The organism is Solitalea koreensis, from assembly GCF_900182575.1.
GTDB lineage: Bacteria > Bacteroidota > Bacteroidia > Sphingobacteriales > Sphingobacteriaceae > Solitalea > Solitalea koreensis.
The window spans coordinates 115,344-230,686 of the sequence record NZ_FXSZ01000003.1 but is presented as its reverse complement, the minus strand read 5'-3'; the positions used below and the strand labels follow the sequence as shown (position 1 = coordinate 230,686).

The window sequence follows — 115,343 nt, the reverse complement described above, 5'->3', positions numbered from 1 at the left end:
GAATAATTAAAACAGTGGCGACAGCAGGAACAGTAGTCGGAAGTTGTTGTTTTCTCTTAGTGCTGCTTGGTGATTTCATCCCTATGTGGTGATTTTGAAGCTATTGAACCAATGACAAATGAACTAATAAACCAGTATGATTTAATCATTATTGGAGCAGGGCCCATCGGTTTAGCTTGCGGACTAGCTGCAAAGAAAGCAGGGCTCAACTATGTGATTATTGAAAAAGGGTGTCTTGTAAACTCGTTGTATAACTACCCGCTCAACATGACTTTCTTTTCTACTTCAGAACGACTGGAGATTGGAAAAGTTCCATTTGTTTCGAACAACCCCAAACCTACTCGTCCTGAAGCGTTAGAATATTACCGTCGGGTTGCGATGTCGAACCTCCTAAGCATTCATTTGTTTGAAGAAGTTGAAAATGTCAGACCTCGTATGGAAAAATACCTGATTGAAACCTCTAAAAGCAAATACCTATCCAATCATATCATTATTGCTACCGGATTTTATGACATTCCGATTCTAATGAACATTCAAGGTGAAAATCTTCCAAAGGTTACTCATTATTATAAAGATCCTCATTACTACGCCGGACAAAAAGTATTGGTAATTGGCGCCAATAATTCAGCGGTTGATGCTGCTTTAGAAACCTACCGTAAAGGAGCTGAGGTAACCATGGTAATTCGCGGAGATTCGATTGGCGAACGTGTAAAGTATTGGGTAAAACCTGATATTGAAAACCGCATTAAAGCAAATGAAGTAAAGGCCTTATTTAATTCAGAGGTAGTTGAAATAAAAGAAAATGAGGTAGTAATTAAAACTCCAAACGGAATACAAATTATCGAAAACGATAGGGTGATTGCCATGACCGGCTATCAGCCCAATTTTGAATTTCTCAAAAAGATTGGGATTAAACTATCAACCGATAAGAAAATGCAGCCCTCCTATTCATCTGAAAACATGGAAACTAATCTTCCAAATGTGTTTTTGGCAGGTGTGGTATGCGGAGGAATGGACACACATGTTTGGTTCATCGAAAACTCACGCGAACATGCCGAAAAAATCATCAGCTATATCTCTTCAAAAATAGAGCTTAACAATTAGTCGGTTTATCACAATCCTTCCGCTGTCCCAATCTCAATTCAATCTGACGAACAAGGTATTTTTATTTATTATTACCTCAGGTTAAACTACTTATAAAAACAGTAGTCATAGAAGAAAATTAACCCCTATGGACCAAGCTACTAGTCGAAAAATACAACACCTGTATTCAAGGGCCGGCTTTGGAATTTCGTATTCCACCCTTGCTCATTTAAGTAAGCAATCGGTAGCCAAAGCTGTTAAACAGTTATTTGAAGAATCAGATCATTACCACGAGCTCGACTTGGACATGGATTTGCCTGCGGTAAAAGGCAGGGAAGAAATGAGCAAAGAGGAACGAAAAGACCTTGCCAAAATTTTCAGAGAAAGCACTCGAAATTTAAATACCCGGTGGATGTTAATGATGAGCACAACGAAGGCTCAACTACGCGAGAAAATGACTCTGTTCTGGCATGGACATTTTGCTTGTCGCAGCATCAATCCTGCTTACAACCAGCAACTTAACAATATACTTCGCAACAATGCATTAGGTAATTTCAAAGATCTTTTAATAGAAGTAGCCAAAACACCGGCAATGCTTGCGTTCCTGAACAATCAACAAAACAAAAAAGATCAGCCTAATGAAAACTTCGCCCGGGAATTAATGGAGCTGTTCACTATCGGCCGAGGCAATTATACCGAAGATGATGTAAAACAAGCAGCTCGTGCATTTACAGGCTGGGGATTCAGACCTTTAACTACCGACTTTTTCTTCCGAGTTAACCAACATGATTTCGGACAGAAGGTCTTCATGGGCAAAACGGGCAATTTTGACGGAACTGATATCATCCACATTATTCTTGAACGCAAAGAAACGGCACAGTTCATTTGTAAAAAGCTTTACAAGTTCTTCGTAAACGATCAGGTTGATACGGCACGAGTAAACGAACTAGCAAATTTCTTCTATTCAAACAAATACGAAATAGGGCCGCTTATGGTGAAAATGTTTAGTTCAGATTGGTTTTATGATGATGAGAATGTTGGCACTATGATCAAATCGCCGGTTGATTTTATAGTATCGATGAACCGTCAGTTTTACGTAAGTTATGAAAACACCAATATGTTGATGTTTTTGCAACGCGCCTTGGGTCAGGTCTTATTCTTCCCTCCAAATGTAAGCGGATGGGCCGGTGGGAAAAATTGGATCGATAGCTCTACATTGATGTACCGGCTAAAAATCCCTTCTGTTATTTTAAACAATGGCATTATCGATTTACCGGGAAAAATTGATCCTGACGATGAAGCAGAGATTGCCATGATGAAAAAAGGCCCCACTCAATTACAACGAAAAATACAAGCTACGCCTGACTGGGATAAATTCAGCGCAGAACTACCTAATAAAATGAGCAAAGATGAATTGATTGACTTTATCCTTGCTCCAAATCTTGAAAAAGAAAAAAAAGCCCTGATATCTGACCTTAATGGCAAAAGTTTGAAAGACATTGTTGTTCAATTGGTATCTATGCCGGAGTATCAACTTACATAGATAGAATTAATGAGGATTGAACAAGAGAAAGTTTGAAGATAAAATGAATGAGTGATTGAATGAGAGAATGTCGACTATCTGGCTTATTCCATCAATCTATCATTCAATAATGCTTTCATTTTTAACATAAGTAAGAATAGACCTATTCAACATGAAAAGACGTGAATTTCTTCGCAACAGTGCATTGGTTTCCGGAGCGTTCCTAATCCCATCGTTTTTGAAGCCTTTTGAAGCGCTTGCCGCCGAAACCATAGGATTTAAACGACTAGTAATCATACAACTTTCAGGCGGAAATGACGGCTTAAACATGATCATTCCTCATGGCAATGATATTTATTATAACCTCCGTCCCAGCTTAGGAATTGAAACTGCAGAAGTAATAAAACTTAATGCTATGCAGGGACTAAATCCAGCCATGAGTGCTTTACAAGAGATTTATGATCAAGGATGGATGACAATTATTAACGAAGTTGGTTACCCCAACCCTGATCGTTCTCATTTTCGCTCAATGGATATCTGGCAAACAGCGAGTGCTTCCGAAGAGTATTTACAAACAGGTTGGATAGGCCGTTACCTGGACTCGACCTGCTCAACTTGTAACGCTCCATACAATGCAATTGAGGTTGATGAATCCTTATCATTAGCAATGAAAGGCATCACCAAAAAAGGGATCGCGGTTCGCAATGTTGAACAATTGTACAAAACTACGCGTGAGCCCTTCTTTAAAAATGTGGTGGAAGAAGCTAAGCATGAGATGTTGAGTGAAGATAACCTTGGCTATTTGTACAAAACAATGATTGAAACTTATTCCTCGGCCAAATACATTAGCGATACATCTAAATTGTATAAAAACACTGCCCTTTACCCATTAACTGAATTTGGGAATGAGTTAAAAACGATCTCAAGTTTTATCAACTCAGGTCTCGACACACGCGTTTACTATGTTTCATTAAGCGGTTTCGACACACATATTGCTCAAAAAGGACAACATGCAAGGCAACTGAAAACATACGCTGATGCTGTTTCTGTTTTTGTTAAAGATTTAAAAGAAAAAGGCCAACTTGATGATACACTTATCATGACTTTCTCAGAGTTTGGCCGAAGGGTGAAACAAAATGCAAGTGGAGGAACAGACCATGGCACGGCTAATAATGTGATGTTGTTTGGAGGAAAACTTAAAACTCCTGGTTTTTTCAACGATGCCCCTGATTTAAGCAACCTCGACAATGGTGATTTGAAGTTTAAAATTGACTTCAGAAATGTATATGCAACACTACTTGATAAATGGTTAGGAGTAAATAATGCTGCTGTGTTGAATAAAAACTATAGCACACTTAAACTTATTTAATCCTCTTTTTAATTTTAATAAAAAAATGGGCATAACGGCCCATTTTTGCTTTTATAGATAGGAACTAGTTTTTCTCCAATTGTACTATTTCAGACGTAAATCATCAAAGTCATCGAATAACAAGTCCCATTTTTCATGAAGTTTGTCTCCCGCCAATCCTTCATTCTGACTCAAATAATCGTTTTGAGGCCCTTCACTCTTTGAGTCATCCATTATAAAACTCCAATTTACCTGAGCCAAATTCATAGTATTTCCTTTTGAGGCTTTAAAAGGAATAGGGGTTGCATTGTTTTGTAATTTCTGCATAGCGTAATTTATTTAGAGGTTAAAATATGCTCACTGAATAAACTGTCAGCTAATAAATTATTAATCTTTTGTTAAATATCCACAAAATTTAATTCGCTCCTTTTTTTAGAAATCAGTAATTTTCACTTGTTAAAACAGCATATTGCAATGTTGTTTTTAATGACTCATTATTACTTATGCCATGAATAAATCCAGTTTCTTAATAGGTGTAATTTCTATTCTTTTCTGTCTTCATGCAAAGGGAGAAAATCCTGACAGCATCAATGTAACGAGGGAAAATCTCAACAAAAAGCGTGCAATGATTTTAGCCAGCAAGGAGTTAAAAACAGAGTCCAAAATTGAGCGCTTGTTAAAATTAGGTGCATGGAATGATGCTTTTTTGTTGATTAAAGCAGACAAGAGTCCAAACATTGAAATGAAATTGCTTTATGCCGATTATCTCCTCCTTAATAATGATTTTAAGAAGGCCGACTCATTGGTAAGCGCTGTACTTGAAAGGAAAAAAGAAAACGTAAAAGCTTTATTGTTAAAAGCACAACTAGAAATACAGGCTTGGAAGCTTCCTGAAGCCGAAAAAACCTGTCAGGCCATTACTTTGCTTAAAGACAAACCCTTTTACGACAAAGCCATGTTGCTCATGGGCAGAGCTCAATTGTTGCAAAAGCAATATGATAATGCCTTTAAGATTGCTAAAGAAATAGAAACTCAATTTCCAAATAATGCAGAGGCCTGGTTGCTAGAATCGGATGTTTTATTTTGGACACAAAAACCTGATCAGGCTGAGGCTCCGCTAAAAAAAAGCCTGGAGCTTGATCCTTACAATGCCGACGCCCGTTTCAACTATGGTTATGCTATTTGGCGCAGAGTTGACGCCACCCAACTAAAGGCCATGGCTGCTCAATGGGATTTAGCATTGGCTATAAATCCACTGCACTTTCAAACGCACTGGCACTGGGGAAACGGACATACACAATTAACATATGCTGATTATGCCCAAAAAGAGGATGAACAAGTTCGTAAAGAACTCGCTCCGGCTGATGATTTAATTCGCTCGCATAAAATCCAAGAAGCCATTGATTATAGCAGAACTATTGAGAAAAAATATCCGCATTCGGTACTTCCGGCAATGCTGCGAGGTTCTGCTTATTATATGGCGTTTGATATGAAACGCAGCACTCGTCTTGATTCAGCTCAGGCCATTTTCTTACAAATACTTTCAAAAAAACAACACTTTGGACCAGCACACAACGGCTTAGCGGCAGTTATCAAATCGAAACGCATTCCGTATTATGCCGCATTTGATTCTATTGAAAACGCATTGAAAACGTTAACGATTAAAGATACGAAGAACTTCGAACGCGTCTTCCCCGACGTTAATTATTATCCGGGAGAAACGGTTAAAAAATGGGCGTGGACTCAATTGTATACCTCTAGTGCTTATTTCCCTTTGCTTTCTAAACAAAATAAAACTTTTGCAATCCCACCCTTGCATATTGATCTGGCTACAGCACTGCACGATAATTTTTACCGACAAGCTACGACCTTTGATAATCGCCAATGGATGGATATCCGCGGTGTTGGCAGCGGCGCTGCAGGTATTGAGTATGTAGAACGTGGCGCCTATCAGGAACGGAATGTACTCCTTCATGAGTTTATGCACCTCATTCATCTTAATGTTTTAACGGATGCTGAAACGCGTAAGATTCGCGAATTATATTACAAAGCGATGCAAGAAAACCGTATGCTCGATTATTATTCAGCCAATAACGAACACGAATATTTTGCGCAAGCTTATCCAGCTTACTTTGAAGCCGTGAAGGTGCACCCCTTGGATTTTAAATCAATGAATACCACTGCCGACCTTAAAACTAAGGATCCGGGAATGTTCGCATTTATTGACAATCTCACTAAAAAAGAGAAAAATGCATTATCGGGAAATGCTTCAGCGATGAAAAGCAATTGGGCCCAATCCTATTTAAATCTTAGTTTACTTGCCACCGATAAAAATCGTGCAGCAAAACTATTGGACACCGCACTCAACTATGACAGCAACTATTCTCCGGCACTGGTAGCATATGCTGATCTTAAAATTGCTTCCGGAGACTTTACGGCTGCTCAACAGTACTTACAAACTGCTCAATCATTGAATGCCCAATATTCTCCTCTATTGGTAAGCAAAGCAAAGTTGCTTCAGGCACAAGCTGAAAAAGGGTTGATTTCTCCAGCAGAGTCTATTTCAAATCAAACTCAACTTTATCAAAAAGCACTTCAAATAGAACCCGATCCTATGGTTAAGGCCGAAATTATTTCGGCTATGGAAGATTTCTATAAAAAAAATGGATTAGTGGCAGATGCTTTTTTTACAGCGGAGAATTACGCAAAGTCGGCTCCTACCACTTCAACTTATCTACGCGACATTCGCGATGAACAAGTGGCTTATGCCGCCTTGCTTAAGGCTGGCTTGGGATACAATGACGCCGTTGAAGTGTTGAGAAAGCAAGTACAACAAAAACCTCAAAACTATGATTTACGCGGGCAATTTGCCGATGCGCTGGCTGCCAACAAAAGTTATGATGAGGCAATCGCCAACCTTCAAAGTGTACAAAAAATATTAACTGCAAGTGGATCAGAACGTGCTGATTTCACCTTAAAAATAGCTGAATATTATTATTGGGAAGCCGAAACTGATTCAGCTGCAATATTGATTAAACCATTATTGAATGGCAAACCAATGATTAATGGCAACCAAACTCGTCTTATACGTTTGCTGGCGAATCTTAACCAAACTTCAAAAGCCGAAGAGCTATTTGCTGCTTTACCACCCGCAAAGGATAATTTTGAAAAGGCAGATTACTATTATACAGAAGCTAAAATTCGGGAGAGCAAAGCTTTAATGGAAGAGGCCTCACAGGATTACAAAAAAGTAATCGAACTAAACCCTTACCATTTTAATGCAGTTTTCGATTTGATTAAATTTTACAGAACCGCCGGCTTTACCAAAGAAGCCAATGCCGTATACGATAAGTTAATCAATTTAAAAATGAAGCCGGGGCCGGCTTTCAGGTAAATGAAATGATGAATGCTGAATTATAAACACCCCTATTATTTATAATTCAGTATTCATAATTAAGACTATTCCTCCTCGCTTGATTTAGGCTGTTTTTCAATCTCATTAAAGAGCTTGTCCATTTTTGCCACGTAATCTTGGGTATCATCAATGAAGAAATCCAGTTCAGGAACAACCCTAACCTGATCTTTAATTCGCTTGCCTAGTTTATACCGAATTTCACCTTGTTGTGCCTTTATGGTATTAATGGCCAACTGAGGATTTGATGTATTAAAAAAACTAAGATAAACACGTGCAACAGCCAAGTCAGGCGTAACCCGCACCTTAGTAATGGTGATAAAGGTGTTTGGGAACAATTGCTGTCCTTCAACCTGAAATATATCGGCCAGGTCCTTTTGAATAACCCGGGCAAATTTTTGTTGTCTTTTCGATTCCATCGTCATCAATTTCTATATTCTTCGCACCAATTCCAACTATTTTGGAGTTGATTAAATAACTCGATCATAAGCTACAGATTTTAACTGAGCCTTGCAAAGGTACAAAGATGCGGCGGATTAAAGGAAAGTTGGCCAAGTGGATTTTTCTTATTTTAAACTCCTGTTGAGCTGTTACATCTAACCGTTAATTGCTTAACTTGTCTTCTATGTTTTTTAGAGAAGCTAAGCCTTCAGATTTTAAAGAATTGCATGCAATACGGATGTCAGTTAAAGAAAACGTATTGTCAAATCCGTCGTTAATTACAGCAGAAGACTATGAATATCATGTTTCTGTTTTGGGCAAAGGTTGGGTATGTGAAATAGATCATATAATCATTGGATTTTCAATAGTTAATTTACTAAAGAACAACATTTGGGCATTGTTTGTCCGCCCCGAATATGAGGGATTAGGTGTAGGCAAACAGCTACATGACACTATGCTCAACTGGTATTTTAGTCAAACAAAAGCAGCAGTTTGGCTTAGTACTCAGCCTAATTCAAGGGCGGACGGGTTTTATAGAAAATCAGGTTGGAAAGCAACCGGCAAAGACAGTCATGGCGATACCATTTTTGAATTAACTTATAACGACTGGAATAAACAAAATAAAAGCACCATCTAAAAATTTACGACCAAGGTAGCATCCTTATTGATGAAAAATATACGAAACTAGAATCTGAACGATTTATAAACTTCCTGCTGTAACTCTTCTTGATCGGTTTTTCTATGATATGGAAAACCGCGTAACCACATTTTTAATGCGTGCCAATGAATTAGTGAAATAATGCGAATGATTACAAAAGGGAATTGGATACTATACCAAATCAAATTTCGATTATTAAGTGATCTTCGTTTGCCAACAAGCGTGCTCATAAACTTTTTACCTTTATGATCGAAATCGTCAATTTTGCTGGCAAAAGAACGACCGGGCACTTCCAAGTTAAAAAGGAAGCTCACATCCTGATCAATAAACGGAGATATATAAAAATTTTTAGGCGTATCCAGATAGAATCGATGTCCTCGCAATTGTTGCGGACTAATAAAGTATGGCATTTGCGCGCCATATGCATCCCTTACTTCAACGACCGAGCATACCGGTTCCTTGTTTTCATCTATGCAGAAATAAAACGAAACCGGATTAAACTGATAACCAAACGTACATAGGTTGGTAAGCAGCATGATTTTAAATTTGGAGGCATCAAGCCCTTGCTTTGCCAAATAAGTATCAATCTGCTCACGAGTCGAAAGGCCTTGAGCAGTGTCTTGAGAAAACCCCAGATGATCCTTATCTCTGAAATTAAAAATATTAAAGCGGTTGTGCCCCAAAAACAACAACTTCCTTTTTAAGGTATCTATCTCATCTAGATCGATATAAAACATAAAAAATCGGTAATGAAATCTCTTTTTAACAGGCTTCAACCGATTATGGATCACCAAACATTCATACAAACAGGAATGCATATATTTTTTCTTGATAAATTAAGTTAATGTTAACGTTGCCTTTTGTATTTTTGAAGCAAAATTTTGAAAATTATGTTGTCGACATTAGCTGCTTATTTAGCTCCTGCTCAGTATGTGATCCCTACTCTTATTTGTACTGGCTTAATTATTCCAATTTCTATTATATTATATTTTGAGCGCCAACGCAAGCATAACCTGGAAAATCCTTCACACGAAGAAGAAGAAGGTCATCACTAATATTATGTGCCTTTACGGTTCAATTAAGGTCGTAGTTTCTGAATCTGCTTCAACAACTGTGACCTTATTCTTTCTATCTTCCCAGAATAAGACTTTGGTATTATGATGAATTCGCTTGTTTTTCAAGCATTCGTGATGGTTTTGCATACCTGAATGGGCGGCAGTAGTTTCGGGTCGAAATCCTTAACATTTGATCAGCATTTGAAACAATATTACTTTCGAAACGCCAAAAACTGCATCCTAAAATTTTAGTCTTGCAAAAACCTTTCCATCTTCTTCAACAGCTTTATTCGCTCTTGCTAACCTATTGCCTGTATGGAAAAAGGTTCAATTAAAATTTTACACTATACCTGGCCACCCTGCTGCAGTATATTGCATTATTGCTAAGAGAGAAAAACCCTGAAGTTATTTACTCAGTACAGCAGTAGCCTCTATCTCAACCAGAAGAAGTTTATCAATCAAGGCACTTACCTGAACCATACTCGTGGCCGGTTTAACGTTGTTAAAGAATTCAGCATGCGCACGACCAATATCTTCCCACTTAGATATATCAGTTACGTAGATTCGCGTTCGCACAACATCGTTCATCGTTGCTCCTGCTTTCTCCAGGGTATTACTTATTTTTTGCAAAATGCATTTAGTTTGCTCGTAAAAGTTATTTACCCCCACTATTTCACCATTTACAATCGCTGTTGTCCCTGACACTTCTATTACGTTTCCTATTTTAACTGCCCGACTGTATCCAACCAAGTCTTCCCAGACGGCACCAGAGCTGATATTTTCACGTGTTAACATGTTTTGATTTTTTTTAATTAAAGATAGATGTGTGTTGCATTTTATCCAAAATAAAACGGTTTGTTACAATTTAAAATCGTGGACGAAAGAAGCGACTAGGCTCCTATTTCTTTTTACTTGCTGATACTGACGATTGGAACTTTTTAATCTTTACCTTTCGCTCTTTTATACTAAGATCAAATACAACCGGTGGAAGTTGATTTCTTAAAACCTTTATTAGTTGAGGGGGTGTTTCAATTTCATAATTTTCAGGTACCGTATTCGCATCAACCCTTAGTGTGTACTTGTTTTCAGGCACATACAACATAAACTCCCCAGTATTGGAAGCTAAAGCGGTAAAAACTTTACCGTTTTCACTCTCCGCAATTACGCTTATTTCAGACAAGTTAGATTGCCCGTTTTCAGCGTTTTTGACTTGTGTTAATTGTAGTTTCCCTTTAATGGTTCCGTTTTTATAAAGCGAAAAGGTAAGCTTTGAGTTTTTGGAAACTGTTACTCTTTGTTCAGGCATGTACCATTCGCTTGCGTTCAACAGGCTAATTAAATAAGTATTTGCAGGAACCTTGCGGTATAAAACTTTACCATTATTATCTGTAGTAAAAATCACGTCATTAATACGCACCAAGAGATTTTGAGCGGGCTGTTCATTTGCGTCCTTTTGGAGATTCCCGTTTTCATCCTTGAAAAAGAAAAGTTCCAGGTTTGCATTTTTTTCAATGCCTTTGTTATTATTGAAGCTTTTAACCACGCCCAGATTTATTTGACTGTTACCAGATATTACTCCAGGAACATAAGTTTTATAATACTCCCCCTTAAGGCTAAAACTAGCGGGTAATTTGCATTCAAAATTGGCTGAAACGTTATTCATCCAACGTTTATAATTATTATCGTAGCTGATATTATCAGCCATTCGAAGTTGCAAGTTTCCCTTAAAAAAGTATCCCGAATATTGCGGATTAATGGTATACCGCCTAATTGATGTTGTTGAGTCACTTGCAAACGCCATATCCGACATGTAATAAGGCCCTTGCTGAATGAAGGCATATACCGAAAAGTTTTTGAAGGTATAATTAGCGTTTAAAGTCCATGAATTTAGTTTTTTTAATCCATTTAAAGTTGATTGCCCGCTGCCAATATCTGCAGTAATAAATACACTCTGTATTGGACTAATCGTGTAATTTAAATTCACCTGCGCTCGCTTTGCAACGAAAGAGCTACGATTGATTTCCGTGATGCTTAATTGACGTAAAATAAAGGGAGAGAGGGATGCATTAAAGGAGTTCCCGAGTTGTTTAGTAATCCCTGCTTCAATTTTATCGGAGTTAAAATTGAAATTGAATAATTGATAATTTTGCCCCAGGTACGATGGACAAAAGCGGGTTTTATTATATCCACTCCAAATAGCCAATCCTTTGAAGCCTGTATATACAATATTTTCAGACAAATTTAATGTTCCCCGTTGCAAGCCGGCATAATATGGATTACTGATATAATTATTAGAGCTAATGTTAAATTTCTCGAACGAAGCCTGATAATTCGCTTTTCCGGCATAACCTATTTTTTGCTCAGCATTAGTTACATAACCGGCGGTTGTTTCTAAGCTTTCTGCCGCGGCCAGCTCCAGTGTTTGTTTTGCACTTAACTTAATCGTTGATTCTGTAACACTCAATGTTTTGTTAACCTTGTTTTGTGGATCCCATTGCTGAAACAGACTGGTGCTTATTTCTTCCTTTTTTGAGTCTGTGTTAAATGAATATTTGGCAAAAAGGGTGTTACTTGAACGGAAATAAGGATCATCAAAGCTGTTTAAAAGGTTGTATGCATTGTTGACATAACCAAGCTCCAGCTTTTTATTTCTTTTTATGCTAAAGTTAGTTTGAATTCCCCTCCCGTTTAGAGCCAGCTCATCATTATGGTAAAAACTTCCTATGAGTAAACTCATCTTCTTAGAAGTAAACCTTAGATTGCTGTTTTGAAGAATTATATTTTGAAACTGTGGAAAATAGCTGAAATCAAGATTATAAGCCGTTGATAGCCCCAGCCCCTTTGCTTGAAAATCACCTTTAGCCTGTAACTGTTGAAAACTGTAAGGCGAGGTGACATTCTTGTTATAAAAACCAACACTGTTTGTAGGAGCTGAATTGGAGTAAAACGACGGGGCATACGATTTAATGCTACTGATATAATGAACTATAAAAAAAACGGTATTAATAATTTGAAAATTGCTGTTCGCATCTTTTACCTGAATAAAAATATTCCCGGAGTTTTGATTTTGGAACTGTGTGGTAAACTTTCCTTTTATATAGATAGTCGTATCTGAGAAACTTTTCAAATCTAAAACCCATGATGCCGCTTGATAATTTGAGATTAAGAAATTATCACTCCTTAATTGTATTCGCCGATCTATATTTCCTGCGTTGGTAATGTGTAACCCTAATTTTGTGGTATCGTGCACCGAATACATATAAACATCGGGGTTTACCGCGTTAATAAATAACCTTAAATCTTCATTTATTTCAATTTTGCAAATAGCCTCCAATGTTTCTTTATCATGACCTTGGACTTCTGCTAATGCACGGATTTCATACGGCTGTTTCGCTTTTAATCGCTTCGGCACATAAATTTCCACCGGTACCACAATGCTGTCGCCGGCGGCAATACTTACAAGATTAGGAACCTTCATTATTTGCTGAAACTTTTCAGGAGATTTTAATGAAAGCCTGACGTCAACATTTTGACTATTTGGATTTTTTACCACCAGTTTTAATTGGGTAATAGCTCCGGACGTTACAGTTGCTTTTTTTTGTGCAAAGAATAAATGAGGTTTTTCTGCAGACTGGGCTATTGAAAACAATGGACCCAGCAAGATAAAAATAATAGCACAGCTCGATTTTAAGAAATTACGATTAAAGAAACTCTTACGCCTTAAAGGAATTGCCATCGGACAGTTGCGTTTTTTTGGTAAAGTCGCAAATATAGAAAAAAGAGCTGCCGATTTGTCTGAAATTAAAACTAAGAAAACAAGCTATTTAATTTTAGAAAATGACAAATTTGTCAGCCGATGTGTACAGAAAACTGAACACATTAGTGCGCTTTTCAGGCAATTTCGCTTCGTTGTGAAATTAAATTTGTTTTATAAAACCTATAGTTTTGAATTGGCATAGTATTTGGCAATTGACACCAAACAATTAAAACTTAATTCTGTCGACTAAAAAATATGAAGAAATTCCTACTCCTTGCTGCCCCAATTATTTCAGTTCTATTTAGTTCAAACAATGCTAAAGCACAAGCAACTGCCTCTACCGGAAGTGTAAACATGAGTGTCCAATTGCAAGCTGCTGTAGCGATTACTTTAAATACCAACTCCGCAAGTTTTGTATTTGACACCCCATCGAAATATGCGGACGGGATTACTTTACCTACTCAAACAGGCGCTTTTACGGTTTCCAGCTCTCGCCCTTATACTATTGTTGCAACTACGGCTGCTAATGATTTAGCCGGGACTGGCTCCAATGTGGATAAAATTCCTTTTAACGCCATTGAAGTTGCCGTTGTTCCAACCGGAGGTTCTTTTTCTACCGCTACAGCTCTTCCTGCTACAGCTGGAAGTACTGCTAATTTAGTGGGAACCACAACTGCAACGTTGAGCCAGGCTTACGACATTCAATATTCTATTCCTGCAGCAAAGGCGCATACATTGTTGGGCAAAAATTTAGATACATATACCAGTACGCTACTTTATACCATTACAGCTCTATAAAGAAGAAGCTACTAATATCTTATAAACGAAAACGGGCTAATGGAAAATTGGCCCTTTTCGTTTATAAGGTGCACCTAACCCTGGAGTTATTCCTTTCTTCAATCTTTGTTAAATTTACTTTAATTCCGGAGGTAAAGACTTAGTATTGTTACGCTTGCTATTCTCATAAAAGCAAAAAATTAACAGCATTAAGTCCTTCTCATTGTTCAGATGAAAAAACTATTCGCTTTATCTTTATTGCTCTTCTGCTTAACTAGCGTTTACGCTCAGGAAGGCTTTACTGCCTATCCTATGAAAGTGAACTTTAATGTGGCGCCTGGTCAGAGCAAAACCGAAACCATTTACATCACCAATACCGGAGTCAATCCTGCTGCTGTTAACTTCAGTTTTGCAGATTGGAAACGTGATGTTAATGGAAGTATCGTTTATTTCAATTCAGGAACATTGCCCAATTCATGTGCGTCATGGATCAGAGTATTGGCAGATGATATGGTTACAATTCAGCCCGGTGAGAAAAAAGCCATCAATATCCAACTATTGGCCCCTGCGAATATGGATAGCACCAATCGTGTAAGCAATGCCATGCTGTTTATCACACAAGTCGACGGTGCTAAACGCAAAAATGAAAAAGGTATCGGAGTTGTTGTAAAATTGCGAATGGGGATACACGTGTACAATTCAGTACCCGGACTAAAGAAAAAGGAAATTGAAATTATTGACTTTAGGGATACAATAGCTAAAAATAATGACAATACGGTAAGCCGAGTTTTGAAGCTGGCAATAAAAAACACAGGGGAAATGCTTACCGATGGTGTTATTAAGTTTGAACTAACAAATAAGGCCACCGGAAAGAAAACAAAATTACCGGAGTTGAACATTTATACATTGCCGGGAGCTTATCAGGAAATTAAAATAGAGGTTCCTCCAAATTTGGTGTCAGGAAATTATGCCGCCATTGCCACTATTGATTATGGAAGCGATGAAGACCTGTCTATTGGTGAGCTCGAATTTGATGTGAAGAAAAAGTAATGGAATTGCACATAAACAGGACATGGGTTTTTTTTGCGGCGGTAATGCTCTGTCTAATTTACGGCAATAGCTTTGCGCAACAGAGCAATGATGTTCAAATAACTGCCAACACCTCCATTTCAACGTTAACCATTAACTCCGTGAACACCTATACCTCTCCGCTAGCTGTAACCGGAGATTTATTAAAGATTGATGTAGCAAATAACAATGGAGCAAGCCTAAATACGGGCTGGCGTTTGAGTGTAAGAGCCAATCAAAATTTCACTTCAGGAAGCAATACCATTCCAATAAATGAAGTGATGGCGGAGGTAAATCGCGTAGGCAGCCCATATGCAGGCGAGGGCTCTGTAGGGCCTGTTGCTTTAGGCTTAACAGATCAGAACTTAATTGTGAATTCAGGTTATTCAGGAGCTCGTAAGTCGCAAAGCAATCTAAATATCACTTTTAAAACTACCGGCGGAAGCAATCTTTTTAAACCTGCAGGAACCTATACCGCTACCCTTACTTTTAGAATTACCTATAATGGGGCATATTATAACGAAACTACCGCTACTGTGAATTTAGTTTTGACAAATGTTACCAGCTTAACACCAAGTTCAGGTTCCGCCTCATTTTCTATTACTGCACCTACGCACTATCAGAATGGAGTAACCTTAAACCTGGCTGGAAATTTAAGTGCCTTCAGTAATTTACCTTTCTCAATAACCGCCCAGGCATCACAAGATTTAACACGAACAGGAGGAGGAACAATTCCCGTTGGGAACATCAAATTAACGTTAAGTCCCCAAACTGGCACAGCAGTTACCAAAACGTTAACAACATCATCTACAACATTTTATTTAAACACGCCTGGAGATGCCCCCGTGTATGATTTAATATTTAGTAGCGACGGAGGAAATAATGCATTTATGAACCTAACTCCCGGAACCTATACGACCTCTATTACTTTTACACTAACGCCACAAAGCGGAACAGCAATAAACATTAGCCGTACACTCAATGTAATTATAGCACAGGCTGTAGGCATTACCTTAAATAACTCTGCTGTAAACTTCAACTATTCTACACCTTCTGCCTATACTTCAGCCCAAACTATATCTCAAAGTTTGGCCCTCACCACCTTTAGCACTAAACCTTACACCATAACCGTACAAGCGAATAGTAATAACTTAACAAATGGAGCTAATACAATTCCAATAAGTGATGTAGAGGTATTAACAACCACGAATGTAGGTACGCTCACTACAATTACCAATTTAGGCACTACAGCAAGAACCATGATCAGCAATGCTCCCTATACTTTTGGTCAAAACTGGGACTTGAAATACACTATTTCCGCTGCAAAATCACAATCTTATTTAGGAAAACCTACCGGGGTATACTCAGGAACCATTATTTATACCATTACCTCTCCATAGGATAAAAATCCTGTATGGTTTTAATGAAGGCTGCTGTGCTTTTCGTTATCGAAGCCTGTTGAAAATAAAAAACAAAACGGCCTTCAAATATTCGAAGGCCGTTCTACTGTTATGCTGTTGCTTTTCTGAGTTTAATGATGTTTACCCAATGCATTAACTTCATCACCGGATAAACAGGATCGAATTCAAACCAACGTTTGGCAAAATTCGGACTGTTAGGGTATTTATGATGATTATTCTGAAACAACTCTCCCAGCATCAAAAACTCTATTGGCGAAGTGTTTTTTGAATGGTCGTTGTTTTCAAAATTCGAATATCCGTATTTATGTCCGCACCAGTTTACTACCGCCCCATGAACCGGGCCCATTAAAAAATGAATTGGTAATAAAAGGAAAAACCAAGCCGAATAGCCCAATGCAAAAACAAAATAGGAATATACTGCCACATATAACAATCCGAAGATAGAACGTGTAATCATTGAATCACCAACCTTATCAAGCCATGCCCATTCCGGGTAATTGCCTTTGAATTGAGCTTCAGGTTCTTGAAGACGTTTTACGTAATCATTATAGATTTCGCGGGTTTTATTCATCATCGAAAACACATCTTTAAAAAAATGTGGTGAATGCGGGTCTTTCTCCGTGTCAGAATATGCATGGTGCATGCGATGCATGATGGCGTAAGCCCTCGGGTTTAAAAATGAAGAACCTTGGAAAAAGAAGGTCATGAAATAAAAAGTCTTCTCCCAAAACTTATTGGTTGTAAACATTTTATGCGATGCATAGCGATGTAAAAAAAATGTTTGGAAGAAAAGCGAAAGAAACCAGTGAGCGAAAAAGAAAATCAGAATTACCACTATACTTAATTTATTTGATTGTAATACGAACAGATAAACAGACATTTATGCTAAAAGTTGTTCGTTTAATTTTTGAAATCACAAAAGTACATAAATGTTCTGATTTCGCGCGAAGCTTATTGCCTCCCTGTGTTTTTAGCAATTGAGCACCTTTTGAACAAGTCACCGCCCGACATCCTACTACTTTTCTGCTGTATATCAGATGTTTAACGCTAATAAACGTGATTTTCAGTAGATAAACGTAAAAAACAGTTGCAAAACTGATAAATACGTTATATATTTATTTTATGGAAGAATTAACTAAAACCGAAGAAAAAATCATGCAAGTCCTTTGGGACATAAACAAAGGGTTTGTTAAGGATATTATCGAGCATTTAGCTAATGAACCCAAGCCTCCCTACACCACCATCTCTTCTGTTGTAAGAATATTGGAAAGTAAAGGGTTTGTGGGCCATAACGCTTATGGAAAAAACCATGAGTATTTTCCACTGATTTCAAAAAGTGAATACCGAAAAACAAACTTTAAGAATCTCATTAAAAATTATTTCGATGGTTCTGTAGAATGCCTTCTATCGTTTATGGTAAAAGAAGAAAAACTCAGTGAAGCGGAAATAAAATCCCTAAAAGACATCATCAATAAAAACTAAGTCGATGGAAGCACTATTTGAATATCTCCTAAAAGTATCTCTTGCATTAGTCCCTTTTTATCTTGTATATCTTTTAGTATTTAAACGATTTACTTTTTTTGCACTGAATCGATATTATTTACTGCTTGCTCTAGCAACCTGTCTTGCTATTCCTTTTGTAGACAGCGGATTCTTGAGTTCTTTTAATTTTATTCAATCCATACAATTATCGACAGGATTACAAGTAGAAAACATTGATATTTCAAACAATAAAGCAATTTTGACATCAAAAGGAGCCGCAAAACCTTTTAATTGGCAACTTTTCAAAACAATAGTTTACCTGCTTGGTGCAACTGTAACTTTAATGCTTGTTTTAAAAAACTTATACAGAATACGCTCACTTATAATTAACTGCATTGCTAAAAAGAAGGATCATAATTTAACCATAGTATACATACAAGGGGCTTTGTCGAGCGCGTCATTTTTCAATGTAGTATTCATTAACAATAAAGCGCTAACTCTAAATGACGAAGCGCTAATCATTGCACATGAAAAGCTGCACTACCAACAATTACACAGCTTAGACATTCTTTGTATAGAATTGTTGAAAATATTTTTCTGGTTTAACCCGTTGATATATTTCTACAAAAAATCGCTTGCCGAAGTACATGAATTTGAAGTCGATGAGATGGCAACAAATAAAGAAACCAGAAAAGAGTATGCTTCATTACTCTTAAATCTGGCTTATGAACAACATTTATCCATCACTCATTCCTTTAGTGTCAAACCGCTCTCCTCACGCGTTAAAATGTTATTTAAACCTAAAACACATACTATGAAACGATTCGCTTATTTATTATTCTTTCCAATTGCTATTACCGTAGCAATTTCCTGTCAAGAGAACAAAGAAATTGACAACACAGGCCCTATTCGCACTTTTAATGTGGATAACGAAAATATAGGAAAAAATCCGCTGGTGCTAATTGACGGAAAAGAATACAGCGCTGATGTGCTAACTAAAATTGATCCTGAAAAAATACAAGGCTCAACTACTTATGAACAAGGTTATGCTGTTAAAAAACATGGCGAGAAGGCTAAAGATGGACTCATAGAACTGGATACTAGAAACGGCTCGTTTACTTTTGACAATGAGCATGATCGTGAACTTGTCATTAAACAGATCCAAAAAGAACTTGCTTTGCCTAAAGATCATTTTTTATCAAAATATACCTATGAAGGCAGAGATGGAAAAGAATATGAAAAAATTATCTGTAAAACATCAAAGGGATCAGTCTCGTCGTCTCACATTTCCGGAACAAAGGCAAGGTTCTTCTTGGATGGCATAGAAAATTCTGAAGCAGAAATCTCCAGCTTAAGCAAAGATGTTGTAGAAAAAATTAAAAACATATCAGTAAACGATGCGGTTTTCAACTTCTACACATCGCCTCCTCCACCGCCGGCAGCACCTGCTGCATTCTCAACTCCACCGCCACCACCTCCGATGGAACCTAAATCAAAATAAAACAGGATAAGAAAAGGGCTAAAAATCGCTGATTTTTAGCCCTGGTAGTTTATAATTAAGCTGTAACTGAGCTTAAGGAGTTGGACTCTGTAAGCCCTCCTCTAATCTTATACCTAAAATCTGTTACGCTGTTTCTTGCGTGTGTTTTTTCAACCAAGCTAAATCCGATCCTTCCAAATAAGGAGAAAGTTGTTTGTACACTTCTAGGTGATATTGGTTTAACCATGCTTCCTGAGCATCGGTTAACATATCGGCTTTGATCAAACGGCAATCAATCGGGCATAGGGTAAGAGTTTCAAACTTCATGAATTTGCCAAAACCATAATCCTTATCTTCAACACATAATACCAGGTTTTCAATACGAATACCATAATGACCCAAACGGTAAATTCCCGGTTCATTTGAAGTAATCATACCTGCTTGCAACGGTGTAGTATTCGCCCCAACCCCATTAATAACCTGTGGCCCTTCATGAACATTTAAGAAAAAGCCTACGCCATGTCCGGTTCCGTGACCGTAATTAAACCCATGCTCCCATAAGTTTTTGCGGGCGATAGCGTCCAACTGATACCCTTTGGTACCTTCAGGAAAACGGGTCATCGATAAATCAATCATTCCCTGCAGAACCAAGGTATAATCAATTTTTTGTTGATCGGTTGGCTGACCCAATGGTATTACACGGGTGATATCGGTTGTGCCATCCAGGTATTGACCGCCCGAGTCCAGCAAGAAGATGCCTTGTTTCTTTAACTCAACATTGCTTTCATTCGTTGGTTTATAATGAGGAAGCGCAGCGTGTGCATTGTAAGCTGCAATTGTATCAAAGCTATCGCCAATAAGATTCTTTTGCTCCGCTCTAAACGCATGAAGTTTGTCAACAACGGCTAGCTCTGTTATCGTTTCGGTGTTTAATGCGGTTTCCAGCCAATTAAAGAAACGAACCAATGCAACGCCGTCTTTTACCATTGCCTTGCGGGTTGCAGCAATCTCGGTTGGGTTCTTTAGTGCCTTAAACTGTGTAGATGGATTCAACTCTTCAACTACTTTTACTGACGATGGCACTGCTTTGTAAAGAGCAAAACAGGTCCGTTTTGGATCAATCAGCAGTACACTATTTTCAGGCAAAGCGGCAAGATCTGCTTTAATTGCATTGTAACCCTTCACTTCAACACCTTGTGCACTTAACTCCTCAACTTGCATCGGAGAAAGTTTAGATTGATCAATATATAGTTTTGCCTTACCATCATCGGTTATCAAGCCGTAAGAAAGCACAACAGGGTTAAACGTTACGTCGCTGCCGCGCAGGTTAAAGGCCCAGGCAATATCATCTAAAGTAGAAAGGACGTGTGTATTAGCGCCTTTTTTCTTCATAACAACAGCTACTCGCTGTAATTTTTCAGCAGTGCTTTCGCCACACATTTCTTTACTAAGCAGAAAAGCGGACTCTTTTGAAAGCGCCGGGCGATCAGTCCATATTGATGAAATGTAATCCGCCTCGGTTACCAGTTCAATATTTGCAGTACGCAATCCTGATTGAAGGAAACGAACCAAGTCAAGCTGAGTAATATTACCGTCAACCGCCACTTTTGCACCTGGCTTTAAGGTTTCTTGCAGCCACTCTATGAATTCCGGCGTATTCTGAACTTTTAATTTCATCAGCTCAAAACCTGAGTTTTTCAATTGTTCTTCAGCCTGAACAAAATAACGGGCATCGGTCCACAGGCCGGCAAAATCGTTAGTAATGACCAAGGTTCCTGCAGATCCACTAAAGCCCGAAACCCACGCGATGCTTTTATAATAGGCAGGCAGGTACTCACTTAAATGCGGATCAGAAGAAGGTATAATGTAGGCATCAACTCCTTGTTTACTCATTTGGCTACGTATAGCCGCTATTTTTTCTAATGACGTCATATTGATTCAATGAAAATTAAAGGCTTAAAGATAGTGAGCTTTTGATTTCACACAAGTATTCACAGGACAACTTTCTTGTTGTATAATGCCATTTCTCAAGGGAACAAAGTAATGTTAAGGCTTTATAGTCACCTTCAGCGTTTTTTCCTCCACAGGAAGTTTTGTTTGAACAGAACGGCTCATCGTAAATTTCAGTTCAGCCTCACCGGAAGCGCCAGAACTACGCAATGTGAACACTTTCATTGTTTTGCCATCCATTTTGCCCGCAATGTTTTCTTCAGTTGCTGACTTTACTTCATAAATTAATGGAGAGCCCTTTTCAAGTTTCCAATCGAAGCCGGTACTCGCCTGTAGCGGAATTCGCACAGTAAATATAGTGCTGGGCTTTACGGTTGTAGCGTTTGCTTTGTTTTCGAGAGTAATTGCTTGAGCATTGAGGCGAAAGCTAATGCACAAGAGGCCAATAATGGCAATTAATGAGATAAAGTGCGGCTTTCTCATAATCGTTTTATTGAGGATGTACAACTGTTTCAGTATATGAAGTTAATCAATTAACACCAAAAGCCAAATCGTAATACAAAGACTTACAATGATTTAATTTAGAAGATTAAGTACCACAATTGTATTAATGTTGAGGATGCTCCTTGTAAATATCCAAATTATTGTGGGGTTTTAGTATCGAAATTAACCATCCATTGAATTCCAAACTTGTCGGTGCACATTCCGAAAAAAGCGCCCCAAAACATTTGAGCAAGAGGAACGGTTACTTTTCCTCCGGCTGATAATGCATTAAATAATTTTGTAGTTTCTTCTTCACTATTTGTACTTATTGACAAATGGAAATTAGTGCCCAGCGTTGTTTTATGGCCCATAGATTCCAGCGCATCGGTTGCCATTAAAACATTTCCATTGCCAATAGGCAGTGCAATGTGCATGATTTTCTCTTTCTCGCTGTCTGGAACTTTATCGGCTTCAGGAGTATCTTTAAAGCGTTGTATTACGGCAAATTCGCCACCAAATACTGATTTGTAAAAATTAAATGCTTCTTCTGTGTTGCCGTTAAAGTTTAAATAAGGATTGATTGTTGCCATTGTTTTTAAGGTCTAAAAGGTTAATAGATGATAAACGTTGCACATTGATTTAATGTGCTGATTTTCAACAGTAATCAATTTGAGTGAAGTCGAAAACGTGTTGCAAAAAACTCTTCGATTACGCTCAGCGTGAAATAAAATCGCACAATGATAGTTTATTTTAGTTTTTCTTCTAATTTATCAAATGATTGTTGCCAACTTGTTTCACAATCGTTAAGTATTTCAGGCGGCAGCCCTGTGTGGTGAAGTTCCATTTTTGTTTTACCATCGCAATCTGTAAAGTTAATAGAGACCTGTAACTCCAAAGGCCATTCTCCGGGCATATTCAAATCAGAAGCTGGAACAACATTTCCCTTATTATCAGAAAAGCTGTCGGTCATAACCAGTTTTTTATAAGGAACAATTTCTTTGAAAACACCCGTTGACCAATATTCATCCCCTTGGGTTGAGCGCATACAACTCAAATATTTACCGCCAGGCTTTAAATCGATTGTACAGCTTGGGCAAGTAAAGTCTTTTGGACCCCACCATTTTCTACAACTCTCCGGCTCTGTCCATGCGGACCAAACCTGGTTAATAGGCAGATCAAATACTCTGGTTATGATTAATTCCTTTTGATTTGTCATGACTATACGTTATTTAAGCATTGCTTTCGGCTAATCGTTTTATTTGTTCCAAAGCATTGGGCCATGTTTCCATGAAATAGCTTTTATACTCTTCATTGCTGTCCATATCAACAGCTAAGCTTGTTAGGCCATCAGCCTCTATAAGTGTGTAATTCTCCAATGCTCCTGCCCAGGCTTTTACTTCTTCACTATCAGTATCTTCAACGCCGTTTTTTATTATTCCCAAATGCTCAAACGACATGTATTCATTGGGTTTATTCATGGCAACTTTACTTACCATACCGCTGCCTTTCCCATCCAGAAACAAAACTTTGCTTCCTTCTTTCCAATCTGTAACCGCATGCGACCCTTCGGCAAATGCACTGGTCCACTTCCTGTAAGTAGCATCATCCCAAAGAACCTTCCATACTTTTTCTTTAGGGGCATTGATGCTTATTGAAAATTTTATCTTTTCCATGAGAATATTGTCTTGACTGTCAACAATTGTCTGATGTGCTTTTTTTCAATTTATTAATAGGCGATATGTTTAATGTAAATTAGTATTTATTTATGAAGTATCATCCTGGATAGTTGAAGTTTAGAGAAATTACACTTTTACTTCTTTCCACTTCCCTTTTCTGAAATAATAAAACGCGATTAAAGCGACCAGTGTTTCGGCAATGGGAATAGCGATAAACGCTCCGGTGGCCTTTAGGTCTAACCCTTCAGCTAAGAAATATGCCAAAGGAATCTGAACCATCCAAAAACTTATAAAGTTAATAATCGTAGGTGTTTGGGTATCGCCTGCGCCATTTAATGATTGGGTCATTACCATGCCAATTCCATAAAAAATATAACCGGTACCAATAATTTTCAATGCCTTCGCTCCATAGGCAACAACTGATTCATCGTGCGTAAAAAATCGAATAATGGGACCAGAGCAGCAAACAAAAAGCAGCATCACAAAACCCATGAATAAAGCATTGTATTTGGCTGCAAGCAGGGCGCTTTTTTCGGCTCTTTCAACATGCTTGGCCCCAAGATTTTGGCCTACGAGCGTTGCCGCTGCATTGCTTAATCCCCAGGCAGGTAAAATAAAGAAGATAACGTTTCGGATTGCTATTTGGTAACCGGCCGATGCGGTTGTTCCGCCGGTTTCAGCAACCAATCGGGCCAGAATAATCCAACTGCCACTGGCAATAATAAACTGAAAAGTAGCCGGCCAGCCAATTTTCACAATCGATCGCATGATTTTATTATCAATCTTAAAATGATCTTTCCTGAGTTTTAGCAAACCGCTGCCTTTAAACAAATGATAACATTGATAAAGCACGCCTGAACTTCGTCCGATCACTGTGGTAATTGCAGCTCCTTTTAACCCGAGAAAGTGAATTAAAATGGGGCATAAAATGATATTGATGATACTTGCAATCCATAAACTTCTCATTGCCATAGCGGCATCACCCGCTCCACGAAAAATTCCGTTGATTAGAAAAAGAAGGATAATGGCCATGCTGCCACCGAACATGATTCGTGTAAAGATTGCACCATCGGCAACAACCTCCCTGGTCGCTCCCATTAACGATAAAATATCGCTTGCATATATCGCTCCCACACTGCTAAAAACAACTGTTGCTACCAAGGCAATTATTAGCGATTGCGCACCTGCATGAGCGGCAGCTTCAGGATTTTTTTCGCCAATTCTTCTGGCGACTATTGCCGTTGCAGCGGCACTTAGTCCAATGGCTATCGAATAAACAATAGTAACAACCGATTCAGTTAAGCCAACTGTTGCAATGGCATTTTGGCCAAGTTTGCTCACAAAGAACATATCGACCAGGGCAAATACGCTCTCTAAGCACAATTCCAAAATCATAGGAATAGCCAGTAAAAAAACAGCTTTTCGGATGCTTCCTTGGGTATAATCCTGTTGCTCACCCCTAAGAGCCTGCTTAAATCCATTATAAATGTTTGCAATTGTTCCTGAACGATTCTGACTTGTCATTATTGGGAGAGCGATTGTATTTTATTTTGTCTTCACCTAAAGCTGTGTATTACCAACATCGGGACTCAACAATTAAAGAATTAGCTTATTCCAGATATTCTTTTAATGCTCGTCCTAAAATATCAGTCCAGCCGGCTACAAAGTTTTCTCTAGCAAAATCCGGATTGCTGGCAGGAAATGTCTCCAAACCTTCGTGTTTTAGCTTTAATCTGGTTTTATCTCCTTCCTCCAACAGCTCCCAGGTAACAAAAGTGTTTCCTTCATATCCATCGTATCTCCAACTGTACGTTAGTTTTTTACCGGGCACAACATCGGTTACTCTGCACAGATGTAAATATTGTTGATGATCAGGTCCTGCTAAAAACTCAAACTCGAAACCCACTTCGGTTTTGAACGCTGCCAGATCAAAATACCATTTTTTCATTTCATTTCGGTCGGAAATGGCCTTCCAAACCTTCTCAACAGATGTGTTATAAGTTTGTTCAATTACAATTGGGTTGTTTTTCATTTTAGGGCTTATTTTATATTCAACATTAGAACTTCTATGGTATTTCTCTAATTTATTGACGTTTTGTTTTTCAAACCTTCGCTCACTCCTATCTTACTTAATACTAATCAGTACACATTCGTAAGATCTAAAATCTTTTTGGCTGCATAAATTTATTAACTCAAAAGATTTCATATTATTTTTTTGCTTATTGATGATTCCATACAAATCAAAAAGAGGCATAACATACATATGCTAAGCCTCTTTTTGAAAATCTATTTACTATTATCAAACGTTTTATGCAACTCCTTGCAACTCTTCCATTTTATTACGCTCTGTTTGTAATTCACGAGCAAGGCGTTTTTCCTTTTCAATGGCTTTTGTTTTAAAGTTTTTGTATTCTTCTGTTACATCTTCAAACAAGTTTATTCTGTAAAGTGCTTCTTTCTTAAACCCTTTAACACGGAAAATACAAAACGCAGAAACGGCTGATAAACCCAAAATAAGACTCCACATAAAGGTGTTGTAGCTACCCTTCGATAGATCAATCCCTAATAAACTAATTGAATCAACCTTTGATTGGGATTGTTGCAGAGTTTCTTCTTGTTTATGCAGAACGCCTTTTAATTCTTCAAGTTTTTGCTGCTGCTGAGCAATTGTGGATTTGGCTGTGGCATTATTCCTTCGTTCATGAACAAGAGAATCAAATGCATTTTTCCACAAACCACGTAACGATGCTTCTTTAATTACCTTATAATCCTGATAATTATTCGCTTTTTCGATTACGGCTTTGTATTGGTTTTCTAAAGTCGGGCCAGTTTGAATGATTTCTGCGGTGGCGCTAATATTATATACGCATAAGCCCACTACGGCAATACGAAACATTGCTTTACTCATAAAATTTTACTTGGGTGGTTTGGTATTAATTTATTTGTGAGAGACGCAGCACATTTAAAACAACTTAGCTGCCAAACTTTCTTTGCACGGTATTAATCGCTATAAAACAAGGTTTACCAGTTATTTTTTTGCCAAATATGCATATTTTTTTCTTTACAATTAAGTCATCGGCAATTAATTACTTCTTGAGCTGATAATCAATGCGGTATATTCTTCCCAAAAACTGTAAAATTTTTCCACGTGAGAAATGGAAATTGTAGCAGGTTCAGTTCTACTTTTTGAGATACTGCTCGTCAGTTACCGGTTCCATCCACTCCACTGGCGAACCGTCTAACTTTTCCTGAATGGCAATATGAGTCATCGCCGTGGCTGAGGAGGCTCCATGCCAATGCTTTTCACCCGGCGAAAACCAAACTATATCCCCCTGATGAATTTCTTCTCTAGCTCCGCCTTCACCTTGTGCCCAACCACATCCAGCCGTGACAATCAACGTCTGACCTAGCGGATGGGTATGCCATGCCGTGCGTGCTCCCGGCTCAAAAGTAACCAGAGCCATGGCAACACGGGCCGGTTCAGGTGGACTATAAAGCGGGTCGATTCGTACCGATCCGGTAAAATACTCTCTGGGGCCTATTCCCGAGGGTTGAGTTCCGCTACGTTTAATTTCCATTAATTTTCCTCCTATTAGTCTAGAAACAACATCTGCTAATGCAACGCCCGAATCTATCAAAAGTTTAAACTCCGTGCCTTACAACTTAATTATAACAAGGTTCATAAATGTTATTACATTTTGTAATATGTTTGAACATAATTATAAAATGTAAAATGAAACGCATTTCCCTTTCTTTACTACTGATTTTAAACGTAGCATTAAACTATGCTCAATCATTAGAGAACTTAAATGCAAACAGGGTGTTGTTGCCAAACGGATGGTCATTAACTCCGGCGGGTGAAAGCCTACCTTTAGGCGATTTGCCATTAAATATTGCCGTTTCCAATAATCAAAAACTACTGGCGGTTACCAATAATGGACAAAGCCGCCAATCATTGCAACTAATTGATCCAAAAAAGTTTATTGTTTTAGATGATATTACCATTGCCAAATCATGGTATGGATTAAAATTCAGTAAGAATGGTAAATATCTATTTGCAGCAGCCGGCAATGACAACCAAATTTTACGTTATGCAATCAGTAATAATAAACTTGTTACCCCTGACACACTTTATTTAAGCCGGAATAAAAAGGAAAACATATCACCTGCAGGTTTTGATATTGATGAAGCTGCAGGGAAGCTATTTGTTGTGACCAAAGAGAACAATAGTTTGTATATCCTGAATATGAAAACGAAAAAGGTCGAAACGATACTACCTCTGGAATCTGAAGCCTATACCTGCCTGCTCTCTGCCGATAAACAATCGCTTTATATTTCCTTATGGGGCGCTAAGAAACTGGCCGCTTACAGCATCCCTCAGAAAAAAATAATAACGACTATCAACGTTGGTGATCATCCCAACGAATTATTGCTGTCTAAAAACGGCAAAATAGTATATGTTGCCAATGCCAATGATAATTCCGTATCGGTAATTGATGTGGCTCAACAAAAAGTGATAGAAACTTTGAATGCAGCATTGTATCCTGATGCTCCAAGCGGATCTACCACCAACGGTTTAGCGCTGAGTAAGAATCAAAAAACGCTATATATTGCCAATGCAGACAATAACTGCTTGGCCGTATTTAATGTACGAGAACCCGGCAATAGTTTATCAAAGGGTTTTATCCCTACGGGCTGGTACCCCACTAATGTAAAGTTAGTTGGTAAAGACATCTTGGTAAGCAATGGCAAGGGCTTCAAATCACTTCCTAACCCACACGGTCCCAACCCATTGGCAAATAAACAAACCGTAACCAGGCATCAGGGAGATTTACAGAAAAAAGAAGAAGTACAATATATCGGTGGTTTATTTAAAGGGACATTAAGTAAAATCAAACAGCCTTCCCGCAAACAGTTAGGTATATATTCTGCCGCCGTTCATAATAACACACCTTATACTAAAGAAAGAGAGATGAATGCCTTAGGAGAACCCGGCAACCCTATACCCATGAAAGTAAGCGCCCCATCTCCTATTAAATACGTCTTTTATATCATCAAAGAAAACAGAACATTTGACCAGGTATTAAGCGATGTGCCCGGAGCTAACGGCGATACCACATTATTATTATTTGGCGAAAAATATACGCCTAATCAGCATGCTTTAGTGAAGCAGTTTGTTTTAATGGATAACTTTTACTGTGATGCGGAGGTAAGTGCCGATGGACACGACTGGAGCCTGGGTGCCTATGCCACCGATTATCTGGAAAAAACCTGGCCGACTAGTTATGGAGGAAGAGGCGGATCTTACGATGGAGAAGGATTCAGGCCTATTGCCAATAACAAAGGTGGATTTATTTGGGATAATTGTAAACGGAACAATATAAGTTACAGAACCTACGGGGAGTTTGCGGGGGTAAATAAACCCAATATTGCCATATTAAAAAATCATATATGCCCCAATTATGATTGGAGTTTAAAGGTAAGAGATACGACAAAGTTCAGGCTGTGGCAGAAAGATTTTGATTCGCTGTTGGTTAACAATGCCCTTACCCAACTCAACACTATCCGATTTGGCAATGATCATACGGAAGGAATGAGTGTAGGAAGACCGACCCCATATGCTCATGTTGCTGACAATGATTTAGCAGTGGGTTTATTTGTTGAACATTTATCAAAAAGCCCTATTTGGAATGAATCAGTTGTACTTATAGTCGAAGATGATGCACAGAATGGTGCCGACCATGTAGATGCACACAGAAGTACCGCCTACCTAGCAGGACCTTTTGTGAAACGAGGTTTCATCGATCATACTATGTATTCCACCTCTTCTATTTTACGCACCATCGAATTAATATTAGGACTGCCTCCTATGACGCAATATGATGCTGCAGCCCCTTCTTTATGGCGGTCATTTACCTCTACACCAAACTTTTCGACTTATTCACATATACCTTCCAATGTAAACCTAAACGATAAAAACACGGCGCTCTCTGCAGCGGCCAAACAAAGTGCATTGTTCGATTTTTCAAAAGAAGACAATATTGCGGATCATCTTTTTAATGAAGTACTATGGCAGGGACTTAAAGGAAAATCGGCTCCATCTGCCACACATGCAGCTTTTATACACGTTGATAGGAAAAAAGAAAAGGATGAAGATTAATATTCGTCAATGACGGCCCGTGGTTAAATAATAAATCCCTGATAGTCTTTCAATCAGTTCTTAACAAGAAGAAAAACAGGGTTCGACTGAAATTTAAACCCTGTTATTTTAACTTACACTTTTTGAAACAGTATCTCATGCTAAAATTCCGGATCAACCTGGATGGTCATGATTTCTTGCGTGGCTGGATGTTTAAATTCAATCCATTCGGCATGCAAATGTAAACGATCGCCCTTTGTTCCGTATAAATCATCACCAACAATAGGCGAATGCAAACCCATCGCATGAGCGGCGTGCACACGTAATTGATGGGTTCTTCCAGTTATCGGATAAAAATGAACTTTTGTTTGTTGATTGCTTCTTCCCACCACCTTCCATAGGGTACGAGCAGATTTGCCATATTCATAACAAACCAACTGATGTGGACGGTTGTCAAGGTCTACCCGCAAAGGCAGGTCAATAAAACCCTCCTCTCCGTTTACCATCCCGTCGAGCAAAGCAACGTAACGTTTTTTAATCGTTCTTTTGATAAACTGATCTTGTAGCATTTTATGCGATTCTTTGGTTTTGGCAATCAGCATTAATCCGGAAGTGGACATATCGAGTCGATGCACAATCAAAGGGCCGGTTGCCTTGGGATATTTTTGTTTTATACGTTCATAAACCGAATCCTGAATATTTTTTCCGGGAACAGATAAAAACTCAGCAGGCTTATTCACCACCAGCAGTTCATTGTCCTCAAAAACAATACTGATATCTTTGCCCAAAGCCGGATTTATCAACATCGGATTTTCGTCCATCTCAATGCCTTGCAGCATGTGCGCTAAAATGGGCTCACATTTTCCCCTACAAGCGGGATAAAACTGGCCGTGCATTCTGACTTCTGATTTAGGCGACTGGCCCCACCAAAACTCTGCCATCGCAATTGGTGTCATTTGGTGAATAAACGCATACTGTAGCAGTTTGGGGGCGGCACATTCACCGGCACCAGCAGGCGGTTTTGCTTCAAAAGTATGTTCAAAAATCTCGAGTAAACTTTTTTTATTTCCATACTGGTTCAAAAAATAATACTCGTCAAACAGCTTTTTCTGTAAGGCAGCAGACTTGTTTTTACGCTCTTCCTTTAATGTGCCAATCTCTCCGAGCAACTCATCAATTTTTTGCTGAATGTCCAGCAAACGCTCTTTCCTACCACGATTTAATTCTTTTAAGTAAAGCTGCTCGCGAACACTTTCTTTTCTTAAGGACTCCAGTAGTGCATTCAATTCTTCTTTGGAGTAATATTGCAAGGCCTGTTCACGCTTGGTTTTTCGAAGAAGCTTACCTGCCTTTATTTTTTGTTTGTATTCTTCAATTTGCTTTGCGAATTGTACAGTTTCCGTTTGAAGCAAATCTTGATATGCAGCCAATTCAGGATTCTCTTCAAGAATTTCTATCTTCTTATTGATCTGATTGATCACTTCTTCTTCTTTCCGGAAAAAGCCATCTTCTGTAAGAATATCAAAAACAGGAGGAACAAATTTTGAATGATGATTTTGGCCCGCCAGTTTACCAGAAAAAGCAGCCAGGTAACCAAGTTGCCCAAGTTTATTTTTAACCACCAAGACTCCGAACATCTTTCCGATGATTAACCCTTCCTTGCCTTCATCAATTCCAAAGTTATGCACCCATTCGATCTGATCCTGCAAATGTTGTTGAAGTTCCTTTGCAGCCAATAAGCATAAAGGATGTGGTTCGTAATAAAAAGGAAATGTAAATCGAACAGGAAAAGAATACGATTCCGTGGATTCCTGAAACAAGGTAAAACATTGATCATCACATTCGATGGCCTGACTCATCATATCTCCTCCTCTTTAGGCTACTATTTTCATAAATTAAAACGCAAAAATACAAAGGATTTTAAAATGCTTGTGCAGCTTATTTTGTACACTAAAAAAGAAGGCCCAACATTTCTATCAGGCTTCAAAATTGACTTGTTCCTGCACCAACTAACAAGACCGTCACAAAACGTAAAAAACAGTTGAATAACTGTTAAATACGTTGTATATTTAATTATGGAAGAATTAACAAAAACTGAAGAAAAGATCATGCAGATCTTATGGGAGATCAAAAAAGGTTTTGTAAAGGACATCATCGAACGTATGGATGATGAGTCTAAGCCGCCTTACACCACCATTTCATCAGTGGTTAGAATTTTAGAGAATAAAGGATTTGTAGATCACAAAGCTTATGGTAAAACGCATGAGTATTATCCTGCAATCTCAAAAAGTGAATACCGGAAGGCTAATTTCAAACGCCTGGTAAAAAATTATTTCGATGGTTCGACGGAAAGCCTTTTATCATTTATGGTGAAAGAAGAAAAGCTTGACGAAAAAGAACTTCAAAAACTAAAAGACATCATTAACAAAAAATCTTAGCTATGGAATGGCTCACTTATCTGCTAAAAGCAAGTGCCTGTAGTGCATTGTTCTTTGGATTTTATTACCTGTTTTTGAATAAGCTTACTTTTTTTAAAACTAACCGGTTTTATCTCCTCTTTAGCTTACTCCTAAGTTTTTTAATTCCTGCATTAAATTTTAATGTCGAACGAGTTAGGGCTGATGTACAAGTTATTGAACAAAGCATTTCCTATAACGACTCTAATCCTGTTGAAATACAACAAGATTTAGCAGTATCTGCACCTGTTTCCGAACCTCTTTTTAACTGGCAAGATGCTTTGCTGTATATGTACGTTGCTATTGCCTTAGCTCTATTTATTAAATTGATGTGGCAATTATCCCAATTAGTGCATCAAACAAGAAAAGAAGCTGTAGCAGTTAATGGGCTAAAAGTAGTGTATAAGATAAAAGGATTTACCAACTGTTCTTTCTTTAATTATGTATTTGTCGATCGTGAAAATTTAACCGAACAAGAGATGAAAGTATTGCTTAAGCATGAACTGGTACATGCTGAACAGTATCACTCATTGGACAGATTGGTAATTATGCTTGGCAAATTGTTGATATGGTTTAACCCGGTAATTTATTTATACGATAATGCCTTAGAGCAAGTTCACGAATATGAAGCGGACGAAATAACCACTAGAGATTGCAATACTCAGTATTATGCCAATTTATTACTCAAACTGGTAGTTCCAGATCCTTCCATTGCGTTTACCCACAATTTTGTAAAGAGCCCGCTTAAGGACCGTATTCAAATGTTATTCACTAATCCATCTAAAAACATGAAAAAATTAATGTATTTATTTACGTTGCCTCTGGCTTTAGCCTTGGTTTGGGTGTTTGCAGTACAAATAGTATACGCCTATCCGAATAAAAGTAAAATTTCTGAAAATAAGGCAAATAACGACACCGTATTACAAAGCAAGATTAAAGGAACTGTGGTAAGTTTCGAGGAATATTCTCTCAATGAAATAATGAATTTGAAATCAGGTGATAAAGTTTATCCGATTGACGTTATGGGAAAGAAAATTAGATCCAAGGTAAAAGTTGGCGATAACCTTTCGATATCCTATAGTTCAAAAATGTCAAGCAACCATACCCGAATTAGTCCATCCGGTGAAAAAGCAGTTATTATAGGCCCTATAGTATACATACCCGATGAAATAGTCTCTACCAATAACGAAACCATTTATAAACGTGTGGTTGAGAAATATGCTTTTGGGTATGAAGTTAACCGTGCCCGTTTTACTCATAGTAAAATCAAGTCCATCCAAAGAAACGCACAAGGTTATATAGACAAATTGGTTTTAAACGACGGGGAGTTTACTCTAACATTTGATTTAAAGGGACAGCAGTTGAGAAACGATAAATTTCAGAAAGGAGATGCTGTTTTGGTCAAATTTATCGGAGAGAAACTAGTAGCCCCCAAATCCTATTCAACAACTAAACTGATTGTCCTATACAGCCAACCAAGGGAAAATGAAATCAGAAATAATACGTTGTACGATAAGTTTTATGATGAAAATGGCAAACAGAAGCCATTACAAATGCAGTTTTTTACTAAAACTTCATATGTAGGCAAAGACGGCAAAGAGTACGAGAAAGTAACAATAAACACCGGCAAGCAAAAGATAAGTTTGGATCACTTAAAAGGCACAAAAACAAGATATTTTTTAAATAACAAGGAAGTAATAGAGCAGAAGATTGCAAATTTGAACAAAGAAACCATAAGTGCCATAAATCGTCTTGGAACTGATAAAATTGGAAATGACGATATCATAAGAATACAATCTGTTAATGTTATAAAATTTTCTCCTCCGATAATAAAAAGTAATATGGTATTAGAGTACTATTTACTTCCTGAAGCAATTACAATTGATGTATTAACTGATATAAAAAATAAATTTTCGGAAAAAGGCTACACTATAAACTTCGAACAAATTACTGTAGATGGGGTTATTAAATCCTTAGGAATTACTTTAGAAGGACCAGTTAATTCACAAACCGAAAGGTATGATATCAATCAACTCAAAACAGAAAAATGTGCTATTGCTCTATTAGTTTATAAGGACACGAAACAAGCCGTAGTAACAAAGGTAAAAAGAGATAAAGTAATTCCTCCGCCACCACCAATGCCGCCTGAGAAAAAGAACAACTAACTTCAAAAATTATTCAAATACATTAAATTAAAAAAGGGGTAAACTCCATAACAATTAGGAAGTTTACCCCTTTAAATGAATAAATCAATCAACTAGAAAAAGTCCATTTCTCTTAACCTTTCCGACGTTTAAATTTTTCCAAGCGATCTTCGCAAGCAGTAAGGGAAACATCCGGATTCGGTTTAGCTTTCAGCATAGCAATAACTTTTTCTTCCACTTCAATGCCTTTATCAAAATTGCCTGTTTCAACCAAAAGTCTTGCATAAACGTCCATAAACTCAGGGTTTTGTACTTGCATAGATAACTCTGCCAATTTGGTTGCCTTTTGCAAAACATACTGATCAGAAGACTGATTGAGTATTTTCCAGCAGAATGAACCCACTGCTACAATTCGATCATCGATTTTCTTTTCAGGGTATTTCGCAAAAATAACTTCCATTACATCAGCATAAGCTTTCATGTCTTTGCTTACACTTGACGCAGCTGCATCACACTGCAATGCCAATTTGCCCGCTCCTGCAAAATTCATTTTCAAGAAACCGTCTTTCAGCTCTTTCAGATCCTCAGCAGGAAAAGCACCATTAGCTGCCTTTTGAATTGAGTTGCCATAAACCATTACAAAATAATCCGATACAGCCTCAGCAGTAAATTTCTTTTCGTAGGCCTTTTGATTTTGAAGCACATACTTGAATACAGATGACTGCTCCGTCCTTACATAACGATTAATAAAGTACCAGTTTTCAGCTGTTTGCCATTGTGCCTGAGGAATTTTGCTAAAATACTCTCCGATAATTTCAGTAGTATTTGCTTTAATACCCTCCATTCTGGTCATGTATTTTTTCATGAACTCAGGAGACCTATTACCTTTTTTGTATTCAGCCGTCAAGGACTCCAGAGACTCTCCCGATACAGCCTTCTTTCCATAATCGATAAAGGTTTTGAAATCTGATGCTCCTTCATTTTTACTGATGAGTTTACCTTCTGGGGTAACAAACAGCAATGAAGGGTAAGCTCTAATACCGTATTGCTTGGCTAATTGCGGCCCTTCCCCTTTCTCCATATCCATTGAGGCATTTATAAAATTAGCATTGTAGTAATCCGCCACTTCGTTGAGGGTGAACACTTCCTTCGCCAATTTTTTACAAGGCCCGCACCAGCTTGTAAAGCAATCAAGAAAGATTACTTTTTTTTCCTTTGCCGCCTTCGCTTTGATCTCGGCCCATGTACCGTGTTCAAAGTTAATCGCCCTATCCTGTGCATTTACAACGATGCTTGCAAACATGCAGCATATGCTAAAAAAAAAGCCTTTCATTTACTATTTTTTATCGTTTTTATACTTAAGTCAATTACCGAACTATTATTTAGACGCTTTCTTCGTTGCTACAGGTTTCTTCATCAACAACCCTTCAATGGTTTTATCCATTTCAGGTAATCTGAACGGATTATAAGCCACTGCAAATCTGACGATACCCGACTGATCAATTACATAAGAAGTAGGGTATGCTTTTATCTGATATTTACTAGCTACATCCCCTTCCTTTCTGGTACTAGGAATCATTGTGTATTTGAAAAACTTTTCGGTAATGGCTTTCAATTTAGCAGGCTCGTAGCTATTAACCTCAAATGCTAAAAATACCACATCTTTACCTTTATATTTCTCAACCATTGCATTCAAATCAGGTATTTCCTTTTTACAAGGAGCGCATGCCGTAAACCAAAAGTTCAACACTACCACTTTGCCTTTCAATTGGTTCAAATCATATTTTACGTTATCAACATCCACCACTGAAAATAAAGGCGCCGGTTTTCCCAATTGCGAAGCAAATATTTTTTCGCGTTCCTGACCTCTAGGCGACTTCGTTTCCTCATCTAATACCTTTTTAAAATCCGCAATGTTTTTTTCCTCTTCTACTTTAGTGGCCGGGCGGGCCACCTTAGCTCTGATTACAAAAGCCGAATCAACGTATACATCCGCAGTCATTTTAAAATGACTATCGTCAATCACTTTGTTAAATTCCATATAGTGGCCAAACTTCTTATAGTCTTGCGACAGGAAGCGAATATCAGAACTAAAAATATTTTTCGCTTCAGTAACAGAATCAGCGTATTTCAATTCTTTATCAGAACTCACTTTTCGCAAACCTTGCAAATATTTTACTCTACGCGCCTCCGCTTGATTTATGCTGTCTGTTGCCTCCTGCGCCTTCAACATACCTGTAGAACAGAAAACAATTAATGCAGGTAATAAAACTTTATTAAGTAACATGGTATTTATACTTTAATACTGTTCAGGCATTGCCCAATGACGACAATGCCTGAACAGAGAATATTTAATAGTGAAGTTAGCTTTTTTAAAAGTAATCAGAATTACTTTTTGCTTGCACCTTTTGCAGGAGCTTCTTCCAAAAGCTTAGGAATCATCTTTCCGTAGTCGTCTAGCGCAACAGGATTTAAACCTACGTATCCATTACGAACGATACCGTTTTTGTCGATTAAGAAATTGGCAGGAAATACTTTAGACTGATATTGCTTCATGGCAACATCTTTTCCACCTAATGCGATCTGGTAAGAGAAAGGAGCGCGTTTCAAGAATTTCTGTACGTCCTCATTTGTAGCGTTAGCACATTCCGGAGCTAAGAACACGATGTCTTTTCTGTCTTTGTATTTCTCTACAAATTTGTTTAAAGTAGGGATTTCTTCTACACAAGGGCGACACATGGTAAACCAGAAGTTCATCACCACTACTTTTCCTTTTAAGCTGCTCAGACTCACTTGTTTTCCGTCAAGCGTTGTAACGGTGAAGTCAGGTGCAGGTTGGCCAACCAATTTGCTCAGTTCCACATTGTTTGTGGCAATAGGAGAACTTGACTTCGAAGCATAAGACGCTCTAACCGCTTCTACTCTCTTTGCCTTTTCTTCTGCTGTTGTTTTGCGAAGAACACAAGCCTTTTTAGTATAAGCCATGTCACCATAAGTATTATCTGCCCAATCTCCTGATATATCATAAAGAAGCTTACGATACTGTTCAAATGGAATTTGAATGTATTCAGCAGTATAGTATTTTATTTCAGCCAGTTTAAAGTCTTTATCCTTAGCTGCTTCATTCAACGCTTTCATGAATTCAGGATTAGCTTTTTTCAGGTCTTCCATTCCCGCTAAAGCTTTTGCTTTTCTGTCCGCAATAGCATCCGGATTACGAAAAGAAGCACTTGTTGAATCGATGGTAACAAATTTTACCGTCTGAGCGTAGCTGCTTTGTACTGATAAAGTCAGTGTAAATGCAACGATTAATAGTTTTTGAAAGTTCTTCATTATTTTAAGTTTATTCTTTGATTGAATTTTGATTATTCGGTTTAAAGTTCCCACCCAGAGTTTTGCGTTAACTTACTACCCGGTTTAATCATCTCTGCCTGAGGAATCGGGAACAAATAATGCTTTGCCAAAAATGACCTGTTATAGGTAACAGTTTTAGTGAAATCGTAAGTTCTTGTATTTGTTGAAGCAACATATGTAATAGTTGCTTTTTTGATTGGATTAGTAGTACTTGAGAACCATTGCTCAGCTGTTTTCCATCTTTTTGCATCCCAGTAACGGAAACCTTCAAATGCCAATTCAATGCGGCGTTCGTGTCTGATTACATTACGCATTTGGGCTTGATCTAAACCAGTAGCAACTACCGGCATGCCCGCACGCTGACGAACCGCATTTATTGCATTGTAAACAGAAGGATCCGCACCTACAGCCTCATTTTGTGCCTCAGCATAGTTTAATAAAACTTCGGCATAACGGATCAATGGCCAGTTATAACTGCTTCTCACGTTAGCATCCATAATGTTAAGTGATTCATTGGTGAATTTCTTCAGGTAATAACCTGTTGGAGAAATTTTATCTGTCGTAATACCCAATCCGGTATTTGGAGTAACATCCTGTCCACCGGTATACATTTGCATGTTTCTGCTTTTGAAAACAGCGTTATCATATAAAATGGTGGCATCAAAGCGTGGGTCACGATTTAGATATGGTTTGGTAGGATCGTATCCCGAAGTAGGATCAGTGATAGCCTTACCTGTTGTTTTCATTTCGTAATCATCAACAAGGTTTTGTGTAGGACAGTTACTACCACTTCCACCATAATAAGGAGACATTGTATTTAAGTCAAACTGCGTACCGCGCTCGTCTTTATTATTATTATGCTGTACTGATAGTATTACTTCCGTATTAGTTGCGGCAGGAGTGGTAAACACGCTTGTATAGTTCGCCAACAATGAATTTTTTCCAAGATCCATGATCGCTTTAGCTGTTGCCGCTGCTGAGGTCCAGTCCTTCTTCAACATTTGTACGCGGCACTTTAATGCCATTGCAGCTTGTTTGGTAATTCTACCTGCGTCAGCTGTTGAATAAGAAGAAGGCAAATCATTGGCAGCAAGGTCCAATTCACTGGTTAGGAAATCATAACACTCATCAATGGTATTTCTCGGACGGAACAAATCCGGGTCATCATAATTTTGCGCAGTGGTAATAAGTGGCACTCCTCCGAACCATTGTACCAAATCATAGTAATAATAAGCACGTAAAAACCTTACCTCAGCTTTTAAACGTACGTTCAATTGCTGATCACCCGGCACGTTGTCAATATTTTGCAGGTATAAATTTGCTCTGCGAATATAGGTGTACCTGTTATTCCAGGTAGAAGTAAGAGGTGAATTATTGGCATCAAAAAGTTGATTGGCAATACCACGAGCTGATGAAGATGAGGTGCTGGTGGAGGAAACCATAGCATCATCCGTAAGGCTGCTTAATAACCAGCTAGATGATATTACTCCGTTAAATTCACTAGGCAATTGAGAATAAAAGTTATTGGTGTACATCAATACCAGGCTCTGATTGCTCCATAATTGTTGATCAGTAAGGCGGTCATTGGGTTCAAGGTCCAATCCTTTTTTACAGCTTGAAAAACCTAAAGCCCCACAAACCAGTATAGATAATGCAAATATTTTCGTTTTCATTTAATTTCTTATTTATAATTACAAGCTATTTTTGAATTACAAACCAACAGTCACTCCAAGGCTATAATTACGTTGTGTAGGATAATATCCTCCGTTATTATAGTTTTTGTTTAATACCTCAGGATCAATATCTTTTATTCTAGAAGTTGCCCATAAGTTCGTTGCTCCAGCTGTGATCATTACATTAGACAAACCTGTTTTCTTCAATAACTTCGCAGGAACTGTATATGAAAGTCTTAAATTTTTAAACCTCAGGTAATCCCCTTTTAACAGGTAAAGTGTATTTGGTTTTGAAGTTGGAGAATTATTGCTAGAAGTGGAAAGACGTGGATATTTGGCATCCTCATTTCCTGGTCTCCAGCTATTGTCATAACCATAAGCACTAAAGTTGCTTGGTACAAAATTGACCAAATTTCCACCTGCGCCCTGTAACATCGCGTTTAATGAAAGAGATTTATAACGGAATGTTAAATTCAATCCTCCTGATAACGGTGGGATATTTGTGTTATTGAAAACTTGCTGATCATCAACAGTAATTTTACCGTCACCGGTTAAATCGGCGTATTTAATATCTCCCGGCTTAATTGATGAGTTTTTAGGAGTTTTACCATCCTGGTTAACTTCGTAGGCATCAATTTCTTCCTGGGTTTGAAATATACCTAGGGCCTTATAATACTTATTACTTGTAACACTATATCCTTCTTTTTTATTGGCAGGAGTAAGGGTTTCCGGTTCACCATAATCAACAACGCGTGAATAAGTATACGTTAGGTTTAATGATGTTTGAAGCGACATGTCTTTTCCTAACTTGGTATTGTTAGAAATAGAAGCCTCAAAACCTTTATAATATTCTTTTGCAAAGTTGAAATTCGGAGCATCAATACCCAATGTAGTTGGATATGTAAACACTTTCTTATATGGAAGGTCATAAACATTTTTATCCCAAACATCAAAGGTTCCTGCAAGCAAGCCTTTCCATAATGAAAAATCAAGACCGATATTTCTCATCAAACTTTTACCCCAGGTTAAGTTTGGATTAGGAATACTACCGTTATCCAAGGCAAAAGCGGGTTGGTAAGTACCATTAAAAGCATAACCACCACCATTTCTTAAACCTGTTGTGGAAAGCGTATATGAATAAAGGTAATTGTAAGCCGACACATTATCGATACCGGCCAAACCAATTGAGGTTCTGATCTTTAAATCATTGATAAAGCTTACATTATCTTTAATAAAGTTCTCTTCACTTAAACGCCAAGCCACCGCAGCACCTGGGAAATATCCCCATCTGTGTGCTTTAGGAAAGTTATCTGAGGCATCGGCACGCATTGAAGCTTCTAATGAATATTTATTATTGAAATCGTAATTTACACGTGCAACAGCTCCAATTTTACCGGCTTCTGTATCAGTACCGCCAATTGTTTGATTTGTACTTCGTCCTTGAGAAATAGTTTCAAGCCCTGCAATAATTCCATCACGAAAAACCTGGGTAGAATTAGATTTGGTGTAATAATTCGTACCTAATAACATCACACCAAAACGGTGCTTTCCAATTGCTTTCGAATAATCAAATCCGAAATCAGTATTAAAGAAAGTAGCGGTTCCGAGGTTGTTACGTAATTCGTTAGGTCTGAATCCTCCTTTTTGTAAATAACCTGTTGGTTGGGTTGCATCAGGTATATAGGTGTTGTAATACCTGAAGAAGTTTTTGTATTCAGCAGCATTAAAATTAATATTGTTGTTTAAGCGGAACGTTAAACCATTTATAAACGATGGTGAATATTCCAAATTAGCCGCTGCTGTAATATTGTTTGATTTGTTTATAGTATATCCTGAAAGTCCCGGGTTTATATTGGCCCATCTATTAGCACCCTCGTTTCCATATAAAGATCCATCTGCATTAAAGATCGGAGTAAGTGGATTATTTGTGAACATACTCGAGAAAACAGATTCTGCAGAAGTATTAGCGCCATCAGTTTTTGAGCTCGCAAAAGCGGTGTTTACCGCCAATTTTAAATCATTAGTCAGTTTGAAATCAAGGTTTGATTGAATTGTATAGCGTTTATAGTCATACGCGTTAATGATACCTTTCTGACCCGTGGTTGAACCGTTAATATAATAACGAACCTGCTCATTTCCTCCATTAACACTTAATGAATGCGTTTGCTGGCTTGCATCACCTTGAACCAATAAATCGTACATATTGGTATTACCAAATTTATATGGATCCGAATTATTCTTGATAATATCCAGGTCAGCATCACTATAAGTTAGTTTTGATGCGTTATTATTCTTATCAATTTCGTTTTGAGCAAGTGCATATTGGTAGCCTCCAAGCATTTTGGGGAAACGTGTAGGTTTATCAACAGCATAGCCGGTAGAATAAGTAAACTTAGGCTTTCCAATTTTTCCACGTTTGGTGGTAATTAAGATAACACCATTAGCCCCCCTGGTTCCATAAACAGCTGTGGCGGCGTTGTCCTTTAATACTGATATTGACTCTACTTCATCAGGGTTAATATCTTCAAGTGTCAAACCATTTAATGAAATGCTATTTAGAGCAGTTGGAGCATCAGTATAAAGTGGCACTCCATCAACTACCAGTAAAGGTTGGTAAGGAGAACCGTTTGTAGTGTTTGGATTGCCACCACGGAGCATAATTGTAGGTCTGTCCCTACCAGGCGTGCCGGCACTTGAAATAATGGTCGCACCGGCTATTTTACCTTGCAAAGCATTCCCTAGGTTCACTTGGTTTTGCTGCATGATTTCTTCAGCCTTGATGGTTGAAACCGCGGTAACAACATCCTTTTTTTGCTGGTTTCCATAGGCTACAACCACAATGTCATCAAGTTGACGTATGGCACTTTCAAGAGAAACCTTTATAAAGGTCTTATTTTTCACATTGACTTCCTGCATCTTCATGCCCAAATGACTAATCATCAGAACTTCAAAGCCTTGTGGCACTCTAGTTGTAAATTCACCGTATTTATCGGTATTCACAGCGAAATTGGTTCCTTTCACAAGAACGGTTGCTCCCTCCAGGGCTTCGTTCTTTTCGTCCGACACACGCCCTTTAACTAGCGTAGTAGGCTTGCTAAGATCGACCGTCTTTACTTCTTTTGTTTCTTTAGGCGTCTCTTGCGCCAAAACGTTGAGGGAAGAGGCCAGTAACATCAACGCTATGATGCTTTCTTTTCTGAAACCTCTTTTGAGATTATGCTTTATGGTAAAAACTTTTGAGTAATTTTTTTTCATTTAGATTGGGGTTGGATAGTTACACACTATAAATCTTTGAATGCTGATTAAAAACATTTGATTCATGAAAACTTAACCGTTTAGGTGATGGGAAACTTGCCCGTTTGTTTATTAAGTACGTCAATTTTACTTCTATTTCACACTCCTTTCTTTAACCTCAACTATATGGGTTTATTAATTATTAAATCCCCGCTCCGCTGAATAGTTTTTATTTGGCAAAAGCCCGTTTTTGCGCAATGAGATTTGCTACTTATAAGGAAGGCCCAAATTCACTTTTCAGCCTTTGTAATGCAATGGACTTTCCATTGAATATAATGGACTATTCTACGGATCAACTCATTTTTATTTCAAAGCAATTATTAACTTTAAATTAAAATAATAAGACACTAAGCCACTTAGCATAACGATTGTTAATTAGTAGTACATTAAGGAATAATTAGAATAAAAGAGTTAAAAAATTCGACTTTGACTAATCAATTAGATAGATCAAAAGAGTGTTAAACTAAATTCAGAAATCCAATTAATGCAATTGGTTTTGAGCCTAAACCTTAGCTAGTAATGTCATTTAAATAATAGCCCTTTAATATTTCATACAGAGAGTGCTTTTCAAGCAAACTTGCTATTACGTTGGCAATGAAGGCACTCAGCAATAGAAAAAATATGATGCTATGCCTTTCTGTCATTTCAAACGTAATGATTGCTGCTGTAAAGGGAGCCCTGGTTACAGCTGTTAAGAATCCTGTCATCCCGGTTAGTATTAATAAGTTGGCATTACTTCCTGCCAAATGAAGCAGATCGGCTATTACTCCCCCAAAGCAAGCACCTGCACTTAAGGAAGGAGCAAATATCCCTCCCGCTCCTCCAAAACTAAAGGAGGCGATTAAGCCATTCATTCTTATAAAAGGCAAATACCAGCTAACCGATTTATTGTCTGTAAATAACGTCCTTTCCATTATTTGTTTACCCGAACCCATGGCCTCATTCCCAAAGAAATAAATAAAGAATGCCACAAACAGCCCACAGGCAACTACAATAACAACATGATTAAAATTTGATTTTTGAGCTTTTATGTATTTAATAAACTTTAACAGAACGATACACATTAAACTACCAAATAAACCGGTGGCTATTGCTGTTAGAAGGATGCCTACATATACAATGTCACCGCCAAAATTTGTTTTGGGATAGCCCAAATACAAATAAGATCCGCCAAAACCCTGGGCAGTTAGCCCGGAGATGATTACAGCTACGAACAACGGCGTTTTATAGTATTTAATATGGTATTTGGATAATTCTTCGATTGCAAAAATAATCCCGCCCAATGGAGTATTAAACGCTGCCGCCAGGCCTGAAGCCGCCCCGGCAATGTAAACGCTCTTTTGTGAAATAGAGATCGCCGATTTAGGGGCCCATTTATATACCTGATTAAATATAGAACTTGAAATTTGTATGGTTGGCCCTTCCCTTCCTAAAATACCTCCACCCAAAACTTTCACCGTGCTTGAAAGTACTTTAACAGCAATGATTCTTAAACTAAGCAGTTGCTTAATCAGGTGATTTTGATTCGGCTTCACCAGCTCAACGGCAGCCATTACTTGCGGGATGCCACTTCCCTTGGCAAAGGGAGCAAACTGCTTTATTACCCACCAGGAAAAAAGAAAGGCAACAGGAGTTACAATGAATGGAGAAAGCGGGTACTTTTCGAAGAGAAGAAATGCTTGTTTTTCGGAAAAACTAAATAGTTTACTGTATAAAAAGGCGAAGAATCCAGTTAAAAACGAAGCGATTAAAAATGGCAAAAACTGGAAAAACTGAGATTTTAATTTTGAATTGGCTTCTACTGTTTTGCCCTGTATTTCTTTGAAATGAAATATGACTTTATTAAACCATGCATCCTGTTGAATTTTCATTAAAGATTTGACTCGCAATTGATTAATTTTTTTGGAATGAACTATTGGGATATGACCTTTAAAAGGGATTTCAGAAATGCCAAAATGGCCTCGTTCTTAAAAATAGCAAAAAAGCGCGGCGTTCAAAGTATGGAATGCAAAAAAAGAGGCGGTATTAAAACGCTTGTCGGCATGAGAGTGACCTATCGGAATGTTGGTGTCATAGATAGCGAAGTCGAAGGTCTGTAACATCATGAAACAAATGCTTCGACTCCGCTCAGTGTACAAAAATAGGTTAGTTCGACTTTTTGAGAAAGCCCCCTAATTTCAATGTGGTTTGTACGTTTAATATGTTCTCACGAAAAAGGGGTTAAGCTTTTCGAACAAATTCAGATTTTAATGCCATGGCGCCAAAGCCATCAATTTTGCAATCAATGTTATGATCTCCTTCGGTTAGGCGAATATTTTTCACTTTAGTTCCAGCCTTAACCGGGCCGGATGCTCCTTTTACGGGCAAGTTTTTTATTACGATTACCGAATCTCCATCTTGCAATAGATTTCCGTTTGCATCTTTCACCACCAATTTGCCTTCTTGTTCTTCAATTAATTCATTTGGATTCCATTCATGACCACATTCAGGGCAGGCATATAGCTCTTCACTTAAAAAATATCCATAAGGCGAGCTACATTGTGGACAAGGTTTCATTTCTTCAGACATAATTTTTTATTTGTTAACGTTTTGTCCTGAAGGAGTAGCGGGACTGGAGCGAAATTGGAATGTTTAGCGATGCTTAGTCTTCACTGTTCTATGACCAAACGTAAAGGCGAAGATAGCCATTTATTTGGTGCTATCCTCGTTTTTAAATATAGCCTAACAGCATTTGATTTAAAATATCTGCTATTTATTTTTATTTACAATACTATTAGCAGTTGCTTTTTTTCCGTCAACAAATCGCCTGATGTCCCCTAGCTTATCGTACGATTTTAACTCGTAACCCATTTGGGCTAATGAGTTCAAAATTCCATTGTCGCCAACTAACATGAATTGAGGGATAACAAAAAAAGTAGGTTTTTCATCCATCGCTTTTTTCATCTTTTGAGTCCATTTTTCCGCTCGGCCGTTAACCATGTATTCAGTTGACTTGTCATCAAACTTAAATACGAATTTGGAATCCATATTCTCGGGATGCAAGTAATCCATTTCAATGCGCTTATAACTTTTTGCTATAGCGTCATAATTTTTTACGAATTCTAATAGAAAATCGGCATTGCCTTTTAAACCAACTTTATTTACATGCTCATAATATTCCCGTACGCTTTCTAATTCATGAATTTCTTTATTTTGCTCTATTGCAAACTTTATCACCGCAGTTTCGGCTGACTGTGGCTCACATCCCATCATATGCGCTATCAACATGTATTTTAAGACATGCGGATCATAATTACCTTTCGGATTTTCCAAATCCAAATTAAGTGAATCCTTAAAAAATGATTTTAAAAAAGCATAATCAGAGTCAGAGTAAGCATCTTGTAACTTAACACCCTCAGGAAGCCTGCAAAATGACAGTACAGAGATTATAAAATCAGGGCGTGTAATATCGTTTTGCACATATAATTGCTTGGTTTCCTGTAGCTTCTGCCGCTCAAAGTCGTTAAACACTAACTTATCCGGACAAAGCACCATAGGAACTCCCAGCATGTAGGAGGGTGTTTTTGAGTTTTTGAATTTAATTTCCCAGAACAGTCGAGACTGAGCAAATAAGCTCAGACAGGGAAAAGATACTAAGGATACAAAAAGTAAAGCTTTCTTCATATAATGAGCTGATTATTAACCGGCTCATTATACAAATAATTATTTTAATAAATACAAACATTATTCATAAAACCTTGACTCCTATCAAAAAAATGGTGATCTCTCTTTTTTGGGAGCAGCACCGAATTTGCTCACCCTGTATGTTAGGTTGAGCATAAAATAACGACGGAGGATATTGGTTTGCCTGTCTATAATCGTATTATCAGTGATGGAACGAAAGACATCGGTATTCTGATTGAGCAGATCGTATCCCTCCAAGGCAATTTTCGCTCTGTTCCCTTTCAAAAACTCTTTATAGATGCTCGCATTAAGCATCATGAACGAACTCTTATTTGAAGTATAACCCGGATTATTAAATTGATTGGCATCAAAACTAAAGCTTACTATTTTAGGAATACTGTAACTCATGCTCATGGCAGAGTTAACAGAGTAATAATTCACAGCTTTAATGACGTTATTTTCATACGTGGTTTTATTGTATCTCAAATTGCATGATACATCAAATTCAAGTTCTTTAAAACTAAAATTGAAGGATGTAGAGATAAAAGGTGTAATGTTTATGGAGGCTAGTTTGTCCCCGTTAATAAATGATACATTCCTCCTAAAATAAGCGTTAACGCTGGGTCTGATTGATGATTTAATAGCTGTATTGCCCCATTTAACCGGAAAATAACTATAACCGAACATGGAAAAGTAATAGTTACCGTTCACATTTTCAGGACGGCTTGTTTGTTTACCGGTAGCAACATCTATGGTTGTTTTGGCAGAAATTGCATTAAACGTGTTACCTGCATATAAACCTAAATTTAAGTTTTTTCCGGTGGCAATATCATTGTAGCCATAACTAATACTTCCGTTACTAATAAATTCTGCCTTCAAATCAGGATTACTTAATCGTACATTAAGAGGGTTTGAATTATCGGCAACTGATTGCAAATTCGAAAACTGGGGAGGAGCAATCCGTCCGCCATAACGCATACTTACTGTTTTCTTTTTAGAAAGCTGATAATTTAATTCGGCATTGGGTATGATACTTACAAAATTCTGCTTATAAACACTGTCTTGAGTGAGCGAATTGCCTCTTAAATAAATTTGTTGCAGCCCTAGCCCCAGTGAATAATTGTAATTCTTTTTCCTGACACCAAGTCGGGTACTATATTTATTGTAAGTAACCCTATTGCGATAGTTAATACTAAACAAAGGGTTGAACTGGTCAAATTGAGCAGACTGATCATTAAAATCATAGGTATTTCTTTCGGAGTAATCGATCCTGTTGTTCAGCTCATAACTAATCGCAAGACTGCGTTCCTTATCAATTGGTTCACTATATTGCAGGTTTAAGTTATGATTTGATGTGGTAATTTCTTGTTTTTTATACTGATTGATCAGATCAAACGCTCCGGTCTCCTGGTAATTATTCAGTTGATCATTATACGTATTCGCCCCATTCTGACTCAGCCGGTTGATTATTCTCACTGAAAACGTGCGTCCCGGTTTTTTAAATTGTTTGTTATAATTGAAATAGTTATCAAGAGTTGGCGTCAATGAATTTTGATCCCCTCGTTGATAGCCGTCATTCACTCTTACCTGGTTATCCCGAATGGATTCAAATTGGAATAATGAGTTGCTCGTGTTCCTTTTTAACCCAAAAGAAGGTCTAAATTTAAAAGTCTGCGTGGAGTCAATTCTAAACTCCATATTCATATTCAACTGATGGTTAAATGATTTGGAATCACCGTTTGTGCTGTTGCTGGCAAACAGCGATTGGTTTTCAAGCGTGGTTGTTTGTACTACTTTTTCCTGGCGACCATTCGTTATACTGCTCAAGAAATAACTGGCATTAAAGTCAAATCTTTTACTGAACGAGTTCCGGTAGTTAATTCCTCCGGCAGTAGAACTGTTTAACCCCGAATTGCCTTCAGTTCCAAAAACATTATTAAAATCAATGGAGCCCTTTTTAGTATTGGAATTATAATTATAGATAGCCCCATCCCCTGATAGGCTGCTTGCTCCCCCGGTCCCTGCAAAATCATTTAAATCACCCGATGAAAAACCCAGTTTGTTGGTATTGTTGCTCATGAACAAAACAGAAAACTGTTGTTTTTTTGTAAATCGGTTAATATTCAAATTCCCCTCGTAACGGTTGCGATTATTTGTGAAATCGGTAACACCGTTGGCTAGAGAAGCATTTCCAAAGGCCCCTTGTTTCTTATCCGCTTTAAGAGTAAGATTTACCACTTTTTTACGCTCTCCGTCATCCACTTTTGAAAGCTTGGCCTGCTCTGATTTTTCATCAATTACCTGTACTTTATCAACGATGTTAGCAGGCAGGTTCTTAGTAGCAATTTTAGGATCGTTGCCAAAAAAAGGTTTTCCCTCTACATAAACTTGTGTTACCCTTTCACCGTGTGCTTTAACGGTTCCGTCTTTCTCAACTTCAACACCCGGAAGTTTCTTTAACAAATCCTCCACTACAGCTCCGTCTTTAGTTTTAAACGAACCGGCATTGAACTCTACGGTATCCTGTTTTACTTTAATTGGAGGAGCATCGCCCACAACTGTTACTTCTTGCAGTCCGATGATTTTTAATGAATCAAGATGAATGTCGAGCTTCGGCTGAAGTTGCTCTTTTGAAATAGAAAAGTGTTTTACTTGCTCTTTAAACCCAAAATAGCTGACATATAGTTTATAATCTCCGATCAATAAAGATCTTATTTCGAATGCTCCATTTTTATCCGTCATTGCATTCCTACGAAAAGTAGAGTCTTTTAGATGAACCACGGAAATCATGGCTGCGTCTAGAGCCTCCTTTCCCGAGTTACTTACTTTGCCGCTGATTGATCCGGTAGTTTTGGTTTGAGCAAAAGAATTGAAAAAGCAAAGGCATACCAGGCATGTTAACATTGCTGCTTTGGGTAGATGATTCATTAAATTCAATAGGTTTTAGTTATAAAATTTTAGGTAAATGAGGTTAACGTTGAGCTTCATTATCAGGAAGTAATCATATATAGTATTTAAGCTAACTAAAGTATATTTTTCTAAACATCAACGAAACACTTATTTAAATTATTGTAGTATTTGTTAAGAAAATTAACATAAAGAATGGCTTAACTTGAATTGAAGGTAAATAGCTCATTACTTTTATCCCCCTGATTTCGGAGCTGACCTGCTAAATTCACCCATAAATCAAAAAGCACAGCCTCAATTAATTCATTTTGCAATCATTTAATATTCAGTATTTTAGCTTTTATTTTATGCAAAATTAAAGTGCTTAGAATTTTTATTTTTAGTAAATTGAGTTTCTTTCAAATACAAAACCTATGAATCTTAAAATTACCTTAATGACAGTATTTTTTGTGTATGCCACACAAGCTGTCTACGCTCAAACAAGTGATGCTGAAGCTGATGCGATGGCACAATTATTAGGCGTTCAGAAAAAAGAAGCGGTTCACAAATTAGTTACGGTTAGCGGAAAAGACTCTGTTGCTTTTTGGAAGATCTACGATGAGTACCAAGAGGCAAATAAGAATACCATAAAAGAAAGAATCAGGCTATATGAAGCTACCGCCCATGCCTACCAAAATATGACCCCCAAAGTAGCCGACTCATTAATCACAAAGTATTTTGTCAATCGCCAAGACCAAGAAAAAAGCCTTGAGCTTTACTATAAAAAAATAAAAGCAGCAACTAATGCGGTTACGGCTTTTGAATTTTATCAAGCAGAGATTTATATAGTAACACAAATCAGGGCTTCTATTATGCAGCAGATTCCTACTTACGGAGAATTAAAACGCGCTTTGAAAAAGAATTAGATCTCTTGTAAAAGATTTAGTTCTTATCAGTCAATTCATATCTCGTCAGGTCAAATTCAAAAAATGAAAAGCTCTTTTCAAGCGCAATAACGGTATCAATATGGAGACTTAGTACTTAACACCTGCTATGAAAAAACATTACCTATCACTTACCGCTGTTGTATTCATGATTTTTTGTACTGCCAGGTCCACGGCACAGACAACTTTCAATAAACTATTTTCATTTGGTTCTTACGGTCGCGTAGGAGCCGGTTTTTCACCAGACATCAAAGGAAACATCGGACGTTCCTTTAACCTTAACGGCATGGGTTCCATTGGCGGAAGAATGGAGGAAGCCGATTATGTTGAACTTTTAACAGCACTTCATTTCAAAACAGAAAATGAGAAAAGCGACACTACACAGATCAACGTACAGGCGAGAATGGCTTTATACAGCAGCAAGGGGCAACTGATAGGAAATGTCAATTCCTCAAGTTTTGGGGGTATTACTATTGCCTTGCCCGAAATATATGCCGAATTCAATACTATTCTGGGCTCAAAATGGAGCGCATGGATCGGTTCAAAATATTTTCGTTTTAATGATGTACATATTGCAGACCATTTTTACTTCGACGACCACAGCGCACAGGGATTCGGCGTATCATATAAAAATACTACCCTTGCAGTGTTATTCCCAGGCACCGTCGACACCAGTAATGCTGTACCTCCAAATTTTTATGTAGGCATTATCGACGGCACTCAAAGGCTTGGCCTACGAAGCAGAGGCATGGCGATACTTGAACACACTTTCCCTTTTAACAATAATAAACAAAGCATCAAACTGCTTGGAGAGTACCACCGCCTTGCCGATGCCTCTGCAGAAGATACTGCCACAGCATTTAACTACCCTGCTGCCAGCGGCTGGGTGTTGGGTCTTAAACACGTCACTAGCATTAATTCGGCCATAAAAGGTTCATTCAACCAGGTGGCCATCCGCTACGGACATGGCATTGCCAACGGGAATGATGGCGGCAACTCAAAGACATGGCTCACGTATGGTGCACCTGATCTGCAAACCAACAAATTCAACAAGGCCTACTGCATTTCCTTTGTCGATCATTTTCTGTTTAACGTTTCACCCAAATACAGTATCAATGCGTATGCCTTATACACCAAAAGTCATGGTGCGGCCGATAGCGATAACAAAGCGCTCGATTATTATGGTCGGGAATTATTTAACCGAAAAACAGAATACGCAATTGGGGCACGCAATTTCTGGTATATAAAAAATTGGCTTCACCTGATTGCCGAGCTTCATTATACCAACCGTAAAGATGGAATCCAGTCTTCAGCATCCATGACGAAGTTTTCCCTGGTCCCCACTATTGTACCAACGGCAAAAGCTGATCCCTGGGCACGACCACATTTTAGACTTATTTATTCGGTGGCAAAATACAACCAATTTGCCGCAGACAATTTGTATTCCCCATTCCTTACTGAAGTAGGCAGCAAAAAGTGGGGGCATTATTTGGGCGTGAGAGCTGAGTGGTGGTTGTTTTAAATTGTTAAAAAAACTCCGGATCCTAAAAAAAGCGAAATGTCCGCACTCCAAAAACAATTTATATTTAGTATATTTAAACAGCTGTTTTACAACTACTTACCTATTTGAATACTATCTACTTATAGCAAATGTTTCTACAAATTATTATTAGCCTCGTCATTATTTCTTCAACCATTTTTATTCATGGTTTAGGTACATCGTGGTGGCTGAATTTCCTCTTACGCAAACATGCTATAAAGGATCAGGTGTTGAGGTTCACTAAAATCATGAAATTACTTTCTTATACCTCCATTATTTTAATGCTGATGCACTATATAGAAATAGGTCTTTGGGCCCTGGCCTATCTGGCTATTCCAGAGCTGGATAAAATAAAGCACTGGGAAGATGCAATCTATTTCTCAATGGTAACTTATACCACATTAGGCTATGGCGACATTACGCTTCCGCCGGTGTGGCGCATTATGAGTGGTTTTGAAGCCATGAATGGAATTCTATTGTTTGGTTGGTCAACTGCAATGTTTTACGCCGTGGTAGAACGCATGTTCACTATGGCAAAACAAAAAACATGACCTTTTACTATTGAATCTTACAAATTTCAAAGGCTATGAATAACGAGCAAGAACATAATTTGTCGGAAAGAAAAACAATCGATCTTTCGATAAAACTCCTATTAATAGTAATGCTCATCTCCTGGTGCGGGCTAATTATTTTTCCGTTTTTAGGCCCGGTACTTTGGGGCGCAATTTTGGCCATTACGATTTTCCCCATGTACACGCGCTTTCTTAAATTGATGAAAGGAAAAAAAGCGCTTAGCAGTAGTCTGATCACCATCTTACTGCTGTCCATTTTACTCATTCCTTCAGTCATATTAATATCTTCAATTGTCAAGGAAGCAAAAGAATTAAAAACGGCACTGGATGAACGCACGCTCATCATTCCTCCTCCCAATGAAAAGGTTGCACAATGGCCATTTATTGGAGAAAACCTTTACAAAGAATGGAGTTTAGCCTCCAAAAATTTAGAAGCTTCAATTGAAGCACATCGAGAACAAATTGTAGAAGCCGGTCAAAAATTGGTAAGTGCCGTAAAAGGCGTTATTACTAATATTTTGTCGTTCAGCCTTTCAATCATTCTTGCGGGAATATTTCTGGCCTATAGTGAAGAATTTAAAAAATCAGCCCTGGATTTCTCCCGGCGCCTCATTGGAAACAAAGCTGAGGAGTTTAACAAATTAGTGGCCCAAACCATTCGCAACGTATCCAAGGGTATTTTAGGCGTTGCATTTATCCAATTTATCATCATGGGTCTCTGCTTTATGTTAGCAGGAGTTCCCCTTGCCGGCTTGTGGGCAATACTGGTGTTTTTGCTGGCCCTTATTCAATTGCCGGGTGCCATCGTGGCGATTCCTATTATCATTTATATATACTCCGTTAAGGAGCCGGTTCCGGCAACCCTCTGGGCCATCATCATTCTTGTTGCCGGCTTAAGTGACAACGTGCTTAAACCATTGCTAATGGGTAAGGGCGCTCCTGTTCCTATGATTGTCATTTTTTTGGGAGCCATAGGCGGATTTATGCTATCCGGATTTATTGGCATGTTTACAGGGGCCGTTGTTCTTTCATTAGGGTATAAATTAACAGGATTATGGGTTCAGGAAGGGGCAATGAAACAAGAATGAACGTTTTTGATCAATGACGGAAAGATATGGTGACTCGTATTACTTTTCTGGTTGCAGCTTCATTAATAATAGGTGATATAGATCCCATATTCGCACAAAACAGAGAACTACTTGTACGAGAAATCAGTCTTGAGGCAATAACTCAGCTTGCCCAACAAAATAATCTTCAGCTAAAAATGGCGCAAAAGGATCATGCCATTACCGTCGAGAACATAGAATCGGCAAAAATAGCCAGGGCGCCTTATGTTAATTTTGCAGGTAATTACAACTTCATCGGGAACCCTGTTTTGTATCGTGGTTTTTATTCAAACGACACCACCATTAATTACCATAATCACCAGGCAACCTGGAACCTGGCAGCGGGGATACCTATTTATTTGGGAGGAAAAATTAATACTCAAATAGAACAAAGCAAAATCGTAAACCGTATCCAAAATGAACTATTATCAATGACTGAGAATCAATTGAAGCTTTCAATTATTACTCAGTTTTATACGCTTTACAAGCTCTATCGTGAAGTTGAAATTATAGAAGAGAACATTAAAAATGTAAAAATCAATATCAAACAACTGGAGTCGAAAGTTGCAAACGGGCAAAACCTGATAAGTGATCTTACCCGAACCCAATTACAACTATCCAATTTTGAAATTCAGGTTTATAAAACATGGAATGATATTGATTTGTTAAGCAATTATTTATGCATACAAACCGGATTGCCCAGTAATACCCGGCTACGGCCAAAAGAAGTTGTTTTAGTAATTCCGGGCGATAGCCTGCAGTACGAACAATGCCGCCAGGAAGCTTTTGCAAACCGAAATGAAATAAAGCAATCATTGCTGCAGAAGAATTACGCGGAAATGTCGCTTAAAATGACCAGGAGTTTTTACAAACCGGCCATTTCAGGTACTGCGCTCTATAGCTCCAATTATCCGGTTCCAGGCACTTTCCCTCCACAGCCCGACATCTTAAATTATTGGGCAGTGGGGATAGGTCTCAGTTACGACATCTCGAGCATTTACAATTTGAATCATCGTGTGAAAGCAGATAAGCTTCAAATTAAAAAAGAAGATGACAATATCGCTCAGGTTAAGAATAATATTGATCAGGAAGTAAAATCTGATTACGTGCATTTTATAGAGAGTAAAAGCAACATTGTAGCTTATCGAAAAAATGTTGAGATGGCTGAACTCAATTACAGAATTGTAAAAAGCAGGTACGACAATGATTTTGCTTTGATAATTGATATGATTGACGCTGAGCTGCAGGTTAACGACTCAAACCTATCGCTAAACAAGGCAATTATTGATTCAATTATTCAATATTATTCATTGTTATACTCAATGGGCAAACTGAATTAAATATATTATGACCGACGAAAAAAATAGGGAAGCAGCCGATAAAAAACCGAAAAAAAATCGGTTTATCGAAATCATTGCGATCCTGTTTTTAATTGCCGGCATGATATGGATGGCCTCCCTATTTTTTGACTTTAGCAACAGCATCAAAACCAATAATGCACAGGTTGACGCCGATATAGCCGCGGTGACATCTCGGGTAACAGGTAATATAAAAGCAATAAAATTTAATGAATTTGGGGTGGTGCATGCCGGCGATACGCTGGTGTTATTGAATGACGAAGAGTTCGTAATTAAAGTAGCACAGGCCGAAGCTGATTTAGCCATTGCACAAGCCAACCTTGCCGTTATAAAACAAGCTGTGATTACTTCTAAATCGTCGGAAAACTCAACGGCAGCGAGACTAAAAGGCAATGCCGCCAACCTTGAAAAAGCCGAAAAAAACTATAAGCGTTTTACCAACATGTTCAGAGATTCGGCAGTTACGCTCAATCAATACGATCAGGTGACGGCTCAATTAAAGTCAGAAGAAGCAAACCTTCAGGCCATGAAAAGTGAGGTAATCGCCAGCAAGTCGGTTACGGAACAAAATCAGCTAAATATTGAATCGGCAAAAGCAACTGTTCAACGCAAAGAAGCCGACCTTGCCGCTGCCAAACTGCAATTGTCGTATACAAAAATAGTGGCCACCGCCGATGGTATTGTTGGCGAACGCACCATTCATGCCGGAGAATTAGTAAATGTAAATCAGGTAGTGGCCGAAATTGTTGTTCAAAATAAAAAATGGGTGATTGCCAACTTTAAAGAAACACAAATGGAGGCCATTAAGGAGGGGCAACTTGTTAACATTAGGGTGGATGCTTTAGGCGGAAAAATCTTTAAAGGAAGAGTCAGCAATCTTTCGCCCGCTACTGGTGCCAAGTTTTCGATGGTGGCCCCCGACAACTCCACAGGGAACTTTGTAAAAATCACACAACGTATACCCGTTCGGGTAGCGTTTACTGACCCGCCTGAAAAACTTAGCGAAATAAAACCGGGCATGAATGTTTCTATAGAAATCATAAAATGAAGTAGATGCGATGGAAAAAAGGTGAGTTATTAAAGGTAACAGGATTGTACCTGCTGATCGTTCCTTTTTTGAATGTGCTCAACGCGACCGGTTATGTGAGTTCGCAACTGCAAGGGCATTTTGGAGCATCTTCTGTTGAGTTTATGTACATGAGCCTGGTGCCCGTGTTTTCATTGGTTGCTGGTTTGCCTTTGGCCATCGAGCTTGCAAAAATATTTCCTCTAAAGTCGATGATGCTTTCAATCATCATCATTTCAATTATTCTGAATACCTGTTCGGCATATGCTCCCGATATTCTTTGGTTTACCATCTGCAGATCCTTACTTGCTTTTTTTACCATTTTCGGAATTGTAGCAGCGATTATTCCAATTGTGTTCAGTTATAATCCGACACTGAATATGGCCATTATGTATGGTATTGTTCAATTCATCATTCAAGGAAGCAGCAACCTTTATAAATTTTTTGGAGCACAATTCTCAACTATTTATGACTGGCGAACTTCCTTACTTCTGCTCAATATCAATTTTTTTCTATGCATACTTTTAACCTTTGTTTTTATTAGGAAAGACGTGGTATTGGGTAAACAGCCTTTTCGTTTTGACTTTAAGGGATGGCTCATTTTGATCTTGTTTCTAATACCTCTATTGTATTTGGCAGCAGAGGGGCAAAACAGAGAGTGGTTTTCCGATTCAAAAATCGCATTTGGAGTTGCTTTGTTTTTGACAGTAACCGGAGGGTATATTTTATATGCTCAACACAGTGCCAATCCGGTTTTCAACCTGAAGGTTTTTAAGCATAAAAACGTAGTGCTGGGCTCCTTGTTCTTTTTCCTGATAGGACTGGCTAACGGAACCGGAAGTGTAATCATGGGCTATATGGCTGGTTTACTCGGCTTTAATGAATTGTACATTGCCCGAACGCACTTGTACATCTTTGTTGGTTTGGTTATTTCAGTCCCGGTATGCACTTACATGATGTATCATAAAATTTATTTAAGTGTTGCTGCCATTCTGGGTTTTCTTGCCTTTAGCCTGTATCATCTGTTAATGTTTTTCAGGTTTTACCCTGGAATTGGCGAACAGGATTTTGTTTTACCCTTTATCCTAAAAGGAATTGGCATTGGTTTTTTATACGTTTTAAGTGCATTATACATTTCCGAAAATGTGCCGAAACCCCTAAGCACTTCCAGAATGATGAGTGGCGTACTTGCCCGAATTGTTTTTGCAACCCTTATTGGCGGTTCCGTATTGAGTACGTTCATCTCCAATACCATCATTCACCATAAAACCGGGATTAGTCAGCAGTTAACCCCCTTAAATGAAGTGGCAGCACAAAAACATCAAAACACAAAAAACTATTATTTATCAAAAGGACTAAAACCGGCAGCCGCTGATAAAATGGCCGACAATCCATTGCAATCAGAAATGGCTGAACCAGCTACATTACTGACCTATAAGGATATTTATTTAGTGATGGCGGGGTTGAATTTTATACCCATTCTGTTAGTGCTGTTCTTAGGAATTGGAAGAAGACCTTTAGCGCGTATTGATGTAGAACCGATACCGATATGAATAATTGGATACAAATCAAACAACAACATATTATAATAGCCACTAAAAAATCTAAATAAAATAAGGAAGGATCTGAATTGTCAGATCCTTCCTTATTTTTAGAGTTCCTGGAAATGCGAACTGAATTAAATCAAGCCTTATCAAAGCGATCCAAATTCATTATTTTGTTCCATGCAGCCACAAAGTCTTTTATAAATTTTTCCTCAGCGTCCTTACTTGCGTAAACTTCGGCAAGCGCTCTCAGCTCAGAGTTCGAGCCAAAGATGAGATCTGCCCGGGTTGCCATCCATTTTAGTTTGTCGGTTGCACGGTCACGTCCTTCAAATTCTACTTTTGATTCAGAAGTTGCCTTCCAAACGGTCCTCATGTCGAGCAGATTTACAAAGAAGTCGTTGGTAAGTGCTTCAGGGCGTTTGGTGAAAACGCCATGCTTAGACTGATCAAAATTGGTGTTCAACACACGCATACCTCCCACTAAAACCGTCATCTCCGGAGCAGTGAGTGTAAGTAGCTGTGCTTTATCCACCAATAACTCTTCGCTATATTCTTTATAATTCGTTTTACAATAATTACGGAAACCATCAGCAGCAGGCTCGAGAAAAGCAAAAGAATCAACGTCAGTTTGTTCCAACGAGGCATCCATACGACCGGGAGTAAATGGAACCGTAACATCATGACCGGCATTCTTTGCGGCTTTTTTTACGCCAACACAACCGGCAAATACAATGAGATCGGCAAGCGAAATCATTTTTCCGTGAGATTGAGCGCTGTTAAATTCATGTTGAATCCCTTCAAGCGTCTTCAATACTTTTGACAGTTGTGGAGGATTATTGACTTCCCAATTTAGTTGAGGCTCGAGGCGAATACGGGCACCATTGGCGCCACCGCGTTTGTCGGACCCTCTGAAGGTTGAAGCCGACGCCCAAGCCGTCGACACTAATTCTGAAACAGACAATCCTGAGTCCAGTATTTTGGCTTTCAATGTAGAAAAGTCTTTTGCATCAATCAATTTATGATTTACGGCGGGAATTGGGTCTTGCCAAATCAATTCTTCTGCAGGAACCTCAGGTCCTAAATAACGTGCCAGAGGCCCCATATCGCGGTGAGTTAGCTTGAACCATGCGCGGGCAAAGGCATCGGCAAACTCATCAGGGTTTTCGTAAAAGCGCCTTGAAATTTTCTCATAAACAGGATCAAGCTTCAAAGACAAATCGGTAGTGAGCATGGCTGGTGCATGGCTTTTTGAAGGATCATGAGCATCAGGAATAGCACCAGCATCTACACCATTCTTAGCAACCCACTGATGCGCACCTCCAGGGCTTTTGGTAAGCTCCCACTCATTGTTAAAAAGGTTTGTGAAGAAATTATTACTCCATTGGGTAGGCGTTTGCGACCAAGTAACTTCAGGGCCACCGGTGAATGTATCTGCCCCATTTCCGGATCCAAAACTGTTTCTCCATCCTAAGCCTTGCTCCTCTATCTCGGCAGCTTCGGGCGCCGCCCCTACAAGTGCAGGATCTCCGGCTCCGTGCGCTTTACCAAACGTATGGCCACCGGCAATCAGCGCAACCGTTTCTTCATCATTCATGGCCATACGGGCAAACGTTTCGCGTATATCTTTCACCGCTGCAATTGGATCAGGGTTGCCGTTTGGCCCTTCCGGATTCACATAGATAAGTCCCATTTGTACGGCGGCCAGCGGATTTTCAAGATCTCTGTTTCCTGAGTAGCGTTTATCATCTAACCATTTGGTTTCAGAACCCCAGTAAACATCCTCGGCAGGCTCCCAAACATCTTCACGCCCGCCGCCAAAGCCAAAGGTTTTGAAACCCATTGATTCTAAAGCCACATTTCCGGCAAGAATCATCAGGTCGGCCCAGGAAATTTTCTGCCCGTACTTTTGTTTGATGGGCCAAAGCAGCCGGCGTGCCTTGTCGAGGTTGGCATTATCGGGCCAGCTGTTAAGTGGGGCAAAACGTTGTAGTCCGGCGCCGGCGCCTCCCCGACCGTCGCCTATGCGGTAGGTGCCTGCGCTATGCCACGCCATGCGGATGAATAAAGGTCCGTAATGGCCAAAATCTGCCGGCCACCAATCTTGTGAATCCGTCATCAAAGTTTGAAGATCCCTTTTCACAGCTGCCAAATCAAGGCTTTTGAACGCTTCAGCATAGTTAAAATCCTCTCCCATCGGATTCGATAAAGAAGAATATTGTCGCAAGATGTTTAACTTTAACTGATTGGGCCACCAATCGCGGTTTTGTGGACCACTGCCGCCAACATTGTGAAATGGGCACTTATTTTTATCATTAAAGGCATTTTCCATGTTTTAAGATTTTTTATTTACAATTTACAAAATTGTTTACAAACCAATTGGATGCCTGTAATGGTAAATCTCCTAAAACTCATGACTTTTTTATATCTGATATTTTAGGCTATTTTTAGTTGCAGAAAATCTATTGTTTTCAACAAACTTCATCTATATGAAAAAAACATTTTTGCTTCTACAGGCAATAATGAGTGCAGCCTTTTGTTTTGCACAGCAAAATCAAGGCAGGGTCAGTCAAACATCTGCTGATAAGGTAAACGTTTTTATCGGTTCATCCGGCGATCACGGGCAAATGTCACCCGCGGCGTCATCTCCCTTTAGTATGATGAGCGTTGGGCCTCAAACCTATCCTAACCTGCACATGGGTTATGAACATAACGCCAAAGTATTCTTGGGTTTTACACATAACCGTGTGGAAGGCGTAGGCTGCCAAGGCAGCGGCGGCAACATCCTAATCAAACCTTTTATAGGCGCTGATGCCAACAATTGCCCACTTTTAAAAAGCACTGAAGCGGCCGGTCCGGGTTTTTATGAAGTAGGTTTTATCAATGGTATTAAGGCGCGATTTGCGGTGTATCAAAAGCAAAGTGTAGAAACATATCAATTCCCGGCTTCGAAACAAAAAGGTTTTTTAATAAACCTGAAACATACCCTCGCCAACCGTTTTGTGACCGAGGAGCATGAACTGAAAAGCGACGGCCTGTGCGGCTGGATAGAGTCAAAAACAACTTGCAACGCAGGAGTTTATCGTGTTTATTATCGGTTAAAATTTGATAACCCGGTGAGTTTTAAAAAAGTTGACGAACATGTTTTGATTGCGGATGCTTCAACATTGAGCAATACCATTGGAATACATATCGCCTTTTCATCGGTTGATGTTGCGCATGCTGAAATGGCAATTACCGGCCATACTTATGAAAATGCATTAACAAAAAGCAAAGCCGACTGGAATGATGTATTAAACCGCATTACAGTTAAGGGCAATCCCGAACGTGAAAAAGTTTTTTATTCAATGCTATACCGTACGGCACAATCGCCTTATGTAGTGTCAGAACCGGATGGCAGCTTCCGCGCCTCTGACGGGAGCTTACAGCATACTACTGGCGCTGCCTATAATGGCTGGGCAATATGGGATAACTACCGTACTCAACTACCCCTCCTATCCCTTTTATATCCTGAGCGTTACAAGGACATGGTGACTTCAATTGCTAGACTATATCAGTCTGGCAAAAAAGATTATGCCACCCAGCATGAACCATCAAACACGGTACGTACCGAACACGCTATTGTTGTACTGCTGGATGCCTATCGCAAAGGTTACCCTGTTGATTTTAATAAGATTACCGATTCGTTAATTGCCGATGTAAACCGGCTGGACTTTATCCATCCTGATAAAGCTCTTGAATCAAGCTACGACACTTGGGCACTGGCACAAATTCTTGCAGCCCAGGGCAATGAGGAATTAAGCAAACACTACCTTCAAAAAGCAGCAGCCTACAAGGATTATTGGGAAAATGACTTTAAAGACCTGAGCCGCGGTGATGTTGACCAGGTTTCGGCAAGAGGTATGTACCAGGGCACCATTTGGCAATACCGCTGGTTTGTGCCCTTTGATGTAAAGGGATTGATTTCGCTTGCAGGAGGCGAAAAATCCTACCTTCAACAATTAGATACCTTTTTTGACAACGACTACTACAACCATGCGAACGAGCCTGACATACAGGTACCATTAATGTATAACATGACGACGCAACCCTGGAAATCACAGGCATTAATGCACAAATATGCTGTCGATACCGTTGTACAATATTACTTTAATGATAACAGTCGCGGGATTGATCCTTTTGTTAATGTAATCTACAAAAACAGTCCTGATGCTTATATCCGCACCATGGATGATGATGCCGGGGCAATGTCGGCCTGGTACGTGTTTGCCGCCATAGGGATGTCTCCTGCCTGCGTAGGCTGGCCGGTTTATTATCTCAACGTACCCTTGTTTCCATCAGTAAACATTAATTTGCCCGGCAATAAGCAATTTAATATAACTGTAAAAAACTTTACAGAACACAATCGTTATATTCAATCGGTTACACTAAACGGCAAACCGTTTACCCGTAATTGGATTTCGCACCAAGACCTGGAAACTGGAGGAAAAATGGTAATTACTGCCGGAAGTGAACCCAATAAATCATGGGGAATAAATGATCAGTGGATCTCATCGCTACTTTCAAACCCGCTACTTCCATAAATGTTGTTTTTATCCACGAAATATGATTTAAAAGCGAGTAAAGGGTCTTGCGACCCTTTACTCGTTGATTTAGATATTTTCTGAAATACTACTTTTCATCGGGTTTCTTCTGTGACTAGATCTTAGCTGTCATTATACGTTCAATGCACAGCGGCTATAATTGTTTGATTATTCATCAGTTCAATTTAAAAACTATATCTTCAATACTATTGACGGAAACATGAATCCGTTTGCTGATTTCTTTCAACTGCGTCAAGATTTCTTTGTGTCGGAAAATATGTTTAATGGAATCACTGGTAAAAAGATTTGCCAATTGTGTTGAATATTCCTTTATCAATTCATCATCCAGTAAAATAATTTCATTCGCTGACATCATCACTTCTTCATATTTTTTTTGTTTCAGCATTAAGAAGCAATCATTCATTTTCTCGATTTGTTTTTGCAACAACAAAAATATTTTTCCATACTCTGTTAGCGAGGAAATATTGTAGGCCGCAATTTCAACATTGAGATGCTTTATACTAAGAACAATCCAGTCAAGCTGAAGATAAATTCTGCTGATGGCTTCTTTATCAACAGGAGTTATCATGACTTCATTTAACTCCTTCATTTTTTTTACACGCTCATCATTGGCCTTCTCAATGATGACTTCAAGCTGTTCAGACGTTTCTGATTTTTCAATATAAATTCCATACAGCATTATAATAACACGCTGGGTAATAACACTTTGCTCATGAAGACTTCCGAAAAAGTCAAGTTCTTTTGGAAGAATAAAATCAGATAATTTATTTAATAAGCTCATGACACTTAAGAAAGTATTTTTAGAAAAATGAAACAATAAAATGCACCAAACAACATACAGGCAGGAATGTTCAGTAACCATCCTGCAGCAATGGATTTTGCTTCCATCCACCTAACGTGGTGTGGCCTCTCACCTGCCCCAACTCCCATGAGCGTAGTAGTTACGACCTGTGTTGTTGAAGTTGGGGCTCCAATTACAGATGATGAAATTATTATCAGCGCTGAACCAATTTGGTCAACAATAGAATGAATTAATCTCACTTTGTAAATTCCGTAACCTACTGTTTTAATAATGTTCCATCCTCCGAATAATGTTCCTGCGGTGATCGAACTTGCACACACTACTATTACCCACAAGGGAACACAAAACTCAGGGTAAACCTTGCTGGCAAGAAGTAACATTGCCATAACTCCCATTCCTTTTTATGCATCATTTGTTCCATGGCTGAATGCCAGCCATGAAACGGTTACATACTGCATGGCAATAAAATATTTTTTTGATTTTATAGTAAGCCGTTTCATTGCCTTTAGCATAATTTTCATCAGAAAAAAACCAATGATGAACCCCGCCAAGGGAGAAAAAACCATTCCGATAACAATTTTAATAAACCCCTGAATATGTCCCTGCATCAATGCTGCAATTCCCCAATTTATATGACTATTTCCTATAGTAAATAATCCAGCTCCAACCAAACCACTTGTTAGCGAATTCGAAGAAGAGCTTGGTAATCCCAATTTCCAGGTAATAAGATTGAAAGTGATGGCTGAAAGTACTGCAGAAATGGTGATGCTCTGTGATATAAGAGAAGATACCCCTTTAATATTTACAAATTCTCCGATTGTATCTGCAACAGCGACTCCACCCAAGAACGGTCCTGCGAAAGTAAATACAGTAACAATGATAATTGCAGTTTTTGGGGTCATTGACATGGATGCAATTGCGGTTGCTATCATATCGGCTGCATCATGAAATCCATTAGTGAAATCATAGGCCATTACGGATAAAATTCCAATGATTAATAGAATATGTGCACCATCGAAAGCCATTGATTAATTATTGGGAAAGTTGTCTTTTACATTTAGTTGTTATGGGATTAATTAATCCGTCCGTAATGTAAAGAAATTAATGGAGAGATTTCCCCTTTGCATGCGCCCGTGTTTTGTTAGTTTGTGAGTTTAACGTAACCGCTAAAAATGGGGGTACACCAGAAGGTACACCAACTAACAAAAAAGCCTTTTAAAACTCATTCTGAAAAACAAACAAATGTTCCAGATATGCTTTAAAAGGCTGTTTAAAAGTCGGGATGGCCGGATTCGAACCGACGACCTCAAGCACCCCATGCTTGCGCGATACCGGGCTACGCTACATCCCGAAGGCAGTTAAGCGAAAGAAATGGCTGTCTTAAAATTTGAAAGACAGCCATTTCTAAAATATTACCGAGATTATCTCGAAAAAACACCATTATTATTTTTCCATTCCAGATTATACCATTTTTCATCCGATGTTATGTCGAGGTCACCATCCTTATCTACATCCCAAACGCGTAGCCAATTGATCCATTTGGCGTTTGTATCCTTATTGTTTGGCATAACTGCAGAAGATACATCCGTAAAACTGTTTCCATCATTTCGGAGAAATTGAATATAATATCCCTGATAAAAAGCTAGGCTTCCTTTTCCGTCTCCTGTACGGTTAAGAATAATATCCGTTTTTCCGTCTGAGTTAAAATCCATAAAATCAATGTCAACTACTACACTATTATTTTGAACTGTCGGGAGAACGGCCTTTCTGTTTTCGCTGTATTTTCCGGAAGCATCGCCCCACAAAACGACTGATTCAGTCCAATTCGGCTCTTCATGGCCTGTACATACAAGATCCAAGTAGCCATCTTTATTAAGATCATATAATTCGGAGGTGAAATAGGTTTTATTTCCCATAGTAGAAGGGAAAATACTTGCATCATAAGTAAAGCTCCCACTTCCGTTATTAATGAGAAATTTACCAATTGAAAAATTATTGGTAAAAAATAAATCCATATCTCCATCATTGTCTATATCTCCCGCACAAACAGAATGATAAAATCCGGCAGGCAACGGCAGCGTTTGCGCAGTGAAATGGCCATTATTGTTAAATATAATTTGGGCAGTTTCTCCGGGATATGGATCTTTATCCACACCAGTACCTGCGATGACCACATCCATCCATCCGTTTTTATCAAAATCGCCAATAATTGCTTTTCTGCCTTGTACATATTTTGGAATATTTGAGCCAAAAACGGATTGATCCTTTACAAATGTGCCTCCATTGTTTTTGTAATATTCTACATCCAAACCAATATTATCCGGATAATTAAATGAGGCAGCCATAATATCCATGTCGCCATCCTTATCAAAATCACAATAGACACGAGAATTATAAAGAACGGGATCGTAAGGGGCACCCTTAGGAGAAACCGGCATCACGGTTTTCAGATCGGTATATAAGTTGTTTTGTATATAGAGATAATAGGACGTTGTTTGGTTAATATTCGGATTTGCCGCTATCCCATCAAAAGTGATGGAAACGGTATAATTTTTTGTTGAATTATCCGCAGCTGTAACCGTATAGGTAATAGCATTGTTGAAATTATTCTGAGTTACTCCGCTTTCCTGAATCGAAGAGGCTATTTTTAATGTTGACTTGGCTGATGCCTGAAAAGTTGCTTTTAAATTACTTATATCAATACCTCTAATCATGCTCAAGCTTATGGTATTATCAACTATCGTCCCAATGTAGTCTTTGTCGAGTGTCGGGTTTAACGACTTTAAAAATTTAAATTCTGCGATGTTTTTTTCGGATGATAACTGAACGGGGTCGGTTTTATCTTTAGAGCAACCAAACAAAAAAAGGATAAATGCTGTAGTAAAAAAGTATATAATTTTTTTCATGCATCAATTTTAATTGAGTTATAAATACATTAAAGAAAATTTTTGCCCAAACATAGGAAGAAATGTATTCATAATCAATTTAATGGCATATGGCTATTTTATAACCAGTATGCATTGCTTAAATTTTAAAAGACTTTAGTTTGATTATTGGGAAGCTTTGTTTGCATTTGAAAGACCATGCCCTCGGATTTGAACCAAAAGGCAAAAGCCCAGCCACTGCTGAGCTTTTTTGTCGGGATGGCCGGATTCGAACCGACGACCTCAAGCACCCCATGCTTGCGCGATACCGGGCTACGCTACATCCCGAAGTTTTTTAGACTACTAACTGAACTTCATTTCCTGTTGTTAATGAACCACTTACAATATTATGCGAGTTAATAATTATGTTGATTCTCTGCTTTAATTCTAGTTTGAAAATACTTGGGAGTACAAAAAGGAGTACAGTTCCCCTTGTTTTATTACCTCTTGTAAATTTAGTGTCCGAAACTAACTGGGACAAAACTGAGTGAAGTCTAGCCAATGGGTAAACTATTTTTCCCAAAATGAAAAAAGGTATAGAACACCTTTAAATACTAAAACACCACCAAGTAATGCAACTACCATTTGCATTACCATTGACCATCCTATCTGCTCCGGATTTTTTAACAATTGATATATTACTATTGCAATAAGACCTGGAAATGCTGCTGCTATTGTTGTTCTTTTTTTGTTTGTCATTGGTTCTAGATTATTAGGTAACGCAAGATAACTTTTTCGATTGAGGACAGCAAAGTTGAAAACCCCATTATAACAGCACTAGGCTCGTTATAGTGTGCTTTGAGTGATAAAGTTAATTGCGAATTTTGGATTGAAACTAGGGACAAAACTTAGTTTAATTAATCGTTTTATAAGGGTAGAATCTTTTTTATGTCCCAAACAGTTTACCTTTTAAAATGTAAAACTAGCTTATTCAGCTACCAATAGTTCACGGTTATCACCAATTTTGTGATTTATTCGACGTCCGGTAACAACATAGCCGTCAACAACCTCTCTTTTTACAACACCGTCAATTTCGTACTTAATTTCTATTCTATGTTCTATGCAATTCTTGGTAATAGGGATCCACTCAATTTCAGTTTGCCCCGGCTGTAAATCTTGAATGGTTCTTTCATCACACCCGATTACCGAAATATTTGTTAGAGGCTTGCCCGTGTTATTTTTAAATCTCACAACAACTGTGTTAAACAACACGAAGACGAAATGAGCATAAAGGAATACGATTGGAATATTCAAAGACATTATGCCTGCCGTTAGCAAGACTCTTTTCCTCCTCTCTTTTTCCTTTAATCCCTTTAGAGCGAGTTTTACCAATAGAAAGAGATTAGCTACCCCAAGAAAAAGAAGAATAGGCAAACTCCCCAACGCGATAAATTCATTTGTAAAGAAAAATAGAATAAGGAGTCCAGTTCCAATAAGGAAGGAGGCGAAACTTACTTTTTGACTTCTTTTTATTAGTTCATTAGTTTCCATAAATATATTTCTGCAGTATGTCGGACAAAACTTATCAAAAAACACTGGATGAGACAGATTTTGTCCCAACACATTTAAAAGGCATTTTGTTAACTATTATTCTTTATTAATTCTTCAATAATGGTTAAGAAATAATTGTTTACTGGATATATAGTTTCACCTGTTTCACGATTAATATCGAAAGGATAATTTCTCTGTATATATCTTATAAACCCTTCTTTGTCAACGAATATATTGCGGGGTAAAGCTGGAATTTTTAGGGTCTTTTTATATTCTTCTCCATTTTCCAACATTTCAAAATTAAAAGGTTTTCTTATAAGAAAATTCTTTAAATCATCCTTAGCGCAGGTATTTTCTGTAATAGCAACGAAATTCATTTTGTCGCCATACCTTTCTTTCAATTCGTTTAATTTGGGTATTTCTTCGACGCAAGGTTTACAAGCTATAGCCCATAGATTGATGAGCGATGGCTTTCCGATTAGTTGAGTAGAAGAAAATTCATTTCCATTTAAGTCCCTCAATTTAAATTGAGGGAGCTTTTTATTAAGCAACAAAAAGAGAGAATCCTGTTTAAATGTAACCTCAAATTTATTATCAGTACTCGAATCACTCTTAAGAGCTTGAAACTCCAAATAATTAATTATTGAATCCTTCTTAATAATTCGGTGATATATAGTAGGTTTTAATAGGTAATTTTTGGGTAAGGACTTTACCACTGTCTCAAACGCTGAACGCACAGATCTTTCACTATATAAAGAGTCAGCGTTAAACGTATAATAATTAGTTTGCCCATAGCCAAATTGGAAAAGCATTAATAATAACGGAAGTAATAGTTTTTTCATTTTTTAATGTTGTGTTGCATAGTGCATAATCGAACCCAATCGTCTGCTCAATATATTAAAATGATTTTGACTTCAAAGTTTGGATAATTTTGTAGAAGAATTGTAGTTGGGACAGAACTTAGTTAATTAATCATTTTATAAGGGAAATATCTGATTTTTGTCCCAATATTTAAAAGGGGTAACAGTTCGAATAGCATTATTGAAATAGGTTAATTATATGCCCATTGTAAATTTACTGTCCGAAATTAACTGGAATATAATACTCTTGTCTTGCCCCCACCTGAAAATAGTAACCATTTCCTGAAGGATCAGTAATATATTGATAGTAACAGTTTAAAATTGGACTCCAAATAAAGAACCTTTAGGCAGAAAAACTTCTCCATTTACAAGACATCCAAAAGTTACCTATTTGAGTCTCAGCTGGAAGAGCGACAATGCCTATTTTCTCCTTTTTACAGGAAGAGGTAAGAGTTTGTTTTTTCATGATAAATAAAGAATTAAGGAATGATTGGAGAATGAGTTGATTAATAGCACTGACAGAACGAGCGAGCCGTCTGCGAGTTGAGAGAGGGTCAAAAAAATGAAGCCCGCGAGGGCGATTTTTTGATATGTTCGAAGAACACAAGGATTGGCGCTGTTTTTGACCAAGGGCTGTGTTTGGGACTCAAAAACTGTGACGATCCGCAGCCCTCTCGATCCGCAGGCGAGCCAAACCAATCAGACGGTGAATTTTAAATGGATGAAGTGTTAGCGGAATCCTTTTAAAATTCAAAGTAGTCTGATGATGAGGAGTGCAGAAGCATTTGCCATCTATAGGGTGCGTGTTTGCAAAGGTTGAAAAAGGTCCAAAATTAGCTTTAATCGCCCAAACGTTTGAAGCTCATGATAGTTTTTGAATGAAAATTCTTGAATTGATCAGCTTATTATTTTTTTGGATTTTTTTTGCAGATAGGCGTTGGGGTTGTGCTCAATAGCTCCGGCAGGAAGCCATTGCCACCATATACCCAAATCTCTTTTAATAATATTTGAATAGAAAGAAGGCAGTTGTTGTGTTTCTCCCTCAAAATATTGACGGAAGCCCTTATCCTCCACCAAGTTTTTACGTACCTGGTGATAAAACTTTAAACGACCCCACCCCTCTGATGACACAGCCCGCATGAGATTCATCCACTTTGAAGTAAAACAGGGGGTTGCTGCACAACGACGGAAAATCGCCTTTTTAGAAAATGAATATGCGGTTAAATCGATCACCCTATCGTAAAAATCTACCCAATCATAGTTTTTGGGCTTTAAGTTCATAGCCAGGTGATTGTTGAGGAAATGGAAAGGGAAGGCCAATACCCGATTATCTTGCTGGTACTCCAGGTTGAGAGGAGCCGCTTCACCAAATGCCGAGAGTAGTGAATAACCCGGAAATGCTGCCGGTGAAAGATCCACAAAGCGTTTCGTAAGTTCAAATGGCTCTGCCCCTGCATCACTGTCAAGGCCCAATACAAAATTGGTTTGAAGATAGGGGATATAACGAAAGATCATGTTAACATGCTCTGAAATCCGGTGAAGTTTCTCCTCACCGGTGCTATGGGTAGTTCGTGATTTATTACCCAGTTCATACCAGGATTCTATGCCGGGTAATATAGCGTTGAAGCCGTTCTGTTGCATTACCTTTAGATGGTCTTCAGTGAGAATTGACAGGCTGCTTTCCGCAATAAATTGAAAACTTTTGGGCGGTGCGGCGGAGGCAATCGCATCAATATAATTGTCAAAACGCACTCCGAAATTAGGGTCGTGCCAAGCTATCAAGGGCTTTTTTAATTTGGTAAGCAAAAAACGCAAATCATTCTTCAGTGTTTCAAAATCCAACGGCTGATAAGGCACTGTTGCATCGATGCAAAAAGAACAGGTATAAGGGCAGCCCATACTGCCAATCATAGGCACTATTTTGAGAAAAGGCGCTTTTTTCAAAGTCGACTCAATGAATTTCCATCGTTCCATTACACTGGGCAGGCTTGCAGGCTGACCTGTTTCTGAAAGGTATTTACCTTCAGGTCGTTGAGGTGCGCAATTATGCATAATCCGGGCAATAGTCGATTTATGAGTGAAACCCACTACATAGTCGAAATACTTAACCGAATCATCCGGGTATGCACGGGCGTGTGGCCCACCCAACACTGTAACAATACCTTGGCTACGAAAATAATTGCTGAGTGCATAGGCCAACAAAGCCGCCTGGGTGAAAGCACTAATGAATATAATGTCCATTCCCTGGGGCAGTTCTTTGGGTAAGTCTTCCCGACCGGTATAACAAATCAATTTTACTTCATGTCCTTCCTGCTCACACCATGTTGCAACCACTTGCGGCATAATGCTGGCCATGTTGGCATGCATTATTTTGGCCCACAATGAATCAGTAGGCCCTTTACTAACCAGATCAATAATTCCAATCTTTAATTTTGGCATATATTTATAATCGGTTTCCTGAAAACTCTTGAAACCTTTGTAAAAGGTCGCTGGAACGATGGTAGAAAATAAACCTAAAGATAGTTTTTTTTAACTATCTATTACAGAGTTAGTTATTCAAATTTTAATTATAATCCAATTAAAGGAGTCTTTATCGCAGAAAGTGAGTTAAAAACGAAAAAACTCCATAGCAGTGAACTGCCCCCATAAGTGTCTAACTTTATGGGGGGCAGTACACTGTTCACTACGGAGTTTTATTAAGTAGGTTTGAAAATGCAATTATCAGGCTTAATTTCCCGACTGCTTTTTGGATGATTGCATTAGGTAAATAATTAAGAACCCCAAAATAGGAATGGCAATAGCTGTGAACTTAAGCACTCTTTTTAGCGTTTTTGGCATAGGAGTGTCTTTTTCCATTATTTCTAATAACGTCATAGATTTATAAATTATAATTACAGAAATAACACACGCGGCTATTAAACCAAGTTCTTTATAGGTCATGATTAATTTTATAAGGGTGATTTAATTAAAGTTCTTAGATTTTAAAACTAAAAATAAAATTCTTATGACGCAATTGATATTTTAAAGAAAATTGGGAGTATTTCACCGGAAGAGAAGACAAAAATTGATTTGATAGGGCTATATTTTAACATTTTAAAAGGTAAGTGATTTCTTTCAGAATGACTTCAGCCAATAGTAAATTAATCTGGGGAATGGTACTGCAATAACTAAAAACAACCCAAATAACCAAAACTGAAAGAAGTTAACCACCAAGAGAATAACAAATACTAACTCAACGAGGGTAATGATAAGTTGTAGAACTTGATTTGACATAACTGTTTCAGTTAATAGTTTTAAAATCCTTGGCTTTACTAACATCTGCTTTTTTTTGATAGATTAACGCTGGTACTTTTATCGTGGTAATTATTCCATAAATTTGTTAGAAGCCAACGTGTATCCCATGAGCAAGGTTAACAACAACTATGCATACTTAATCACCAAACTCGACGAGTTCATTCGTAAGTATTATAAAAATAAATTGATTCGCGGAACCATATACGTTGTTGCCGCATTGGCTGCAGGCTATATTTTGGTTACCGTTAGTGAGTATTACTCTTATTTTTCAAGTGGATTTCGATCGGTTATTTTTTACAGCTTCATTGCTCTTGCTCTTATAATTCTTTGTTTTTATGTGCTTCGTCCCCTACTCGCTTATTTCCGCTTAGGACAAGTTATCAATCATAAAACCGCATCAGAAATTATCGGAAATCATTTCCCGGAAATAAAAGATAAGTTGCTAAACACTTTACAGCTACACAACATGGATGCCGCTGCTGCAGAAAGAAACTCATTAATTGAAGCCGGTATCAATCAAAAAATTCAGCAACTGCGCCCCATTCCATTTACCTCAGCCATCAATCTAAAAGAAAACAAAAAATATGTTAAATACGCGTTGATACCGGTTGGTTCCCTTTTATTAATTGGTGCAGCGGCTCCTGCTGTGTTAAAAGAGGGTACTACACGTTTGGTGAATTACAATAAAACCTTTGAACGCAAAGCTCCCTTCCAATTTAATGTGAGCAATAAAAAGTTGCAGGCATTTCAAAACGATGATTTTACGCTCGAGCTAAAAATGAGCGGAGAAGAAATTCCGCAAGATATTTATTTAATTGAAGGAGAAAACCGATATAAACTGGATAAAGTAAACATCGTCAACTTTAAATACTTGTTTAAAAACCTGCAAAAAAGTCAAACTTTTCAACTCTTTGCCGATGGCTTTTATTCAAAAGAATTTAAACTGGAAGTCTTGCCAAATCCTACCCTGGTTAATTTTCAAGTAATGCTCATTTACCCTGCTTATATCAAAAAGAAAAACGAGGTGGTAAATAACAGCGGTGATTTAACTATTCCGGCTGGTACGGTAGTGAGCTGGAATTTCAAAGCAGCCAATACTGAAAAACTGGAAATGGTGTTTGACAATGCCCCCGTTTCAGCCAACCGCGATGATGATAATACCTTTAGTTTTTCAAAACGCTTTTTAAAATCAAGCAGATACGCTATCCACACTCAAAATAATTTTGTTGATAAGAAAGACTCACTGAGCTACACAATCAATGTTACTCCCGATCTGAGTCCTTCTATCACTGTTCAGGAGCGCCGGGATTCCATCAGCACCAAACAGTTTTATTTTGGCGGTGAGATAAAGGATGATTATGGCTTCTCCAAACTAACCTTCAACTATCAACTACTGAATAAAAACCAAAAACAAATTCATACAAAACCAATTTCCATTTCGCTAAACAATACTACTGATCATTTCTTTTTCGATTGGAATTTGGATGAAGCAGGAATTGAGCCTGGCACTGAACTCAGTTATTATTTTGAGGTATTTGACAATGATGCCGTTTCGGGTCCTAAGTCTACTCGTTCTGAAACCCGTACATTAACCTTAGCTACCAGAGCCGAAATTGCCCAGCAGCTGGAAAAGAACAGCGATCTGTTAAAAGATAAAATGAAAGATGCGCTTCAGCAGGCTTCAAAACTGCAGCGCGATGTTAAGAAACTGAATGATAAACTCGCCGATAAAAAATCCCTGACTTTTGAAGAAAAGAAACAGGTTAAAGATTTAATCGACAAACAGAAACAACTGGAAGAAGCTGTAAAAGATATTCAGGAGCAGAATAAGAACAATAACATTCAAAACTCAGAATTCAATCAGCAGGATCAGCGAATTTTAGACAAGCAAAAGCAAATTGAAGACTTGTTTAACAACGTACTTGATGAAAAGACGAAAGACTTGTTGCAAAACCTGGAGAAGTTGCTGGAAGAAAACAACAAAAACCAAACGCGCGAAGAACTCGACAATATGCGTATGGATAACAAAAATCTGGAGAAAGAGCTCGATCGGATGTTGGAACTTTACAAACAACTGGAGTTTGAACAGAAACTGCAACAAAGCATCGATAAATTAAGTGAACTTTCCGATAAGCAGAAAGAACTTTCTGATCAATCAAAAAATCAAAACTCGGATAATGAAAAACTGAAAAAAGAACAGAAAAACATTAACGAGCAGTTTAATGAGCTTAAGAAAGACCTGAATGATTTGGAGAAAAAGAATGAACAGCTTCAAAACAAAAATGATTTTGAATCTCCTGAAGAAGATCAAAAAGACATTCAAAAGGATTTAGACAACAGCCAACAGAATTTAGAGAAGAGCAACAAACAAAAAGCTGCTGAATCACAAAAGGACGCTTCGCAGAAAATGAAGAACCTGTCGAACAAAATGCAGCAAGCACAGCAGCAAATGGAAGGTAAAGCACTCGATATTGACGTTCAGAGTTTACGCGAGATTTTAGAGAATTTGTTGAAGGTTTCGTTCGAACAGGAAAAATTAATGCAACAATTTAAAACCTTATCTATTAACGACGGAAGATATAACACACTGGTACAGAAGCAGAAAGAACTAAAAGATGACTTAGGTATGGTGCAGGATAGTATTTTTTCTTTAAGTAAACGTATCCTTGAGATACAATCTTTCGTAAACAAGGAAACCGAGACAATAAAAACCTACATGGATAAAACCATGGAGAATTTAGCCGATCGAAGAATTGGGGAAGCCGCAGGTACACAGCAGTATATTATGACCTCTGTAAATAACCTTGCCGTGATGTTAAGCGAAATTCTTGATCAGTTGCAAAATCAGCAATCATCGGGCATGGGCAAAAGCAAATCAAAAAACAAAAAGCCCAGCTTATCGGCGATAAGCAAAATGCAGGAAGAGCTGAATAAGCAAATACAACAAATGAAGAATGGCATGAAGCCAGGTCAACAACTGCAACGCGGGCCGCAAAGTGAACAGATTGCAAAGATGGCACGTCAGCAACAGGCTATACGCAATGCATTGCAGGATATTAACCAGGAACAAAACAAAGACGGAAAAGGAAAACTCGGTGATTTGGATAAACTATCCAAAGAGATGGAAAAAACCGAAAGTGAATTGTACAACAAACAGCTAACCCAGGAGATGCTGAAACGTCAGCAGGAAATTAAAACCAGCCTGCTGGAAGCTGAAAAGGCCGAACGTGAACGCGATATGGATGAAAAACGTGATGCTAAACAAGGCAAGGATCAAACGGCTGATTACAAAAAGGTTTTCGAGCAATATCAGAAAGCCAAACAAAGTGAGTTGGAATTGTTAAAAACTGTTCCTCCTGGCATAAATTCATTTTACAAATCGAAAATAAATCTTTATTTTAACTTATTGAATAATGGTAAGTAATGTGATGGTTAACGAAGTATCGACTGAAAAAAGTAAACTTTATACTTTACAATTAAGTTCAAAATTGGAAAGCATAGTGCAATTAGAAAGTTTTATTGATCGCATTGCTGCTGAATATAACATTAGCGACGAAAACTATGGCAATATTATGACGGCCATAAATGAGGCAACAATGAATGCAATTGTACACGGCAATAAAAACGACGAAAGCAAGAAGGTTTACATTAATCTGGAAGTACAAAATAATCATAAACTTATTTTTACCATTGCCGATGAAGGCGAAGGCTTTGATTTTAGAGCTGTAGCCGATCCTACCCTACCCGAAAACCTTGAAAAAGATTGCGGTCGTGGTATTTTCATCATGAAACACCTAGCTGATCGCTTAGTGTACAATGATTCAGGCACGCAAGTGGAAATTCAGTTTAATTTATAATTTCTGATAGTGTTTCTCTCTAAATGGGAGAAACACTATGTCATACTTCTTATTTTCTTTCCTATAAGATCTAAACATTCCGATTATCTTTGCCCAATGGCAATTTCTTTTTTTACCGAGGATATAAAATTCGACCTAAAAAACAAGCTGGCTGTTAAAAAGTGGATACAAGCGACCGCTAAAGCTGAAGGAAAAAAACTCAAGGAGATTAATTACATCTTTTGTTCTGATGAGTATTTACTCAACATTAACCAAACCTATTTAGATCACGATACTTACACCGATATTGTAACCTTCGATAATTCAGAAAAGGAAGGTGAAATTATAAGCGATATTTTTATCAGTGTAGAGCGCACAAGAGAAAACGCTCAAAAGTTTAGTGTGCCCGAAATAGATGAGCTACATCGCGTAATGATTCACGGCGTATTGCATTTATGTGGTTATAAAGACAAAACCGACGCTCAACAGAAATTGATGAGAGAAAAGGAAGATTTTTACCTGGGAACCAGAAGCTAAGCTCTTTTTACATTAACCGTATTAAACACAGCGGTTGGTATCGGATATTCATTTTAATTAAAAAACAGATTTTCAATTCATATAAAAACAAAAGCAGCAAGAGCTCTTAATTGAACTTGCTGCTTTTTTTTCTGAAAGTGTTTTGTTTTTAATAGGCCATCAAGAACCCGCTAATTTTAATGGCCGTTTGTGAGCTTACTGCTCATGCGGGTTTTATTGCATTTAAAACTATTGTTTTTTCAATTCAGTAACATTCACTCGTGATGGAGTATCTTTTCCGTTAATGATTGTACCTGAGCTCAAGGCAATCGACTTGATAATATTTGTCATATTATTCATATCTAACGTTTCAAATTCATCACTCGCTTTGTGGTAATTAGCTTCATTATCCATTTTAGAGGTAGAAATGGTATGAGCTGGAACTCCTAGTCTGGCCAGTGTTGCATTGTCGCTGCGGTAAAATAATTGCTGTTCGGTATACGGATCCGGGTAGAATTTGAAATTCGTTCCAACAAGATTTTTTTCGAGTATTTTACCCATATTGGTTTTCTCATATCCTGTAATATAAGCCGAGTTTAATCCCCACTTACTTTCTGTGCCAATCATCTCAATATTGAACATAGCTACAACCTTATCAGGATTGTATTGCTGAGAAAAGTATTGCGATCCAAATCCACCAATTTCTTCAGCAGTAAATGCTGTAAATATGATCGTTCGCTCATTGTTGTTCAAAGCCTTAAAATAGTTAGCGAGCATAATAACCGCAGTAGTTCCTGAAGCATCATCATTTGCACCATTATAAATAGAATCTCCATTAACTGGCTTATAAACACCTAAATGGTCATAATGGCCTGAATAAATCACATATTCATCTTTCTTTTTCTTTCCTGGCAACACTCCTACTACGTTTGATAGCTTAAACTCTACGATCTCGTGTTTTGCTTCAAAAGAATAGGTTGATGCGCTTGCAGGCGCTAAAACAAACACAGTGTTGTATGCTGATTTAAAAAGATATCTTTTTAAACCGGGCAGTCTTTTAAAATTTTGTGCTAATGCAGTATCAACAATAACTATTTGATTTTTTTTGGAATTAACGTATTCCATTGCCTTTTCAAAAAAATTATCGTCTGCCTTTATACTAACTGTTTCATATCCGTCCTTCTCCGTTACTTTTAATTCAGGTTGTGAAGTAAAAAAGGTAATATTATTGGTTTCTAGTGGCTTATTATTCCAATAAGCGGTGGCACTTACAAATTTTGGACGAATCATCAAAAATTGCTGAAGATAAGAACCACTATTATTAACCGTTTGTAATCCAGCCTTTTTGAATTCAGCTGAAATAAAATCGGCAGCTTTGTCAATGCTTGGTGTAAAGGTTTTACGACCCTGCATATCATCAGCAGCCAATGTTTTTTCTATACGTTCTACTTCTGCCTTACTGATAATGGCATCAATATTTTGTGAAAATGCGAAAGAGCTTATTGTTACCAATAAACCAGATAAAAGAAATCGTTTCATACTAAGTTGTTGAAAAATTGCGCATAGATAAGATTTATTCCTATAAAAGAATAAAATGCATCCAAAATAATACTAAGCATCGCTCAACTACTTTTCTGAGATGTAGCTGAAATAAAAAAGCAAGACCCGATTTTTCGAAGCCTTGCTGCATTAATATTTTGATTTTACTGTTCCCTTTTAATTCAGTTCCATCGGAACATCAATAATCAACAGTTCTGTATAAGTGTTGGTAGTAACCTTTATTTTATCGGTATCCCATACTCCAATTGCATCTCTTGCACTCAGTACATTACCCTCCACTTCTGCTTCCCCATTTAAAATAAATAGATATGCTCCGTTGCCTGATTTTTGAATTTTGTATTCAACTTGTTTTCCCGGGTCAAAATTACCCAAGCTAAACCATGCATCTTGGTTTATAGCAACCGAACCGGCATTTCCATCAGGAGAAACCACTGTCAGTAATTTATTGATGCGGGATGCGGGATGAAACGTTTTTTGCTCATAAAGCGGTTCTATGTCACGTTTTTTAGGAAATACCCAAATTTGCAAAAACTTAACTTCTTTTTCTCTTGAATGATTAAACTCTGAATGCCGAATACCGCTACCTGCCGACATAATTTGCACATCATGGGTATGTATCACTTCATTTCTGCCAGTGCTATCTTTGTGTTCCAATTCACCTGAAAGCGGAATACTAACAATTTCCATATTATCGTGTCCGTGCTCACCAAAACCCATTCCAGGCGCAACCGTATCATCGTTAAGTACTCTGAGTAAACCAAAATTCATTTTTTCAGGATCATAAAAACTTGCAAAACTGAATGAGTGATAACTATCTAACCAACCATGATTCGCATGACCACGGTCACTGGCTTTATGGAGTATCTTTTTCATACTTTAATTAATCCTTCCTTAAATTAGAAACAAATATAAGTATAAACATTAAATGTTATAACATATATATTAATTATTCTGTTATAAATTCTGTCATATACGCATCCTTTAAATTATAATTTACTTATAATCAGTTAACTGTAAAAATGATTTGTAATTTTATACTAAAATTAAAAGCCATGAAAAAGATTGTGTTAATTATCGGACTGTTGTTGTTCAACCCATTATTTTTACTGGCCCAAGCCCGTGATTATAGAGTGGTGTTTGACTTAACCAGCAAAGACACAGTGGATCAGAGATCGGTAATCCGCTGGATAAACGAGATTTCAAATTCAACAAAAGATGCCAAAATGGAGGTTGTTCTCTATGGAAAAGGGCTGGATTTGGTGGTAAAAGATAAATCGACGATGGCTAATGACATAGAACAACTTGCTAAGAACAAGAATGTTTCATTTAAAGCTTGCGCAATAGCGATGCAAAATCAGAAAGTTGACAAAACTCAGTTGATACCCGGAGTAGAAATTGTTCCTGATGGTATCTATGAAATAATATCGAAGCAAAGAGATGGCTGGGGATACATTAAAGCCACTCGTTAATAGTTTGAGATTACAAAAGGCTTACCTGATACAAAACTCATCAGATAAGCCTTTTGTTTAAATTATCCGGCATAACCTAACATTACGCTACAAGCAATAATAATTAGAACAAACAAAGCTATTATAGTATATAATGTATCACGTTCAAGTACAAAACCGATAATTGAAAAAACAACCCTTGCTATTGGCGTGCAAATTAAAATAAGTACACCTAACTGGATAACAGCCTGTCCCTTGAAATTTAAAATTCCCTTTATAATCTTATAAATATCAGTATAAAGTGCTTTACTACTATTAAATGTAGCATAATCAACTGTGTTGGATGCATGACGAATTAAATAAATACCTCCTCCAAACACTACTACTATAATTGAAAGCAAAACCCCTATCACTAATAAAGAAGCGATAGAAACTTCAATATCATTATTTCTTAAATTTCTAAGCATAGTTTTCATATTTGCCCACTTAGCCCTTTATATATCATTTGAATTGCCAAAAAAGTCACCACTATACCAAAAAGTATACGTATCCAATTAGATTCAGTCTTAACCAATATTTTAGAGCCCACGAATGCCCCCAGTAAAACACCGAGTACAACGGGCATTGCTAATCCCGGATTAATATAACCACGTTGCCAGTAAACAATAGCACTGGTGGTTGCAGTTACTCCAATCATAAAATTGCTGGTAGTTGTCGAAACTTTAAAAGGCATTCGCATTATATTATCCATTGCAATAACTTTTAATGCACCAGAACCTATCCCTAATAAACCAGATAAAATTCCGGCAAGAATCATCATAAAGAAACCACCAATAACATTGCAAACACCATAATGAACTATAGTATCAATACTAGTATAACTCCCATTTAGTCTTAATCGCTGTGAAACAAGACTTGGCACTACTGAATGTTCAGGCTTTTTCATAAAAGAGAAAACTGCAGATGTGATCAAAACAACACCAAATAGAATTGCAATAAGATTAGTTGGGGTGTAAACTGCCAATATAACACCAATGATAGCACCTAAAGTTGTGGCAATTTCAAGAAACATTCCAATACGGATATTAGTAATCCCTTCTCTTACATAAGCCACAGCAGATCCCGAAGAAGTGGCAATAACCGATACAAGAGAAGCCCCTATCGCATAATGAATATCAACATGGAGCAATAAGGTTAATAAAGGAATAATTACCACTCCTCCCCCCAAGCCAGTTAAAGAACCTAAAAATCCTGCTACGAAAGCACCTAATAATATTATTATTGTAATTGTAAGTACAGTCATGAATAAAATAAAAGCTCCAAAATTACTTAATACTCAAGGGGTATCCTAGTCATTTTTCTAACTATTAAAATATCTTTATATTTAATACACATATTACAAATCATACAACAATCACTCTGATTACAACGATTTGGCCCTGGTTTAACCATTTAGCTTACCATTAAAGGAAGAAAAATGTCTGAACTTTCTAAAATAAAAGAAGCCTTTCAACGAACTATAAAGGCTTTAACTCAACGACCCTCCGTTGGACTGGGAACAGGCCTAACAAAAATTCACATTAGTAATGGATTAACCTGCGAAATAGTGGAAGGTCCTTGGAAACTTACAGCAGATATGCCCAAACAGGCAGGAGGAAATAGCAGTGCTCCTACTCCTGGTGTTTATGGAAGGGCAGCCTTAGGTAGTTGTTTAGCCATTGGGTATATGATGTATGCAGCCAAACTTGATATAGCTATTATTTCTATTGAAGTGGAAGTACAAGCAGATTATGACGATGGAGCCTTATTTGGAACATCTGATATTCCGGCTGGCTATTCTGAGGTCCGATATAAGGTAATTATTAAGAGTAATGCCTCAGAAACTGATATTTTAAAAGTTTTAAACGAAGGAGATGCCCATAGTCCTTATTTAGATGTTTTCAGTCGCGCACAAAAGTGTTTACGGGAAGTAGTAATCATCCCAATTTCTAACTCATAAATCAATAATCGGATGGATGCCCAATTACAAAAGCGAATTCAACGTTACGGATGGGATAAAGCAGCCTCTTATTATGAACAATACTGGCAGCAACAGCTTGAACCCGCACAAACTGAATTATTAAACATGATCGTTCCGGGTAAAGGTGAATACGTGCTCGATGTAGCTTGCGGTACCGGATTACTAGATTTTAAAATTTCAGAAATGGTAGGTTCTAGCGGAAAGGTACATGGAACCGATATTTCGGAAGGAATGATTGAAATTGCTAAAAAATCAGCGAAAGATTTGGGTATAAATACAGTATCCTTTGAACGTATGGAGGCAGAAGAGTTAAATATAATTAATTCAAAGTATGATATAGCACTCTGTTCTTTAGGCTTAATGTATGTACCCGATGCTCAAAAAGCAATACAAGAGTTATTTCGGGTACTTAAACCGGGTGGCCGTGCAGGTGTAGCTGTTTGGGGTAAGCGAAGTAATTGCGGATGGGCAGAAATTTTTCCAATAGTAGACAAACGTGTTACTTCAGACGTTTGTCCTTTATTTTTTCAATTAGGAACTGGAAATACTTTACAATTGGTATTAAAAAATGCAGGTTTTATCAATATAGTATCTAAAAGAATAAATACTATTTTACATTATGCATCAAAAGAAGAAGCTTGTAAAGCTGCCTTTATTGGCGGTCCTGTAGCGATGGCATATTCCCGTTTCACGGAAGAAACCAAAAAAGAAGCTCATAAAGAATATATCCACTCTATTAAATCCTTTAAAAAAAGAAATAACTATTTCATCCCTGGTGAATTTGTAATTACCATGGGTTACAAATCTTAATCCTACTCTCCTCTTAGTTCAACCGGAATACAAAAAAGATTTAATCAACTCTCAATTAATCCCAATAATGTTCCACGTGAAACAAAGATTAATCATCCTTTAAATAACATAAATAGTTCATCTAGCTAAAATTCAAGAATAGTATCTTTGCAGTTCGAATTATACCAATACAGGTATGTTTCACGTGAAACATTAAATTAGAAGTATGTTTAATGAATATGATGTAATTGTAGTAGGCGCTGGTCATGCCGGATGTGAGGCTGCCGCTGCTGCTGCAAACCTAGGTTCAAAAGTTTTATTAGTTACCATGAATATGGGAACTATTGCACAGATGTCATGCAACCCGGCAATGGGTGGTGTTGCTAAAGGACAAATTGTACGAGAGATTGATGCTATGGGTGGTTATTCAGGAATAGTAACTGATAAAACAACCATTCAATTCAGAATGCTTAACCGATCTAAAGGACCCGCAATGTGGAGCCCAAGGGCTCAAAATGACAGATTGCGCTTCCATGAAGAATGGAGAATCATGTTAGAGAATACTCCCAACGTGGATTTCTTCCAGGATATGGTAAGCTCCCTCCTAATAAAAGGAAACACTGTTTATGGTGTAAAAACAGCCATTGGTATTGAAATAAAAGCGAAGTCGGTAGTATTAACAAATGGTACATTCTTAAACGGATTAATCCATATAGGCGAGAAAAGATTTGGCGGAGGAAGAATGGCAGAGAAGGGTGCTACAGGTTTAACAGAACAACTAGTAGAACTTGGTTTTGAATCAGGTCGGATGAAAACCGGTACCCCTCCCCGTATTGACGGTAGATCAATTAACTACGCTGTAATGGAAGAACAACAAGGTGACGAGGATAGAGGTCGATTCTCTTATAGCAATGTTGAATTACCAAAGGATCAACGCAGTTGTTACATTACCTATACAAATGAAGAAGTTCATGGTATTCTAAAAGAAGGCTTTGATCGTTCGCCAATGTTTACAGGCAGAATTAAAGGATTAGGCCCACGTTACTGTCCTTCAATAGAAGATAAAATCAACCGCTTTGCTGAACGTACGCGTCACCAAATATTTGTTGAACCAGAAGGCTGGAATACCGTTGAAATATATGTGAATGGTTTTTCCACGTCATTACCTGAGGATATACAATATAAAGCATTGACTAAAATTCCTGGTTTTGAAAATGCTAAAATGTTCCGTCCAGGTTACGCAATTGAGTATGATTTCTTCCCTCCTACCCAATTAAACCTAACCCTTGAAACAAAACGCATCAGTAATCTATTTTTTGCCGGACAAATCAATGGTACAACGGGATACGAAGAAGCCGCAAGTCAAGGATTTATTGCCGGTATTAATGCACATCAAAAAGTAAATGATTTACACGAAGTAATACTTAAACGTTCTGAAGCGTACATAGGAGTATTAATTGATGATTTAGTAACCAAAGGAACAGAAGAACCTTATCGAATGTTTACCTCAAGAGCTGAACACCGATTATTACTTCGTCAGGATAATGCTGATATTAGATTAACACCATATGCGCATCAATTGGGCTTGATATCAGATGAACGTTTAGAAATTGTACAAAATAAGGTTAAAAACTCTGATGACATCGTATCATTTATGCGCAACAAATCAGTTGAACCAGGAGAAATAAATAGCTTATTACAAGAAAAAGAAACATCTCCTATTCAACAAAACACAAAGGTGTTTAATCTATTATCACGACCACAAATAGATATTGCAGACCTAGTTAATAATTATGCTCCTCTTAAAGAATTTGTAAATGGTTTTGATAAGGAAACAATTGAACAAGCAGAGATTAAAGTAAAATACGACAGCTACTTTGAAAAAGAATTAGACATGGTCTCGAAACTTCAAAGAATGGACAATCAAGAAATTAATCCGGAATTTAATTACGATCAATTGGTTTCATTGTCGAAAGAGTCGCGTGAAAAATTAAAAAAGATAAAACCTCGAACTTTAGGTCAAGCATCACGAATTTCAGGTGTTTCACCGGCCGATGTTTCTGTTTTAATGGTTCATATATCTAAGTAATTGATAATCAATATATTAAAATATAAAATATTGACGCATTTAAATCAATTATAAAGCATTATCTCAAAATTTTAATATTATAATTCATAAAAGGGTTAAAATCGTTTAAAACGCTTAAAAACGTGAAATTTTCAAAAAAGTCATTTTCAATCAAAAATTACATACAGTTTTCAACAATTTTAACCCTAATCATTGGTTCTTGTGCGAGCATTGTTTCTCCGCAAGGAGGACCGCGGGATTTGACTCCACCCAAACTTTTAACAATTGAACCAAAAAATAAAACGACAAATTTTACAGCAAAAAAAATTGTGATTGAATTTGACGAGTATGTTCAATTGAAAGATCAATACAAAGAAATTACGGTAAGTCCTGAAATGGAAACTCCGCCTGAAATTTCCGCTAAGAAAAAAGAAATCGTAATTAAACTAATTGATACTTTACAAAAGAATACGACCTACTCCATCAACTTCGGAAAATCAATTACCGATGTACACGAGTCAAATGAAATGAAAAATTTCAAATATGTGTTTTCTACCGGAAACTATATTGATTCTTTAAAAATTTCAGGAAGTGTTTTATTTGAAGGAGATACTACAATAGTAAAAGATGTTCAGGTAGGATTGTATCCCGACAGTCTAAAATGGGTTGCTAAAAGAAAACCTTTACTTTATACGCTGAGTGCAGAAAAAGGAAAGTTCGAAATCACTAATGTTAAAGAAGGCAAATACCGAATTTTTGCCATTAAGGATGTAAATAATAATAAACTTTTTGATGAAGAAGAAATGCTTGGTTTTTTACCAAATCCTATTTATTTAAAAAAAGATACATCCGGAATAACTCTTACCCTTGCTCATCAATTTCCTGAAAAACTAAAGGTAACCGAATCAAAATACTATGAAGGAAAAATAAGATTAAAACTTAACGGTAAAACGGATACACTTTTAGCAAAAGCATTATACCCTAAGGAATTTGAAAATAATATTCTGGTGGATAGAAATGAAAAAGATTCAATTGTTTTGTGGTTACCAACACAAAAATTTGATTCAACCAAAATTGTGGTATCAACTGAAAAACAAATTATTGATACAATAACAATCAGAAATTACAATCAGGAGGCAAAATTTAGTCCAATTAAAATAACCGATAATCTAAAAGGAGAAAGTTTAATGCCTGGAGAAAAGTATAAATTAATATTCTCCAGACCATTAAAAGATCCTAACCTTTCAAACATTGAAGTATTACAGGACAGTGTAAAACTCAGAAATTATAAAGTCCGTTTAAATCCACAAAATGCAAGGGAATACTTTATTGAATATCCTTGGGATTCAACGAAACATTACGAGGTAAATATTAAAGAAAATCAATTTAAAGATAACTTCGGGAAGTTAAATTTGAAGTTTCAACGTAGGTTTAAACAAGATTCAGTAGGTAATTATGGAATATTAGACATCAATCTTACTATTCCGGAAGGAAAACAATACCTTATTAAATTAGTAAACAGTTCGAACGAAGAAGTAAAGAAATTGGTTGCTCCTAAAACAGGAATTTACAAACTAACTATCTTACCTCCAGATAAATATAAAATAATATTCACCGAGGATGTAAACAAAAATGGAAAGGCAGATTTAGGAGATTACCGAAAAAATCTTCAACCGGAAAAAAATACATATTATCCGGATGAAATTTCTGTAAGAATCAACTGGGAACTTGAAATAAAATATAAGCTGGAATAATTATTTAAACCAGCTTGAATACATTACATATCTTCCGGGTAACTGCTCAACCAAATCATGTTGTTGATCAGTTACCTTTTTTATTTTTTTAGCAGGTATGCCGGCATAAATATAACCAGCTTCGCAATGGGTTTTTTCTAGAACAATAGATCCTGCTGCTATGATACAGTGATCTTCAACAACCGCATGATCCATAACGATGGCCCCCATTCCAATTAAAACGTTATCATGAATGGTACAACCATGTACAATTGCCATATGTCCTATTGAAACATTATTCCCAATAGTGGTAGCAGCGGTTTTATAGGTACAATGAATAATTGCACCATCTTGTATATTCGTATTATCACCAATCCGAATACTATTTACATCACCACGAATTACTGCATTAAACCATACGCTGCAGTTATCCCCCATCACAACATCACCAACTATTGTACTATTTTCAGCAATAAAAGAATTATCACCCAAAATTGGCTCAATTCCGTTTACACTTTTAATTAATGCCATATTAAAATATAATATCGTGATTTTCTTCAACCGACTGATTTGGATAATCGGTATTATAATGCAAACCTCTACTCTCTTTACGCATCATGGCTCCTTTAATTACCAAAAATGAAACTTGAATCAAATTACGCAATTCACACAAATGCATGGAAAGCTTGGTTTTTTTATAAAAATCTTCCGTTTCATTATATAACAATTCCAACCTGCGTTTTGCTCTGTCTAAACGAAAATCAGAACGTACAATTCCAACATAATCACTCATCAATCGTTGCATTTCACGAATGTTATGAGTTACTAATACATCTTCATTCGATTGAACAGTACCAAATTCATTCCAATCCGGAATATTTTCCTCAAAGCCAATATTTTCGAAATCCTTTATAGCCGATTGATAACTACGTTCTGCAAATACCAAAGCTTCTAATAATGAATTTGATGCCAAACGATTTGCTCCATGTAATCCGGTAGATGAACATTCTCCACAAGCATATAAATTTTCAATTGTAGATCTTCCCCATTCATCCACTAAAATTCCACCACACATATAATGGGCAGCCGGAACAACAGGAATCATATCTTTACTCATATCAATGCCTATACTTAAACATTTAGCATAAATATTAGGGAAGTGAGTTAAAATATCGGCTTTCTTAACATGACGTATATCTAAATAAACAAAATCAGAACCCGACTTTTTCATTTCAGCATCAATGGCACGTGCAACAATATCACGAGGAGCTAATGATTTACGTTCATCGTATAAATGCATAAACTCTTCTCCCTTTTGAGTTTTCAACACTCCACCAAATCCACGAACAGCTTCAGAGATTAAAAAAGAAGGATATTCACCAGGATTATATAAAGCGGTAGGATGAAATTGGATAAACTCCATATTTCGAACTTTACCTTTTGCTCGATAAACCATTGCTACACCATCACCAGTGGCAATAACCGGATTGGTGGTATTTGCATAAATATGCCCTGCCCCACCTGAAGCCATTAAGGTAACTTTAGCTAAAATCTTTTCGACCTCATGGGTAATGGTATTTAAAGCATAAACACCAAAACATTTAATATCGGTTGAACTCTTATTTACTTCTTCACCTAAATGATGTTGAGTAATAACTTCAACTCCATAATAATGTGTTAAAATTTCAATATTAGGATGTTGATGAATTTGTTCTAATAAAACACGCTCAATTTCAAAACCCGTTATATCTTTATAATGCAGTACACGATGTTCAGAATGGCCGCCTTCTTTTGCTAAATCATACTGACCTTTGGTGGTTTTATCAAAATTGGTTCCGTACTCGATAATTTCATTGATGCGATCAGGACCTTCTTTTACTACAATTTCAACAATATGTGGATCACATAATCCATCACCTGCAATTAATGTATCCTCTATGTGTTTTTCAAAAGAATCAGACTTATCAACAACAACTGCAACACCCCCTTGAGCATATTTAGTATTGGACTCATCTTCATTAGATTTTGTAACAATACAAACAGTTCCATGTCTTGCAGCTTTTAATGCAAAACTTAATCCGGCAATACCGGATCCAATAACAAGAAAATCGACCCGCTTCATTAGTTGGACATATATATAAATTACCTATTAAACAACAATGTTAATAAGTTGAGCAAAGATGTTAATTTTGTGTACGAAAGTAATGAGTAAGTTTAAAAAAGACGTCTAAAAAAGCTTTTTCAAACATATTGGAGAAAGTTTTCGTTCTATTGATGAGGCGATATCAACATCTTTTACCATAAACTAACACGAACAACTTATAAACGTTATAAACAACACTAATAAAAATAGTAAAAAGTAAACAACATAAAATCAACTTATTAAATTAAACTTTGTGTTAATAGAATGTTAATAAGTATTTAATAAGCTTTAAAAAAATAGCTAGTAACAAAACTTTTCCACTAAACTAACACTATAATAAAGGCAAGATTTTTTAAATATTTAAAATTCTATTATTAATTAAGTGTGTTAGTAAACAACAAAACAACAATGAATTTAAGCACCGAGGCCCCCGAAGTTTTACTTGAGAAAGGATATCTTAATTACGAAATTGATCCGACACTTGATCTTTTTGAAGAAATTGAAAAACTTAAAAAAGAAAAAAATGCGGTGATTTTGGCTCATTATTATCAGGAACCTGATATTCAGGATATTGCAGATTATATTGGTGATAGTTTAGGCCTCTCCCAAGAAGCTGCAAAAACCGATGCAGATATTATAGTTTTTGCAGGTGTGCATTTTATGGCGGAAACTGCTAAAATTCTTTCGCCCAATAAAAAAGTACTTTTACCGGATTTAAAAGCGGGTTGTTCATTAGCCGATACCTGTCCGCCTGATTTGTTTTCAAAGTTTAAAGAAAAATATCCTGATCATACGGTTATTATGTATGTAAATTCCACTGCTGATATTAAAGCAATGAGTGATATTGTTTGTACCTCAACAAATGCTGTTCAAATTGTGGAAAGCTTACCAAAAGATGAAAAAATCATTTTTGGACCGGATAAAAATTTAGGTGCATGGGTGGCAAAGAAAACTAAACGTGATATGGTTTTATGGCCAGGCTCATGTATGGTGCATGAAATATTTTCGTTAGAGAAAATTACGAAATTGAAAAATCGTCATCCTAATGCGAAATTCATTGCCCATCCTGAATGTGAAGATCATGTTTTAAAGCTTGCTGATTATATCGGATCAACCACCGGATTGCTCAAATACACTATTAACAGCCTTGAACAGGAATTTATTGTAGCTACCGAATCTGGAATTATTCATCAAATGCAAAAGGCATCTCCGCATAAAACATTTATTCCTGCACCGCCAACCAATAGTTGTGCATGTAATGATTGTCCGCATATGAAGCGCAATACCTTGGAAAAATTATACCTCTGTTTAAAATATGAATTGCCGGAAGTAAATCTTTCTAAGGAGTTGATTGAAAAATCGGTAAAACCAATTAAGCGAATGCTTGATATTTCAGCTCAATATGGCTTATAATCTATTTATTTAAAGTTTATAGAGGCGTTGTGATCAGTTCATGACGCCTTTTTTGATAATATGCCGTTTTTTCAAAAAAAATTCCCCGCTTCGCGGATCCTTTTGAAAACTTAGTCACCCATTTTATCAGAATTATTAACATAGGTTTTCAAAAAAATTTTCCCCGCTTCGCGGAACAATAAATATTAAACCATTTTACTTGAGAAACTATAAAACAGTTATATTCAACTAACTATTCTATATAATTGAACATATCAATAAAAAATATTTTTAAAAACTATAGAAGTATAGTTTGGCTATTGATCGGAATACTTACCGGAAGTATAATTGGTTTGGTGTTGGGTAAGAAAGTTGAAATAATAAAACCTTTAGGAGATATATTTTTAAATCTGCTTTTTACCTCTGTAATTCCTCTTATTTTTTTCGCCATTGCTTCTTCCATTGCCAATATTGAGCAAATGGGAAAATTCGGCAAAGTAATGGGTTCAATGCTACTGGTTTTTGCCTTTACCACGCTCCTATCTGCTTTTTTAATGATCCTTGGTGTTAAATTATTTCCGATTGTTGATAACTTAAATTTAACAATGGCTGAAAATCCTTCAGGAAAAATCCCAACCTTTGGTGAACAAGCCACACAGTTATTAACAACAACCGATTTTTATGAGTTGCTTTCAAGGAAAAGCATGCTTGCGCTTATTATTTTTTCTATACTGGTTGGAACTGCCACATTGAAAGCAGGAAAGGCTGGTGAAAAGTTCAAAGATTTTATAAATGCAGGAAATGAGGTTTTCAAATGGGTGATTAGTTTAATAATGAAGGCGGCTCCTATTGGGTTGGGAACATACTTTGCATACTTGATTGGTGTTTTTGGACCTGAACTGTTTGGGAGCTATGCTCATTCATTAGCACTTTATTATTGTTTTTGCCTGATTTACTTTTTTGTAATGTTTAGTTTTTATGCCTGGATTGCGGGAGGAAACCGAGCGGTAAAAAGTTATTGGAGCAACAATGTATTACCCTCGCTTACTGCGCTCGGCACCTGCAGCAGTGTTGCAACGATTCCGGCCAATATGGAGGCAGCCGAAAATATGGGTGTTTCTAAATCAATAAGTGATGTAACGATTCCATTGGGAGCTACATTGCATAAGGATGGTTCAAGTATTGGTTCTGTTATTAAAATCGGATTGGTGTTTGCAATTTTTGGTAAGAATTTATCGGGGATTGATGTAGTTTTTACCACATTAGGAGTTGCAGTGCTAACCAGCATTGTTGAAGGAGGAATTCCGAATGGAGGCTATATAGGTGAATTGTTTATTGTTACAGCATTTAGACTGCCTATTGAAGCATTATCGGTATTGATGGTGATGGCCACGTTAATTGATCCAATGGCAACGCTTTTAAACGCTACAGGCGACACCGTTGCTGCGATGATGATATCAAGGATCACTGAAGGGAAAAACTGGGTAAATCACAAACTAACCGTAGACGCTTAATTTTTAAAAAAATTTCCGGGGCTTCGCCCCTATTTATTTTACACGAGCGATGTTCAAAAAAACATTTTTTCTATTTACGGTCACCATGACTACTGTTTGCTCTGCTCAAAAAATTGATCTTCGAAAGGAGTTTGGTTGCGAGCAACTCATCATTGTGACTTCCGCTGATTGGCAAGCTATTCAAGGAAAAATGAATGTTTACGAATGGAAAGATAATAGTTGGAATGCGGTTATGAAAAACATTCCCATTACCTTAGGAAGAACGGGTTTAGCCTGGGCCAAAGGTCTTCAAAACAGTAAATGGAACACCGGCGAATTAAAAAAGGAAGGTGACGGAAAATCACCTGCCGGAATATTCCGAATAGGGGGTTTATTTGGTTATGGAGATTTGGAAACTAAAATGAACTACTTGAAATTGAATCAAACTACTTTCTGTGTTGATGATACTGCTTCTTCAAATTATAACAGAATTGTTGATACAGCTACGGTTAGTAAAAACTGGAATTCCGCCGAAAAAATGCGCCGAAATGACGATCTATACAAATACGGCGTGTTGGTTGATTATAATAGCGAGAACGTTATTGAAGGAGCCGGCTCTTGCATTTTTATCCACATTTGGCGTGGAAATGATCAACCAACTTTAGGTTGTACTGCAATGACAGAGGCTAATATTTTGAAATTGATTCATTTTCTCAACAAAGAAAAAAAACCTCTGTTGGTTCAAATGCCGGAAAAAGAGTTGCAAGAATTTAGTAAAGAGTATAAACTGCCGTCGCATTAAGCAGATTAGCTTTCATTGTTTACCTTTGCAATTCAAATTATTTTCTAACGAAAAATTCTCTATCCGGAGATTAACCATAAAATGAGCGAAATTTTTGAAAACAGCGGATTCTCCACTTTGAAAGATCTGGGAGAGTTCGGATTGATAAATCACCTTACTGAACACATCAAGTTGTATCATAATTCAACCGTGAAAGGCGTAGGAGACGATGCTGCGGTTCTGGATTTTCCCAACAAAAAGGTTTTGGTCTCAACCGATATGTTGATCGAAGGAGTACATTTCGATTTAATGTATATGCCCCTAAAGCATCTTGGCTATAAATCGATAATCGTAAACCTGTCGGATATTTGCGCCATGAATGCAAAGCCAACTCAGGTTACAATTTCATTGGGTATTTCCAGTCGTTTTACGCTTGAGGCTATTGAAGAATTGTACAGCGGTATTTTGCTGGCCTGCAATAAATATAAAGTTGATTTAGTCGGCGGTGATACCTGTTCATCTCAAAAGGGATTAATTATAAGTGTTACCGTTTTGGGAGAAGCGAACCAGGAAGACATTGTATATCGCAATACAGCGAAAGCTGGAGATTTATTATGCGTTTCTGGAGATTTGGGCGGGGCATACATGGGCCTGCAAATGCTGGAACGTGAAAAAGCGGTTTTTTTGGAGAACTCAAACATTCAGCCTGATTTAGAAGGTAAGGATTATATTGTTGAAAGACAGCTAAAACCGGAAGCCCGGGTTGATGTACCAGAAACGTTGAAAGCTTTGGGAATAAAGCCAACTGCTATGATTGATATTTCTGATGGATTAGCTTCTGAAACCTTACACATAGCAAACAGTTCAAAACTGGGTTGTAAACTGTATGAAGAAAAGATTCCTATTGATCCGATGACTTATGATACAGCCCGTGATTTTGGATTAGACCCAACTGTTTGTGCGTTGAGTGGTGGCGAAGATTATGAATTGCTATTTACGGTTAGCCAAAGCGATTACGATAAAATCAAGTTCCAGCCGGATATCTCCATTATTGGACACATGACCGATGAAAGTGAAGGTTGTTACCTGATTTCTAAATCGGGGAATGCTCACACTTTAACAGCTCAAGGCTGGGATGCATTTAAAAAATAGACAAAAGAGCTATTTCGAAACGTTTTCGTCGCGATTTATACACTTTGGAATCATAGTGGATTGACCAAAATCAAGACGGTTGCTTTCAGCCCGATGATGGTGATCAAGTTGTTAATATGGGAATTCGTGGGTTAATCCCGACTGTAAAATTAAAAGAAAGACTCCGGGTATGGAGCCTTTCTTTTAATCTAATAAATCCTGTTCTTCTTCCAAATACCTTGGATCAATATTCTTACTGGTCTTTGCACCCAGTTTCATAATCTTATCGGCTGTAATGGTTAAACTGCCACGGCCGGAAGTTAGTTTATTCATTGCCTTATCAAATGCATCACGTGACTGTCGCAGATTCTTATCAATGCCTTCCATATCTCCAATAAAACCAACTAACTTATCGTACATGTCGCCACTAAGTTTGGCGATTTCCATTACATTTTTGTTTTGCCGCTCTTGTTTCCAGATTGAAGCCACAGTGCGTAATGTTGCCAGCAATGTACTTGGGCTTACAATGACTACTTTTTTATCCCACGCATAGGTAAATAAGTCATGATCATATTGCACAGCAACACTAAATGAGGATTCAATCGGAACAAACAACAACACAAACTCAGGAGCATTAATTCCATTGAGCATGGAATAGTTTTTATTACTCAGATCAACCACATGATTTTTCATGGAATGTAGATGGAGCTTTGTGTAATGTTCACGATTTTCTTCCGTGTCAGCATTTATAAGCTGTTCATATGCCAATAACGAAACCTTTGAGTCAACAACGATATGTTTATTTTCAGGAAGATGAATAATTACATCGGGCTGGTAGCGGCCGCCCTCTTTATCAGTCAGGGTCATATTTTTGCCTTGAGTGGTGAAACTCTCCCCTTCTGTAAGTCCTGAGCGTTCAAGAATACGTTCCAAAATGAACTCTCCCCAATTCCCTTGTTTTTTACTATCACTTTTTAACGCCCGCGTGAGGTTATGGGCTTCTTCGCTTATTTTACTGTTTAACTCAAAAAGTTTTTTTACCTCTTCTTTCAAGCTGATTTTATCACGCAGTTCCTGATCATAAGCGCTTTCAACTTTCTTTTCAAAGTCGGCTATTTTTTCCTTTAGAGGATTAATTAAAATATCCATACTTGTTCGGTTCTGTTCCGAAAATTTTTGTGATTTCTCTTCGAGTAGCTTCCCTGCAATATTTTCGAACTGCAACGTTAATTTTTTGTGCATATCATCAATTTCCTGTCGCTGTTCTGTTAATCGCTGTTTTTGACTCGACAGATTTTCTCTTAATTGTGCGAGCTCTGACTGGGCTAAGTTGCTGCGGGTTTGTTCCTGATTCAATTCAATGCTGTATCTTAAGCGCTCATCCACTAAATCGTTCCGCAACCGCGCAATTTCTTGTTGAGCAATTCGCTCACGCTCCTCTAGCAAGACCGTTTTCTTTTCAAGGTCATTATATATGGAAAGATTAATATTGCCCACTTTTACTTTAAAGTAAATGAACAGTACGACCGAACCTGCAGCTACACCAGAAACAAAAAAAAGAATATCCATAATCAATTATTTGAGCTAAAATTAACTTATGAAGTGTAAATTAAATCCAATAATTTTATCTTATTTAATTTACACTAATATATTTATCGATGTATTTATTAATCATCCTTGTAATGTTGGCAAGCTGGCTGGTAAGCTGGCGCTTCAAGAGCAAATTTGAAGAGTTTGCACAAATTCCACTTTCTTCAGGAATGACAGGACGAGCCGTTGCTGAAAAAATGTTATCTGATAATGGAATTTATGATGTGAAGATCATTTCTGCAGAAGGGCGACTAACCGACCACTATAATCCGGCAGATCGTACGGTAAACCTAAGTTCTGATGTTTACAACGGTACAAGCATTGCCTCGGCAGCTGTTGCGGCTCATGAATGTGGCCACGCTGTGCAGCATGCAAGATCGTATGCTTGGTTGCAGTTTCGGTCGTCAATGGTTCCGCTTTTATCCATAACGTCACAGTGGGTGCAATGGATATTGTTGGGAGGCATATTAATGATCAATGTCTTTCCGGCTCTTCTCTGGATTGGAATTGTCCTGTTTGCTTTTACAACAATTTTCAGTTTTGTTACTTTGCCGGTAGAGTTAGACGCAAGCCGTAGAGCACTTGGTTGGCTCGATGCAAGCGGAATAACCAGAACTCAAGAACATGAACAGGCTAAAAGTGCACTAAGCTGGGCTGCAATGACCTATGTGGTGGCAGCGATTGGCTCGTTGGCAACACTGCTTTATTACGTGAGCATAGCTATGGGCGGAAGAAGACATTAATGATAATAATTCAATAAAAGCGAAAGGCTCGTGAAAATTTTCACAAGCCTTTCGCTTTTATTGAATTTATTAAGGATTTCTAATTTAAACGATAAGGGCTAATGAGCATAAATTCAGGAACATTTACTTCAAAATGTGAGCCATCTGCCATGCGTTTCATTTCATAAAATCCCTTCATTGATCCTATTTCTGTATTAAGGTTGCAACCCGAAACATATTCATGGCGCTCGCCAGGTTCAATTACGGGCTGTTGCCCTACAACCCCTTCACCATCTACTTCACGATGAGTGCTGTTTGAGTCGAAAATAAACCAATGTCTACGAAGCAACTGAACGGTGTAGTCAGTTTGATTTTCTATCGTAATCTTGTAGGCAAACATAAAGTGATTGTTTGCAGGATTAGAATATTCCGGTTGGAACATTGTTTCAACCGAAACTTTAACACCTTCTGTAATTTTAGTAACCATTGCAGTGTTTATGTTTTGGGCCAAGTAGAAAATCCATGAGGATCACAGATATTTTGATGGCAATTATTTATAAAACTTGAAGCGATTTTTATGCCAAATAAAAAAGTTTGAAAAAGGCTTCCGTGTTAACATTTATACAATTAGACCTCTTCTAAATAAAGGTCTTTTATTTCTTCTAAAACAGCGTGAATTTCCGAAACCGAATTCAGACTCACGAGTTTCATTCGAATTTCTTTGCTGTTGGATAAACCTTTAAAGTAATTAGCGTAATGACGACGCATTTCAAAAATGCCTTGTTTTTCGCCTTTCCATTCAATTGACTTATCAAAATGGGTTCGGCAAACATCCAGGCGTTCAGCAATGGTTGGCCCTGCTAAAATTTCTCCGGTGTTAAAAAAATGCTTTATTTCACGGAAAATCCAGGGATATCCAATTGAAGCACGACCAATCATAATCCCATCTATCTCAAATTCTCTACGCCAGTCGTATGCTTTTTGTACTGAATCCACATCGCCATTTCCAAAAATCGGAATCTGAATGCGAGGGTTACGCTTAATCTCCCTTATTAAAGTCCAATCCGCAACGCCCTTATACATTTGCGACCGCGTTCTGCCATGAATAGTCAAGGCTTGGATGCCCACGTCTTGTAAACGCTCGGCCACCTCATACACATTTTTTGTGTCATCATCCCAACCCAAGCGGGTTTTAACGGTAACTGGCAAATGAGTTGACTTTACAACAGCAGCAGTCATCTTCACCATTTTATCAATATCTTGAAGCAAACTCGCTCCGGCTCCTTTGCAGGCCACATTTTTTACCGGGCAGCCATAATTAATATCGATAAGATCAGGATTGGCTTTTGTCGCTATTTCAGTTGCTTCGCGCATACTTTCAATATTGCTACCGAAAATTTGTATGCCGATCGGGCGCTCATATTCAAATATGTCGAGCTTCTGTACACTTTTAGCAGCATCACGAATCAAACCCTCAGACGATATAAACTCAGTATACATTAAATCAGCCCCGTTTTTTTTGCACACATAACGGAACGGAGGGTCGCTCACATCTTCCATTGGAGCCAACAACAAAGGGAATTCTCCAAGCTCAATATTTCCTATCTTTACCAAAACACTGTTCTTTTTGCGCAAAGATAAGTATTACAGCTCGCATGTGCCAACAGCTAATTGAGACTCTTTGTTTATAAATGATAGTAAATTAGTTACTTATATAGATTATCCATCGATTTATGATGAAAGGATTTTTACACAACAAGCCTTATTATGTTCAGTTCATATTCCTATTGTTTCTGGCGATGGCTAGTTTAGCTGTTTTTTTTTCGATCGGCTTTATATTGATCCCGCCATTGTTTGGCATTAATATTTTCCTTAACCAGGGAATACTAGCTGATTATAATAACCCTGAGGTAATTGCTGCACTAAAAATGCTTCAAATCATTCAAGCATTTGCATTGTTTATACTACCGGCTGTTCTTTTTCCTTATTTCGTTGGCGAGCAAACAGGCGATTACTTGAAAACCAATAAAAGCACAAGTTTGTTGTTGGTTATTTTGGTAATTTCCATTGGCCTTATTTCATCACCATTTATGGAATTTACAGCCCAATTGAATGCCAAGATGCACCTTCCTTCTTTTTTAAAAGAACTTGAAACATGGATGAGGGCGCAAGAGGATAATTTAGGTGAGCTGACTAAAACATTTTTAAAAATGAATAATGTTGGTGCTCTTTTGATTAACTTGGTAATGATTGCAGTATTGCCGGCAATTGGAGAAGAGTTTTTGTTTAGGGGGGTATTACAACGGATATTTATCGGATGGTCAAAAAACGTGCATGCGGGGATTATTATAACAGCTGTACTGTTTAGTGCTATGCACATTCAGTTTTATGGATTTATTCCCAGAATGTTACTTGGCGTACTATTTGGTTATCTTTTTTATTGGAGTAACAGTATATGGCTTCCTGTATTAGCCCATTTTTTAAACAACGGAACTGTGGTGGTTTTTAGTTATTTGTTTCAGAATAAAATAACAAAATTTAACATTGACAGCGACGTTGCAGCACCAGCTGGCGTTTATATGTTTAGTTTGCTGGCAACAATGCTATTGTTGTTTGGTTTTTATACCGTTACAAGGAAACGTATACTTAAATGACAAGAATATGAAAAATAGCTGGGTAAAGGTTTATACAACACCTATTTGGTATAAGGCCGAACTAATGAAGCATTTGCTTGAAGAAGAGAATCTGGATGTAATTAAACTTAATAAACGAGATTCGTCTTACCTCAACTTCGGCGAAATTGAATTATATGTTCCCGGTATCGATTTTAATAAAGCAATTGAAGTAATTATACAAAGTGAATAATTAGCAGTAAGTTGTTGAATGAGTGATTGTTTATGATACATTCAGCAATTGATTATTCTGCACAAATTCCCTTTTATACCACCAGCATCGTTAAATAAGATTCTCAGACATTATCTTTACACTTGAATCTTTTCATTCGCTTCAAAAAACAATGAGCAATTTTTTACAACGAACCATTACCGCATTTTTTTTCGCTATAACCCTTATTGTAGGTGTTTATTACAGCGGCAATAGTATCTCTATCCTTTTCTTTATTATTTCTGTTCTTAGTCTTTTAGAATTTTTCAGACTAGTTGGCTCAACCATAAACAAACCGATTGCAGGATATGGCTTACTTGCCGGCATTGTGGTTTATTCTCTTTTCGCGCTTTATAATTTTCGTTTAATCCCGTCATTCTGCTTTTATCTCGTTTACCCAATTATAATGGGGATGTTTCTTGTCGAACTTTTCCGAAGAAGCGAAACCCCATTTGTGAATGTGGGCTATACCGCTCTCGGTATTATATATGCGGTTTTACCCTATGCGGTGTTTATGTCGATGGGTTTTTTAAAGGGTTCATATACATACCAAATTCCACTTGGTTTCCTTTTGCTACTTTGGAGCAATGACTCTTTTGCTTATTTATTTGGCCGGGCATTAGGTCGAACCAAACTATTTGAGCGGATCTCTCCTAAGAAAACCTGGGAAGGATTTATTGGTGGCATGATCTGTACTTTACTCATATCGCAGGGCATTGCTTACTATTTCAGCTCTTTATCCTCATTAAACTGGTTAATCATTGCAGCAATTATAGTCGTTTTCGGAACGCTTGGCGATTTGGTAGAATCCATGTTAAAACGCAGTTTAAACGTAAAGGATTCCGGAAACTTACTACCGGGCCATGGTGGTATTCTCGACCGTTTTGATGGTTTATTATTGGCAGCGCCATTTGTGTATGTATATCTTTTGGTAATTAGCTAAAAGATTATCAGATTTGCGCCACCAATTTTTATTGATAAACCTTAATTTTTATGGAAGTTAAAGAGAGCCAGCTGGTTGAACATTCCAACCCTTTTGAATCTATGATGTCGCGTTTTGACGTGGCTGCAAAAATTCTCGGTCTTGACGAGGATACTTACAATATGCTTAAATCTCCTGTTAAAGCGGTGATGGTTAACGTTCCTGTTACCATGGATAATGGCCGTACTCAGGTTTTCGAAGGCTACCGCGTTATTCATAACAATTATTTGGGCCCTAGTAAGGGCGGAATTCGTTATGCAATGGACGTTTGTCTTGACGAAGTAAAAGCGCTTGCGGCTTGGATGACTTGGAAATGTGCGGTAGTGAATATTCCATTTGGTGGTGCTAAAGGAGGTATAAAGTGCGATCCGCGTATAATGTCGAAAGGAGAATTGGAGCGTTTAACACGTGCCTATACTTCAGCTCTTTCTGATGTTTTTGGTCCTGAAAAAGATATTCCTGCTCCAGATATGGGTACCGGCCAACAAGAAATGGCTTGGCTAGTGGACGAATTCTCTAAAATTAAGGGCTATGCTAATGCCGGAGTAGTAACCGGTAAGCCATTGGTGCTTGGTGGTTCAAGAGGTCGCGTTGAAGCAACTGGTCGCGGTGTTATGGTTACTTGTCGTGCAGCGTTGAATAAATTAAGAATCAATCCTGCCAATGCAACTGCTGCAGTTCAAGGTTTTGGTAACGTTGGTTCTATTTCAGCAAAATTGTTGGAAACTCAAGGAATTAAGATTATTGCCATTTCTGATGTTTCTGGCGCTTACTATAACAAAGAAGGAATCAATGTAAGTGAGGCTATTGCGTACTCACAAGCGAATAGAAATTCATTGGACGGTTACAGAAATGCTGAAAAAATCACTAATGAAGAGTTATTAACATTAGATGTGGATGTATTAGTTCCTGCAGCTTTGCAAGATCAGATTACTAAACATAATGCACATAAAATTAGAGCTAAGCTGATTGTTGAAGGAGCTAATGGCCCTACTTCTGCAAATGCTGATGATATTTTGAATAGCAAAGGAATCATTGTAGTTCCTGATATTCTTGCGAATGCCGGAGGTGTAACTGTTTCTTATTTTGAATGGGTACAAAACCGCATGGGTTATTTCTGGACAGAAGAGCGCGTAAATCGTCGTGCTGATCGTACCATGAAAGAAGCTTTTGAACAAGTGTATCAAGCATCGTTGAAATTTAACGTTAACATGCGTATTGCAGCTTACATTGTTGCTATTGACAAAGTAGCAAGTACCCGTAAGTTGTTAGGCGGATACTAAGCGAATTCTAAACATAATTTAAACCCTGAACCTTTTTTTCTTTGAGAAATTAAGGTTTAGGGTTTTGTTTTTATTGAATGAGCTCATTGCAGGATTTTTAGGTGTTGGACTAAAATCTTTTAACTTTGCAACCTTTAACTTTTTAACTTTGTTTATGAAATTTCACAAAGAGGGCTACGCCAGCCTTACCATTGTTATTCTTTTCAGTGCTGCATTAATTGCATTGGTACGATATTTTTTTCCGGAAGTTACCTGGGCACACTATTTAGCGTATGCAGTTGCTGCATTTTTGACTATTGTTATTTTACAGTTCTTCCGTGATCCTATTTTCAAGGTAGAAGTAAATGATAAATATGTGCTTGCCCCTGCTGATGGCAAAGTGGTTGTAATAGAAGAAACGGAAGAGAACGAATACTTTAAGGATAAACGTATTCAGGTTTCTATATTCATGTCGCCGGTTAATGTACACGTTAATCGTAATCCAATTTCGGGTATTGTAAAGTATGCTAAATATCATCCAGGTCTTTATCTGGTAGCTTGGCATCCGAAATCTTCTACCGAAAACGAACGTACCACTGTTGTAATTGAAGGAAAGAATAAGGTTGAAGTATTGTTCCGCCAAATTGCAGGAGCGATGGCGCGTCGAATTGTTTACTACGTTAAAGAAGGCCAACAAGTAACGCAAGGCAGTGAAATGGGATTCATTAAATTTGGTTCAAGAGTGGATGTGTTTCTTCCCTTAGGTACTAAAATCAATGTTCAGCTTGATCAAAATGTAAAGGGCGCCCGCACTGTAATTGCTGAATTATAAACCGATCTTTTCGAATAAGAGTTCTAAAAAAACAGTAATATAAAAGAGGCTCATTAATAAAAAAAGCGACTAGAGAGATATCTAGTCGCTTTTTTTATTAATGTCACAGGGTCTTAAGTTGTAGTATTGTTCGTACCCTCTGTTCCAATCACGGTTTCGTGTATTACCCGTTGTGTTGGGTAAGCAAAGTTGCCTTCACTATTCATAATGATATTCCGAATGCTAAACAATATTCTTTCCTTGATTTGAACAAAGGGTGCATAGCTGGTTTCTTCCACAAAAAATAAAATCAATATCGTTTGCGATGATTCTGAAAAGCCATCAAGAGCCACTACAAAATCATTGTGAACTTCAGGTTGTTGGGCTAAAAGTGTTTTAATTGCATCTATAATCCCTCTAATAGATTTTTCGGAAGTGTCATAGGTTAATCCTAAGGTGAATTTTACCCTTCTGCTGGTTCTTAAAGCCAGATTGTCTAATACATTATCAACCATTTGCTTATTAGGGATGGTTACAATGCTTTTTTCAAGCGTTCGGATTCTCGTGCTTCTAAATCCTACCCTTTCAATTGTGCCGTCAATTCCGGCAACATGTACCAAGTCTCCAACCAAAAAAGGTTTATCTATAAATATAGTAAAAGCAGCAAAAAGGTTTTCAACCGTTTCTTTTCCGGCTAGGGCTAAGGCCAAGCCGCCAATCCCAAGTCCGCTAACAATAAGGCCTATATTAAGGTCAAATACAGCACTTAGAATCACTAAAAAGCCAAAAATAATCACGATGAACTTAACCACTTCTTTTGTAAAGGGAATGATTTGAATCCCGGCTTTTGAATCACTTTCTTCAGCCTTTGAAAGCATGACATAAGCAACAAAGTCGAGTATTCTAACAAGAACCCAAAAAACACAGCTAAGCGCTAATAAAAGGAATATTTTATTGGTTAAAATCAGATAAGTAAGCGGACTATTTGAACTTCTAAAGTAATCCACTTGTTTGGCAGGTGGTGTAGCGTTGGTTAATCCTTTGCTTGGTGATAATCCAGTATCAATATTTTGTTCTATTTTTTGGATTTCGGAGTGGGTAAATATGGGTTTGTTAAGATTGTTAAGTTGGTTTAAGGCAACAAAGCAAAAGAATACAAGAATGAGAAACTCCAAAGGCTTCAGCATTAGTTCAACAAATTTTCCGGCATTGTCATCACCTGAATATTGCTTAAACAGACGGAATAATAACCTGCTGAGTAATTTGGATATGAAACGTTTGAAGACCAGGCCGACAAATAAAATAACGGCAATCGTTATATACGTTTTTATAGTATTGCTAAAAACAACCTGGTTGAGAAAATCTAGGAGCATCATAATTTTATTTTGACGAAAGATATTAGATACGATACAAATGACCAATAACCTGCGAACCTAATAGCTAGGTTTTATTCACTTTTAGATTAAAAAATAAAGGTAAACGAAATTGACAATTTCGGCCTTGTAAAATTATTTATCATTGATGTTTAAATTGATGAAAACCATATCATAGAACTAAAAATTTAATCTTGGGTCTTTGTCATTCATCTCAATAGGTACAAAAACAAAAAACCCTCTTATGTAAACAAGAGGGTTGTAATGTATGTGTAAAAAGCCTTATGCTCTTTTTTCTTTGATACGAGCTTTCTTACCGGTAAGTCCACGTAAGTAAAACAGTTTAGCACGACGAACGGCACCACGGCTGTTCACTTCAATTTTCTCAATGTTTGGTGAGTTTATTGGAAAAATACGCTCAACTCCAATTGAGTTAGAAACTTTACGTACAGTAAATGTTTCATTGTTACCAGTGCTATTACGTTGAATAACTACACCTTGGTACAACTGGATACGCTCTTTGCTACCCTCTCTAATCTTATAGTGTACAGTAATTGTATCACCTGCTTTGAACGAAGGAATATCTGATATCTTCGCGGTTTGTTCTTCAACAAATTTTACTAAATCCATCTTATTAAGGTAATTAAACGAGTTTTAGTCGCCTAAAAATCGGAATGCAATTATAGAGAAATTATTTGAAATTTGAAAATGATTTTTCAAAAAGAAACTTATCAACAGATTTTGATGGTTTTTAACATCTTTTTATTCTAACAAATCTGGTCGGCGAGTGCGGGTTCTTTCCAGCGATTGCTCATAGCGCCATTTCTCAATTTCAGGCGTATTGCCGCTAAGAAGAATATCCGGAACCTTCATTCCCTGAAATTCAGCCGGGCGGGTGTAAACCGGAGCATCTAACAAATCGCCTTGAAAAGAGTCGCTTAATGCAGATGTTTCATCGGATAACACGCCGGGCAACAGCCTTACTATAGCATCAACCAAAACAGCTGCCGGTAGTTCTCCTCCTGAAAGCACATAATCACCGATTGATATTTCACGAGTAACATAATTATCTCTGATTCGTTGATCAATGCCTTTGTAGTGGCCGCAAAGTATGATAAGGTTTTGTTGATTGCTCAGCTGATTTGCGATTTGCTGGTTGAAAACGGCTCCATCAGGGGTCATGAAGATCACTTCATCGTAGTCCCGTTCTGTTTTTAGCTTTTCAATGCAGTTTACAAATGGTTCAATCATCATAACCATTCCGGAGCCTCCGCCGTATGGATAGTCATCAACACTTTTGTGTTTATGGGTTGAATAATCACGAAGATTATGTACAACGATTTCGGCCAATCCTTTTTTTTGAGCACGTAATAAAATTGAATGAGCAAAAGGACTGTCGAGCAGTTGCGGAAGTACGGTAATAATATCGATCCTCATGCCGCAAAGATAATGTAAATGGATGACGGAAGAAGTATGATGGAAGTTGACGTTAAAAAAGTAGTATAAGAATCGCTTTTTCAGTTCAGTCTATTTGCCCTTCGGTATATTACTATTAATGCATTTCAGGAATCTGATCGCCGTCTTTTTCAATCATTTTTTTGTGTTTCTTTTTATCGGAAGCCCGTTTAATTGCTGGAATTTCTTTTAAAAGTTCACTTGGGCTGAAGTTAATTCCAACGGGAGGAGGTAGTTTAAGCTCCTCAGGAGTTGGGATTAGTTTGGGATTTATAGTATAAGCATAGGCATTCTGAGGGATATCGAGCTCCAGGAACGCTCTTTTAAAGTTTTCTTTCGTAAGACCATAAACAGTTACACCCTTAAGTGTATAGGTTTGCGTATGCATGCGTATGTTTACAAAAAGCTTTACTAGGTTAATAGAAGGGTCTTTTAAAAAGAAATCCTGCTCAGCATATCCCACGGCTGAAAAAACCAAGGTGTCGCTGGCAAGAATAGGGATCGAGAAAAAGCCATTAAGATCAGTCACCGTGCCCCTTGTCGTACCCTTTATCTTAATGTTAACAAAAGGGATTTTTTCGTTGATGCTATCTGCCGAATAAACAACGCCTGTTAACTGTACTACTTGAATCTTCGATTTCTGTTGTGCTGTAGCAGAATAACCCCAAGCACAAAACAGCAGCAACATAAGTAATTTGTTAACAGTCCTAATCATAGTGGCATTATATATCCTAAAAATACGAAACTGTTACGATTTTATTTCATCCATCGTAAGATTTTGTAGAAACATAATGCGTAAATAATCGCTTATTCCAGATAGATATCCAACAATCCGTCAGGTAATAGGACCATAAACTTCTTGGCTTTCACGTCAATGCCTTTGAGTGTTTGATCGTTCATCGGAAATAAAATCTCTTTTCCTTTGTAAATAACAGTTGCGATAAACTGCTGAGGCAGTTCCAGTACTTCTTTTACTTCTCCTAATTCACCGGATTCTTCATCAAAGGCGGTAAATCCTTTTAAGTCTTTTAACGTAAAGTCTTTTTCTGACTTTTTAGGAACGTGTTTTTTAAGGATAGAAAGCTTTTTGCCTACAATTTTTTGAGCCTCTTCAATTGTTGTTAGTTCATCAAAAATGATGTAGGCAACATTTTTCTGAAAACGAAGTTCTTCAATAAAATAAGGGATATACTTTCCAGCGATTTCAAGGAATACGGAATCGGCAGTTAAGTAATTCTCCGGATCATCTACATCAAAGTAAACCTGCACCTCGCCTTTTAGGCCCTTGGTTTTAGTAATGTATCCTATTTGAAATAAATCTTCCGCTTTCATGTTGTATTAGAGATTTGAGTAGTGCGATGTGCGATTTGAGATAAAAAAATGATAGAATGCAAAAGTAATTATTACTTACAAAGGCATTTGTTTTTTCTTTTCGTCTCGTTATAAAAGTCCTTTAGAGGATTAAGTGGCATTAAAAAAATATAGCGATAGAACCAGGTCCTATCGCTATACTATTCTTTTTTAAAAGGAAGAAATTACTCAGCTGCTGCTTCGTTGTTTTCTTCTGGAGTAGCCTCTTCTGCAGCTTCTTCAGCGGCAGGAGCCTCAGCAACCGGTGCATTTTTAGCAGCGATAGCTTTTGCTCTTTCTTCTTTAATTTTAGCTTCTTCAACTAAACGTGCTTTTGCTTTTTCAGCAGCGCTAGCAGTTAATCCGCCTTTTTTAGCGTCGATTTTGCTTTGCTTGCTTTCTACCCATGCAGCAAATTTAGCATCTGCCTGCTCTTGAGTTAAAGCACCTTTTGTAACGCCGCCTTGTAAGTGTTTTTTGTATAAAACACCTTTGTACGACAAAATTGCGCGGGTGGTATCGGTTGGTTGTGCACCGTTTTGTAACCATTGAACGCCCTTATCAACATTTAAGTCAATTGTTGCAGGGTTTGTATTCGGGTTGTAAGAACCGATACGTTCAATAAATTTTCCATCTCTCGGAGCACGTGAATCCGCCACCACAATGTGGTAAAAAGCATTACCTTTTTTACCGTGTCTTTGTAATCTGATTTTAACTGGCATAATTTTAATTAGTTAAGTCCCTTTATCTCCGCTAAAGGGAGTGCAAAAGTAAGAAAAATATCTAAAACAAAAAGATATATCGCGAAACTATTCAGCATTAATTGTTTAGATAAAAACCTAAGGTTTAATCGTTGTAAATTAGGAAGCAAATTTAAAGTTATACCATATGCTTAAGCTCGCAATCGATATGGACGAAGTGATGGCCGACACCTGGTCCAAATTCATCCACCGTTTTAAAGAACAAGAAGGTTTTGAAATTAGTGCCGAAATGCTGCACGGTAAGGAACTTTGGCAAGCTGTGCCTGAAAGTTTAACCCCTCGGGTTCGAGAATGGATCAACGAAAAAAACTTTTTCAGGGATCTGCCTGTAATGCCGGGCGCTCGTGAAGTAGTGGCTGAACTTTGTAATAAATACGAAGTGTTTGTTGCCAGTGCCGCATCTGAATTTCCTAATTCATATAAAGATAAGTACGATTGGCTTCAGGATCATTTCCCCTTTATTAGTTGGAAGCACATCGTGTTTTGTGGAGATAAAAGTATTATCAATGCTGATATTATGATTGATGATCGGATTCGCAATTTTACTCAGTTTAAGGGACGGCCAATTCTTTATACTTCACCGCACAATGTTAATGTAACCCATTATGAGCGAGTGAATAACTGGGACGAGGTTGCAGGATTATTGTTGTAAGTTTTGTGTGTCAATATTTTATGATGTTAATTGGAATTTACATCTTTGCGCGCAACAATCAATATTAATTGTTTATGAATAGATTAAGTGCTGAAGATCAGAGTAAACTGAATGCATTAATTGAAAAAATAAAAAGAAATACCCAAAACTTTCTAGGCTATCCTGTATCGAAAGATTTTGATTATACTGAATTACAGGAATTATTAAAATATCCTGTAAACAATTTGGGCGATCCCTTTGCCGAATGTACCTATGCGGTTGATTCACGCGAAATGGAACGTGAAGTAATCGAGTTTTTTGCTGAACTGTTTCGGGCTCCGGTCAATAACTGGTGGGGGTATGTTACCAATGGTGGTTCTGAAGGAAATATGTACGGTTTGTACATGGCTCGCGAACTGCATCCTAAGGGAATGGTTTACTATTCAGCGGCCACTCATTATAGCGTACATAAGAACCTGCATTTGCTCAATATGCCCAATATTGTGATTCGCGCTCAGCAAAACGGGGAAATAGATTATGAAGATTTAAACCATACCATCCGCATGAATCGTCATATGCCGGTTATCATTCTGGCCAACATCGGCACTACAATGACAGAAGCGAAGGACGATATCAACAAAATCAAAAACATATTGAATGATGCAGCCATTCAGAACTATTACATTCATTGTGATGGCGCGCTATCGGGAACAATAAGTCCATTCCTTGACCCTCGCCCGGCATTTGATTTTGCAGACGGTGCCGATAGCATCGCTGTAAGCGGACATAAATTCATTGGCTCTCCTACTCCTTGCGGGGCATTACTGGTTAAAAAATCACATCGCGATCGTATTGCCCGTTCGGTTGCTTACATCGGAAGTTTGGATACAACAATTACCGGTTCGAGAAATGGCCATAGCCCGTTGTTTTTGTGGTATGCTATAAAAACGTTCGGGTTTGATGGTTTAAAACGCCGTGTGGAACACAGTTTAAAAATTGCAGCCTATGCAGAAGAGCGTTTACGGGCCATGGGAATTGCAGCCTGGAGAAACCCGAATTCAATAACGGTTGTATTTCCGGAAGCTCATGAACAAGTGCGTAAGAAATGGCAATTAGCCTCTGAAAAAGGACTGTCGCATATTATTTGTATGCCTAATGTTAACGAAGCACAAATAGATGAACTGATTGTAGATATTGAGAAATATCAAATGGAGTTGGTTTAATTACTAAGCCATTGTTTAACAAAAACGGCCTTCGAATATTCGAAGGCCGTTTTGTTGAGGAGAGTCTTTGCTCTTGACTCTTATATCTAGGATCTATCTTCCCATTTTCGGCATGTTGCGCATCATTTTAGCAGCGGTTGCCGGGTTAGAGAACATTTTCATCATTTTACGCATGTCTTCAAACTGCTTCAACAGGCGGTTTACCTCTGTAAGATCACGTCCTGAGCCTTTTGCAATTCTATTACGACGGCTGGTGTTTATCAATTCAGGGTTTTCACGCTCTTGATTGGTCATTGACTGAATGATGGCTTCAATGCCTTTGAAAGCATTGTCGTCAATATCAACATCTTTCATTGCTTTACCCACGCCTGGGATCATGCCCATCAAATCTTTGATGTTACCCATCTTTTTGATTTGATTCAACTGACTAAGGAAATCGTTAAAGTCGAATTTGTTTTTGCGGATTTTCTTTTGAAGTTCAGCAGCTTCTTTCTCGTCGAACTGCATTTGAGCACGTTCAACCAAGGAAACCACGTCGCCCATGCCCAGAATACGCGAAGCCATACGATCCGGGTAGAACACATCGATTGCGTCCATTTTTTCACCGGTACCAATGAACTTGATCGGTTTGTTTACTACCGATTTGATCGATAAAGCCGCGCCACCACGGGTATCACCATCGAGTTTGGTAAGTACCGCTCCAGTAAAGTCGAGGCGATTGTTAAAGGCTTTTGCCGTATTCACCGCATCCTGACCAGTCATTGAATCGACAACAAAAAGGATTTCATGAGGATTCGTGCTTGCTTTTACGGCAGCGATCTCATTCATCATTTGCTCGTCGATAGCTAAACGGCCGGCGGTATCGATGATAATTACATTGTTCCCGTTTTGCTTGGCTTGTGCAATACCTGCCTGAGCAATACCAATCGGATCTTTCGAATTAAGATCAGCAAATACAGGAACGTCAATTTGTTCACCCAATACCTTTAACTGTTCAATCGCCGCCGGGCGATATACGTCGCCGGCGATCAGTAAAGGTTTTTTACCTTTTTTAGTTTTGAGGTAGTTGGCCAGTTTACCGGAGAATGTGGTTTTTCCCGCACCGTTCAATCCGGCAATAAGTATAATTGTTGGGTTTTGTTTAAGCTCAAGTTCTTCGGTTTGACCACCCATTAAGGCAGTTAACTCATCGTTGGTGATCTTTATCATTAATTGACCCGGAGAAACCGAGGTCAAAACATTCATGCCTAGTGCCTTTTCTTTTACGGTGTCAGTAAAAGCCTTGGCGGTTTTATAGTTAACGTCGGCGTCTAAAAGGGCTTTTCTCACCTCTTTCATGGTTTCAGCCACGTTAATCTCGGTGATACTGCCTTGTCCTTTCAGAACTTTAAACGCTCTGTCGAGTTTATCGGATAAATTGTCAAACATAATTCACTGAATCTAAGGGCTGCAAAGTTAATCTTTTTGTGAGAAAATGTGTAGGATAAGGCAGAAAGTATCAATCTCTTAGAAATGAAAAAGCCCCAAACGACTTGTTTGGGGCTTTTAAATATTTTAAATAAGAGTATTTATTCTCCTTTAGGCCAATATAAATACAGAATAATCGCCATTGGTTCAATAGCGAACATTCCCATAATAGTAAAGCCAACACATTGAATAAAATATGCTTGTGTTGCTTGAGTGCCTGATGAAAAAACAATGATCGCTGAAATTAACAGCAAGATGGCGATCGCTAAGTTGATGCGCATCAATTTTGGGATTAACTTATCTGCTCTGCTCATGAACGCAAAAATAAAACTTTTACAGAAAAAACAAGCTGAAAAGGCATCAAAACTTATTTATTAATCCAAGTATAACAACGAAACAAAAAGGTACGAACGGGCGATGATAATTGTTCCGCATTTTTCACCATTCTCTTAACTAATTTTTCCATGTTTTATAAACGCAGTTGAATAGGTTTAAGTATGTAGTCTACTCTAAATTATTGTTTTTTGAGTATTCACCAAATATTTCAATATCCAGGCAATAGTAAAGGTAGGTATGATATCAGTTCCGGGTAATATTTCTTCCAGAAAACTAAATGCTCCTCCGATCACACCCAACTTACGCTTAAACATAGCAAAAAAGACAACTGCCGAAATGGGCGCCCAAAACACGTCAAATGCCTCTCCAATAATAGGCACAGTGAATGAACTCATCCCTATAAGATCCATAATGATACAAATCGGAAGTAGAATATAACGGCTGTCATTAGTCGTTGCTAAAGGTTTATTGCCAAGTTGTTGTTCCATCTTCACAAAATCTTTCTCAAATATAACAAAGGCTGGAAAATAAAAAAGGCTCAAGTAATTATGTATGAGCCTTTTGTGGTTATAGTTAATTTAAATCTACTGCCTAGAAACATTAAAATAGTAAAGATCTGTTGCGAATTTAATAGCCGAAGGTTGAATGTTTTCCAGCCTTTTCCATTCAGAACCCGGCTTAATTAATTGCCAGCCTTTGCCGGTATCAATCTTAACAGGCATATCGAATCCGGGTACATCGGCTTTCCAGCGGTAAAGGGTTGCGTTGCCTTCTTTTTTCAGCTGAAGTTCAGGAATATGTGCATATTTCAAGTATTGATAAAATACTTTGGTAAGGTCCATTCCGGTTTTACGGTTCATATAGGTTATTATTTCATCGGTGGAAGTGGTTTTATGTCTGAAATCGATAGGGATGCCTTTTAAAATGCTGAACCAAACCGCATCATTGTCAATAATACTTCTGATTGTACTTAACATTAATGCTCCTTTAGGATACATATCGGCCGAGCCTTCCTGATTTACACCATAAGGGCCAATGATCGGGCCATCGTTTAAAACACGTGTTTTGAAACTGTTAACATATTTCAGGTAATCGTTGTGTCCATACATGCATTCTACATAAACAGCCTCTGCGTAGCTGGTAAAGGCTTCATGAATCCACATGTCCGCAATATCTTTAGCCGTTACGCTGTTTCCAAACCACTCATGTCCGCTTTCGTGGATGATAATATAATCAAACCGAAGCTGAATGCCTGATCCATAAAGGTCTCTCCCTAAATAGCCATTTGTATATTTGTTGCCATAAGCAACGGCGCTTTGATGCTCCATGCCTAAATAATGCGTATCAACCAGTTTATAGCCATCGGAAGTAAACGGATAATCTCCGAAATATTTTTCAAAACAAGTGATCATGGGCTTAACCTGCTGAAACTGCTTTTTGGCCTTTTCCAGGTTTTCAGGCAGTACGTAATAATCCAGATCCAACTTATTAATCTTATCGCTAAAATGCTTGTAATTAGCAATGTTTATAGTAACATCATAATTGTTGATAGGATTGCTTACAAACCAATCATAACGTGTAAACCCATTGCCCAAATCCTCCTTTTTACGCAAGCGGCCGTTTGAAACATCCATTAAATCAGAAGGCACAGCTACGCTAATCATCATGCTGTCAGGCTCGTCACTTTGATGATCTTTGTTGGGCCACCATAAGCTAGCCCCGGTTCCCTGGCAGGCCACGCCCACCCAATCAGATCCGGCTGCATCTTTCTTCCAAATAAAGCCACCGTCCCAAGGTGCGCGGGCAGCAACAATTGGTTTGCCTGAATAATAAAAGCGTAGCGTTTGATTGCTGCCCTTGGTTATGGTTTCCGGAAAGTTGATAAACACAGCATTGTATTCTCGTGAGTAGTTCAGTTGTTGACCTTTCCAAGTGATACTATCTACCTTCATGTTCTCGAATAGGTCAATCTGGATGCGTTTAAAATCATTTTCTGCTTCAAGTGAAATGTCATTGTAGCCTGCAACAGTTTCTGCTTTTGGATCTACTTTAATATTCAGGTGATAGAATTTTACATCAAAGCAGGTTCGTTCAGGACTAAGTGTTCCACGCAGGGAATCCGCTCTGGTCAGCTTTTTTTGCCCGTCCATAAGCTGTGCGGAAGCCGAAATAGTTGCCAATCCAAAAGCAGCAATGGTTAATAAAGAGAATTTTAAGTGTATATTCTTGTGTTTACGATTCATTGGTTGTACTGTTAAAACAATGCAATGTAATATATGATTAACATTTTCGTTGTTTTTTGTTTGCCCTGTATCACAACTTTTACTCAGTGTAATAATTGCTATATAAAACAAATTTCTTTCTTTTTTTGTACTTAAATTACTTGTAATATTGAGTTTGCTATTAAAGTTTATACCCTTTACAATCGTAACTGTGCGTTGTTTTTAAATGTTGAGAAGATGATCAAGAGACTATTATCAATTGCCTTGGCGGTAACCATTACTTCATGCCAAGCCTCTGTTCCGAATAAATTGGCCGACAACGTTAGTTCCGGAAAATTCAATTTACAGCCCGAGCCACAACACTTTTTGGTTTCGAAAATAATTACGGGCGCTATTGCTAATTATCATTATAAAAAGGTAAAAATTGACGATTCCTTGTCGACAAAAATCTTTGATAAGTACCTTGATAACTTGGATGGTTCGCGCACTACCCTACTGAGCAGCGACATTAAAGATTTTGAAAAATACAGGTATCAAATTGATGATGAGCTAGAGTCAGGCGACTTGAGCGCGGCCTATTTTATCTATAATCGCTATGCCGACCGCTTAAGTGAGCGCATAGATTATGCATTGGCAACACTTAAAGGAAAGCTTAACCTTGATTCAAATGATGTATATGTGATTGACCGCGAGAAAGCGCCTTGGATTAACACTACTCAAGAAATTAACGATTACTGGAACAAACGTGTTCGCTATGAATTCATCAGCCAAAAACTGCAAAGCAAGGATGAAAAGAAAGCTTTGGAAATATTAGTGAAACGTTATGAAAACTTAAAAGTGCAATTGAACAAGCTGAAAAGTGAAGATGTTTTCGAGTCGTTCATGAATTCCTTTTCAGAAACCGTAGAGCCGCATACACTTTATTTGTCTCCACGCTCATCCGCTGACTTTAAAATCAATATGTCGAAAGCGCTGGAGGGAATAGGAGCATCGCTTCGTACTGAAAATGATTATGTAAAAATTATAAACTTAACCAAAGGCGGGCCGGCAGAAAAAAGTAAAATGCTGCATCCTAATGATAGGATTGTGGCTGTTGGCCAAGGGAAAGATGGTGAATTTGAAGATATTGTTGGTTGGAGAATTGATGATGCGGTTGCAAAAATCCGTGGACCAAAAGGGTCAACTGTTCGTTTGCAGATACTGCCATCAGGTGCTGAGTTGAATTCTACCCCTAAAACCGTTGTACTGGTTCGCGATAAAGTAATTCTGGAAGAACAGAAAACTCAAAGTGAAGTAAAAGAAGTAACCTATAATGGTGCTAAATATAAGATTGGTGTAATTAGCATTCCTGATTTTTATATTGATTGGGATGCAATGCGTCGTGGTGATCCAAATTATAACACTACCTCTGGCGATGTTAAAAAAGCACTGCTTAAACTAAAAGCTGCAGGAGTGAACGGGATTGTAATCGACTTGCGTAACAACGGCGGGGGGGCGCTGAAAGAAGCTATTGAATTAAGCGGTTTGTTTATTAAAACAGGTCCGGTTGTTCAGGTTCGTGAGGCTAGCGGTAAAGTGGAGGTTAATGAAGATAAAAATCCTGAAGAGGTTTACACTGGTCCGATGACAGTGTTGATCAATCGCTTCAGCGCATCAGCTTCTGAAATCTTCGCGGCAGCAATGCAGGATTATCAACGTGCAGTAATTGTTGGTGAACAGAGTTACGGAAAAGGAACTGTTCAAACTGCTGTTTCATTAAATGAGTTAGTTAATAAAGATCAGGACTTAGGTCAGTTGAATTTGACAATTGCTAAATTCTACAGAATTAGCGGAGGAAGTACACAACATAAAGGAGTTACTCCTGATATTCAATTTCCTAGCATGTTCCCTGCAAGTGAGTTTGGTGAAAGCTCAGAGCCCACCGCACTGCCTTGGGATCAAATTGCACCTGCGAAATATACTCCTGTTGCTAACCTGAAACCAATCGACGCTCAACTAGTGGCAGATCATCAAAAACGCATGGAAGCCAATCCGGAGTATAAATATTTATTGGAAGACATTAAAGAAGTTGAAAAAGCGCGCACACAAAAATCAGTAGTACTAAATGAAGATGAACTGAAAAAAGAGCGTGAAGTAAAAGAAGCAGAAGATTTAGAACGCTATAATCGCCGTCGGGTTGTACAAGGCCTCAAACCCATTGCTAAAGGAGCTGATCGTTCGCCATTAAATAATGATTACATAAAAGACGAAAGTTTGCAAATCACTTCAGAGTTGGTGAGTAAATCGAAATCGTAACGTTAGAACAAAGTAATTTTAAAGCCCCGACTAAATAAATTGGTCGGGGCTTTTTATGTGAAGCAATCGCGGTATTTATGATTTTATTAGCATCGGCCTTTAATGATCTTTTGTACTTTAGCGCTTTAGAATAAGCATTAACACCTTTTATGGATATAGTTCAAGATTCGCCAATACATAATAATCCTTTAGTTGAATTTATCACTTGCAAGGACCATACGGTTAGCGGGCAAGAGTTTACTATTTTGTTAGATGAACAAAGTGGTTTGCTGGTAACTACGCCTCGCCCGCCTTTGGACGAATTGGGCAAGTATTATGAAAGCGAAGCCTACATCTCACATACAGATGGGAACAAAGGCCTGTTTGAAAAAGCGTACCAACTTGTTCGGAAATATGCTTTAAAAAACAAACTGCGCTTAATTAGCAAGCATAAGAAAACAGGCAAGCTCTTAGACATTGGTTGCGGAACGGGGGCGTTTCTTGAAACATGTATGAAGGCCGGCTGGACAATAACCGGTGTTGAGCCTGGCGAAAAGGCGGCGAAATTAGCCTCCAATAAAACCGGCAAGAATATTTACCCATCCTTGTTTGAAAAAGAGTTAAACGGAGAACAATTTGATGTGATTACCATGTGGCATGTATTGGAGCATATGCCTGATCTTCCGGCCACCATTGCGCGTTTAAAAAACTTGCTTAAACCTGATGGCCTTTTGGTAATAGCGGTACCTAACTATAATTCATACGATGCTGTTCATTACGGAAAGTATTGGGCGGCCTATGATGTTCCTCGCCATTTGTTTCATTTCTCACAGCGATCCATTAATGAGTTGGTGAGTGTGGAAAGCATGCAAGTAACCGAAACCAGACCAATGATTTTTGATTCTTATTATGTTAGTTTGCTAAGTGAGCAACACAAATACGGACAAAAAAGATGGTTGCCCGCATTCTTCACCGGATTACATTCCAACCTTAAAGCGCAACAAACGGGAGAATATTCATCATTGATTTATCTGATAAAGAATGTTTAAAACAACATGGACTGCTTTTTATAGATTTCCACAATCAAGCATCTCCCCTGCTTTCAAAGCATGAATAGTAAGTCCTTCAATATCGGATGTAAGTTTTACCAATTCTTCAGGAGTTCCGGTTAAGAAGGGATAGGTTCCGTAGTGGAATGGAATAACATGTTTTACATCCAGCATTCTTATCGCATGAGACGCTTCCAGTGGTCCCATGGTGAACCGATCGCCTATGGGCAATACGGCGATGGTGGGTTTGTAGATCTCGGCAATGAGTTTCATATCGCCAAAAATTGAGGTGTCGCCCGCAAAATAAATCCGAACATCGTCTGATAACTGCAAAATATATCCGTTAGCAGCATGTGGATAATCGATTTTGGTATTCGTAATATTGATATGGGAAAGATGAAAAGCATTTACCATGCTTACTTTTACATCAAGCAATGAAATGGTGCCCCCAAGATTTAAAGGTTCTATTAATTTTGAATTGACCCCTTCTTCCAATAAATACCAGCGGCAAATACTGTTTGCAATTACTTTGGGTTGATACTGATCAATAAGGTCGACGATTTTATTATCAAAGTGATCGTCATGGCCATGGGTCACCAGCATCAGGTCAATCTTTGGCTGGTTTTTATATTCCTCAGGAATAAACTTGTTGTTAATCAACCATGGGTCAACGATAATCGATTTACCTTCCGGTGTAGTTATTTTAAAAGTAGCA

General features: G+C 37.8%; 99 protein-coding genes, 2 tRNA genes and 1 pseudogene (2 of these 102 cut by a window edge). 46 read left to right on the top strand and 56 right to left on the bottom strand.

Features of this window, described 5'->3' with window-relative positions:
- The 4 genes from FN756_RS06460 to FN756_RS06445 all read left to right on the top strand — a co-directional run.
- Window positions 1-6, top strand: the end of a protein-coding gene (locus FN756_RS06460; protein WP_142602529.1) for a phage holin family protein. Its footprint begins 336 nt before the window's first position; the window shows 6 of its 342 coding nt (coding positions 337-342); its start codon lies off the left edge, out of view; the stop codon is at window positions 4-6.
- A gap of 105 nt (window positions 7-111) precedes the next feature.
- On the top strand, window positions 112-1,104 hold the full coding sequence (locus FN756_RS06455; RefSeq protein ID WP_142602527.1) for a YpdA family putative bacillithiol disulfide reductase: 993 nt from the start codon (window positions 112-114) through the stop codon (window positions 1,102-1,104).
- 127 nt (window positions 1,105-1,231) lie between these two features.
- The gene (locus tag FN756_RS06450; protein ID WP_142602525.1) at window positions 1,232-2,626 is read left to right on the top strand and encodes a DUF1800 domain-containing protein; all 1,395 of its coding nucleotides are present in this window, start codon (window positions 1,232-1,234) and stop codon (window positions 2,624-2,626) included.
- Between the two features lie 151 nt (window positions 2,627-2,777).
- A complete protein-coding gene (locus FN756_RS06445) occupies window positions 2,778-3,974 on the top strand; it encodes a DUF1501 domain-containing protein (protein WP_142602523.1) in 1,197 nt (398 codons plus the stop codon).
- Between the two features lie 84 nt (window positions 3,975-4,058).
- On the opposite strand, the gene FN756_RS06440 is transcribed toward FN756_RS06445, so the two are convergent.
- The gene (locus FN756_RS06440; RefSeq protein ID WP_142602521.1) at window positions 4,059-4,280 is read right to left on the bottom strand and encodes a hypothetical protein; all 222 of its coding nucleotides are present in this window, start codon (window positions 4,278-4,280) and stop codon (window positions 4,059-4,061) included.
- Between the two features lie 181 nt (window positions 4,281-4,461).
- Between FN756_RS06440 and FN756_RS06435 the strand changes: the two genes are divergently transcribed.
- Window positions 4,462-7,347 carry a tetratricopeptide repeat protein gene (locus FN756_RS06435; protein WP_142602519.1) on the top strand — a complete coding sequence of 962 codons (2,886 nt, stop codon included), beginning with the start codon at window positions 4,462-4,464 and terminating at the stop codon, window positions 7,345-7,347.
- A 65-nt stretch (window positions 7,348-7,412) separates the two neighbouring features.
- Here FN756_RS06435 and rbfA read toward each other — a convergent pair whose 3' ends face one another.
- Entirely contained in the window at window positions 7,413-7,784 is a 372-nt protein-coding gene (rbfA, locus tag FN756_RS06430; protein WP_185955205.1) for a 30S ribosome-binding factor RbfA, read from the bottom strand.
- 206 nt (window positions 7,785-7,990) lie between these two features.
- Between rbfA and FN756_RS06425 the strand changes: the two genes are divergently transcribed.
- A complete protein-coding gene (locus FN756_RS06425) occupies window positions 7,991-8,443 on the top strand; it encodes a GNAT family N-acetyltransferase (RefSeq protein ID WP_142602516.1) in 453 nt (150 codons plus the stop codon).
- A 47-nt stretch (window positions 8,444-8,490) separates the two neighbouring features.
- Here FN756_RS06425 and FN756_RS06420 read toward each other — a convergent pair whose 3' ends face one another.
- Window positions 8,491-9,282 (bottom strand): DUF1365 domain-containing protein, encoded by a 792-nt coding sequence (locus tag FN756_RS06420; protein ID WP_142602514.1) that lies wholly within the window; start codon window positions 9,280-9,282, stop codon window positions 8,491-8,493.
- A 72-nt stretch (window positions 9,283-9,354) separates the two neighbouring features.
- Between FN756_RS06420 and FN756_RS14445 the strand changes: the two genes are divergently transcribed.
- On the top strand, window positions 9,355-9,519 hold the full coding sequence (locus FN756_RS14445; protein WP_185955204.1) for a hypothetical protein: 165 nt from the start codon (window positions 9,355-9,357) through the stop codon (window positions 9,517-9,519).
- Between the two features lie 405 nt (window positions 9,520-9,924).
- On the opposite strand, the gene FN756_RS06415 is transcribed toward FN756_RS14445, so the two are convergent.
- Both FN756_RS06415 and FN756_RS06410 read right to left on the bottom strand, forming a co-directional pair.
- A complete protein-coding gene (locus FN756_RS06415; protein ID WP_142602512.1) occupies window positions 9,925-10,314 on the bottom strand; it encodes a RidA family protein in 390 nt (129 codons plus the stop codon).
- Window positions 10,315-10,417: 103 nt separating this feature from the next.
- Entirely contained in the window at window positions 10,418-13,255 is a 2,838-nt protein-coding gene (locus FN756_RS06410) for a hypothetical protein (protein WP_142602511.1), read from the bottom strand.
- Window positions 13,256-13,531: 276 nt separating this feature from the next.
- Here FN756_RS06410 and FN756_RS06405 point away from each other — a divergent pair, with 276 nt between their 5' ends.
- From FN756_RS06405 to FN756_RS06395, 3 genes are all read left to right on the top strand, one after another.
- Complete coding sequence (locus FN756_RS06405; protein WP_142602509.1) at window positions 13,532-14,074, top strand: hypothetical protein; 543 nt, start codon at window positions 13,532-13,534, stop codon at window positions 14,072-14,074.
- A gap of 210 nt (window positions 14,075-14,284) precedes the next feature.
- The gene (locus FN756_RS06400) at window positions 14,285-15,103 is read left to right on the top strand and encodes a fimbrial biogenesis chaperone (RefSeq protein WP_142602507.1); all 819 of its coding nucleotides are present in this window, start codon (window positions 14,285-14,287) and stop codon (window positions 15,101-15,103) included.
- 44 nt (window positions 15,104-15,147) lie between these two features.
- The gene (locus FN756_RS06395) at window positions 15,148-16,521 is read left to right on the top strand and encodes a hypothetical protein (RefSeq protein WP_142602505.1); all 1,374 of its coding nucleotides are present in this window, start codon (window positions 15,148-15,150) and stop codon (window positions 16,519-16,521) included.
- A gap of 109 nt (window positions 16,522-16,630) precedes the next feature.
- Here FN756_RS06395 and FN756_RS06390 read toward each other — a convergent pair whose 3' ends face one another.
- Window positions 16,631-17,377 carry an acyl-CoA desaturase gene (locus FN756_RS06390; RefSeq protein ID WP_142602858.1) on the bottom strand — a complete coding sequence of 249 codons (747 nt, stop codon included), beginning with the start codon at window positions 17,375-17,377 and terminating at the stop codon, window positions 16,631-16,633.
- A 287-nt stretch (window positions 17,378-17,664) separates the two neighbouring features.
- On the opposite strand from FN756_RS06390, the gene FN756_RS06385 reads away from it, so the two are divergent.
- Complete coding sequence (locus FN756_RS06385) at window positions 17,665-18,024, top strand: BlaI/MecI/CopY family transcriptional regulator (protein ID WP_142602504.1); 360 nt, start codon at window positions 17,665-17,667, stop codon at window positions 18,022-18,024.
- A 4-nt stretch (window positions 18,025-18,028) separates the two neighbouring features.
- On the top strand, window positions 18,029-19,525 hold the full coding sequence (locus tag FN756_RS06380) for a M56 family metallopeptidase (RefSeq protein ID WP_142602502.1): 1,497 nt from the start codon (window positions 18,029-18,031) through the stop codon (window positions 19,523-19,525).
- Window positions 19,526-19,648: 123 nt separating this feature from the next.
- On the opposite strand, the gene FN756_RS06375 is transcribed toward FN756_RS06380, so the two are convergent.
- The 9 genes from FN756_RS06375 to FN756_RS06335 form a co-directional block, all read right to left on the bottom strand.
- The gene (locus FN756_RS06375; RefSeq protein WP_142602500.1) at window positions 19,649-21,436 is read right to left on the bottom strand and encodes an aminopeptidase P family protein; all 1,788 of its coding nucleotides are present in this window, start codon (window positions 21,434-21,436) and stop codon (window positions 19,649-19,651) included.
- 114 nt (window positions 21,437-21,550) lie between these two features.
- Window positions 21,551-21,937: a protease inhibitor I42 family protein gene (locus FN756_RS06370; RefSeq protein ID WP_142602498.1), complete on the bottom strand. Its 387-nt coding sequence runs from the start codon at window positions 21,935-21,937 to the stop codon at window positions 21,551-21,553.
- Between the two features lie 158 nt (window positions 21,938-22,095).
- On the bottom strand, window positions 22,096-22,527 hold the full coding sequence (locus FN756_RS06365) for a VOC family protein (RefSeq protein ID WP_142602496.1): 432 nt from the start codon (window positions 22,525-22,527) through the stop codon (window positions 22,096-22,098).
- A gap of 155 nt (window positions 22,528-22,682) precedes the next feature.
- Window positions 22,683-23,153, bottom strand: coding sequence for an SRPBCC family protein (locus tag FN756_RS06360; protein ID WP_142602494.1), 471 nt, complete (start codon window positions 23,151-23,153; stop codon window positions 22,683-22,685).
- Between the two features lie 13 nt (window positions 23,154-23,166).
- The gene (locus FN756_RS06355; RefSeq protein ID WP_142602492.1) at window positions 23,167-23,610 is read right to left on the bottom strand and encodes an SRPBCC family protein; all 444 of its coding nucleotides are present in this window, start codon (window positions 23,608-23,610) and stop codon (window positions 23,167-23,169) included.
- Window positions 23,611-23,739: 129 nt separating this feature from the next.
- The gene (locus FN756_RS06350; RefSeq protein WP_142602490.1) at window positions 23,740-25,137 is read right to left on the bottom strand and encodes an MATE family efflux transporter; all 1,398 of its coding nucleotides are present in this window, start codon (window positions 25,135-25,137) and stop codon (window positions 23,740-23,742) included.
- Window positions 25,138-25,222: 85 nt separating this feature from the next.
- Window positions 25,223-25,645, bottom strand: a complete 423-nt coding sequence (locus tag FN756_RS06345; protein ID WP_142602488.1) for an SRPBCC family protein — start codon at window positions 25,643-25,645, stop codon at window positions 25,223-25,225.
- A gap of 276 nt (window positions 25,646-25,921) precedes the next feature.
- Window positions 25,922-26,521 carry a hypothetical protein gene (locus tag FN756_RS06340; protein WP_142602487.1) on the bottom strand — a complete coding sequence of 200 codons (600 nt, stop codon included), beginning with the start codon at window positions 26,519-26,521 and terminating at the stop codon, window positions 25,922-25,924.
- Window positions 26,522-26,792: 271 nt separating this feature from the next.
- Complete coding sequence (locus tag FN756_RS06335) at window positions 26,793-27,251, bottom strand: (R)-mandelonitrile lyase (RefSeq protein ID WP_246085439.1); 459 nt, start codon at window positions 27,249-27,251, stop codon at window positions 26,793-26,795.
- A gap of 95 nt (window positions 27,252-27,346) precedes the next feature.
- Here FN756_RS06335 and FN756_RS06330 point away from each other — a divergent pair, with 95 nt between their 5' ends.
- Window positions 27,347-29,773: a bifunctional YncE family protein/alkaline phosphatase family protein gene (locus tag FN756_RS06330; RefSeq protein ID WP_142602485.1), complete on the top strand. Its 2,427-nt coding sequence runs from the start codon at window positions 27,347-27,349 to the stop codon at window positions 29,771-29,773.
- Window positions 29,774-29,913: 140 nt separating this feature from the next.
- Here FN756_RS06330 and FN756_RS06325 read toward each other — a convergent pair whose 3' ends face one another.
- Window positions 29,914-31,614, bottom strand: a complete 1,701-nt coding sequence (locus FN756_RS06325) for an RluA family pseudouridine synthase (RefSeq protein WP_246085438.1) — start codon at window positions 31,612-31,614, stop codon at window positions 29,914-29,916.
- A gap of 213 nt (window positions 31,615-31,827) precedes the next feature.
- Here FN756_RS06325 and FN756_RS06320 point away from each other — a divergent pair, with 213 nt between their 5' ends.
- On the top strand, window positions 31,828-32,190 hold the full coding sequence (locus FN756_RS06320; RefSeq protein WP_142602483.1) for a BlaI/MecI/CopY family transcriptional regulator: 363 nt from the start codon (window positions 31,828-31,830) through the stop codon (window positions 32,188-32,190).
- 2 nt (window positions 32,191-32,192) lie between these two features.
- Entirely contained in the window at window positions 32,193-34,373 is a 2,181-nt protein-coding gene (locus FN756_RS06315) for a M56 family metallopeptidase (protein ID WP_142602481.1), read from the top strand.
- 112 nt (window positions 34,374-34,485) lie between these two features.
- Here FN756_RS06315 and FN756_RS06310 read toward each other — a convergent pair whose 3' ends face one another.
- From FN756_RS06310 to FN756_RS06285, 6 genes are all read right to left on the bottom strand, one after another.
- Window positions 34,486-35,655: a thioredoxin family protein gene (locus FN756_RS06310; RefSeq protein WP_185955203.1), complete on the bottom strand. Its 1,170-nt coding sequence runs from the start codon at window positions 35,653-35,655 to the stop codon at window positions 34,486-34,488.
- Window positions 35,656-35,730: 75 nt separating this feature from the next.
- Window positions 35,731-36,639 (bottom strand): TlpA family protein disulfide reductase, encoded by a 909-nt coding sequence (locus FN756_RS06305; RefSeq protein WP_142602478.1) that lies wholly within the window; start codon window positions 36,637-36,639, stop codon window positions 35,731-35,733.
- A 101-nt stretch (window positions 36,640-36,740) separates the two neighbouring features.
- Window positions 36,741-37,685 (bottom strand): TlpA family protein disulfide reductase, encoded by a 945-nt coding sequence (locus tag FN756_RS14630; protein ID WP_142602476.1) that lies wholly within the window; start codon window positions 37,683-37,685, stop codon window positions 36,741-36,743.
- Between the two features lie 41 nt (window positions 37,686-37,726).
- Window positions 37,727-39,379, bottom strand: a complete 1,653-nt coding sequence (locus tag FN756_RS06295; RefSeq protein ID WP_142602474.1) for a RagB/SusD family nutrient uptake outer membrane protein — start codon at window positions 39,377-39,379, stop codon at window positions 37,727-37,729.
- Window positions 39,380-39,415: 36 nt separating this feature from the next.
- Window positions 39,416-42,634: a SusC/RagA family TonB-linked outer membrane protein gene (locus tag FN756_RS06290; protein ID WP_142602472.1), complete on the bottom strand. Its 3,219-nt coding sequence runs from the start codon at window positions 42,632-42,634 to the stop codon at window positions 39,416-39,418.
- Window positions 42,635-43,182: 548 nt separating this feature from the next.
- Complete coding sequence (locus FN756_RS06285; protein WP_142602470.1) at window positions 43,183-44,544, bottom strand: chloride channel protein; 1,362 nt, start codon at window positions 44,542-44,544, stop codon at window positions 43,183-43,185.
- 36 nt (window positions 44,545-44,580) lie between these two features.
- Here FN756_RS06285 and FN756_RS06280 point away from each other — a divergent pair, with 36 nt between their 5' ends.
- Entirely contained in the window at window positions 44,581-44,772 is a 192-nt protein-coding gene (locus FN756_RS06280; protein WP_142602469.1) for a hypothetical protein, read from the top strand.
- 121 nt (window positions 44,773-44,893) lie between these two features.
- Here FN756_RS06280 and FN756_RS06275 read toward each other — a convergent pair whose 3' ends face one another.
- The 3 genes from FN756_RS06275 to FN756_RS06265 form a co-directional block, all read right to left on the bottom strand.
- The gene (locus FN756_RS06275; RefSeq protein ID WP_142602467.1) at window positions 44,894-45,241 is read right to left on the bottom strand and encodes a zinc ribbon domain-containing protein YjdM; all 348 of its coding nucleotides are present in this window, start codon (window positions 45,239-45,241) and stop codon (window positions 44,894-44,896) included.
- A gap of 180 nt (window positions 45,242-45,421) precedes the next feature.
- Window positions 45,422-46,336 carry a TraB/GumN family protein gene (locus tag FN756_RS06270; protein ID WP_142602466.1) on the bottom strand — a complete coding sequence of 305 codons (915 nt, stop codon included), beginning with the start codon at window positions 46,334-46,336 and terminating at the stop codon, window positions 45,422-45,424.
- Window positions 46,337-46,420: 84 nt separating this feature from the next.
- Window positions 46,421-49,264 carry a TonB-dependent receptor gene (locus FN756_RS06265; protein ID WP_142602464.1) on the bottom strand — a complete coding sequence of 948 codons (2,844 nt, stop codon included), beginning with the start codon at window positions 49,262-49,264 and terminating at the stop codon, window positions 46,421-46,423.
- Between the two features lie 392 nt (window positions 49,265-49,656).
- Between FN756_RS06265 and FN756_RS06260 the strand changes: the two genes are divergently transcribed.
- The 7 genes from FN756_RS06260 to FN756_RS06230 all read left to right on the top strand — a co-directional run bounded on the left by FN756_RS06260 (window position 49,657) and on the right by FN756_RS06230 (window position 57,361).
- Window positions 49,657-50,148, top strand: coding sequence for a hypothetical protein (locus FN756_RS06260; RefSeq protein ID WP_142602463.1), 492 nt, complete (start codon window positions 49,657-49,659; stop codon window positions 50,146-50,148).
- Between the two features lie 127 nt (window positions 50,149-50,275).
- Window positions 50,276-51,688, top strand: a complete 1,413-nt coding sequence (locus FN756_RS06255) for a carbohydrate porin (RefSeq protein WP_246085437.1) — start codon at window positions 50,276-50,278, stop codon at window positions 51,686-51,688.
- A gap of 128 nt (window positions 51,689-51,816) precedes the next feature.
- Window positions 51,817-52,257: a potassium channel family protein gene (locus FN756_RS06250; protein WP_142602461.1), complete on the top strand. Its 441-nt coding sequence runs from the start codon at window positions 51,817-51,819 to the stop codon at window positions 52,255-52,257.
- Between the two features lie 35 nt (window positions 52,258-52,292).
- Window positions 52,293-53,366 (top strand): AI-2E family transporter, encoded by a 1,074-nt coding sequence (locus FN756_RS06245; protein ID WP_142602459.1) that lies wholly within the window; start codon window positions 52,293-52,295, stop codon window positions 53,364-53,366.
- Window positions 53,367-53,392: 26 nt separating this feature from the next.
- Window positions 53,393-54,724, top strand: a complete 1,332-nt coding sequence (locus FN756_RS06240; protein WP_142602457.1) for a TolC family protein — start codon at window positions 53,393-53,395, stop codon at window positions 54,722-54,724.
- 7 nt (window positions 54,725-54,731) lie between these two features.
- Entirely contained in the window at window positions 54,732-55,790 is a 1,059-nt protein-coding gene (locus FN756_RS06235; RefSeq protein ID WP_142602456.1) for an HlyD family secretion protein, read from the top strand.
- Window positions 55,791-55,795: 5 nt separating this feature from the next.
- The gene (locus FN756_RS06230; RefSeq protein ID WP_142602454.1) at window positions 55,796-57,361 is read left to right on the top strand and encodes an efflux MFS transporter permease; all 1,566 of its coding nucleotides are present in this window, start codon (window positions 55,796-55,798) and stop codon (window positions 57,359-57,361) included.
- 130 nt (window positions 57,362-57,491) lie between these two features.
- Here FN756_RS06230 and katG read toward each other — a convergent pair whose 3' ends face one another.
- The gene (katG, locus tag FN756_RS06225; protein ID WP_142602452.1) at window positions 57,492-59,684 is read right to left on the bottom strand and encodes a catalase/peroxidase HPI; all 2,193 of its coding nucleotides are present in this window, start codon (window positions 59,682-59,684) and stop codon (window positions 57,492-57,494) included.
- 157 nt (window positions 59,685-59,841) lie between these two features.
- On the opposite strand from katG, the gene FN756_RS06220 reads away from it, so the two are divergent.
- Window positions 59,842-61,935 carry a glycoside hydrolase domain-containing protein gene (locus FN756_RS06220; protein WP_142602451.1) on the top strand — a complete coding sequence of 698 codons (2,094 nt, stop codon included), beginning with the start codon at window positions 59,842-59,844 and terminating at the stop codon, window positions 61,933-61,935.
- Between the two features lie 175 nt (window positions 61,936-62,110).
- On the opposite strand, the gene FN756_RS06215 is transcribed toward FN756_RS06220, so the two are convergent.
- From FN756_RS06215 to FN756_RS06170, 10 genes and pseudogenes are all read right to left on the bottom strand, one after another.
- Window positions 62,111-62,737 (bottom strand): hypothetical protein, encoded by a 627-nt coding sequence (locus FN756_RS06215; protein ID WP_142602449.1) that lies wholly within the window; start codon window positions 62,735-62,737, stop codon window positions 62,111-62,113.
- A 5-nt stretch (window positions 62,738-62,742) separates the two neighbouring features.
- Window positions 62,743-63,732 (bottom strand): annotated as a pseudogene (locus FN756_RS14755) (anion permease).
- A gap of 303 nt (window positions 63,733-64,035) precedes the next feature.
- Window positions 64,036-64,109: transfer RNA gene (locus FN756_RS06205), tRNA-Pro, on the bottom strand.
- Window positions 64,110-64,179: 70 nt separating this feature from the next.
- A complete protein-coding gene (locus tag FN756_RS06200) occupies window positions 64,180-65,664 on the bottom strand; it encodes an FG-GAP repeat domain-containing protein (RefSeq protein WP_142602447.1) in 1,485 nt (494 codons plus the stop codon).
- Window positions 65,665-65,896: 232 nt separating this feature from the next.
- A tRNA-Pro gene (locus FN756_RS06195) sits at window positions 65,897-65,970 on the bottom strand.
- 222 nt (window positions 65,971-66,192) lie between these two features.
- Window positions 66,193-66,381, bottom strand: coding sequence for a hypothetical protein (locus FN756_RS06190; protein ID WP_142602446.1), 189 nt, complete (start codon window positions 66,379-66,381; stop codon window positions 66,193-66,195).
- Between the two features lie 228 nt (window positions 66,382-66,609).
- Window positions 66,610-67,173 carry a hypothetical protein gene (locus tag FN756_RS06185; RefSeq protein ID WP_142602444.1) on the bottom strand — a complete coding sequence of 188 codons (564 nt, stop codon included), beginning with the start codon at window positions 67,171-67,173 and terminating at the stop codon, window positions 66,610-66,612.
- 89 nt (window positions 67,174-67,262) lie between these two features.
- Window positions 67,263-68,015, bottom strand: a complete 753-nt coding sequence (locus tag FN756_RS06180) for a TlpA family protein disulfide reductase (protein ID WP_142602443.1) — start codon at window positions 68,013-68,015, stop codon at window positions 67,263-67,265.
- Between the two features lie 915 nt (window positions 68,016-68,930).
- Window positions 68,931-70,472: a B12-binding domain-containing radical SAM protein gene (locus FN756_RS06175; RefSeq protein WP_142602441.1), complete on the bottom strand. Its 1,542-nt coding sequence runs from the start codon at window positions 70,470-70,472 to the stop codon at window positions 68,931-68,933.
- Window positions 70,473-70,760: 288 nt separating this feature from the next.
- A complete protein-coding gene (locus tag FN756_RS06170) occupies window positions 70,761-70,973 on the bottom strand; it encodes a hypothetical protein (RefSeq protein ID WP_142602439.1) in 213 nt (70 codons plus the stop codon).
- Between the two features lie 460 nt (window positions 70,974-71,433).
- On the opposite strand from FN756_RS06170, the gene FN756_RS06165 reads away from it, so the two are divergent.
- From FN756_RS06165 to ybeY, 3 genes are all read left to right on the top strand, one after another.
- Window positions 71,434-74,751, top strand: a complete 3,318-nt coding sequence (locus tag FN756_RS06165) for a DUF4175 family protein (RefSeq protein ID WP_185955202.1) — start codon at window positions 71,434-71,436, stop codon at window positions 74,749-74,751.
- Complete coding sequence (locus FN756_RS06160) at window positions 74,741-75,184, top strand: ATP-binding protein (protein WP_246085436.1); 444 nt, start codon at window positions 74,741-74,743, stop codon at window positions 75,182-75,184. Before FN756_RS06165 ends, FN756_RS06160 begins: the two co-directional genes overlap by 11 nt.
- A gap of 96 nt (window positions 75,185-75,280) precedes the next feature.
- Window positions 75,281-75,700, top strand: a complete 420-nt coding sequence (gene ybeY, locus FN756_RS06155; RefSeq protein WP_142602436.1) for an rRNA maturation RNase YbeY — start codon at window positions 75,281-75,283, stop codon at window positions 75,698-75,700.
- 228 nt (window positions 75,701-75,928) lie between these two features.
- On the opposite strand, the gene FN756_RS06150 is transcribed toward ybeY, so the two are convergent.
- Window positions 75,929-77,218: a M28 family peptidase gene (locus FN756_RS06150; RefSeq protein ID WP_142602432.1), complete on the bottom strand. Its 1,290-nt coding sequence runs from the start codon at window positions 77,216-77,218 to the stop codon at window positions 75,929-75,931.
- A gap of 177 nt (window positions 77,219-77,395) precedes the next feature.
- A complete protein-coding gene (locus tag FN756_RS06145) occupies window positions 77,396-78,112 on the bottom strand; it encodes a pirin family protein (RefSeq protein WP_142602430.1) in 717 nt (238 codons plus the stop codon).
- 179 nt (window positions 78,113-78,291) lie between these two features.
- Between FN756_RS06145 and FN756_RS06140 the strand changes: the two genes are divergently transcribed.
- Window positions 78,292-78,708, top strand: a complete 417-nt coding sequence (locus FN756_RS06140; RefSeq protein WP_185955201.1) for a DsrE family protein — start codon at window positions 78,292-78,294, stop codon at window positions 78,706-78,708.
- A 62-nt stretch (window positions 78,709-78,770) separates the two neighbouring features.
- Here the strand turns inward: FN756_RS06140 and FN756_RS06135 are convergent, their stop codons facing one another.
- Together FN756_RS06135 and FN756_RS06130 are read right to left on the bottom strand one after the other, a co-directional pair.
- Complete coding sequence (locus FN756_RS06135) at window positions 78,771-79,154, bottom strand: DUF1634 domain-containing protein (protein ID WP_185955200.1); 384 nt, start codon at window positions 79,152-79,154, stop codon at window positions 78,771-78,773.
- Window positions 79,155-79,159: 5 nt separating this feature from the next.
- Window positions 79,160-79,990, bottom strand: coding sequence for a sulfite exporter TauE/SafE family protein (locus FN756_RS06130; protein WP_142602425.1), 831 nt, complete (start codon window positions 79,988-79,990; stop codon window positions 79,160-79,162).
- A 174-nt stretch (window positions 79,991-80,164) separates the two neighbouring features.
- Here FN756_RS06130 and FN756_RS06125 point away from each other — a divergent pair, with 174 nt between their 5' ends.
- From FN756_RS06125 to FN756_RS06110, 4 genes are all read left to right on the top strand, one after another.
- Window positions 80,165-80,686 carry an OsmC family protein gene (locus FN756_RS06125; protein WP_142602423.1) on the top strand — a complete coding sequence of 174 codons (522 nt, stop codon included), beginning with the start codon at window positions 80,165-80,167 and terminating at the stop codon, window positions 80,684-80,686.
- A 12-nt stretch (window positions 80,687-80,698) separates the two neighbouring features.
- A complete protein-coding gene (locus FN756_RS06120) occupies window positions 80,699-81,517 on the top strand; it encodes a class I SAM-dependent methyltransferase (protein ID WP_142602421.1) in 819 nt (272 codons plus the stop codon).
- 205 nt (window positions 81,518-81,722) lie between these two features.
- Window positions 81,723-83,585 carry a tRNA uridine-5-carboxymethylaminomethyl(34) synthesis enzyme MnmG gene (mnmG, locus tag FN756_RS06115; RefSeq protein ID WP_142602419.1) on the top strand — a complete coding sequence of 621 codons (1,863 nt, stop codon included), beginning with the start codon at window positions 81,723-81,725 and terminating at the stop codon, window positions 83,583-83,585.
- A 122-nt stretch (window positions 83,586-83,707) separates the two neighbouring features.
- On the top strand, window positions 83,708-85,318 hold the full coding sequence (locus tag FN756_RS06110; RefSeq protein ID WP_185955199.1) for an Ig-like domain-containing protein: 1,611 nt from the start codon (window positions 83,708-83,710) through the stop codon (window positions 85,316-85,318).
- Here the strand turns inward: FN756_RS06110 and FN756_RS06105 are convergent, their stop codons facing one another.
- On the bottom strand, window positions 85,319-85,828 hold the full coding sequence (locus FN756_RS06105) for a gamma carbonic anhydrase family protein (RefSeq protein WP_142602415.1): 510 nt from the start codon (window positions 85,826-85,828) through the stop codon (window positions 85,319-85,321).
- 1 nt (window position 85,829) lies between these two features.
- Window positions 85,830-87,419, bottom strand: a complete 1,590-nt coding sequence (gene nadB / locus FN756_RS06100; RefSeq protein WP_142602414.1) for an L-aspartate oxidase — start codon at window positions 87,417-87,419, stop codon at window positions 85,830-85,832.
- Window positions 87,420-87,848: 429 nt separating this feature from the next.
- Here nadB and nadA point away from each other — a divergent pair, with 429 nt between their 5' ends.
- From nadA to thiL, 4 genes are all read left to right on the top strand, one after another.
- Window positions 87,849-88,853 carry a quinolinate synthase NadA gene (nadA, locus tag FN756_RS06095; RefSeq protein ID WP_142602412.1) on the top strand — a complete coding sequence of 335 codons (1,005 nt, stop codon included), beginning with the start codon at window positions 87,849-87,851 and terminating at the stop codon, window positions 88,851-88,853.
- A 245-nt stretch (window positions 88,854-89,098) separates the two neighbouring features.
- Window positions 89,099-90,346, top strand: coding sequence for a dicarboxylate/amino acid:cation symporter (locus FN756_RS06090; protein ID WP_142602410.1), 1,248 nt, complete (start codon window positions 89,099-89,101; stop codon window positions 90,344-90,346).
- Between the two features lie 49 nt (window positions 90,347-90,395).
- Complete coding sequence (locus FN756_RS06085; RefSeq protein WP_142602408.1) at window positions 90,396-91,127, top strand: L,D-transpeptidase family protein; 732 nt, start codon at window positions 90,396-90,398, stop codon at window positions 91,125-91,127.
- Window positions 91,128-91,217: 90 nt separating this feature from the next.
- Window positions 91,218-92,258 carry a thiamine-phosphate kinase gene (gene thiL, locus FN756_RS06080; RefSeq protein WP_142602848.1) on the top strand — a complete coding sequence of 347 codons (1,041 nt, stop codon included), beginning with the start codon at window positions 91,218-91,220 and terminating at the stop codon, window positions 92,256-92,258.
- Between the two features lie 183 nt (window positions 92,259-92,441).
- Here thiL and rmuC read toward each other — a convergent pair whose 3' ends face one another.
- The gene (rmuC, locus tag FN756_RS06075) at window positions 92,442-93,806 is read right to left on the bottom strand and encodes a DNA recombination protein RmuC (RefSeq protein ID WP_142602406.1); all 1,365 of its coding nucleotides are present in this window, start codon (window positions 93,804-93,806) and stop codon (window positions 92,442-92,444) included.
- 89 nt (window positions 93,807-93,895) lie between these two features.
- Here rmuC and FN756_RS06070 point away from each other — a divergent pair, with 89 nt between their 5' ends.
- Window positions 93,896-94,570 (top strand): zinc metallopeptidase, encoded by a 675-nt coding sequence (locus tag FN756_RS06070; protein ID WP_142602404.1) that lies wholly within the window; start codon window positions 93,896-93,898, stop codon window positions 94,568-94,570.
- Window positions 94,571-94,649: 79 nt separating this feature from the next.
- On the opposite strand, the gene apaG is transcribed toward FN756_RS06070, so the two are convergent.
- Together apaG and dusB are read right to left on the bottom strand one after the other, a co-directional pair.
- The gene (gene apaG / locus FN756_RS06065; RefSeq protein WP_142602402.1) at window positions 94,650-95,036 is read right to left on the bottom strand and encodes a Co2+/Mg2+ efflux protein ApaG; all 387 of its coding nucleotides are present in this window, start codon (window positions 95,034-95,036) and stop codon (window positions 94,650-94,652) included.
- Between the two features lie 140 nt (window positions 95,037-95,176).
- A complete protein-coding gene (gene dusB / locus FN756_RS06060) occupies window positions 95,177-96,163 on the bottom strand; it encodes a tRNA dihydrouridine synthase DusB (RefSeq protein WP_142602400.1) in 987 nt (328 codons plus the stop codon).
- A 119-nt stretch (window positions 96,164-96,282) separates the two neighbouring features.
- Between dusB and FN756_RS06055 the strand changes: the two genes are divergently transcribed.
- From FN756_RS06055 to FN756_RS06035, 5 genes are all read left to right on the top strand, one after another.
- Window positions 96,283-97,203 (top strand): CPBP family intramembrane glutamic endopeptidase, encoded by a 921-nt coding sequence (locus FN756_RS06055; RefSeq protein WP_142602398.1) that lies wholly within the window; start codon window positions 96,283-96,285, stop codon window positions 97,201-97,203.
- 7 nt (window positions 97,204-97,210) lie between these two features.
- Window positions 97,211-97,414, top strand: a complete 204-nt coding sequence (locus FN756_RS06050; protein ID WP_142602395.1) for a DUF2007 domain-containing protein — start codon at window positions 97,211-97,213, stop codon at window positions 97,412-97,414.
- Between the two features lie 151 nt (window positions 97,415-97,565).
- Window positions 97,566-98,375 (top strand): phosphatidate cytidylyltransferase, encoded by an 810-nt coding sequence (locus tag FN756_RS06045; RefSeq protein WP_142602393.1) that lies wholly within the window; start codon window positions 97,566-97,568, stop codon window positions 98,373-98,375.
- Window positions 98,376-98,425: 50 nt separating this feature from the next.
- Complete coding sequence (locus FN756_RS06040) at window positions 98,426-99,697, top strand: Glu/Leu/Phe/Val family dehydrogenase (RefSeq protein ID WP_142602391.1); 1,272 nt, start codon at window positions 98,426-98,428, stop codon at window positions 99,695-99,697.
- 154 nt (window positions 99,698-99,851) lie between these two features.
- Window positions 99,852-100,508 (top strand): phosphatidylserine decarboxylase family protein, encoded by a 657-nt coding sequence (locus FN756_RS06035; protein WP_142602389.1) that lies wholly within the window; start codon window positions 99,852-99,854, stop codon window positions 100,506-100,508.
- Between the two features lie 113 nt (window positions 100,509-100,621).
- Here the strand turns inward: FN756_RS06035 and FN756_RS06030 are convergent, their stop codons facing one another.
- The 6 genes from FN756_RS06030 to FN756_RS06005 all read right to left on the bottom strand — a co-directional run bounded on the left by FN756_RS06030 (window position 100,622) and on the right by FN756_RS06005 (window position 105,387).
- Entirely contained in the window at window positions 100,622-101,863 is a 1,242-nt protein-coding gene (locus FN756_RS06030; protein ID WP_142602387.1) for a mechanosensitive ion channel family protein, read from the bottom strand.
- 279 nt (window positions 101,864-102,142) lie between these two features.
- Window positions 102,143-102,490: a 50S ribosomal protein L19 gene (gene rplS / locus FN756_RS06025; protein ID WP_142602386.1), complete on the bottom strand. Its 348-nt coding sequence runs from the start codon at window positions 102,488-102,490 to the stop codon at window positions 102,143-102,145.
- Between the two features lie 132 nt (window positions 102,491-102,622).
- On the bottom strand, window positions 102,623-103,297 hold the full coding sequence (trmD, locus tag FN756_RS06020; protein WP_142602384.1) for a tRNA (guanosine(37)-N1)-methyltransferase TrmD: 675 nt from the start codon (window positions 103,295-103,297) through the stop codon (window positions 102,623-102,625).
- A 115-nt stretch (window positions 103,298-103,412) separates the two neighbouring features.
- Window positions 103,413-104,003, bottom strand: coding sequence for a carboxypeptidase-like regulatory domain-containing protein (locus FN756_RS06015; RefSeq protein WP_185955198.1), 591 nt, complete (start codon window positions 104,001-104,003; stop codon window positions 103,413-103,415).
- 119 nt (window positions 104,004-104,122) lie between these two features.
- Complete coding sequence (gene rimM, locus FN756_RS06010; RefSeq protein ID WP_142602381.1) at window positions 104,123-104,647, bottom strand: ribosome maturation factor RimM; 525 nt, start codon at window positions 104,645-104,647, stop codon at window positions 104,123-104,125.
- A gap of 203 nt (window positions 104,648-104,850) precedes the next feature.
- Window positions 104,851-105,387, bottom strand: coding sequence for a 30S ribosomal protein S16 (locus FN756_RS06005; protein WP_142602379.1), 537 nt, complete (start codon window positions 105,385-105,387; stop codon window positions 104,851-104,853).
- A 166-nt stretch (window positions 105,388-105,553) separates the two neighbouring features.
- On the opposite strand from FN756_RS06005, the gene FN756_RS06000 reads away from it, so the two are divergent.
- Both FN756_RS06000 and FN756_RS05995 read left to right on the top strand, forming a co-directional pair.
- The gene (locus FN756_RS06000; RefSeq protein WP_142602377.1) at window positions 105,554-106,078 is read left to right on the top strand and encodes a 5' nucleotidase, NT5C type; all 525 of its coding nucleotides are present in this window, start codon (window positions 105,554-105,556) and stop codon (window positions 106,076-106,078) included.
- Window positions 106,079-106,152: 74 nt separating this feature from the next.
- Entirely contained in the window at window positions 106,153-107,280 is a 1,128-nt protein-coding gene (locus FN756_RS05995) for a histidine decarboxylase (protein ID WP_142602375.1), read from the top strand.
- A 93-nt stretch (window positions 107,281-107,373) separates the two neighbouring features.
- Here FN756_RS05995 and ffh read toward each other — a convergent pair whose 3' ends face one another.
- The 4 genes from ffh to FN756_RS05975 all read right to left on the bottom strand — a co-directional run bounded on the left by ffh (window position 107,374) and on the right by FN756_RS05975 (window position 111,326).
- Complete coding sequence (gene ffh, locus FN756_RS05990) at window positions 107,374-108,708, bottom strand: signal recognition particle protein (RefSeq protein ID WP_142602373.1); 1,335 nt, start codon at window positions 108,706-108,708, stop codon at window positions 107,374-107,376.
- Window positions 108,709-108,848: 140 nt separating this feature from the next.
- A complete protein-coding gene (locus tag FN756_RS05985) occupies window positions 108,849-109,061 on the bottom strand; it encodes a hypothetical protein (RefSeq protein ID WP_142602371.1) in 213 nt (70 codons plus the stop codon).
- A gap of 195 nt (window positions 109,062-109,256) precedes the next feature.
- Window positions 109,257-109,571 carry a hypothetical protein gene (locus FN756_RS05980; RefSeq protein WP_221929029.1) on the bottom strand — a complete coding sequence of 105 codons (315 nt, stop codon included), beginning with the start codon at window positions 109,569-109,571 and terminating at the stop codon, window positions 109,257-109,259.
- A gap of 96 nt (window positions 109,572-109,667) precedes the next feature.
- Window positions 109,668-111,326: a M1 family metallopeptidase gene (locus tag FN756_RS05975; RefSeq protein WP_142602369.1), complete on the bottom strand. Its 1,659-nt coding sequence runs from the start codon at window positions 111,324-111,326 to the stop codon at window positions 109,668-109,670.
- A gap of 216 nt (window positions 111,327-111,542) precedes the next feature.
- Here FN756_RS05975 and FN756_RS05970 point away from each other — a divergent pair, with 216 nt between their 5' ends.
- Window positions 111,543-113,600 carry a carboxy terminal-processing peptidase gene (locus tag FN756_RS05970; RefSeq protein ID WP_142602367.1) on the top strand — a complete coding sequence of 686 codons (2,058 nt, stop codon included), beginning with the start codon at window positions 111,543-111,545 and terminating at the stop codon, window positions 113,598-113,600.
- Between the two features lie 149 nt (window positions 113,601-113,749).
- Window positions 113,750-114,628 (top strand): class I SAM-dependent methyltransferase, encoded by an 879-nt coding sequence (locus tag FN756_RS05965; RefSeq protein ID WP_142602365.1) that lies wholly within the window; start codon window positions 113,750-113,752, stop codon window positions 114,626-114,628.
- Between the two features lie 18 nt (window positions 114,629-114,646).
- On the opposite strand, the gene FN756_RS05960 is transcribed toward FN756_RS05965, so the two are convergent.
- On the bottom strand, window positions 114,647-115,343 hold the 3' portion of the coding sequence (locus FN756_RS05960; protein ID WP_142602363.1) for a metal-dependent hydrolase. 32 nt of this gene lie beyond the right edge of the window; the window shows 697 of its 729 coding nt (coding positions 33-729); its start codon lies beyond the right edge, outside the window — the gene reads right to left on this strand; its stop codon occupies window positions 114,647-114,649.

Excerpts from the sequence above, each read along its gene's own strand:
- FN756_RS06315 (WP_142602481.1), top strand. The coding sequence starts at position 32,193 with ATGGAATGGCTCACTTATCTGCTAAAAGCAAGTGCCTGTAGTGCATTG.
- FN756_RS05965 (WP_142602365.1), top strand. The coding sequence starts at position 113,750 with ATGGATATAGTTCAAGATTCGCCAATACATAATAATCCTTTAGTTGAA.
- FN756_RS06425 (WP_142602516.1), top strand. The coding sequence starts at position 7,991 with ATGTTTTTTAGAGAAGCTAAGCCTTCAGATTTTAAAGAATTGCATGCA.
- FN756_RS06040 (WP_142602391.1), top strand. The coding sequence starts at position 98,426 with ATGGAAGTTAAAGAGAGCCAGCTGGTTGAACATTCCAACCCTTTTGAA.
- FN756_RS06050 (WP_142602395.1), top strand. The coding sequence starts at position 97,211 with ATGAAAAATAGCTGGGTAAAGGTTTATACAACACCTATTTGGTATAAG.
- FN756_RS06125 (WP_142602423.1), top strand. The coding sequence starts at position 80,165 with ATGTCTGAACTTTCTAAAATAAAAGAAGCCTTTCAACGAACTATAAAG.
- FN756_RS06255 (WP_246085437.1), top strand. The coding sequence starts at position 50,276 with ATGAAAAAACATTACCTATCACTTACCGCTGTTGTATTCATGATTTTT.
- FN756_RS05975 (WP_142602369.1), bottom strand. The coding sequence starts at position 111,326 with ATGAATCGTAAACACAAGAATATACACTTAAAATTCTCTTTATTAACC.
- FN756_RS06165 (WP_185955202.1), top strand. The coding sequence starts at position 71,434 with ATGAGCAAGGTTAACAACAACTATGCATACTTAATCACCAAACTCGAC.
- ffh (WP_142602373.1), bottom strand. The coding sequence starts at position 108,708 with ATGTTTGACAATTTATCCGATAAACTCGACAGAGCGTTTAAAGTTCTG.
- FN756_RS06140 (WP_185955201.1), top strand. The coding sequence starts at position 78,292 with ATGAAAAAGATTGTGTTAATTATCGGACTGTTGTTGTTCAACCCATTA.
- FN756_RS06235 (WP_142602456.1), top strand. The coding sequence starts at position 54,732 with ATGACCGACGAAAAAAATAGGGAAGCAGCCGATAAAAAACCGAAAAAA.
- FN756_RS05985 (WP_142602371.1), bottom strand. The coding sequence starts at position 109,061 with ATGAGCAGAGCAGATAAGTTAATCCCAAAATTGATGCGCATCAACTTA.
- FN756_RS06385 (WP_142602504.1), top strand. The coding sequence starts at position 17,665 with ATGGAAGAATTAACTAAAACCGAAGAAAAAATCATGCAAGTCCTTTGG.
- FN756_RS06410 (WP_142602511.1), bottom strand. The coding sequence starts at position 13,255 with ATGGCAATTCCTTTAAGGCGTAAGAGTTTCTTTAATCGTAATTTCTTA.
- mnmG (WP_142602419.1), top strand. The coding sequence starts at position 81,723 with ATGTTTAATGAATATGATGTAATTGTAGTAGGCGCTGGTCATGCCGGA.
- FN756_RS06285 (WP_142602470.1), bottom strand. The coding sequence starts at position 44,544 with ATGAAAATTCAACAGGATGCATGGTTTAATAAAGTCATATTTCATTTC.
- FN756_RS06295 (WP_142602474.1), bottom strand. The coding sequence starts at position 39,379 with ATGAAAACGAAAATATTTGCATTATCTATACTGGTTTGTGGGGCTTTA.
- FN756_RS06450 (WP_142602525.1), top strand. The coding sequence starts at position 1,232 with ATGGACCAAGCTACTAGTCGAAAAATACAACACCTGTATTCAAGGGCC.
- FN756_RS06120 (WP_142602421.1), top strand. The coding sequence starts at position 80,699 with ATGGATGCCCAATTACAAAAGCGAATTCAACGTTACGGATGGGATAAA.
- FN756_RS06440 (WP_142602521.1), bottom strand. The coding sequence starts at position 4,280 with ATGCAGAAATTACAAAACAATGCAACCCCTATTCCTTTTAAAGCCTCA.
- FN756_RS06360 (WP_142602494.1), bottom strand. The coding sequence starts at position 23,153 with ATGACAAATCAAAAGGAATTAATCATAACCAGAGTATTTGATCTGCCT.
- FN756_RS06260 (WP_142602463.1), top strand. The coding sequence starts at position 49,657 with ATGAATCTTAAAATTACCTTAATGACAGTATTTTTTGTGTATGCCACA.
- FN756_RS06145 (WP_142602430.1), bottom strand. The coding sequence starts at position 78,112 with ATGAAAAAGATACTCCATAAAGCCAGTGACCGTGGTCATGCGAATCAT.
- FN756_RS06015 (WP_185955198.1), bottom strand. The coding sequence starts at position 104,003 with ATGTTGCTGCTGTTTTGTGCTTGGGGTTATTCTGCTACAGCACAACAG.
- FN756_RS06280 (WP_142602469.1), top strand. The coding sequence starts at position 44,581 with ATGAACTATTGGGATATGACCTTTAAAAGGGATTTCAGAAATGCCAAA.
- FN756_RS06370 (WP_142602498.1), bottom strand. The coding sequence starts at position 21,937 with ATGAGAAAGCCGCACTTTATCTCATTAATTGCCATTATTGGCCTCTTG.
- rmuC (WP_142602406.1), bottom strand. The coding sequence starts at position 93,806 with ATGGATATTCTTTTTTTTGTTTCTGGTGTAGCTGCAGGTTCGGTCGTA.
- FN756_RS06265 (WP_142602464.1), bottom strand. The coding sequence starts at position 49,264 with ATGAATCATCTACCCAAAGCAGCAATGTTAACATGCCTGGTATGCCTT.
- FN756_RS06035 (WP_142602389.1), top strand. The coding sequence starts at position 99,852 with ATGAAATTTCACAAAGAGGGCTACGCCAGCCTTACCATTGTTATTCTT.
- FN756_RS05970 (WP_142602367.1), top strand. The coding sequence starts at position 111,543 with ATGATCAAGAGACTATTATCAATTGCCTTGGCGGTAACCATTACTTCA.
- FN756_RS06160 (WP_246085436.1), top strand. The coding sequence starts at position 74,741 with ATGGTAAGTAATGTGATGGTTAACGAAGTATCGACTGAAAAAAGTAAA.
- FN756_RS06045 (WP_142602393.1), top strand. The coding sequence starts at position 97,566 with ATGAGCAATTTTTTACAACGAACCATTACCGCATTTTTTTTCGCTATA.
- FN756_RS06325 (WP_246085438.1), bottom strand. The coding sequence starts at position 31,614 with ATGATGAGTCAGGCCATCGAATGTGATGATCAATGTTTTACCTTGTTT.
- FN756_RS06000 (WP_142602377.1), top strand. The coding sequence starts at position 105,554 with ATGCTTAAGCTCGCAATCGATATGGACGAAGTGATGGCCGACACCTGG.
- FN756_RS06340 (WP_142602487.1), bottom strand. The coding sequence starts at position 26,521 with ATGAGTAAAGCAATGTTTCGTATTGCCGTAGTGGGCTTATGCGTATAT.
- nadB (WP_142602414.1), bottom strand. The coding sequence starts at position 87,419 with ATGAAGCGGGTCGATTTTCTTGTTATTGGATCCGGTATTGCCGGATTA.
- FN756_RS06070 (WP_142602404.1), top strand. The coding sequence starts at position 93,896 with ATGTATTTATTAATCATCCTTGTAATGTTGGCAAGCTGGCTGGTAAGC.
- FN756_RS06310 (WP_185955203.1), bottom strand. The coding sequence starts at position 35,655 with ATGTTTGCAAGCATCGTTGTAAATGCACAGGATAGGGCGATTAACTTT.
- FN756_RS06250 (WP_142602461.1), top strand. The coding sequence starts at position 51,817 with ATGTTTCTACAAATTATTATTAGCCTCGTCATTATTTCTTCAACCATT.
- FN756_RS06175 (WP_142602441.1), bottom strand. The coding sequence starts at position 70,472 with ATGCCAAAATTAAAGATTGGAATTATTGATCTGGTTAGTAAAGGGCCT.
- ybeY (WP_142602436.1), top strand. The coding sequence starts at position 75,281 with ATGGCAATTTCTTTTTTTACCGAGGATATAAAATTCGACCTAAAAAAC.
- FN756_RS06355 (WP_142602492.1), bottom strand. The coding sequence starts at position 23,610 with ATGGAAAAGATAAAATTTTCAATAAGCATCAATGCCCCTAAAGAAAAA.
- apaG (WP_142602402.1), bottom strand. The coding sequence starts at position 95,036 with ATGGTTACTAAAATTACAGAAGGTGTTAAAGTTTCGGTTGAAACAATG.
- rbfA (WP_185955205.1), bottom strand. The coding sequence starts at position 7,784 with ATGGAATCGAAAAGACAACAAAAATTTGCCCGGGTTATTCAAAAGGAC.
- FN756_RS06200 (WP_142602447.1), bottom strand. The coding sequence starts at position 65,664 with ATGAAAAAAATTATATACTTTTTTACTACAGCATTTATCCTTTTTTTG.
- FN756_RS06455 (WP_142602527.1), top strand. The coding sequence starts at position 112 with ATGACAAATGAACTAATAAACCAGTATGATTTAATCATTATTGGAGCA.
- rplS (WP_142602386.1), bottom strand. The coding sequence starts at position 102,490 with ATGGATTTAGTAAAATTTGTTGAAGAACAAACCGCGAAGATATCAGAT.
- FN756_RS14630 (WP_142602476.1), bottom strand. The coding sequence starts at position 37,685 with ATGAAGAACTTTCAAAAACTATTAATCGTTGCATTTACACTGACTTTA.
- trmD (WP_142602384.1), bottom strand. The coding sequence starts at position 103,297 with ATGAGGATCGATATTATTACCGTACTTCCGCAACTGCTCGACAGTCCT.
- FN756_RS06055 (WP_142602398.1), top strand. The coding sequence starts at position 96,283 with ATGATGAAAGGATTTTTACACAACAAGCCTTATTATGTTCAGTTCATA.
- FN756_RS06130 (WP_142602425.1), bottom strand. The coding sequence starts at position 79,990 with ATGACTGTACTTACAATTACAATAATAATATTATTAGGTGCTTTCGTA.
- FN756_RS06230 (WP_142602454.1), top strand. The coding sequence starts at position 55,796 with ATGCGATGGAAAAAAGGTGAGTTATTAAAGGTAACAGGATTGTACCTG.
- FN756_RS06170 (WP_142602439.1), bottom strand. The coding sequence starts at position 70,973 with ATGACCTATAAAGAACTTGGTTTAATAGCCGCGTGTGTTATTTCTGTA.
- FN756_RS06445 (WP_142602523.1), top strand. The coding sequence starts at position 2,778 with ATGAAAAGACGTGAATTTCTTCGCAACAGTGCATTGGTTTCCGGAGCG.
- FN756_RS06275 (WP_142602467.1), bottom strand. The coding sequence starts at position 45,241 with ATGTCTGAAGAAATGAAACCTTGTCCACAATGTAGCTCGCCTTATGGA.
- katG (WP_142602452.1), bottom strand. The coding sequence starts at position 59,684 with ATGGAAAATGCCTTTAATGATAAAAATAAGTGCCCATTTCACAATGTT.
- FN756_RS06365 (WP_142602496.1), bottom strand. The coding sequence starts at position 22,527 with ATGGCAACAATCAATCCTTATTTAAACTTTAACGGCAACACAGAAGAA.
- FN756_RS06185 (WP_142602444.1), bottom strand. The coding sequence starts at position 67,173 with ATGGAAACTAATGAACTAATAAAAAGAAGTCAAAAAGTAAGTTTCGCC.
- FN756_RS06240 (WP_142602457.1), top strand. The coding sequence starts at position 53,393 with ATGGTGACTCGTATTACTTTTCTGGTTGCAGCTTCATTAATAATAGGT.
- FN756_RS06345 (WP_142602488.1), bottom strand. The coding sequence starts at position 25,645 with ATGAAAAACAACCCAATTGTAATTGAACAAACTTATAACACATCTGTT.
- FN756_RS06305 (WP_142602478.1), bottom strand. The coding sequence starts at position 36,639 with ATGTTACTTAATAAAGTTTTATTACCTGCATTAATTGTTTTCTGTTCT.
- FN756_RS06400 (WP_142602507.1), top strand. The coding sequence starts at position 14,285 with ATGAAAAAACTATTCGCTTTATCTTTATTGCTCTTCTGCTTAACTAGC.
- FN756_RS06150 (WP_142602432.1), bottom strand. The coding sequence starts at position 77,218 with ATGAAACGATTTCTTTTATCTGGTTTATTGGTAACAATAAGCTCTTTC.
- FN756_RS06330 (WP_142602485.1), top strand. The coding sequence starts at position 27,347 with ATGAAACGCATTTCCCTTTCTTTACTACTGATTTTAAACGTAGCATTA.
- FN756_RS06415 (WP_142602512.1), bottom strand. The coding sequence starts at position 10,314 with ATGTTAACACGTGAAAATATCAGCTCTGGTGCCGTCTGGGAAGACTTG.
- FN756_RS06135 (WP_185955200.1), bottom strand. The coding sequence starts at position 79,154 with ATGCTTAGAAATTTAAGAAATAATGATATTGAAGTTTCTATCGCTTCT.
- FN756_RS06420 (WP_142602514.1), bottom strand. The coding sequence starts at position 9,282 with ATGCATTCCTGTTTGTATGAATGTTTGGTGATCCATAATCGGTTGAAG.
- FN756_RS06085 (WP_142602408.1), top strand. The coding sequence starts at position 90,396 with ATGTTCAAAAAAACATTTTTTCTATTTACGGTCACCATGACTACTGTT.
- FN756_RS06380 (WP_142602502.1), top strand. The coding sequence starts at position 18,029 with ATGGAAGCACTATTTGAATATCTCCTAAAAGTATCTCTTGCATTAGTC.
- nadA (WP_142602412.1), top strand. The coding sequence starts at position 87,849 with ATGAATTTAAGCACCGAGGCCCCCGAAGTTTTACTTGAGAAAGGATAT.
- rimM (WP_142602381.1), bottom strand. The coding sequence starts at position 104,647 with ATGAAAGCGGAAGATTTATTTCAAATAGGATACATTACTAAAACCAAG.
- FN756_RS06320 (WP_142602483.1), top strand. The coding sequence starts at position 31,828 with ATGGAAGAATTAACAAAAACTGAAGAAAAGATCATGCAGATCTTATGG.
- FN756_RS06190 (WP_142602446.1), bottom strand. The coding sequence starts at position 66,381 with ATGACAAACAAAAAAAGAACAACAATAGCAGCAGCATTTCCAGGTCTT.
- FN756_RS06395 (WP_142602505.1), top strand. The coding sequence starts at position 15,148 with ATGCTCTGTCTAATTTACGGCAATAGCTTTGCGCAACAGAGCAATGAT.
- FN756_RS06030 (WP_142602387.1), bottom strand. The coding sequence starts at position 101,863 with ATGATGCTCCTAGATTTTCTCAACCAGGTTGTTTTTAGCAATACTATA.
- FN756_RS06350 (WP_142602490.1), bottom strand. The coding sequence starts at position 25,137 with ATGACAAGTCAGAATCGTTCAGGAACAATTGCAAACATTTATAATGGA.
- FN756_RS06375 (WP_142602500.1), bottom strand. The coding sequence starts at position 21,436 with ATGACGTCATTAGAAAAAATAGCGGCTATACGTAGCCAAATGAGTAAA.
- FN756_RS06180 (WP_142602443.1), bottom strand. The coding sequence starts at position 68,015 with ATGAAAAAACTATTACTTCCGTTATTATTAATGCTTTTCCAATTTGGC.
- FN756_RS14445 (WP_185955204.1), top strand. The coding sequence starts at position 9,355 with ATGTTGTCGACATTAGCTGCTTATTTAGCTCCTGCTCAGTATGTGATC.
- FN756_RS06435 (WP_142602519.1), top strand. The coding sequence starts at position 4,462 with ATGAATAAATCCAGTTTCTTAATAGGTGTAATTTCTATTCTTTTCTGT.
- FN756_RS05995 (WP_142602375.1), top strand. The coding sequence starts at position 106,153 with ATGAATAGATTAAGTGCTGAAGATCAGAGTAAACTGAATGCATTAATT.
- FN756_RS06245 (WP_142602459.1), top strand. The coding sequence starts at position 52,293 with ATGAATAACGAGCAAGAACATAATTTGTCGGAAAGAAAAACAATCGAT.
- FN756_RS06405 (WP_142602509.1), top strand. The coding sequence starts at position 13,532 with ATGAAGAAATTCCTACTCCTTGCTGCCCCAATTATTTCAGTTCTATTT.
- FN756_RS06215 (WP_142602449.1), bottom strand. The coding sequence starts at position 62,737 with ATGAGCTTATTAAATAAATTATCTGATTTTATTCTTCCAAAAGAACTT.
- FN756_RS05980 (WP_221929029.1), bottom strand. The coding sequence starts at position 109,571 with ATGGAACAACAACTTGGCAATAAACCTTTAGCAACGACTAATGACAGC.
- FN756_RS06270 (WP_142602466.1), bottom strand. The coding sequence starts at position 46,336 with ATGAAGAAAGCTTTACTTTTTGTATCCTTAGTATCTTTTCCCTGTCTG.
- FN756_RS06005 (WP_142602379.1), bottom strand. The coding sequence starts at position 105,387 with ATGCCAGTTAAAATCAGATTACAAAGACACGGTAAAAAAGGTAATGCT.
- FN756_RS06290 (WP_142602472.1), bottom strand. The coding sequence starts at position 42,634 with ATGAAAAAAAATTACTCAAAAGTTTTTACCATAAAGCATAATCTCAAA.
- FN756_RS06105 (WP_142602415.1), bottom strand. The coding sequence starts at position 85,828 with ATGGCATTAATTAAAAGTGTAAACGGAATTGAGCCAATTTTGGGTGAT.
- FN756_RS06220 (WP_142602451.1), top strand. The coding sequence starts at position 59,842 with ATGAAAAAAACATTTTTGCTTCTACAGGCAATAATGAGTGCAGCCTTT.